The following is a 115,343-nucleotide window of genomic DNA, read 5'->3' as shown; positions in this document are numbered from 1 at the left end:
GTTCTCAAGGACAAGCCTGTAGCCGTCGGGCGCCTGGGTCTCCGTGCCGAGGGCTGTGGCTGGATTGTCCAGGGCGGAAACGAGGCCGGTCACCGCGACAACGTCGCCGGTTTGGAGGGACTTGGCATCCTCCAGATGGATTTCCTGACCGGCACGCAAAACGGCTTCGACGGCGGCATTGTCGATGGAATCATCGAGATCCTGCGCCGACTTTCCGATGAAGGGCACGTCGCTGCCGAGTTTGTAAAAGCGCGTGTCGATGCGCCGTGCGGCGTTGAATTGACCCGGCTCCAGCTCGGCCGATCCGCCGGACATCTTTTCAGCCAGCTTGAGCGCTTCCTTGCGGATATCCCAGCGCATCACGGTTGGAAAGAACCAGGTGACCATGATGATCGGACCGATGGAGCCGAAGATGTAGCAAACCGCGTAGCCGACCGCGATATTGGTTTCCATGATCTGCTTCAGGTCGGCGGAAACACTCAGTTTCTGTATCGTCTCTCCAGCCGTTCCGATGATCGCCGACTGGGTCAGACCGCCGGCGGCAAGTCCGGCTGCCGTTCCCCTGTCCAAGCCAAAGCCCCAGGCAAACGCGAGCACGGTAAACAGGCCGAGGATACACATGACCGCGGCGGACAGGAGCTGGTTGAGCGATTTCAGCGATAGCGCCCGGAAGAATTGCGGGCCGCCCTGGTAGCCGACCGCGTAAATGAACAGCGCGAAGAAGATGTCCTTAACGGCACTGTCGATCGTGACCCCGACCTGTCCGAGAACAACGCCCATGATGAGGGTTCCGGCGATGCCGCCGAGAACGAAATTGCCGATCTTCAGTTTGCCGGCAAAGTAACCAAGTGCAACCGCAATGAACAGGAATACCAGTGACGACTGCGCCGCCAGCCACGTCAAGACGTCCATCTAAAACCTCCCTTGATTGGTGCAAAGGAGCAATTCACCAACCCAGGAACGGACTATCGCCGCTTTTGTCGCCTACGGCAAACTTTTCTTCGAAACTGTCATTTTTGTCAGTGGTTTAACATTCGACAATGTTAACGGCGAGGCCGCCCTGCGAGGTTTCCTTGTATTGTTCCATCATGTCCATGCCGGTCTGGCGCATGGTTTCGATGCACCCGTCCAGCGGCACGAAATGCGTCCCGTCACCGCGCAGGGCGAGCGAGGCGGCGGTCACCGCCTTGACCGATCCGAGCGCATTGCGCTCGATGCACGGAACCTGCACGAGACCGGCAATCGGGTCGCAGGTCATGCCGAGGTGATGTTCAAGCGCGATCTCTGCAGCGTTTTCGATCTGCTCGTTCGTGCCTCCGAGCGCTGCGCACAGGCCCGCGGCTGCCATCGCCGATGCAGAACCGACTTCCCCCTGGCAGCCGACTTCTGCACCGGAGATGGACGCGTTCGCCTTGATGATGCCGCCGACCGCGGCGGCCGTCAGCAGAAAGACACGCACACCTGCCTGATCCGCCGAAGGGCAATGGTCAAGATAGTAGCGCGTGACGGCGGGGATGACGCCGGCCGCTCCGTTGGTCGGTGCGGTGACGACCCGCCCTCCGGCAGCATTCTCCTCGTTTACCGCCATGGCGTAGACGCCAAGCCAGTCGACCACGCTGTGTTCGAAAAGCGGATTGCTCCGGCCTTCGCGAATGAGTTGCTGATAGATATCGGCGGCGCGGCGTTTCACCCTGAGACCACCGGGAAGAATGCCGGCCTGGGTGATGCCCCGGTTGATGCAGGCATCCATGGCCGACCAGAGCCGGTCGATCCCCGCTTCGACGTCCTCGATTGCCTTGTCGGCGCATTCATTGCGAAGCTTCATCTCCGCGATCGAAAGACCCGCCTCGCGGCCCATCTCCAGCATCTGCTTCGCAGTTGCAAACGGGAAGGGGACGTTCCGGGTCGTCAGTTCGGTGACAGGCGCGTTGGTCGTGTTGAGGAGTTCCGGTTCACTGACGACAAATCCGCCCCCGATCGAATAGTAGACGAAGCTGTCGATTTCGGAATCAGCCTTGTCCAGGAGCCGGAAGGTCATGCCGTTGGCATGCAACGGCAGCGGCGGGCCATAGTCGAAGACGACATCCCGGCCGGGGTCGAATTCAAGCTCGGGCAGACCTGCAATATTCAGCCTCTGTTCCCTTTGAAGGACATCCAGCAACGGCTCGACGCAATCCGGGTCGAGCGTGTCGGGGCGCTCGCCCAGAAGGCCGAGGCAAATCGCCTTGTCGGTCGCGTGACCTTTTCCCGTGAAGGCAAGCGAACCGTGCAGGGTCACGGTAAGACGAGCTGCCTTTGCTTCGGCGCCGGCGAGACCGCGTACCCTATCCAGGTAACGGCCGACGGCCACCATCGGGCCGACCGTATGAGAGCTTGAAGGACCGATGCCGATCTTGAATATGTCGAAGACGCTGATGAACATGGAGCCTGGCCGCGTTTCAGAGTGTTGCAGATGTGGGTCACTTTGACGCTCAAGCTACCAAAACGGCCTGCGGCGTCCGATGCTCATACGGGCAAATCTGTGCTGATTGCGACATCCGGCACGACGACCGCAGGTTTCTTGCCACTGCTTGGACATCGGCCCGGATGCGGTTGTTTGCCGGACCGGGCTTTGGTAGCGTGCGGCCTTTCTCTCCACCTTCTGTTCCAAAAGAGCCGTTGATGACCTCACCGCACCCGCTAGATGACACCGATGTTTTGGCCCGCAAGAAGGACGCTTTCTCGATCCCGGAAGGGGTAATCTATCTCGACGGCAATTCGCTCGGAGTGCTGCCGAAACATGTTCCGGACAGGATCGCCGATGTCATCGCCACCGAGTGGGGAACAAGCCTGATCCGCGCCTGGAACACCCACAGCTGGATCGACCTGCCTCAGCGGACCGGCGACCGCATCGGCCGTCTCATTGGAGCGCCGGACGGCACGGTAGTGGCTTGCGACAGCACGTCCGTCAATGTGTTCAAGGTGCTGTCGGCGGCTTTGTCGCTCAACCCTGAGCGCAAGATCATTCTGTCCGACAACGGCAATTTCCCGACCGATCTTTACGTCGCCTCCGGTCTGAAGGAGCTTCTGGCACGGGGCCATGAACTGAAGATCGTCGCGCCGGAAGAGGTCGAGGCCTCCCTTGATGATCGTGTGGCGGTCATGATGCTGACCCAGGTCGACTACCGGACGGGCCGCGTTCATGAAATGGACAGGCTGACCCGGAAAGCACACGACGCCGGAGCGCTCGCGATCTGGGACCTGGCGCATTCGGCCGGAGCGATCGAGGTCGATCTGGAAGGCGCCGGTGCCGACTTCGCAATCGGCTGCGGCTACAAGTACCTGAATGGCGGCCCGGGAGCGCCGGCCTTCCTCTATGTCGCGGCAAGGCACCTGGATCAGGTGACATCCCCCCTGACCGGCTGGATGGGGCACGAAGCCCCGTTCGCATTTGATCTCGACTACAGGCCGGTGTCGGGCATCAATCGGATGACGGTTGGAACACCTGCGATCCTGGCGCTCTCCAGCCTCCATGCCGCGTTGGATGTGTTCGAGGATGTCGACATGGCGTCGATCCGGGCGAAGTCGGTTTCTCTCAGCGAATTGTTCATTTCGGAAGTCGAAGCCAGGTGCCCGCAACTGACATTGGCCAGCCCGCGCGATCCGGATGCGCGTGGCAGCCAGGTGTCTTTCCGGTTCGAGGAGGGCTATGCGGTGATGCAGGCGCTGATCGCGCGCGGTGTCATCGGCGACTTTCGTGCACCTGACGTGATGCGGTTCGGGTTCACACCGCTTTACCTGTCACATGGCGATATTGTCGACGCGGTCACGGTCCTGGAGGACATACTGAAAACCGGCAGCTGGGACCGTCCGGAGTTCAAGACGCGCGCCAAGGTCACATAGCGGCAAGCTTTTGCTGCGTTTCCAGCATGGACAGGAAACGGTCCAGGGGCACCGGTCGGGAATAGAGATAGCCCTGGTAACGGTCGCAGCCGTTTTTGGACAGCCAGGTCCTTTGGTCGATGGTTTCGACCCCCTCGGCGACAACATCCGCGCCAAGCGCCGTGGCAAGCGACAGGATGAGTTTGACGATCTCCCCGCCGGCATCGATGTCCTCCATGAACACGCGGTCGATCTTGATGCCGTCGATCGGGTAGTTGTGAAGATAGGCAAGGTTGGAGTAGCCGGTACCGAAGTCGTCGATCACGATCTGGTAGCCGCATTCCTTGAGCGTCGCCAGCGTTTCGCGTGCGTTGGGGATGTCTCCGAGGATAACGGATTCGGTGATTTCCAGCGATATCCGGTCAGGCGTGCAGCCGGTCTGTTCAGGCAGCGACTTCATGAAGCCGAGAAACCCGCTGTCCGACAACTGCCGCGGAGAAACGTTGAGCGCGAGCGTAAGCGGGACGGAATATTCGAGCTCATCCAGACGTTTCTGCAGCCTGGCAACTTCGCGGGCAACCCAGGCGCCGATATCCGAAATCAGTCCGGCTTCTTCCGCGATATGCACGAAATCATCCGGACCGATGAGGCCACGTTCCGGATGCCGCCAGCGCAGCAGCGCTTCGCCCGAGACGACCCGGTCTGAACTCGTACAGGCGATAGGCTGATAGTGGAGGATGAACTCATCCTCTTTCAGCGCCCGTTCGAGATCCTTCTTGATCGCCCTGTGTTCGTCACGAAGCCGGCGCATATGAGCGTCGAACTGAACGCATTTCTTATCTGCGCCGGATTTGGCCTGGTAAAGCGCCAGATCCGCGTGCCGCATGAGTTCATCGACGGTGTCGCCATCCTGCGGGAAACAGGCATAGCCGATGCTGAGGCCGATTTTCCTCTGTTTGCCTTCTATAACCTTCGGTCTGGCAAAAGACTGCAGCAATGCGTGGCCGAAACTGCCAGGTTCCTTGCCCTCCCGTCCTTCAAGAGTACAGATCAGAAACTCGTCGCCGCCATGCCGGGCGATCACGTCTTCCGGATTGGCGAGGGACTTGAGTTCGTTCGCCACGATCTGCAGGAGCGTGTCGCCCGCTGCATGGCCGAGGGAATCGTTGACCAGTTTGAAGTCGTCAAGGTCGAGAAGATAGAATGAGGCGGTTTCGTTGTTCCGCTTCGCCGCGTGCAGGATCAGGGAGAGGCGCTCCTGAAGGTACGTCCGGTTGGAAAGACCCGTCAGCGTATCGTGGCTTGCAAGATACTGCGCGCGCTCCTTTGTCTCGTGAAGCTCCGTGACATCGGTCTCGCTGACAAGATAGGCGGGCTGCCCGGTGACGGCATCGTGGCAGGCGCGGACCGTGAGTTCGTGCCACCGTGGCCCTGATCTCGTTTTGACGCGGGCGACGAATTTGTGCGTTCGCTCGCGCTCGACGATTTCGAACAGGTCCGTCGCATCCTCGGAATGGACAAACTGGTCAAGGAAGGGTGTGTCCAAAGTAACGGAGGCCGCACGCGACGCCGTGTTCCTGTAAAGAGATGTGCCTTCCTTGGAGAAAAGCGAAATCATCACGGTGGTGTGCAGGAGAGCTTCGGCGCTGCGCAGCGTTTCCGGTTGCTGTTTATGATGCTCGCGGCCCTCGCACAACAGCGCCATCCGGCCATCGCGCAGGCGGATACCGCTCATCGCGATCTGAAGTACCTTGGGCTTGCCCTTGGGGTAGAGCGTCCAGATTTCGGAAAAACTCACGTCGCTTGTGCAGAAGTCTTGCTGATACTGCCGCAAACGCTGTTCCACGGCGGGCGACATGTCGGCGCTGAGGTCGCGGGATTGCAGCTCTTCAAGGGAGGTAGCGTCCGTGATCTCAAGTGTCTTGCGATTGGCCCAAAGATACCGTTTGTGGTCGAAATCGAAAATCCAGACGGCCGAGTCCAGACGGTCGTAAAGCTCCAGAAGTATGGTCTGATCGACTTTGCCCTCGGCTATGTCGATCCCGACCGCACGTTCACCTTCATCTTCACTTACGAACAATTCCGCGCGGTTAGACAGTTTTCCCTCCAACGCTCAACCACGACTTCGGCCACACACCGGTTCAGCCTGACGTCACTTGGGTCTTCTTGTTTTTTGCTTCGGCGCACCTGCGATTGCCGCAACCTTTCCAAAATACTAGTAGAGAATTCCTGAAGCTGGCCTAAGAATAATGTTTCAAATTGAATTCGCTGAGGAAAAGTCGTTGCGTTATCGTCAAATTTACCCAGTGTATGACGAGCAATTTCTTTGTTGAGCGCATTTTTTCTTATGGCTGTTGGTGACTTCTCTTCCCGTCTTACGTGAGCATTAGGAGATATGCACGCAAATTCTGGCTTTGTCGGCCCCGAACGACATCGATTGAGGGAACGAATTGCGAAGAAGCAACCCCGGCAGGCGAATTGCTCATTCCGCTGGTTCGGTTTTTTTGAAATATCTTGCCCTTTCTGACGAAAAAGCCGGTGATTACCGGTTGATTGCGCCGTCAATAAAGTTAGAAGGTCTCAACGCTGTGAGGGACTGCCTTGTGCGGGCCAAATGATCAACGCCAAAAGGCGGGGCACGGCGACACGAAAAAAGAAAGACCGCTTCAGGGGGGCGGCAAGGAGCTTGAATGCTTGAGCTTGACCAGCTCGTCATGGACTTCAGTGGTTTCAAGGCCGTCAATGGCTGCACGTTCCGCGTCGAAGAAAACAGCATCACCGGATTGATAGGCCCCAACGGGGCGGGAAAGACGACGCTCTTCAACCTCATTGCCGGGGCATTGCAGCCGACGAGCGGCAGCATCCGGTTCCTGGGGGAAGACGTCACAAGCCTTGCGAGCCATCAGCTGTTTCACAAGGGACTCGTCCGCACATTCCAGATCCCGCATGAGTTTCACAAACTCACCGCGCTTGAAAACCTGATGATGGTCCCGCCATCCCAGCCCGGCGAGAGTCTGTTCGCGAACTGGCTCGCGTGGGGACGGGTCAAATCCTCGGAAACCGAGGTGGAGCGCAAGGCCTATGAAACGCTCGAGTTTCTGGAATTGAGCCACGTCGCCCATGAACGCGCGGGCAACCTGTCGGGTGGTCAGAAGAAGCTTCTTGAACTCGGCCGGACTATGATGACCGACGCGAAGCTGGTGCTGCTTGACGAGCCTGCAGCCGGTGTCAACCGGACCCTCTTGCGCAAGCTGGAAGCCAAGATAGAGATCCTCAACAAGGAACGCGGCTACACATTCATCCTGATTGAACACGACATGGAAATGATCGAGAAGCTCTGCGACCCGGTTGTCTGCATGTCCGAAGGCCGGGTGCTGATCGAGGGCGACTTCCAGACCGTTCGCTCCGACCCGCAGGTTCTGGAAGCGTATCTGGGTGAAACGACGGGAGATGCCGCATGAGTGCGCTTCTGTCGATGGAGCACCTCACCGGCGGATATGGTGAGGCCGATATCCTGCACGATGTCTCCCTGTCCGTGTCGCAGGACGAGATTGTCGTCATTGTCGGCCCGAACGGCGCCGGCAAGTCCACGGCCATGAAGTCCGTTTTCGGATTGCTGACCATTCGTGGCGGCAAGATGCTTTTTGACGGTGATGACATCACCGGCTGGGCGCCGAACCGGATCGTGCAGCGCGGGATCTGCTACGTGCCGCAGGTGGACAACATCTTTCGGGAAATGTCGATCCAGGAAAATCTTGAAATGGGCGGTTTTCTCAAGACCGGCGATCTGTCGGCAGCCTATGACAGGGTGTATGAACTGTTCCCGGACCTGAAGGAGCGGCACAAGACGCTTGCAGGAAGCCTTTCCGGCGGTCAGCGCCAGATGGTCGCCATGGGACGCGCGCTGATGCTTGATCCGAAGCTGCTTCTGCTGGACGAGCCAACCGCAGGCCTGTCACCGAAATACATGGAACAGATTTTCCGGATCTGCCGCGATGTGCGCGATACCGGCGTTGCGATCCTGCTTGTCGAGCAGCATGCAAAGCAGGCGCTCGCCTTTGCCGACAGGGGATATGTTCTGGCCGCTGGCAAGAATCGCCACGGAGGCACGGGCGCGGATCTCCTCGCCGATCGTGAAGTCGCCGAAATGTTCCTGGGTGGGTGAGCGGCATGGATCCTTTTGAGCTTCTGAATTTCTACATCGTGCCGGGCATCGTGCTCGGATCCATCTACGCGCTGGGCGCGGTCGGGATCACGCTGATCTTCGGCATCCTGCGCTATGCCCATCTCGCGCACGGCGATCTGGCGACGCTTGGAGCGTTTCTGGCGCTGGCTGTCGTCACCGGGCTTGGTGTTTCGCCCTATGCCGCGCTTCCGGTTGCCATCATCGGAACGGCGGCAGTCGCGGTCGGGATCGACAAGGTCTTTTACGAACACCTGCGCGAGCGTCCGAAGATCGTGACGGTGATGGCCTCGCTCGGCATCGCGCTGATGATCCGCGCCGTCGTCCAGGTTGTCTGGGGTGTCGACACGCAAACCTATGCCCGCGGCATTGTCAGGCCCGAGGACTATTTCGGCATCCGTGTCCGTGACAGGGAACTTTACACGATCCTTGCCATGATCGTTCTTGTCGGTTTCCTGCAGGTTTTCCTGACGCGGTCCAAGTGGGGCAAGGCCATGCGCGCCATGTCCGACAATCCGAACCTCGCCTTGCTGTCCGGCATCGACAACAAGAAAGTGGTCATGCTGACCTGGGTGATCGCCGGCGGCCTCTGCGCCGCATCCGGCTTTTTCCTGGGGATCAACACCGAGCTGAAGGCCATGATGGGCTGGCACATGCTGCTGCCCATGTTCGCCGCCGCCATTCTGGGAGGTGTCGGACGGGTGGAAGGCGCCGTGCTCGGCGGTCTGATCGTCGGTGTCGCCGAGGAGGTCTCGGTGCTGTTCATTCCAAGCGAGTACAAGGCCGCCATGGCCTTTGCGATCTTGCTGTTCATGCTGCTTGTGCGCCCGACCGGGTTGCTCAAGGGCAAAGTGCTTTAAGCGGAGGGAGCAGGATGGAACTTCTGGGTCTCGTCAACTACGCCCTCTTCATGGCGATCTTCATCTGCATCTATGCCCTTCTGGCCCTCGGCCTGAATATCCAGTGGGGGTTTGCCGGCCTGTTCAACGCCGGTATCGCGGGTTTCTTCGCCGTCGGCGCTTACACCTCAGCCATCATCTCGACACCGCCTGCAGACGGCCGCATCGGCGGTTTCGACCTGCACTTCGTTGTCGGCTGGATCGCCGCCATGCTGGCCGCCGCCCTGGTGGCCTGGCCGATCGGCAAGATCTGTCTGCGCTTCCGTTCAGACTATCTGGCCATCGCCACCATCGGCATCGCCGAGATCATCCGTCTGGTGATCAAGTCAGAGCCTGCTCTGACCAATGGTGCGCGCGGCATTTCCAGCATTCCCCGCCCGGCTGGCGATCTTGCCTACATGGAGTCCCAGATCGCTTACCTGGTCATCGTGCTCGCGGTTCTGATCGCGGCCTATTTCCTGGTCGAGCGCCAGTTCAATGCACCCTGGGGCCGCATGATGCGCGCCATCCGCGACAATGAAGACGCGGCCAAGGCAATGGGCAAGAATGTTGAATTCCGCCGTCTCGAGGCCTTCATCTTCGGCGCGGCCCTGATGGGGCTTGGCGGCGCGCTGTTTGCCCATTTCAACCGCTCGATCACGCCGGAAGCCATCGATCCGATGGTGGCGACGTTCCTGATCTGGATCATGTTGATTCTGGGCGGATCCGGCAACAATCGCGGCGCGATACTCGGCGCAGCTGTCGTTTGGATCATTTGGTCCGTTTCAGAGATTGCAACCGACCGTCTTCCGACTGAATATGCGGTCCAGGCAAAGTACATCCGCTTGTTCCTGATCGGCCTCATGCTGCAGCTCGTGCTGCGCTTCCGGCCGGAAGGGCTGCTTCCCGAGCCTTTGAGGGGAGACCAGCGGGTAACGAAATCCGGGGCGGACCGCAATTAGGCCCGCTCCTCGGACCGTGCACCCTTGTTTGAAGGGCGCCGGAGCCGGAATTTCCAAAGACCCGGCAAAGACCGGATTATGAGGAGGTACTCTTGATGAAAACCAAGTTTCTTGCACTTGCCGCCGGTATGATGGCTGCAACCGCACTCGCATCCGTACCCGCACAGGCTGATGTCAAAATCGGTCTGATCGGCGGCGTGTCCGGACCGATTGCAGCCATGGCGCCTGCCATGATCGACGCGGCACAGTTGGCCGTTCAGCAGGTCAATGAGCAGGGCGGCATCGGTGCCGGTGAAACCCTGGTGGGCGTCGTCGGAGACAGCGCCTGCAACCCGCAAGGCGGTACGGACGCAGCCACAAAAGCGGTCAACATCGAAGGCGTTGTCGGCATCGTCGGTCCCCACTGCTCAGGCGCTGTTCTGGCAGCTGCCGGATCGGTCACGATCCCGGCCGGCATCGCACTGATCACGCCGTCCGGCACCTCGCCGGAAATCTCCGGCCTGGAAGACAAGGGCACTGTGTTCCGCACCGTGCCGTCCGATGACTACCAGGGCCGCGCACTTGCCCGCACCATGAAGGACATGGGCTATGGCAAGGTTGCTGTTGCCTACCTCAACAACGACTACGGCACCGGTCTCGCCAACGCGTTCAAGGCCGAGTATGTCGATGAACTCGGCGGTGACATCACCCAGTTCGCCGCGCACGAGGAAGGCAAGGCATCCTATCGCTCCAACCTGGCGGAACTCGCCAAGGGCGGCGCGGACACGCTCGTGATCTTCGACTACGGCGACGGCACCGGCCTCACCATCCTGCGCCAGGCACTGGAAAACGGCTTCTTCGACAAGTTCGTCGGTGGTGACGGCATGAAGTCCGACGCCGTGATCAACGAACTGGGCGCGGAAAACCTGTCGACGTTCGTGGCGTCCTCGCCGGTCGGCGAGGCTTCCGAGTCCCTCGACATGTTCAACGAGGCCTTCAAGGGCGTTGGCGGTGACCCGGATGCGATCTTCGCCAACACATCCTACGACGCTGCGTTCCTGCTGGCACTGGCCGTTGAAAAGGCCGGCGGCAAGAAGGAAGACGTTGCTGCAGCCGTCGTTGACGTCTCCAACGGCGAAGGCGAGGCAATCCTTCCGGGCGAATGGAAGAAGGCCAAGGAACTGATCGCGGCCGGTACCGCCATCGACTACAAGGGCGCCGCCGGTGATCACAACTTCGATGCCAAGGGCGATGTTCCGGGAACCTACGCTCTATTCGAAGTCGGCTCCAACGGCTTCGAGACCATCACCGAGATGAAATAAGCTTTTTCTGCAAAAGAGCTTCGATGACGCCGGCGGTTCGAAAGAACCGCCGGTTTTGTTTTGGCCTCATCGTTCACTGCTTTGGTGAGAGTGTACAAGCGCTATCGCATTCCACCAATCTTCTTCATCCTGACTTGGCATTGGACGAAAAAGTTCTTTCTCAATGATGTAAGTTCCACAGCACTTTCCAAGCCAAGCGGCAGTGGGTCATGCTCTTCAATGACGGAAAACGCCAGGCGCAAAGGCCTCATCCTGAGGAAGCGCGAGCGCGCTGTCTCGAAGGATGCGCGGCTGGTTCAGACCCATGTGGCTCATCCTTCGGGACGGACCTGAAGGTCCTCCTCAAGATGAGGGTGTAATTCGGTAGCCGCCCAATTCTGCTTTCACCATCCGGACGCAGCAGAGCGGAGATCCGGATGTCGAAAAAGGACTGTTGCGCTATCTCGTCTGCAATAGGTATTGCATAGGAAGAAAACACCGCAAGAACACCCTTACTCCCACGCTCCGAACCCGCTATAAGCCCGCCCATGCGTGATCTGGATGTTCTTGTACTCGGCGGCGGTGCCGCCGGTCTGATGTGTGCGATTGAAGCGGCGAAGCGCGGACGCAAGGTCCTGGTTGTCGACCATGCCAAGCGGCCGGCGGACAAGATCCGGATATCGGGCGGCGGACGTTGCAACTTCACCAACCTGCACTGTACGCCTGCAAATTTTCTGTCGCAGAACCCGCGCTTCTGTGTGTCGGCGCTAAAGCGCTACACCCAGCACGATTTCCTGGCGCTTGTCGAGCGCCACCGCATTTCATGGCACGAAAAAACCCTTGGCCAGCTCTTCTGCGATAACAGCGCCAAAGACATCATCCGCATGCTTCTGGATGAACTCGAGGCGGCGGGCGGAACGCTGCAGCTGGAAACAGGTATCAAGGCGGTCGAAAAACCGGACGATTGGTTTTCGGTCGCAACGTCGAAAGGGCCGCTCAGGGCGAAATCGCTTGTTGTCGCGACAGGCGGACCATCGATCCCGAAAATGGGTGCGACCGGATTTGGCTATGACCTTGCCCGGCAATTCGGCCAGGACGTGGTTCAGCCGCGCGCGGCGCTGGTACCTCTGACCTTTTCCGATGCCAACAAGGATTTGTGCGCAAGGCTGTCCGGCATATCGGTCGATGCCTGCGTCTCCTTCGGCAAGACGGTGTTTCGCGAGGGGCTGCTGTTCACCCATCGCGGACTGTCCGGGCCCTCGATCCTTCAGATCTCGTCCTACTGGAAAGAAGGCAATCCGATTTCCGTCGACCTGCTGCCGCAAACGAACGTGTTCGACGTGCTTCGCAGCGCACGCGGGGACAGTCCGAAACAGGATCTGAGGACGGCGCTTACGCAATTGCTGCCCACACGGCTGGCTGAGGAACTTGCCGGGGCCTTTTCGCTTGGCGGCCGTCTGGCCGATCAGTCCGACAAGGTGCTGCGCCGGGCATCTGACCAGCTCAATCGTTGGCAGCTTACCCCGGTCGGGACGGAAGGCTACCGGACCGCGGAGGTCACGCTCGGCGGCGTGAACACGAAGGAATTGTCATCCAAGACGATGGAGAGCACCAAGGTGCCAGGCCTCTATTTCATCGGCGAGGTGGTCGACGTCACCGGGCACCTCGGCGGGTATAATTTTCAGTGGGCCTGGTCGTCCGGTCACGCAGCGGGTCAGTTCGTCTGATCGAACATGCAAATGCCCGCTGATCATGCGCTGCAGCAATTTTTGATGACCGTTCCTCATTGCGCTGTATACTCGGGCGAAAAAGAGGAACGAATGAAGCGCGTGACCATTCATGATGTGGCTGAGACAGCGGGGGTGAGCCTGGCGACAGTCGACAGGGTGCTGAACGGTCGTCCGGGAGTGCGAAAGGCAACCATCGAAAAGGTCAGGTCGGCCGCCGACGGCTTGAACTACAAGCCGGATGTCTTTGCCGCCGGTCTTGCCAAGAAGCGCGTCTACAGGCTGCACTTTCTCATTCCCGATGGACCGAATGCCTTCATGGAAGATCTCACGCGCGAAGCCAGGGCACACGCGGAAACCCTGAGCAGCGACCGGATAACCGTTCACGTGGAGCCGATCGACGCCTTTGACGGTCATCGGGTCGCGGGCACGCTCGCTGTCCTGGACAGGTCCGTGTGCGACGGCGTCGCGGTGGTCGCACCCGCATTCCCGGAGGTGAGGGCGGCCATCGACCGGCTGCAGGACCGGGGCGTTCCCGTCGTCACCCTCGTGTCCGATCACCCGGTCTCCGCGCGTCAGCACTTCGTCGGCATCGACAACACGGCAGCAGGCCGCACGGCCGGCCGTCTGCTCGGGCGCTTTCTGCCGCAAAACAAGGCCAAGATCGGTCTGATTGCGGGTTCCCTGGGATTGAGAGACCACGCAGAACGGTTCGCAGGCTGCAAGGAGATTGTCGAAACGAACTTCCCGCATCTTGAGCTTCTGAAGGTTCGCGAAGGGCGCGACGACAACGAGAAAAACGCAGACCTCGTGAAACGCCTGCTCAGGGAACACCCGGACCTTGCGGGTCTCTATAACATCGGTGCCGGAAACAGGGGCATCATCGCCGCGCTTTCAGAGCCGGATCCGCGAACTGACTTGGTTTTCGTCGGTCATGAGTTGACCCCTTATACCCGCGAGGCATTGCAAGCAGATGTCATGGATGCGGTGATTGCGCAGGATCCGGGCCACGAGATAAGAAGCGCCGTCCGGGTGCTCAAGGCGCTGTGCGACCGGGAACCGATCATCGAAGGCCAGGAGCGCATCGGCATCGATATTTTTCTGAAGGACAATCTTCCGGAAGTGCTGTGACAAAGACTTTTCTTTTCAAAGTGCCATTTTACACTCAGATTTTTTCGTTGACCTTTCAGACTCCGCGCCGCATATCTAGGACATGCGACTGACACAACAGACAAACTACGCTGTACGTGCCCTCATGTACTGCGCCGTTAACCCGGACAAGCCGAGCAAGGTTGCCGATATCGCAGCCAGCTTCGATATGTCGGAAACCCACCTCTTCAAGATTATGAAAGTCTTGGTCGATGCCAATCTGATCAAGACCATTCGTGGACGGAACGGAGGTGTCATGCTCGGGCGGCCGGCGGAGCAGATCTCGGTTGGCGAGGTCGTGCGTGCGGCCGAGGAGAGCTTTCTGCTTGCCGAGTGTTTCGATTCGGGTCGCAAGGATTGCCCGCTGATCATGTCCTGCGGCTTCAATGGACTGTTGCATGAGGCCCTTGAGGCATTCATGGCGGTTCTGGACACGAAGTCGATTGCAGATCTCTCCGAAGACAGGTTCGGCATGCGCGATCTGCTGAAGATCGATGTGAAGGAAACGCCGATCGCCGCCAACGCCTGAGACAGCGTCAGTCCGCCAAATTGCACAAAGCGCCACCATCCGGTCGGCGCTTTTTTGTTTCTGGAAGTCCCGACACGTTACGTTGCATGTCGAGCGTGCGCTCGGGAAAAGGCCGGGCTGGCTTGCCGCTGAGGGAGAGGAGAGGGCGGTTGGCTGGCCTGGCATTTTTCGTCTGCGGTTCCCCGCAGACCCTGTTTCGCTCAAAACCGGAGGACGCGATTTCCAGTTCCGTATCGATCAGGCATTGCCTTGATAGGAAAAGTTGAGTATGAGTGTCAAGTATAAAGTTGAGTAAGAAACTCACCTTTTAATCGTTCTTAATTGGACGCCGGAATGAGCCTCCTTAATCCGGCAAAACAGCATAGGCCAGGGACCGATAGTGCACATGACACTCACCGCCAACAGCCAGAAGCGACGCCTCTCAATTTCGTCCGTGGGCGGCTCAAGGACCGCCTTGGCGGGTAAAGCGGGCCGCGAACAGAAATCGGAATTCGATTCGCGCGAACTCTTCAGCGGTTTGAGACAGATCCAGATCCAGCACAATGAAGACACTTATCGCCTCTCCATCACCAAACAGGGAAAACTGATCCTCACAAAGTGATGCCGGAACCCGCAACGTTGCCGCGATCGCTCCCCATATATTGAGGCGAGCGCGCACACCGGAAAAGGGAATATCGTTGAGATCTCTGAAGATCGCACGGTTTCCCTGCCCCTTCCCCCGACCCACTTGGGGGAAGGGGACTTGAAATCATGGGCCCGTCACGGGACGGGTAAACGGACATCAGGCTGAATAGATTGCAACGGGTTTGCCAACGCCGCGCAGGGCGTGCTCGCCCATTTCGTTCAGGCTTGTCCTGAGGTCACCTGCGAGCGCGTTGCGAACAGGTTCCGTCAGCAGCAGTTCCTGCCCCAGGGGTTTGCACAGCGACTCCACACGGCTGGTTTCATTGACAGCGCGCCCGATCACGGTGAAGTCAAGGCGCTCCTCGCCGCCCACATTGCCAAAGAAGACCTCGCCTCTGTGGAGCCCGATCCCGATCTTGAGAGGATGCCACAGACCGGTTTCAGGCAGGTCATCGGGCGGCGCATCGTTCAAGGCCTCGATTGCGTCCAGCGCCTTTCGCGCAGCCTTAAGGGCGGCGGTCGCCGCCGCCCCTTCGCCAAGGGCTTTCTGATCGAAAACCGCGAGAACGCCATCGCCCATGAATTTCAGGATGTCGCCGCCGTGACTCAGAACGGCTTCGGAGATCCGGTCGAAATAGGCGTTCAGGATGGCTGTCACTTCCGGTCCGCTGAGCCGGTCGGCAAGCTGGGTGAAACCTCGCATGTCGGCCATGAAGACGACGGCCTGAATGGCTTCGCCGTCGCCGCGCCGGATTTCTCCGTCGAGCACGCGCCGTCCCGCGATCGGACCGAGATAGGTATCGGCGACGTTGCGCGCAATGCGCTGCACGATGTGACGCTCGACATGGAGCGCCAGCAGGTCGATCAACCGGCGGATCTCTTCCTTGTCCGAGGTGTCGAACCCGCCGGGCCGCGTCGTTCCGAACGTCATCGCGTTGAAGGTCTTGCCCGAGGCACTCAGGGGAAGCGCGACATAGGACGTGAACCCTTGTTCGGCGAGTTCCTGCATCAGGGGGGAGGACGTCCGCCCGTCTTCGGTTTCCAGGTCGACCCTGATCATCTGGCCTTCCATGATCACCTTGTAGAGCGGATTGCGCGTGAACGCGGCTTCATTGACCGCACCCGCATCGGCGGCAATTTCATCGCACAATTCGTCGACACTGCTCCAGAACCAGGAAAAACCGATCACCCTGGGGTGCAATGTGCCCATGTGAAGGGTGCAGCGATCAATGCCGAGGTCGGCCGCCTTGCACCGCCACATGAATTCCTCGAACATCAGCATCACGTTGTCGATCCGCGTTGCCTCGTGCAACAGCCAACTATGCAGATCCTCTGTCGTCTGATGATCGGGTGCGCAGGACGCTCCGCGCTGTGACCGGTTGAGAACGTATACGTGCGGTGCATAGCTGCGCGGCGCGGGATCAAGCACGGTGCGGGTCATACGGTTTCCTGACGAATCTGTGTTGACGTTAATCTGGTTTGCCGCGAAGAAACTTCAATCTGTTACTGTGCCATGAAACGAAAAATCCCCGGGTGAACCGGGGATTTCGGCTCCAACTGCAAAGCGCGTCGTCAGAAAGCGGCTTCGACGCCATCCATTTCGACATAGACGCTTTTCAACTGGCTGTAATACTCGATCGCCGCGTGACCGTTTTCCCGCCCGATCCCTGATTTCTTGTAGCCGCCAAAGGGCATCTCGATCGGGGTAAGGTTATAAGTGTTGATCCAGCAAGTGCCCGCTTGCAGCCTGCTGATCACCCTGTGCGCGCGCTGAATGTCTTTGGTAAATACACCGGCCGCGAGGCCGAATTCTGTGGCATTCGCGCGGGTGACCACGTCATCTTCGTCATCGAAGTCGAGTACGCTGAGCACAGGACCGAAAATCTCCTCCTGTGCGATCGTCATGGTGTCCGTGACATCGGCAAAGACGGTCGGCTCAACGAAGTATCCGTCCGGGAAACTCGGCACTTCGGCCGTGCCGCCGCCGCATACGAGCCGGGCACCTTCGTCTTGTCCAACCTTCAGATAGTGGAGGACCTTTTCGAGCTGTGCCTTGGAGACAAGCGGGCCGATCGTTGTTGCCTCGTCCAGCGGATCGCCGAGCACTGCATTTGCCGTGCGTTCGGCAAGCCGTGAGAGAAACCGTTCCTTGATTGCGGTATGGACGAAAACCCGTGTGCCGTTCGAGCAGATCTGCCCGGTCGAATAGAAGTTGGCATTGATTGCAGCAGAGACCGCATTCTCGACATCTGCATCATCGAAAATGATCAGTGGGGATTTGCCACCCAGTTCAAGCGTCGTTTTCTTCAGGTGCTCGCCTGCGAGGGCTGCAACCTTGGCACCAGTCGGCACCGACCCCGTCAGCGAAACCTTGGCAATGTCGGGATGCGCCACCATTTTCGCACCGACATCGCCAAATCCCTGGATGACGTTGAAGACGCCGTCCGGAAGTCCCGCTTCGGTGAAGGCTTCGGCCAGCTTGAGCGCGCTCAGGGGTGTGACTTCGGACGGCTTGAAAATCATGGCATTGCCGCAGACAAGCGCCGGTGCCGACTTCCAGCAGGCGATCTGGATAGGGTAATTCCAGGCGCCGATCCCGAAGCAGATCCCCAGCGGTTCGCGCTTGGTGTAGGCGAACGAGCCGCCAAGGTCGATGTGTTCACCGGTGAGCGTTGCTGCGAGACCACCATAGTATTCCAGGCAGTCCGCTCCGGAGGCTGCATCCGCGACAAGGGTTTCCTGCAGGGGCTTGCCGGTATCAAGCGTCTCCAGGATGGACAGCTCACGGTTTTTCTCTCTCAGGATGTCGGCCGCCCGGCGCAGCACGCGGCCCCGCTCGGCCGGCGGCGTCTCCGCCCAGGCCTGCTGGCCTTTCTTGGCGGCGGAGATCGCCGCTTCGATGACGGCATCGTCGGCCGGTGTGATGTGGGCAATCGTCTCACCGGTCGCGGGATAGACACTGTCGAACGGAGTTCCCGACCGGCTTTCCAAATAGGACCCGCCGACGAAGTGTGAGGCATTCGGTTGGGCGCGCATTGAAGTGCTCCTGCAAAGGGCTGTGACCGGCGCTCCGGCCAGAATTCAGCGTTGACTGTTTTCCCAGTCCGGGTGGATCCAGGGCTGTTGATTGGAGGCCGGAAGTGGGTCCCTGCCGAGAATATGGTCGGAGGCTTTCTCTCCGACCATGATCGATGGTCCGTTGAGGTTGCCGTTTGTGATCAATGGAAAGATGGAACTGTCGGCGACGCGCAATCCGTCGACACCGATCACACGGCATTCCGGATCGACCACCGCCAGCGGATCGTCCTTGGCGCCCATCCTGCAGGTGCCGCACGGATGGTAGGCGCTTTCCACATGTTCGCGGATGAAATCGTTCAGCTGCTCGTCGCTCTGCACCGTGTCGCCCGGCTGGATTTCCTTGCCGCGATAATCGGCGAAAGCGTCCTGGCCGAAGATCTCCCGCGTCAGCCTGATGCAGGTCCTGAAGTCTTCCCAGTCCTCGTCATGCGACATGTAGTTGAAGAGGATGGATGGTTTGTCCTTCGGGTCGGAGGATGTCAGCGACACGTGCCCACGCGATTTCGAGCGCATCGGTCCGACATGCGCCTGAAAACCGTGCCCTTCTGCTGCTGCCTGGCCGTCATAACGAACCGCAAAGGGCAGGAAGTGATACTGGATATCGGGATACTTGACGCCGGCCTTGCTGCGGATGAAGGCGCAGCTTTCGAACTGATTGGACGCGCCGAGGCCGTTCTTGAAGAACAGCCATTGTGCCCCGATCATGGCCTTGGAAAAGAGGTTCCAGTGTTTGTAGAGGGTGATCGGCTGCGAGCAGGCCTGCTGGATATAGAGCTCCAGGTGATCCTGCAGGTTGGCACCGACGCCGGGCCGGTCGGCGACAACATCGATGCCGATTTCTTTCAGTTGCTCTGCCGGCCCGATGCCAGAGAGCATCAGGATCTTCGGCGAATTGATCGATGAGGCGGCAAGGATAACCTCGCGCGTCGCCTTGACTTCCTGGATTTCGCCACCGACCTCGAACTCGACACCGACGGCGCGGTTGTTCTCGATCAGAACCTTGCGGACAAGGGCGCCCTTGATGAGATCCAGGTTGCCGCGTTTGAGAGCGGGTTTGAGGTAGGCGTTTGCGGCTGACCAGCGGCGGCCCTTGTGGACCGTCATTTCCATGTCGCCGAATCCTTCCTGCTTCTCGCCGTTGTAGTCCTCGGTGATTTCGTACCCCGCCTGCCGGCCGGCGTCCCGGAACGCATGGAACAGCGGGTTCCACTTGGTGCCGCGTTTGACGTGCAGCGGCCCGTCCGTGCCGCGCCATCCGGCCTGGCCCTGCGGGTTCTGCTCCTGCCGCTTGTAGTAGGGCAGCACGTGCCGGTAGCCCCAGCCGCGTGCGCCCATCTCTTCCCAGGTGTCGAAGTCGCAGGCATGTCCGCGCACATAGACCATACCGTTGATCGAAGACGAGCCGCCGATCACCTTGCCGCGCGGCGTCGCGAGGCGGCGCCCGCCAAGATGAGGTTCAGGTTCACTCTCATAGCCCCAGTCATAAATCGGCATGTTCATGGGGTAGGAGAGCGCGGCCGGCATCTGGATCAGCGGTCCGACGTCCGTGCCGCCGAACTCCAGCACCAGAACCCTGTTCTGAGGATCCTCGGAAAGGCGGCTGGCCATCGCGCAACCGGCGGACCCGGCCCCTACGATGATGAAGTCAAACGCGTCGGTCATTGAGAAGCTCCGGCTCAGTGGTCCCTGCTGCGGCCCGCATGAGCGGCAATCTGGTTTTCAACATAGTCCTCGACCATTGCGATGGCCGCCTGCCTGTCGGTCTGCGCGTCGCTCAATGCCTGCCGGATCCAGACACCGTCGATCATGGACGCGGTGCCTTCAGCAACCCGGCGCGCTTCGTCCCTGGGAAGGAAGAAACGCAGATTGTAGGTCAGGTTGGAGGCGAGCCTCGCGGCATAGATCCGCAAAAGGCGGCTGTTGCTTTGAGTGGTTCTGGACTGGACATAAAAGGCCAGCCAGGCCGCGATCACCGCCGGCTGAAACTGGTCCACGGCGAAGTTGCCCGTGATGATCGCGGAGATGCGCTCACGCGGTGTTTCTGCCTTGGCGAGGTTCTCGCGGATGGCGCGCCCGAGTTCCGTGAGCAAGTGCCGCATTGTTGCTGCAAGCAATTGATCTTTCGATCCGAAATAATGGTGAACAAGACCGCCGGAAACGCCCGCGCGCTTGGCGATCTGGGCCATCGTGACGTCGCTGTAACCGCGTTCGTGTATCGCATCCACGGTGGCATCGATGAGGCTCCGCCGCCGCTGTGCCTCCATTCCGACTTTGGGCATCCTGATCTCCGGACTTTTCCGATTCTTATTTTTAATTGATCAATCAATCAATGAAAACTTGCAAAATGTCGCTACGGATGCTTGGATTGATGCGGGACAGGGGTTGGCAGACGGAAGGGGCACGTATCAAACTGCACCCGGAGATCCGGAGGTCGAGGTTTGCGCCTCAAGCGCGGTGTCGCTCCCTGCACAAACGATAAATTGCTTTCCAAAGGAGGTATACTCATGAACATTGCAGCGAAACTCGCTGGAGGCCTTGCATTGGCGGTCATGCTGTCCGGCACGGCGCTGGCCAGTGAACCGGAAGCCTGCAAGACGGTGCGTTTCTCGGATGTCGGCTGGACGGACATCACGGCGACCACCGCTGCGACGTCGGTCGTGCTCGAAGCACTCGGCTACGAGCCCGAGGTCAAGATCCTGTCGGTTCCCGTGACCTACGCGTCTCTGAAAAACAAGGACATCGACGTCTTCCTCGGCAACTGGATGCCGACCATGGAAGGGGACATCAAGGCCTATCGTGAAGACGGATCGGTTGAAACCGTGCGCGCCAATCTGGAAGGCGCGAAATACACGCTCGCCGTCCCGAAATACACCTACGACAAGGGCCTCAAGAGCTTTGCGGACATTGCCAAGTTCCGTGACGATCTCGACGGCAAGATCTACGGCATCGAGCCGGGCAACGACGGCAACCGCCTGATCATCGGCATGATCGACCAGAACCTCTTCGATCTGGAAGGCTTCGAGGTTGTCGAATCTTCCGAGCAGGGCATGCTCGCCCAGGTGGCCCGGGCCGGTAAGCGCGACAACGATATCGTCTTCCTCGGTTGGGAACCGCATCCGATGAACGCCAATTTCGAGATGGCCTATCTTGAAGGCGGCGATGACATCTTCGGCCCAAATTTCGGCGGTGCCACTGTCTACACCAACGTCCGTGCCGGGTACGTCGGTGAGTGCCCGAATGTCGGCAAGCTCCTCGAAAATCTTGAATTCTCGCTTGCGATGGAAAACGAGATCATGGGCGCGATCCTGAATGACGGCGAAGATCCGAACAAGGCGGCCGCCGCCTGGCTGAAGGTGCATCCGGCCACGTTCGAAAGCTGGCTGGTCGGGGTCAAGACCTTCGACGGCGGTGACAGCTTCGCTGCAGTCAAGAGTGCCCTTGGCGTCGAATAGGGCCTGAAACAGCGCCGGTGCGGACCCTCCGCCTGGCGCATTTTTTTTGAACTGAGACGAACCGGAGCAGCGGCTTGGACTGGCTTACAGAGTACAAATTGCCGATCGGGAAATGGGCGGAAGCCTTTTTTGACTGGCTGACCGTGAATGCCGCTTGGATCTTCGACGGCATATCGATATTTCTGGAGTCCCTGATCGACGGGATCCTGTGGTTGCTGCAAACCCCGCATCCGCTGGTGATTATCGCGATCGCCGCAGGTATCGGGTATGCGGTCCATCGCACCATTGCCTTCACGGTTTTCGTCATATTGGCGCTGCTCCTGACGATCAATCAGGGATATTGGGAAGAAACGACTGAAACGCTTTCTCTGGTGCTTGCAGCAGCGGTTGTCTGTATGGTCGCCGGTGTTCCAATAGGTGTCCTGGGCGCGCACAATCCCCGCTTTTATGCCGCGATCCGGCCCGTGCTCGATCTCATGCAGACCATCCCCACCTTCGTCTACCTGATCCCGGCGCTGATCCTATTCGGGCTTGGCATGGTGCCCGGCCTGATCGCGACCGTCATTTTTGCCATACCCGCCCCGATCCGCCTGACGCAGCTTGGCGTTTCTTCCACGCCGAAAGCACTGCTGGAAGCGGGCGAGGCATTTGGCGCCACGAAATCGCAGCTTCTCTGGAAGGTTGAGCTTCCCTATGCGCTGCCGCAGATCATGGCTGGTCTTACCCAGACCATCATGCTGTCGCTCTCCATGGTCGTGATCGCGGCGCTCGTCGGCGCGGATGGCCTCGGGGTGCCGACACTCCGGGCGTTGAACACCGTGAACATTGCCCAGGGCTTCGAGGTCGGCGTTTGCATCGTTTTGATTGCAATTGTCCTCGACAGGTTTTTCAGGAAAGAGGAAGGAGGCAAGCGATGAGTGACGTGGCAACAACTCCAATCGTCTCCTTCAAGGATGTCGACATCGTCTTTGGCGACAAACCCAAATCCGCCTTGCCGATGATTGATGCCGGCAAGACCCGGCAGGAAATCCAGGCCGAGACCGGTCAGATCCTGGGTGTTGCCGGCGCGAGCCTCGACATTCACGAGGGCGAGGTTCTGGTTCTGATGGGGCTGTCGGGCTCCGGAAAATCCACCTTGCTGCGCGCCGTCAACGGTCTCAACCCGGTCATCCGCGGCCAGGTCCAGGTTCATGACGGCAGCGGTTACGTGAACCCCGAAACCTGCTCCGCGAACGATCTCCGCGAATTGCGGCGCAGCCGCATTGCCATGGTGTTTCAGCAGTTCGGGCTGCTGCCCTGGCGCACCGTTTCGGAGAATGTCGGTTTTGGCCTTGAGCTCGCCGGCATGTCTCCCAAGGAGCGCGCGGCCAAGGTGGAAGGGCAACTGAAGCTGGTCGGCCTGTCCGGCTGGGGTGAAAAATACGTTCACGAGCTCTCCGGCGGCATGCAGCAGCGCGTCGGCCTCGCCCGCGCCTTTGCAACGGATGCCCCGATCCTGTTGATGGACGAACCGTTCTCCGCGCTTGATCCGCTCATCCGGGACAAGCTGCAGGATGAGCTTCTCGATCTTCAGAAGGAACTAAACCGGACGATCATCTTTGTCAGCCACGACCTGGACGAGGCAGCCAAGATCGGTTCGCGCATCGCCATCATGGAAGGCGGCCGCATCATCCAGCTCGGGACGCCCCAGGAAATCGTGAAGAATCCGGAAGACGGCTACGTCGCCGACTTTGTCAGCCACATGAACCCGCTCAATGTGCTCAGGGCGCGGGACATCATGGTTCCGCCCGGCAGTCTGCCGGGTTCCCTGGCAAGCGGGCTGACCTGCGAGGCGGGAACGCCTGTGCGCGAGGTTGCCAGGCTGAAGCGATCCAGCACCGAGCCTGTCGTGGTCCAGAAAGACGGTGCCATCGTCGGCGTTATCGGCGACGGCGAACTGCTCGACTGTATGCTGAAATGAGCTGAGGGCATGAGTGCCCTCGATCTTTCGTCTCGCTTTGCATCTGCCTTTCCACCGTCATCCCGGACGCAGCGAAGCGGAGATCCGGGATCGGGGAGGCGCTGCGTCGGTTGCTGATCCACGTGAGAGCGGCGGGCACCGGGCCCCCCGTTCCCGGCTCGCGCTGCGCTTGGCCGGGATGACGGTCGCGGAGCCCTTGCAGTCAGGTGACCCGGTTTTTGCAATTCACAAAAAAAACGGGGCCGCGAGGCCCCGTTCTCAATTCAGCATCTTTTGCCAGGGTTCGGTTCGAACCCTTGAGCCTCAGAGAAGCTCGAGTTGTGCGGCTTGCTTGCCGCGGCCGCGACGGTCGTCTTCGGCAACGAAGGAGATCTTCGCGCCTTCGACCGGCGCGCCAAGGCCTGCCTGTTCGAATGCCGTTACATGGACGAAGACGTCCTTGCCGCCACTATCCGGCGTGATGAAACCGAAACCACGGTCGTGGTTGAAAAACTTGATGGTGCCGTTCTCGCGCATGGAGAAACCTTTCCGTTGTTTGTGCGCCTGCGGGAGGTCCTGCAGAACGCGGAGATACGAGAAGTCAATAAGAAACGGAAAGCTTGGCTATTCAGAGCAACGCTTTTGAAAGCGCCACCGAAATCAGTCTCACCGGGTCTTTCGTCATGTCCCGTACGGCGCAACGCGCGCCGATGAACGACAATGTAGGTCTGAGCCATGGGCGTGGCAAGTGAAACTAGTGTGAGTTTTCACCTAACCTGCGCGAACTGCTGGTTCCCAGTTCCGGTCAGGCCCGGAACATATGCCTCCCGGATGATGCGGATGTCGCATTCTGCGAAGCCGACACACCGCTGATCGGACCCGGCGTGCAACATCTCTTTGCGGTCCATTTGGGACAAATCGGCGAGGCGGAGTGTGTGCAGTCCTATCTGGTACAGGGAAGGGCATGCCTGGACACAGTGTCATCGAAACAGTGCCTGCCTGACGACGGTTTCCGGCCCTGAAATAGGAAAAAATTCAAATGTGACACCTTGTGACCCCGGTCACAGAGCTGGTCGGAGGCCGGCGCTATGGTCTTTTCATGAGCTGAGGCAGGGAAACATTCAGGGCCTCGCAACCAAGAAGGGACTTTAGAATGTTTAAGAAAATCGCAACCACCACCACCGCCCTCGCTCTCGTTGCCGGTGTCGTTCTCACCTCTCAGACCACCACTGCCGAAGCCGGAAACGGCTGGCGCGTCGGCGCAGGCATTGCAGGCGGCATTGCTGCCGGTGCCATCATCGGCTCCGCCCTGGCACGTCCCCGTTACGCACCGCGTTACGTCGCTCCGCCGCCGGCCTACTATCCGGCACCGGCTCCGGTTGTTACCTACCGCCCGGCTCCGTGGACGCCGGCCTGGTACAACTACTGCCACTCGAAATATCGCTCGTTCAACCCGAACACCGGCTACTTCCTGGCCTATTCCGGTCAATACAAGTTCTGCCGCTAAGTTTTTCAAGGGTTCCGGAGCCGGTCCACCGGCTCCCTCCAAACAACGACAATGCGACTCAGCCGGCACAGATGCGGCACAAAGAGTGCCCCCGGCGTCTCCCTGCAAGGTCTCCTCCCAACCTTGCAGGGAGTTTTTATTTTGCCCCGGCGATGCGCTTGGCTGCGCGCATGATGGTTTCAAGCTGGTTCAGAAAGCGGGACCGGTCGGCCTTGGAGAAAGACGGGCCGCCTTCGCGGATTTCACCGGTTTCCCTCAGATGCGTGTTGAGATCGCGCATGGCAAGGCGCATGCCGATGCCATCCTCGCGAAACGGTTTTCCGGTCGGTCCGATCACAAGTGCCCCGGCTTTCACGCATCGCGCTGCCAGCGGCACGTCCGCCGTGACCACGACATCGCCTTCCTTGGCCCGTTCGGCAATCCAGTTGTCGGCCTCATCCGGTCCTTCGGGCACAACCACACGCTCGATTAGATCGCCTTCCGGCAGCCGCATCCAGCTGTTGGAGACGAACTTGATTTCAACCCTGTGCCGCTCGCCGACCCGAACGGCCTCGTCCTTCACCGGGCAGGCGTCCGCGTCCACAAAAAGGATCGTCATGGTTTTCGCCCCGCAGTGTCCGTTTCCAAGTAAGTCGTGATCCCTGAAGCCGCGCGATGCGCCGTTGCAAAACAGGCCTGCAGCAGGTAACCGCCGGTCGGTGCCTCCCAATCGAGCATTTCTCCGGCGGCGAAGACGCCCGGCACTTTCTTGAGCATCATCGCCTTGTCGACGTCGTCAAGCGCAATACCGCCGGCTGACGAAATGGCCCGGTCGATCGGATAGGGCGCTCTACTGGCAAGCGTCACCCGTTTGATGCGGTCTGAAAGGGAAGCAGGATCGTCTGGCAGTGGACCACCCTCGCGAAGCAAGGCGATTTCAACAGGAGAGAGTTTCAGCGCCTTTCTGAGAAATGTGGACCAGGATTGCTTGCCCCTGGATCGCGAAAGTCTGGCAGTCAACTGCTCGGCCGTCATTGAGGGGCGCAGATCGATGACAATTTCCGCCGACCCAAGACGATTTATCGTATCGCGGATCTCGGCTGAAAGTGCATAGACAGCCCCGCCCTCCAGACCCCTTTCGGAAAGAATGGCTTCGCCGAGGACCTGGCGGCCAGCTTGGCTCAGGCCGATGCGCTTCAATGGTGAGCCTGAGAACCTCTTTTTCAGCAACGGGCTCCAGGCAATCTCGAAGCCGCAGTTGGCCGGCTGGAAGGGGTTTATCAGCACGCCGCGTTCCTGAAGGAGCGGCACCCAGGACGCGGTTGATCCGAGTTTCGGCCAGCTTGCGCCTCCCATGGCAAGCAAGACCGCCCGGGCCGCGATCTCGCGGGGCTCTCCACCTTCTGATCGAACGACAGCCGTGTTTTTCTCAGAAAATCCCGCGAGGCTCTGCCGGGTTCGAAGAGTAACGCCACGGTCCTGGAGCCGCCGGAGGAGGGCGCGCAACAGGGGGGACGCTTTCATCGCGACAGGAAAGACGCGGCCGCTGGAGCCAACAAATGTTTCTTGTCCGAGGTCGTGACACCAATCGATCAGGGCTTGCGGCGGAAAGGCCTCGATGATGGGAGCCAGGAACGGCGCTGCTTCACGGTAGCGGCCCATGAAAGCTGCAAAGTCCTCGCTATGCGTAATGTTGAGCCCCCCGCGCCCGGCCATCAGGAATTTTCGCGCAGGCGACGGCATTCGGTCGATGATTTCAACCTTGAACCCACGGGCCGCCAACTGGTCGGCCGCAAACAGACCGGCCGGACCGGCACCGATGACAAGCACATCAAGCATGCCGCCTTATAAGGGAACTTGCGTGCTGAACGCCACACCTGAATGGCCTTCTTGAACCGGTCATCGCCATGCCTGTCGGCCGGCGCACCGTTTCGGCACGGCAAGGCAAGCTTTTGTTATCCCTCTCGTGAGACCATGAAACCGCCTATACCCGAAGACCGGCCGAAAGAGCCGTGCGCTGCCGAAAGTGTGTTTCATGGATGAGCCAAGCGACTTGATTGTCGTCGCAGATCATGACGAAGCTGTCAGAAGTGGCTTCGAGCGCCTTTTCGGCGACCACCACAAGGTGGCCTGTTTTGCCGAATCCGAGGAAGCTTTGCGCTTCCTCAAGCAGAACCCGGCAACCTGCGTGATCTTTTCCTGCTATCACCTTCCGGGCCGGGGAGGAACGGCTTTTCTGCGGGCTTCGGAAATGATTGTTCCGCAAGCCGCGCGCGTGATGCTGACGCGAGAGACGTCTGCTGAGGCGATCAAGAAAGCCCTCAATGAGGCCCATGCCTTCATCTATCTGGAAAAGCCGTGTCCGCAGGAAGAGCTTGCGAGCGCGCTTGAAACCGCGATGGCCCATCACAAGCAGCAGGCCGCGGACCGGCTGTTGCTGGAAAGGACACTTGCCGGGTCGGTGAAGCTTCTGATCGACATGCTGGCGTTGTTCCATCCCGAGGCGTTCCGGCGCACCGGGATCGTGCGCAAGCAGGCGCTCAAGATCGCTCATGAACTCGGCATCCGCAAAACCTGGGAACTGGAAATGGCGGTCATGCTGTCTCCGCTTGGGGAAGCTCTTCTGCCGAAACAGATCCTGGCCCGCTACCGCGCCGCCCGAGGCCTGACGGAGCAGGAGCGCGACGTGCTCGACCGCTCACCCGCCCAGACCCGAGATCTCCTGCAGAACATCCCGCACCTGGAAAAGGTGTCCGAATTTCTCAACCTCTCCGCGCGCGGCTTCGACGGTTCCGGTTTTCCGAAGGACGGTCCGACGGGTGAAGACATTCCGATGATCTCGCGCATTCTGAAACTTCTGACGGACCTTTGGTACGCCAGCCCGGAAGGCGGCCCGGATGCCGCTGCCTTTGAAGCGCTGGCGATCAAGCGGAAGAAATACGATCAGAAGCTTCTGGAAATCGCCAGAAAGGTGCTTCTGGAAGAGGGCCTGGAAGAGCGCAGCGGTCAGATTTCGGAGTGCAATATCCACTCGCTCAGGCCCGGCGACATTCTCGTCGATGATGTGCTCACGGAATCCAGTCACGAACTCGTCCTGTCGCGCGATCACACGCTGACACGGACGACCATCCGCCGGTTGGAACACTTCCACCACACCACCGGCGTCCGCCAGCCGATCCGAGTCGAACGGCATGCCGTGCCCAATGAGGCGCTGGATGCGACGGGCTAGGTGATGGACCCAAGTGCAGGCGCGCGCCGGACGTCGCGCTAAAGCCTATTCGCCCCGCTTCTCCAGCAACTCCGCCTCGTAGGCTTTTGCGACGCGCAGAAACCGTGCATGGGCGTAGTTGATGGACAGGATGACCCCCCACCAGCCGTATTTGCGGTACCTGCGCGCGAAATAGGCCTTGAAGAAGCTCACCGGAAATTCGGTCACGAGGCGGGACCTCGGCAGTTTGCGCCCCCGTGAGCGCATGTCGTCCACCTGCATGCCCGAATAGCGGTTGTACTTTCCGACCTGAAAGTCGAGCGAGCGGATGGATCGATGCGCCATGATCCCGGCAAAATTGTCGATCTTCGCTCCTTCGTCAGGCCGAACCGTGTCGTGAACGGTCGATGCGGAAAAACGCCCTTTCCGGCGGTCGTAGAGACGGATCTGATGGTAGCCGTAGGCCCAGGGTGCCGGTGCGTCTTCATGGGCATACATGTCGCGGATCATGATGCGCCAGCCGTCGGCTGTCTCGTAGCTGCCATCGGCGAACCTCGCCTTTATCTCCTCGGCAAGCTCCGGCGTAACTTCCTCGTCCGCGTCGAGGTTGAGCAGCCAGTCGTTGCGGCACTGGTCCTCGCCGTAGCGCTTCTGCGGGCCGTATCCTTTCCAGTCGTGGTGTACCACGCGCGCACCAAGGCTTTCGGCAATCGCAATCGTGCCATCCGTAGATCCGCTGTCGACGACGATGACCTCGTCGACCCAGTCGATCACGCTCTTGATCGGCCGGCTGATCCGGTCGGCTTCGTTCTTGGAGATGATGAACGCGGACAGGGGAAGGCGATCGGTCATTCAGGGTCCGGCAAAGTGTCGACAGGGGCCGGAGGGTATCCGGTGCGCCTTTTTAGCCGCACCGGGTCATGATTTGAAGCAGGGAATTCAGGATTTCACCCTTGCGAAACATGCATCCAGCCCTTGAAGGGAAATCGTGCCGCCCTCGGCCGTTCCGGTAAACCCGGGCGCGCGGAGGTCCTCAAGGACAAGTCCCTGAAGCGTTACCTTTGCTGGTTCGGCTGAGAGGTTGAAGGCGCACAGGATGGTTTCGTCTTCGAAACTCCGTGTGAAAACCAGCGTTTCTTCCGGGCTTTCAAGGAAAACCATGTCGCCTTTCCTGAGTGGGGTCCTGCCTTGCCGCCAGGCGAAAAAGGCGCGGTTCCGGTTCAGGGTCGAGCCTTCATCCTTATCCTGTTCGAACACCGCCATCTGCAGGTGTTCACTGGCGACCGGCAACCAGGGTTCAGCGTCGGAAAAACCGCCATTGGCGTTGTTTTTCACCCACGGCATCGGCGTGCGGCAACCGTCGCGGCCCTTGTATTCCGGCCAGAAGCGGATGCCGTAGGGGTCCTGAAGTTTTTCGAACGGCACCTCCACCTGCCGCAGACCAAGCTCTTCACCCTGATAGAGGCACGGCGTGCCACGCAGGCTCGCGCACAGTGCCGCTCCCAGCGGCGCAAACCTGGCGGGGTCCTTGCCGTCGCCCCAGCGGCTGGCGACCCTTTGGACATCGTGGTTGGACAATGCCCAGCTGGCCCAGCCCGAGCCGATCCCTGCATTCATTTCCTCAACGATCCGCCGGATATAGGCCGCCGAGTGCTGCGGCGTCAGCAGATCGAAGCTGTAGGCCATGTGGATGCGCCTGTTCTCTTCCGTATAGGAGGCGGTCAGCTCCACGGCCTGGCCGTCCGCGCCGATCTCGCCGACGGAGGTTGCACCCGGATACTTGTCGAGCAGAGCCCGGAACCGTTCCAGGAATGCAAGGTTTTCGGGCCGGGTCTTGTCATAGAGATGGTTCTGAAACCCGTAAGGGTTGGTTGGATCGACCGTGGACGGCGCCTCGTCTGAATTGAGGGGCGGGTTGTCCCGCAGCTCCGCGTCGTGGAAATAGAAATTCACCGTATCCAGGCGAAAGCCGTCTACACCGCGATCGAGCCAGAACCGGGCAACATCCAGAACCGCGTCCTGAACGTCGGTGTTGTGAAAGTTGAGGTCCGGCTGGCTGGTCAAAAAATTGTGCATGTAGAACTGGCAGCGGCGGCTGTCCCATTCCCACGCCGGGCCGCCGAACAGGGAAAGCCAGTTGTTGGGCGGTGTACCATCGGGCTTGCTGTCGGCCCAGACATACCAGTCCGCCCTGGCGTTGTCCTTCGATGACCTGCTTTCCTTGAACCAGGCGTGCTGATCGGACGTGTGCGAAATCACCAGGTCAATCATGACCTTGAGCCCGCGATCATGCGCGGCCCGCGTCATGCGGTCGAAATCGGCAAGTGACCCGAACATCGGATCGACATCTTCATAGTCGGAAACGTCGTAGCCGAAATCATCCATGGGCGAGGTGAAAAATGGCGACAACCAGATGGCATCGACCCCGAGCGAGGCGATGTAGTCCATACGTTCCGTCACGCCATTGAGATCGCCGATCCCGTCATTGTTGGAATCGTTGAAAGACCGCGGATAGATCTGGTAGATCACCGCGCCCCGCCACCAGTCCCGGTCGCCGGTCGTTTCGTCGGGCATGACGGCCTCCTGGCCGGTATCGGCTTCCTCAAACATTGCCGGTCTCCGTTCCGCGTGTTGCGGGATATCAATTCAAAGCGCTTTGAATGGCTATATGCCGCGGATCGCGAGGTCAAGTTACAACGCATGAAAAGTCGTGCACTCTGGAAAGAATTGTTTGGGACGTGTTGATAAAGAAACGCTCAAATGCAAAAGCCGGCCCTGCGATCAGGACCGGCGAAATGCAACTAAATTGCCTCAAAAAAAGACCTTGTTTGAAACAGGGAAACAGCTACGCGCTCTGCATGACGTTCTCATGAACAAAATATTAAAATGCCTCCTTCATTTACCGGGAACGGCTTGTCTCGAACCTCGCGAATTGTAGAGGAAAACAAAATAAATAATTGATTTTAAATGCATAAAATAAAAACAATGACGTTTAGGTCAATTTGTCCTTGCAATCCCGGATTGAAGCTGGGAATGTCCGGTGCAGCGAAGTTCCGATATGGTAAGGGAAAAGCTGTCCGCCGCGCCTGAAATGGCAGCGGGGCGCTTTTCCGGTGACTGGATGCATTTGGAGGAAATCTCATGACGGCAGCAATGGTTGGATGGGCGCATATGCCTTTCGGCAAGCATGCGGAAGAAACCGTTGAAAGCATGATCGTCAAGGTGGCCGCCGACGCCATGCACGACGCGGGCATCGGGCCTGAAGATGTTGATGAAATCCTGCTTGGCCACTTCAATGCGGGCTTCTCGGCACAGGATTTTACGGCATCCCTGGTGCTCCAGGCTGATCCGGCGCTCCGGTTCAAGCCGGCGACGCGTGTCGAAAATGCCTGCGCGACGGGCTCGGCCGCCGTTCATCAGGGCGTCCGCGCGATTGCCTCCGGCGACGCGCGCATCGTCCTTGTTGTCGGCGTGGAGCAGATGACGACAACGCCAGGCCCGGAGATTGGCAAGAACCTCCTGAAAGCCTCCTATCTGAAAGAAGAGGGCGACATCCCGGCCGGCTTCGCCGGTGTCTTTGGCAAGATCGCCGACGCCTATTTCCAGAAATTCGGCGACCAGTCCGACGCCCTGGCAAAGATTGCCGCCAAGAACCACAAGAACGGCACCGGCAATCCCTACGCCCAGATGCGCAAGGATCTCGGGTTCGAGTTCTGCCGTGCGGAAAGCGAAAAGAATCCGTTCGTTGCCGGCCCGCTCAAGCGCACGGACTGTTCGCTCGTTTCCGATGGTGCGGCAGCGCTTGTCCTGACGGATCCGGCTACAGCGCTTGGCATGAAAAAGGCGGTGGCCTTCCGCGGCATGGCGCATGTGCAGGATTTTCTGCCGATGTCACGCCGCGATATCCTGAAATTCGAAGGCTGCTCCAAGGCATGGGGCGAAGCGCTGGGCGATGCCAATCTGGCCCTCGACGACCTGTCCTTCGTCGAGACCCATGACTGTTTCACCATTGCCGAACTGCTCGAGTACGAAGCCATGGGCCTGACCTCGGAAGGCGAGGGCGCAAGGGCTGTTCTGGAAGGCTGGACCGAGATGGACGGCAAGCTGCCGGTCAACCCGTCCGGCGGCCTGAAATCAAAAGGCCATCCGATTGGAGCAACGGGCGTTTCCATGCATGTCCTGACCGCCATGCAGCTCACCGGCACGGCCGGCGACATCCAGGTCAGGGACGCGGAAATCGGTGGCATCTTCAACATGGGCGGCGCCGCTGTTGCCAACTTCGTTTCTGTCATGCAGGCAATGCGGTAATCATCGCTGGAGTGCCAGCAGAAAGCCGGCGGCTCCCGCTGGCTTTATTGTTGATCGAATGCGCCGGCGATCATGCGATGACGTTGTTTTCAGGAATGATCATCAACTCTTTGCTGCACCGATCCCCGCTCGCGCCGCGCTTGGCCGGGATGACGCCTTAACCGACTGGCCGCCGTGCTTTGCTCGTACGCTTTGGGTCATACCATGGCTCGACCCACTGCTGTCCGGTTCGGAATTTGCTTGTCGAACTTATGTCATTGAGAATGCGGCAGTGTTCCGTCCAGCGCCAAGTTGGGACAAGGACTTGTTTTCCGGATTTGTCGTCCCGGTTTGGCGCGTAAGCGGCAAGACCGGGATCGAGTACGCCGTGTGACTTCAGGTTAGAAGAAGCGGGAGAAACAACGGGTTACTGGTTCCCTGCCTTCCGCTGCGCTTCAGCAGGGATGACAAGTCTGCATGCGCAAGCGCGCCCTACGGGACTCATTTCGTCATAAACCGGACAGCAGTGGGCTCGACCCTGGCATCCATGCCGTTTCGTTTCTTCAAGGGGGCTTCGCTGTTTGACCAGGCAGAGCGGCATGGATTGCCAGATCAAGTCTGGCAATGACGGGCAGAGCAGTTTTTGCGTCCTCATGGCCCTTGTGCTGGTGCGCTTTTGGTGCCGGAATAAGTCCGGATTGCAGATCGGCGCCGGGTTCCGCCTCACTTCTCACAAATGACGTTGGCAAACGCATTGACCTTTCTTTCGTCACCCCGGACGCACGAAGTAAGACCTGCGCCGGAGCGCCGGGATCTTGCCGATCTCTGCTTGCGCTCTGGTGGCAAGACCAGGATCCGGCAGCCCGATACAGCAGTAAGATGGATAAACCGGAAGCGTCCGGGTTCCGGTCTTCCTCCGAAAGCGGCGGAAACAGGCTGTCTTGCATTGACTGTTGGAAAGTAGTTCAGAACATGCCAGCGTGTCGAAGATGATGGACCCGAGCACAGACATAAGCCGTCGCGACGCATGACAGATCAGTCAGCCGAAGAGGCGGCGCCACCGGATGGCGAAACACGCATCAACCGGGATTGGGCCCGGTCCCTCAGCCTGCTCGTGATTTGCGTCGGCATCGTTGCCGCGTCGGTTTACGGCGTCCAGTTGGAACCCAGCGGCTACATTGATCACCGCTTTCGCAGCGGTTCATTCATCATGCTGCCCGCTTTTTCGGTCCTTTCGGTTTTCGTTCTCTACCGGTGTTTTGTCCCCTGGGGTGCTCCCGTGCGGATAAACGCTGAGGGTTTTGCCGACCTTCGGGCCGGCAAGGACGAGATCCCGTGGAGCGAGATCAGCAATGTCGTGCGCAAGGGGGAGTACGTGTCGTTGACCCTGCGCAGGAAATACGCCAGGTCTTACCCGTTTTCCCTCTCCCAGAAAGCGCTCAAGGCAACGCGAAAGTCGGCTGGGCCGACCCACCTCCTGATTGCCGCCTGGTGCCTGAAAACCAGCAGCCACCATCTGCTGGATACGATCTCGGCGTATAGGGAAAAGAGCTGAACGGCGGAACGAGACAGTGCCATGCGCCCCGGAACGTGTTCGGGACGCGTGCGCAATTTGTGTCGTTCAATCCGGCGCCCGTTACTGGATTGCCGCCATGGCGCGGCTGAACCCGGTCAGGGGGATCTCGATCGCGTGCCGCTGCCCGGCCATCGGTGCATAATCCACCTTGAGCGTCGCACCCGCCTTCATGGCATCGATCATGCCGCGCGAGGCCGGCGCCGATGCGAAGCAGCCTTGAGTGTTGCAACTGCCAACTGCAAAGTCGCCCAAAGCACTGCCGTCAACGGACAGCTTGACCTGCCCGGGAATATGAATTCCCAGCGGCAGCAGCATTTGCATGATCGGGTCCGCATCATTGGCCGGGAAGACGATGTCAACCTTGAGCAGGAGACGGCCACTCCCTTCCGCCCGAACGCTCTGCGAGGATTGGCAGATCAGGGCTGCGGACAACCGGGACGTCCCGGCACAACGTGTTTGCCAGAGCACATCCTTGTCGGACTTTGGTGTTGGTTCCTGTGCAGTGGCGGGAATGAAAAAGCCCAGTACGCAGAAAAGAAACGCAGCCGGGAAGGAATACTTTGGGGAAATCATGGGGTCTTCATTTGTCTGTGCGTCTGGCGCTCAGGCAATCAATCCTGCCGGTGACCGGTCCCCCACGACGAGTCGATATCTCATGATGCGGCTTCGAGACGGCTTTTTCAATGGATACCGTAAATTGCAACCCGGCCGGAACCGGAATCGGTCAATCGCCGCGTCTGGAAAAAACTATTCCTCATCCGACCTGAGCTTTGAAAACCGGTGCCCGGAACTTCGCGGAGCGGCAAATTACATTAGAGCCATCAAACTGGGATTGGAGACCCTGCAGGATGGCCGACCGCCGCGGTGACAATGTGAAAACGCTGAAAAAGCCGGAAGACCGGCTCGATGTGTTTCCTGCCTTCATGAAAGTTGCAGGCCGTCGCGTGCTTGTCGTCGGACACGGCGGTGAAGCGGCTGCCAAGGTGCGCCTGCTGGGTGAAACCAATGCGGCGATCGTTGTCATCGGCAAGGAGATCGAGCCCGATCTCAGCGAGGCGATCGAGCTTTTCCAGGCCGAGCACATCGCGGAAGACTTCCGTCCCGCACATCTGACGGGCGCCGCACTTGTCTTTTCCGCACGTGAAGACTGGGATCTCGACAAGGCCGTTGTCGATGCAGCCAGGATCATGGGTATGCCGGTCAACGCCGTTGATAAACCCGAGCTTTGCGACTTCTACACCGGCGCACTCGTCAACCGGGCTCCAATTGCAGTCGCCATCACTTCAACCGGCGTCGGTCCGGTATTGTCCAGACATATCCGCGCACGCATCGAGGCAATGCTCCCGCGTGCGACCGGTGAACTTGCCCGGCTTGCGGAAAGCTTTCGCGATGCGGCGACCAAGGTCATTACCGACGGTGCGCTGCGCCGCAATTTCTGGGCCCGGTTCTTTTCAGGGTCCGTCGCGACAAATCTTTATGCCGGCAAGCCGGACGTTGCGCGCGCCGAGGCGCAGCGCCTGCTGAACGGCATGGCGGACGAGCCGGGTTTTGTCTGGCTTGTCGGCGCCGGTCCCGGTGCCGAGGATCTTCTGACCCTTCGGGCACAGCGTCTTCTCCAGGAAGCCGATGTCATTGTTCACGACGCCCTCGTGCCAGCAAGCGTTGTCGCCATGGGACGGCGCGACGCGGAACGTATTTCGGTTGGCAAGCGCAAGGGCGCTCATTCGGTGCCGCAGTCTGAAATCTGCGAGCTTCTTGTCGACCTGGGCGAAAAGGGACTGAAAGTCGTGCGCCTCAAGGCCGGGGATCCGATGATCTTCGGCCGGGCGGCAGAAGAAATGGAGGCGCTCCGTGAGGGCGGGATAGGGTTTGAGATTGTGCCCGGCGTGACTGCAGCCTTTGCCGCCGCTGCCTCGGCTCAGATCCCGCTGACACTTCGCGGTGTTGCCTCCAACCTTGTCTTTGCGACCGGCCACAACGCCAAGTCCGAAACGTTGCCTGATTGGGCCGGACTTGCGCTGAAAGGGGCAACGGTCGCCGTTTACATGGGGCGCACTGTTGCCGCTGCCGTGGCCGACAAGATGATCGGTGCGGGGCTTGGCCCTCAGACCCCGGTCGCGGTTGTCGAAAACGCCGCGCATGCAGATGAACGTCTTTTCGCCGGAACCCTGTCGGAACTCGCTGTCCTGTCCAACCGGGCAGAAATCGACGGTCCGGTGCTCATCGTTATCGGCGAGGCCGTTGGCCATGCCGCCCTGAACAAGGCTGAACCGCTCGCGCCGCTTGATGTCGTGCGCGCGGCGGTGGCCTGACGAAAGAGAGTAGATGCAATGAAGGTCATCACCGCCAACCGCCTTTTGAATGGCGACGTTGTCTGGCTCGGAGAAAACGGCAGCTGGGTCGAGCGTGTCACGCTGGCCCGGACCTTCGAGAGCAAGGATGAGGTCGCCGAAGGGCTGGCCATCGGCCAGCAGGCCGAGAAGAACCAGGAGGTCGTCGGCGTTTACGAGATGGACGTGACCCAGGAAGACGGCGTGCTTGTTCCCGTCCGACTGCGTGAGCGCATTCGTGCCGCCGGACCGACCACGCATCCGCAATTCGGCAAACAGGCCCAGGCGGTTTCCGCCTGATCAGGACAGCTACCAGGGCAGCGCCGGGCAAGACACCGGCAGCGCCCGACAGGAGAAAGCACCGATGTATCGCTACGACGAATTTGACGCGGGTTTTGTCAATCAGCGCACCGAACAATTCAAGGACCAGGTCCGCCGCCGCCTGGCAGGCGAGCTGTCCGAGGATGAGTTCAAGCCGCTCCGCCTGATGAACGGCCTTTATCTGCAGCTGCATGCCTACATGCTCCGGGTCGCGATCCCCTATGGAACGCTGAACGGCCGTCAGATGCGTAAGCTCGCCCACATCGCGCGGACTTACGACAAGGGTTACGGCCACTTCACGACACGGCAGAACATCCAGTTCAACTGGCCGAAGCTCGAAGACACTCCGAAGATCCTGGAAGAGCTTGCAGAAGTTGAGATGCACGCCATCCAGACGTCCGGCAACTGCATCCGCAACGTGACCGCGGACCATTTTGCCGGTGCCGCGGCTGACGAGATTGCCGATCCGCGTCCCTATGCCGAAATCCTGCGGCAGTGGTCGTCGCTGCATCCCGAATTCTCGTTCCTGCCGCGCAAGTTCAAGATTGCGATCACCGGCGCGCCGAACGACCGCGCCGCCGTGCAGGTGCATGACATCGGCCTGCAACTGGCGCGAAACGATGATGGTGAGATCGGTTTTGTGGTTTACGTCGGCGGTGGCCTCGGCCGCACGCCCATGATCGGCCGCAAGGTCCGCGACTTCCTGCCCGAAGAAGACCTGCTGGCCTATTCGGAAGCGATCTTGCGGGTTTACAACCGGTACGGCCGCCGCGACAACAAGTACAAGGCCCGGATCAAGATCCTTGTGCACGAAACCGGTCTTGAGGAGTTGAAGGCCGACATCGAGGCGGAATTCGAAAAGATCCGTTTCGGTGTCCTGCGTCTTCCGGACGAGGAAGTCCGCCGCATCGAGACATATTTCGCACCGCCGCCGCTTGAAGTCGGCCCGGCTGCCTCGGCTGCGGTTGAGGCGCGCCGTGAGACCGATGCCGCATTCGCTCAGTTCCTGAAGCATAACCTGAACCCGCACCGGGTGCCCGGATACACGTCCGTCACGCTGTCCATGAAGCCGATCGGCGGTATTCCGGGCGATGCCTCAGATGCGCAGATGGAAGTGATCGCAGAGCTCGCCGAACACTATGGCCATGACGAAATCCGTATCAGTCACGAGCAGAACGTCATTCTGCCGCACGTGAAGCTGGAGGACGTGCCCGCGATCTATGACAGGCTTGCCGCCGCTGAAATCGCCGAAGGCAACGCGGGTCTCATCACCGACATCATCGCGTGTCCGGGCATGGACTACTGCGCTCTTGCCACGGCACGGTCCATCCCGGTGGCGCAGCGCATTTCCGAACGGTTCGGCACGGCGGAACGCCAGTCTGAAATTGGTGAGCTGAAGATCAAGATTTCCGGCTGCATCAATGCCTGCGGCCATCACCATGTCGGTCACATCGGTATTCTCGGCCTGGAAAAGAAGGGCGAGGAATTCTACCAGGTAACCCTTGGCGGTTCGGCCAATGAAAACGCATCGATCGGCGAAATCGTCGGGCGCGGGTTTTCATCTGAAGAGGTTGTCGATGCGATCGAGAACCTGGTCGACACCTATCTCGGACTTCGCTCCGGCAAGGAAGAAACCTTCCTTGAGGCCTACCGCCGGGTCGGGGAGGCGCCGTTCAAGGAGGCCCTTTATGGCGCTGCATGAGACATTCTCTCTGGGGGTGGATCCGGAACTGGGATTGCAGGCGGAAGTCGCCGCACTGAATGCCCAGTATGAGGATACATCGGCGCAGGAGATCCTGATGGGCGCGATCCGGCACCAGTTTGCCGGAGATATCGCCATGGTCTCCAGTTTCGGCGCCGACTCGGCCGTGCTTTTGCACATGGTCGCCCAGATTGATCCGTCTACCCCGGTGCTCTTTATCGACACGGTGAAGCTTTTCCCGGCCACGCTGCTCTATCGCGAAGAACTGATCGAAAAGCTGGGCCTGACCGACGTGCGCACTTTCAAGCCGACCAAGGACGAACTTGCGGAAAAGGACCCGGCGGGAATGCTGTGGATGTCCGATACGGATACCTGTTGCCATATCCGCAAGGTCGTGCCGCTGGAACGGGCGCTTGGCGGTTTCGAGGCGTGGATATCCGGCCGCAAGCGTCATCAGAGCTCGACACGGTCGAGCCTGGAACACTTCGAGATCGACGCTGGCCGGGTGAAGGTCAATCCGCTCGCGGATTGGTCGGCAGGTGAGGTTCTGGATTACGTGCGCGCGCATGATCTGCCGCCGCACCCGCTAGTCGCGCAGGGCTATCCATCCATCGGTTGTTTGCCCTGTACGAGCAAGGTGGCACCGGGCGAGGATCCGCGTGCCGGCCGCTGGCGCGGCAAGGACAAAACCGAATGCGGCATTCACTGGCCGACCCATGGCAAGGAAATCGACGGCAGCGGCATCTGACCGCTGCATTTAACGAAAATGAGGACGCAAGACATGACCACGATTTATAAGGACGGCGAATTCGTCGAGGAAAACTGGACCAGGGCGGATGCCGAGACGGGCACTTCTGTTGCCGGCAATGCGCTGGTGTCCCAGAGCCTGTTCCTGGAAGCGGCGGAAGACTACCTGGGCCGCGATGGCGAAACCGCCGTGCTGGTCGAAGCCGGCGATGACGTCGAAAAGCTCGCGCCGTATCTCGGCCGCCTGGCCTATGTCGCCGTTGATTTTCCGAGTTTCGCTGACGGGCGCGGGTTTTCCGCGGCCCGCGTTCTGCGCGAGCAGATCGGCTACCAGGGTGACATTCGCGCCGCAGGAAAATACATCCTCGACCAGGTGCCGCTGGCGCGCCGCTGCGGTGTGTCCTCGTTCGAGATTTCCAAGCCGGAAGTGCTGAAGGCGCTCAAGGCGGGTGAGTGGCCGGAAGTAACCAAATACCTCCAGCCGGTCGGCACCGTCGATGAAATGCCGGTCGGTACGCGCCCATGGGCACGCCGCTCGTTCAGAGACGTCGCAGTCGCCGCTGAATAAGCTTCCGCCCGAAGCCCGGCGTTGAGGAAACGAAGCGTCCCGTTTCTCTCGCCTGCGTCTGATTGGCGGTTTGATCTGGTGGAAGGTCCGGTTGCAGCATGCTGCGGCCGGGCCTTTTGCGTATCAGTCTTTTTTGAATTCGTGCCGGATGATCGCACCGACGATGTTTGAATAGTCGTCCGTCCAGGCGGCTGTGCCGTTCGAGGAGACGCTCTCCCATCTTTCGTCATCAAGCAGCGGTCCGAGGTCAGCCTCGTCCCGCGCAAACACCATGACGTTGGAAGCAAAGACCTGATCGGGTCTCTCCACGCCCTCGCCTGACTTGTAGGAGGCAAAGCGGATTGTATACCCGTCCAGTTCCGCGATGGCTGCCAGTACGCTGGCCAGTTCCAGGTATCTGTTGGAGATATGCATCGCGAGCAGTCCGTTCTCCTCGATCTTCGAGAAAAACAGGCTGATGGCTTCGCGTGTCATCAGATGCACCGGAATGGAATCGGACGAAAACGCGTCGATCAGAAGGTAGTCGAATTTCGCGTCCGGTTCTGCTTCCAGCGTCAGTCGGGCATCACCCAGAACCATCTTCGTGTCAGGGCCGCAGTCGGAGATGAACCGGAAATAGGATGGATTGGCAGCAACGTCTATGACCGACTTGTCGATCTCGTAGACAGTCCAGGTTTCACCGGGGGTGCGATGGCAGAGAAAGCTGCCGGTTCCCAGTCCGACGACACCGACGTGGCCGAGCGCGCCCCTTGCCGATGCCCGCGCTGCGAAAAGCGTCGCTGCCATCTCGCCGGTTTCGTGATAGTAGGCAAGCGGCTCCGGCGACCCTTCGCCGATCTCCGGCTCGAAAGAGCTCATCGCGATGCTGCCGTGAACGGTTGTGCCGTGAACCATGCGGCGATAGGTGCCGTCATCCGTGTCCTTGACCTTCACTACGCCGAAGAAGGACCGCTCGGTGTGAACGACGCTCGGATGCAGTTGCAGCAGCAGCACTAGCGGCACGGTCAGGATCAGAAGCACATGCGAGATGGCCTGCCACTTGACCTGGGCCAATGCGGCAAGCGCCACGAGGGCAATGATCGAGACCATGACGACTTCATGCCCTTCGACCTCCGGGATCCATCCGCGTGTCAGGCCGATCCAGAAGAGAAGGGTCAGTCCGGCCCCGAACAGGATGGTCTTGAACACGGAGTTCGCCGTGGCGCCGTTCTTAAGCGGCAGCAGGAACAGCGCGGCCAACATGAGCATCGGGTATTCTGCGACCCAGTCGAATATGTTCGGCGCGACGAGACCTGCAAAGACACCACCGAGTACGCCGCCAACCGACATCCAGAGATAGAAGGCGGTCAACTGGCTCGCATGCGGGCGCAGCTGGTAGAGCCGCGCATGGCAATAGAGCACCGTCATGAAGTAGATCAGCAGATTGGCGCCGAGGCCGAATGTTAGCGGCAGGATCTTGGGCAGGAAGATCACGGCGGTGGCGAGGATCGCTGCAAACGGCAGGATGTTCGACAGGAACTCCACGGAAATCAGCGGTCTGGTTTTGAACGCGATCACGAAGGTCAAGAGGAACAGCGACAGCGGAACCACCCACATGAAGGGTGCGGAGGCGATGTCCACCGCGATGTGAGCGGTCAGGGCAATCGTCAGGGCCGAGGGAACCGCGGCGAGGCCAAGATAGGTGAAGACCTGCTTCGCCGAAATCCGTTCCGCCGGAGACGTGCCCTCGCTGTCCTTGCCGCCTTGCTGATCGGACATTGCCGGTTGGGGGCGGCGAAGCACGGCGGCGGCGCAAAGCAGGATCGCGATCACCAGTCCGAAATATCCCGCTGTCCAGAGCAGGGATTGCGTTCCGAGCTTGAGCGTGGGTTCGAGCACCAGAATATAGAGATAGAGCGAAGCGAAGCTGCCGATGTTGCTTGCGCCGTAGAGGAAATACGGATCGGATGCGTGTTTGTGGCCGGTTTGCGTGAACCATGCCTGCAGCAGGGGCGCGTTTGCGGACACGGCGAAAAACGGGAGTCCGACGGAAACGGCGAACAATCCGAGCAACCAGATCTCCTGATAGTCGGCCGGCGGCGTATCCCATCCGCTGGCGATCCCGAGCGGCAGGAACAGGCACGCGGACAGGAGCACCAGCGTGTGGACGATGATCGCGTGTTTCGTCTTGAGATAGCGCGTCAGCAAATGGGCATAGGTATATCCGAGCAACAAAACGCTCTGGAAGAACACCATGGCGACGGACCAGACGCCGGGAGAGCCGCCAAGCTTTGGCAACACCAGCTTGGAAAAGAACGGCTGGACGGAAAAAAGCAGGAAGGCACTGAGGAAGAGGGTGCCTGCAAACACCTGCAGCACCGGAATGGCAATGCCGATTTGTCCACCTTCGTTCGCCGGGAGCGAAGTTTGCTGCGACTGTTGCATCGTGTCTTTCCCCTGAGATACCCGGGTGGAGACTACGAAGGCCGAGTTAAGTAACGCATAAAAGACGTGCTTAAGAATAAGCAAACGCGCGAGGTTGCAGTCACTCCTGCGTGTGCGGAAAATCGATCCGGAAGCACGCGCCGGTGTCCTGGGGAACCAGTGCGATTGACGCATGATGTGCCTTGAGCAGTGCCCTTATGATCCCCAGACCCATGCCCGTGCCGCCGCTCTCGCGGCGCGTTGTGAAGAAGAGATCGAAAACCTGCTCCTGGTTCCCTGCCGAGATGCCTTCTCCGTTGTCCGAAATCTCCAGACGTAGGCCGCTTGACGTGTCCTTGGACGAAAAGACAACCCTGTCGGCACCGTGCCGGACTGAGTTGTCGATCATGTTTTCAATGACAATGCGCGCGTTTTCGGCCGACATGGGGAGTGTGCAGTCACGCTCCGCTTCTATCAGAACCTGATTGAACCGGGTTCGGATCCCCTCCAGGACCTCCGAAAGGCGGCTGGTTCCACCGATTGAGACGCTGTCCGCCCTGGCCAGTTCCCTGAGCCGGTTCAAAAGCCGGGAAGCGCGCTCGGTATCTGCAAGGATATTTTTCAGGAACTTCTCCCGCTCGGAACAGCTGAGCTCCTCCGCGCCGTCTTTGAGAAGTTCCGCAGCGCCTTGTATCGCGGTGAGCGGGGTCTTCAACTCATGGGTGACATGATTGGCAAACGTACTGATGTACTCGTTCCGGTCGAACAGTTTCCGCGAGGTTTCCAGCATGCTGGTCGACAGCGCATGGATTTCCCGGTTGCCGTGGATGCGCAGCGGTTTCAGGGCATCGCGGTCACCGCGGCCGATTTTCAGGGAACGGTCCGTGAGCGCCTTGATCGGGCCGGCGATGCCGCGTGCGAATATGAAGCCGACTATGAATGTCGCGCTCAGCACGAACGCAAGCACAAGGACGACTGTTTCCCACTTGAGGAACATTTCCCTCAGGATGTTGCTTGGCGTTCGCGAGGCATAGACGATGCCCGCAACCCTGTTGTCGATCAGGATCGGCAGGGCGGTGAACACCCGCACGCTTGTGCCGCGGCTGATGGAATAGATCGGTTGCGGGTTCTGGACGACGCGTTCGCGGAGCACGCTGGTGTATCGGCCGGCCAGGGCGTTTTTGACTTCGGCAACATGCGCAAGCGAAAGCCCGGTATCGTCCCGTCCCGCGATGATCGTCCCGTTCGGATCGAGCACCCGGAACCCGGCGAGTGTCAGTTTTTGTGTGTCCTTCAGAACCTGTTCTATGGCTTTGCCGGCGTCCCGATATGCCGGATGGATCTCGTACTCTGATGCGCGTGGATCTGGACGAGAGGGGAGCACCGCCGTCCTGTTGAGATCCAGCATTGGCAACTGCGGGGTCCAGTCGCCTGTGGGTGCCTTGTCGTATCTGCGCACAGAGGAGGACAATGGCCCGGCGGAATAGGGCGAGGGCGGACGGGCAACCGGTCCAAGGGGAGGTATATCGCCGTCTTGCTGTTTCAGGTATTGCGCCGCAATGGCTGCGATTGCGGCGGACTGGGCGATGAGTTCGCCTTCCGTGGTCTGGATCAGCTGGTTTTCGTAAACACGGAAAAAAACGATGCCGGCAAGTGGAACCAGCAACATGATCCCGAGCACGATCGCTATGACGAGGCTGATTGAAGGGCGCCATCGATCGCGGAATGAGTTGGAGATTTCCATTCGTGTGCGGGGTCAGCTGGTGTTTTCGCACGGGCCGAGGCGGAAGCCGACACCGTGCACGGTCTCGATCGCATCGCAGCACCCGCCCGCGGTAAGCTTGGCGCGGATGTTGCGGATGTGGCTGTCGATCGTCCGGTCCGAAACGTGAATATTGTCCTTGTAGGCCTTCTCCAGAATGCGTTCGCGGGTATAGACGATCTTGGGTCGCTCCATCAGGGCGGACAGGATTTCGAACTCGATGGCCGTAAGTCCGATCTCGGTGTGGTTTACGCTGACCTGGCGCTCTTCCTTTTCCAGCACCAGCAGCCCGTGCCGCATCAGCGGGGTTTCGGGTGCAGATGTGGTCTGCGGGGCACCATAGCGCTTCAGGATGACACCGACCCGCGCGATCAGTTCCCTCGGGCTGAAGGGTTTGGTGACGTAATCGTCAGCACCGAGTTCCAGTCCGATGATCCGGTCGATTTCATCATCGCGCGCCGACAGGAACAGGATCGGCACTTCGGATTTTTTCCTGAGTTCCCGGCACACGTCCAGCCCGTCCATCTCCGGCAACCCGATGTCGAGAATGATCAGCGCAGGTGCATGCAACGCGGCCTTGTCGAGGGCTTCCTTGCCGTCTGATGCGATCTCGTGGCGGTAAGATGCCTTCTGGAGCGCGAAACAGATCACTTCGCGGATATTCGGATCATCGTCGACGACAAGAATGGTTTTTGACTGCAAGGGACCGGTCCGGACATGAGAGCTCCCGCACCCGGGTGCGGGGATTGCTGCAAGTTTGACTATCAACGCAGGGAGTTAAGAAATAACCGAGGCCGTTACATGTTTCCAGCCACCAGCCATCCCGCCGCAGGGAACGGGGCAGCGTCCTATCGACGATTTCTTTCACGAAAAAACGCGCGTGGCGATGAGGCTTCTGGGCTGCGTCGGTGGGCTTTCGCTTCAAGCGGTTGAGCCGGGTCGGCATGGAACGCACGCGGAATTGCATCTGAATGGATCTCCTGACAGGCGGAACTGTGCCTTTTTGCCGGAGACCCTTGCAGCCCGCTGCCAGACACCGTGCAGATTTTGCGCAATTTCCGGATGGGGCTGATGGCACCGGCTTTGCAGCCGGCGCAGACAAGGTGAGATTTGAGGTGCCGCCGCGCTCAGACAGAAAGACCGATGGTCTTGAGCAGCACGAACCCCGGAAACAGGACCAGCGACGACAAGGTCAGCAACATGCCGATCGCGCGTCCGATACCGAAACCCGTCGTGACGATGGTTGCATAGTGAAGGAGGCGGCCGAGCAGGAGCGCTGTCCCACCGGCCAATAGGAGCATATGCGGCGCGCCGGCAAGTTCCGCCGCCGCCATTGCGAGCAAAGCGATCGGCACGGTCTCGGTGAAATTGCCGTGCGCGCGCATCCGCTGAAGCAGGACACCGTCACCGCCATCCATGAACTGAACGTCGGTCTGGAGCCTGCGAAGTCCGACGGCAACTGTCATCGGGATCTGAATCAGTGCGAAGACGGCAACAAATACAATCGTCACGGGCAGGGCGGAAAGGACTTCCATTTTCGGGTTCTCGCTGTTTTGGAGTATCGGGTGAGACCGGCAGTTTCGGATCAAGCACGCACCGCCGGCCGTCTGAAAAAATGTCTTGTCCGGGCTCAGCTCCCGGCCGGTTCTTCATAGGTGATGAGCGCGATGACCCCGCCGACCGGATCGATCAGCGTCGCCATGCGGCCGACGCCCGGGACACTCATCGGTTCGCCGGCGATGGTCGCGCCCAGTGCCTTGGCTTTTTCTATGCGCGCATCAACGTCATCGACCGTGACATAGGGCAGCCAGCGCGGCGCTTCGGCCGCCATCGGCGGAAAGCCACCGATCTTCTCTTCACCGTTGGCAATCACCGTGTAGGTCATGCCCGGCATTTCCATGTCTTCCAGGCCCCAACCGAGGAGGCTCGTATAGAACTCTTTCGCCTTTGTACCGTCCCCGCTGTGAAGCTCCATCCAGCTGAACGCGCCATGGGTTTGCATCGGATTGCTCATCTCTTCCATCCTCAAGGTTCATGATCTGCCTGGTCGGGCCAGGTGATCGGAGGACGCAAGAGACGTGTCAGATCCGACAGGGGTGAAAGTTTTTTTGAACCAAGCTGGGCGAGCCCATCTGCGTTGTCAGCGGATCTCGTTCTGGATCCAGTCGATCAGGGCAGTTGACGCGTTGCGATTGGCGGTCTTTCCGGCAGGCCGAAGCAACCAGAAACCGAGATCTCGCTCGCTTTCGTCCTGCCAAACCTCACACAGGCGACCTGATATGCTGTCGGCACGCGCGATGAGTTCGGGTGCGATCGCGACACCCTGCCCGTTTGCAGCCGCGTCCAATGCAAGCGACGTCTGATTGAATTGGAGGACCGGTTGCGGGCAGGAAACACCATGCTCCGGCAGCAGCTTCTCCCAGTATCTGTGTCCATCCTGGATCAGCGGCAGGCAGATCAGCTCGGTCATCTCGAGCGGAGCGTCGGCAGGCAGATCGATTTCCGGGCTGCAATAGGCCCGCAGGTTTATTGGTGCCAGGAGGTCAACGGCAAGATGCTGATCCGGCGGGCGTCTTCCCTGCCGGACCGCCACATCGACATCCTGCGTTTGAAAGTCGGTGAGGTGTTCGCTGGCGATGATCCTGACATCGATATCCGGATTGCGCTCCATGAATTTCGGCAGGCGGGGCACAAGCCATTTCGAGGCAAATGACGGGGGAAGGCTCAGGGTGACCCGGTTGACGACAGGTAATAGTTTTCTTGTGGCCTCGTCGATGATCTGAAGACCTCTCGACGTTTCTGCGTGGTAGCGATTGCCTGCTTCCGTGAATGACAGGCCGCGCGCCTTGCGATCAAACAGCATGATGCCCAAATCGGCTTCCAAAGCGCGCACTGCCTGAGCCACAGCGCCCTGTGTAAGATTGAGCTCTTCGGCGGCAAGCCGAAAGTTCAAGTGCCGTGCCGCCGCGTCAAACATTTTGATGTGTTGGAGTTTTGGAGAGCGCATCACTATCAAGACAGTAGTTTTTCTACATCCTATAGAAATTGAAAATGATTGGTCAAGCCGCACCGTCAAGTTTAGCTTCGCGTCAACTTGTGCAGATTCTGGAGGTTGGTGATGACGGAAACAAAAGTGGCGATTGTGACGGCCGGTGGCAGCGGCATGGGGGCGGACAGCGCACGCAAGCTGGCTCAGGATGGGTACAAGGTCGCGATTCTCTCGTCTTCGGGAAAGGGGGAGGCGATCGCCGCCGAGTTGGGCGGAATTGGCGTGACCGGATCCAATCAATCCAACGACGATCTCAAGCGGCTTGTGGACCTGACTCTGGATCGCTGGGGCAGAGTGGATGTGCTGGTCAACAGCGCCGGCCATGGTCCGCGTGCGCCTGTTCTGGAACTGACAGATGAGGACTGGCACATGGGGCTGGACGTCTATTTCATGAATGTGGTCCGTCCGACACGCCTAGTTGCGCCTGTCATGCAAAAGCAGAAGTCGGGCGCAATCATCAACATTTCCACCTTCGCAGCGTTCGAGCCGGACCCGGTTTTCCCGACATCCGGCGTTTTCCGCGCAGGTCTGGCGGCCTACACCAAGCTGTTTTCCGACAGGTACGCCGCCGACAATATCCGCATGAACAACGTCCTCCCGGGCTTTATCGACAGCTTGCCGGAAAAGGAGGATTTTCGCGTGAGGATCCCGATGGCGCGTTACGGAAAGTCTTTTGAGGAGATTGCATCTGTCGTCGCATTTCTCGCGTCCGACGGCGCCGGCTACATCACGGGTCAGAATATCCGTGTTGACGGCGGCATCACCCGCTCGGTCTAGGTGGATGGACCCATAAATGAGGCCGTAATGGTTTGAGGCGGCATACTTCCCATCAGGGAGCGAAAGCGCAGGAAATGTCCCTCGTTTTCAAGCCTTTCGCAACGCCGAGGAGAAGCAAGCCGGTCAAATCCGAAGGACATGGAAATAGCTTCACCCCGTGGCGTCAGCGCGCTTGACCGGGCAAAAAGCCCGCTCTGCACGCGCTTCGTCCCGAGATCTTGCCAGCTCTGCCGCCAAATCGGACTCATTTTTGGGTCCTGATCCTAGCTGCGGATACTAAAAAAGTTGTTCACTCGCGTTGAAGATCTGAGACTGGATGGTGACCTGCCTGGTCCCGCCAGGTGATCGGAGGACGCAAGAGACGTGTCAGACCCGACAGAGGGTGCGCCTCAAAGGCAAAATGTTTCGCAGAAATTCTCTCTGACGACCTTTCGGGTTGCTGGAATTTTGTTTGTTATTATCGGTTGCATCGATTAACTTGGTGTCCCAAAGAAATTTGCCATACGAGGTCAGGTTTAAATGGTTAGATCACCGACTATTTTTGGTTTTACGCTAGCGATCTTTTTATACTCAAATACTGTGCTCGCAGGTAATGTTGCCGTAACAATAGAGGGAGCTTTTTTAGTTGGCGAAAAAGCAACAACAATAAATACAAGAAAGCGTGTTGACTATTTGCCTATCGGCACTGTTGTTAAGGTTCGAGAGTGTCTTCCCTTAGTTGAAGTTCGCAGAAATCGCATGATGGAATATTGTAAAGTTGAAAGTGAATTTGGGATCGACGGGCTCTTGAGAAAAGACCTTTTTAGATTTTTAGACGAGAGTCTTCTTGGGGTGGCTGTCGGAGATAGTGAAATTGAGATTTGCAACTCGTCAGGGAATCGTTACTCGTCCTTTTCAAGATCGGAGGGGGTATACGTTGCAAATGTGAAAGATCTCGATGAAAAATACTATGAAGTCGAACTTCCTTGGACGGAGAAAAAATCAGGACGCAGGCAGCGGGCTGCAGAAGTCGGATGGCTTCGGAAGTCAGATGTGGCAAGCGGTCAAGTAAAGTTATTAAAATCGAGTGAAGACCAAATGAACGTGCAACAAGTTCTTAGTGACGGACTGACACTCGATGTTCCGATTCGCAGTTTGAAAAGAGTCAATCAAGAGCTCTTGGAATCAATTAAGAGTAAGTCCGGTAGTATTCCAGAGTCTCAAATATACGATACCATCCAAAAGAAGATCGATGAAGTGGCAAATGCACTTGATATCGCTTCCGAGGTGATCCAGTGTTATTCGGAGTTAAAGGCTAATATCAAAACTGGATTTGAAATATTTGGAAGTGGTCTAGGATTTGAAGCTGAGATTAAATTTTCAGAAGCTGGAAATTACTTTGACTATAATGCCGAGTTTTTAATAAACAACGGGGAGCATGAGCTGACGCTACTAAGCTTTGGTAACTATAGGTGCTCAAAATCAATCCGCCCTAGACCTGTGGTAATGGAAACGTTTGATTTGTTTGCAGATCAATCTCCAAACAAGGGGAACAGTATTCCAGTCGTTTCAAACGTTTCTAGCACCAGGAGAGTTTTGTCGCCTCCAACAAATGGTTTGCCTAGAATGTTTCGCGTTAATTCTAGGGAAAGCTACTTTAGTTTGAGGCATGAATTAGGCGAGGTGCTCGATGAAAACAACTTATGGTATGAGAACATGAGTGAAGAATTGAGGAGAGTGATTTTGCACATAGTTGTTTCCAAGGTGTCGACATACACTTCAAATTAATCGTCTTCAGATCGGATCGTTCTTATTTTTTCAAGAATGTGGGATTGCTCAGGTTTCGAGCCACAAAGTGCAAGCGCCTTCTTCAGTGACAACAACGCTGGCTTCTCGCGTCCGGTGAGAGCGAAGAGTTCTCCTTGTACCGCGTGGAAGCTTGCATATCGATCCAGTGGAGCGGCGAGCTTGTCCAGGAGCGCAAGTGCTGCCTCGGGCCCATTCAGCCTTGCGATGACGACGGCCCTATTGAGCGACACGACGGGCGAAGGCCGGATGATTTCCAGCGCGCGATAGAGCCGGTCCAGTTCAACCCAGTCGGTTGCCTCGTAGCTGGGGGCATGCGCATGGGTTGCCGCGATGGCGGCTTCGATCTGCAGCGGGCCGGGTGTTCCCTTGCGCAGGGCCGCCTCGAGAAGAACGGTGCCTTCGGCAATATTCGTACGATCCCAGCCGGACCGGTCCTGATGTTCGAGGGTGATGGCATCGCCCTGCTCCGAAATGCGCGCCTTGCGGCGCGAGTGCTGAATGAGACACAGCGCCAGAAGACCACGCAGTTCCGGTTCCCCGGGGAAAAGGCGGACGAGCAGGCGCGCCAGCCGGATCGCCTCTTCGCACAAGGTCTCGCGGATGAGGTCCTCCCCGCAAGAGGCCGAGTAGCCCTCGTTGAAGACCAGATAAATCGCATTGGCAACGGCGGAAAAGCGCACCGCGCGTGCCGCGGCATCCGGGTCTTCGTAGCGAAGCCTGGCGGCGCTGAGGCGTTTCTTGGCGCGGGTGATCCGCTGTTCCATCGTTTTTGGCTGAACGAGAAAGGCTCTCGCAATCTCTTCCACAGAAAGTCCGGCAACAATCTTTAGGGCAAGCGCGATCTGCTGATCCCGACGCAGCACCGGATGGCAGCAGGTGAACAGTAGCCGGAGCACGTCGTCCCTGTAGGCGGCGCGATCGATCGTCACTGTCAGCGTTTCTTCGGGGTGCGGTCCTTCATGCAGGGGTTCCAGGTCATCAGGCGCGGTCAGGGTTTCGTAACGCTTTTTCCGGAAGGCATCGATGGCTGCGTTGCGTCCGGCGACGATCAGCCAGGCTGCAGGATCCTTCGGGATATCGTTGTTCTGCCAGGATCTGACAGCCCTGAGCGACGCCTCCTGAAAGGCATCTTCTGCAAGATCGATATCGCCGAGCGCACGGTTCAGGGCTGCCAGCACACGCGGGCGGGCAGCTCTAAGATGCGTCGATAACCATGCGTTCGCCATTCTTGAAATCAGCCCCTTCGAAATACTCCACCGGACGCACTTCAACCCGCCCATATTCAAGAGGCAGCAGCTTCACCGTGTCGATGGCCTCTTCGAGCGAGGGGCAATCGATGAGGTAAAATCCCATGAATTGTTCCTTTGTCTCCGCGAAGGGGCCGTCGGTCACCAGGTAGCCGTCGCTTTCCTTGTTGACGGTGACGGCGGTTCCCGTCGACATCAGCTTGGTCGCTGCAGCGAACGTCCTGCTTGTCTTGGTGTGTTCGTGAAAGGCGCGATGGTGGCTCATGATTTCGGCATGCTCCTCCGGCGAAACGGCATCCATGATATCTTCGCTGGCGTAAATCAGCACGGAAAACAGCATTGTATTGGCCTCCGGGTTGCGGGATCGATGACCGAGGAACGTTCCGGCCCGAGCATATCCGACACCGGGGGTTTAGAAAATTGCCTGCGGTGGGGCGAAGGCAACCTGGTCCGCAAAAAACCAAAAAAGTAATGTTACTCAATAACATCGCTAAAATTGGCAAGCTTCTCCAGCCACGGGGAATGTGCATTACTTTGTGCAACGTTCTTTGTGGGAGAACTTCAATGCGTACAGCTACCCTTGCAATTCTGGCCTGTTTTTCCGTTGCATCAATGCCCTCGGCACAGGAGTTCGACGTCAACGAGGACCAACTGCAGGACGTCTACCCCGGCGAAGCCTATTCCCCCTATGCGGGCCGGAACTTTCCGGAACATCCGCTGTGGGGCGACTCGCACCTGCACACGGGACAATCCATGGATGCGGGCGGGTTTGGCGCGCGATTGACCCAGGAACAGGCATGGCGCTTTGCGCGCGGTGAGGAAATCACCGCGTCATCAGGACAGCCCGTGCGCCTTTACCGTCCGCTGGACTGGCTCGTGATTACCGAACACTCGGATGGTATGGGTCTGATCACCGATATTCTGGATGCCTCACCCGGGGTCACGAAATACGAGCAGGGCCGGAAATGGTCGGAGGGTTACCGGGCCGGCGGGCAGGAAGCGGTGGCCGCGACCATCGACCTGATCACCCAATTCAGTCAGGGGGCGGTCAATCCGGAACTCTTTGCCCAGTATCAGCCCGGTGCGCGCCGTTTCGCGTCGATCTGGTCGGACAATGTCAGAACGGCGGACGCTTTCAACGAGCCGGGACGGTTCACGGCTCTGATCGGTTTCGAATGGACTTCGCTCGACAAGGGCAACAACCTGCACCGCAACGTGATATTCCGCGATGGCTCCGAAAGGGCCGGACAAGTCGTTCCCTTCACCATGACACCGCCATTTGGAAGCCCCGACCCGCTCGACCTCTACGAGTGGATGCAGACCTATGAGGAGAAGACCAACGGTGCGGTGCTGGCGCTGGCACATAACGGCAATCTCTCCAATGGCGTCATGTTCCCGATGGACAAGCAGTTTACCGGCAAAGCGCTGGACAAGGACTATGTCGAGCAGCGCGCCAAATGGGAGCCGCTTTACGAAATCACCCAGATCAAGGGCGACGGTGAAGCTCACCCGTTCCTGTCTCCCAATGACGAGTTCGCGGATTACTACAACTGGGATGCAGGCAATCTGGACCTGACCACCGCCAAGACCAACGAAATGCTCGCGGGCGAATATGCGCGCGAAGCGCTCAAGAACGGCTTTCTGCTGGAAGAAAAGTTCGGCACCAACCCGTACAAGTTCGGCTTTTCCGGAGCAACCGACAGCCACACCGGCCTGGCGACGTTCGAGGAAGAGAATTTCTTCGGCAAACACACCGGTTACGAGCCCTCGCCGGAACGCCTGAACCATCCGTTCGTAAAGACCGAGAACGGTGAGCTTTTTGCCTGGCAGATGGTTTCTTCCGGCATCACGGGCGTGTGGGCGGAAGAGAACACGCGCGAATCCATTTTCGATGCGATGCAGCGCAAGGAAGTCTACGCAACGACTGGTCCGCGCATCATGGTGCGGCTGTTCGGCGGCTGGGAATTCACCGATCAGGATATGCAGACGCGCAATCCGGCTCTGCTGGGATATCGCAAGGGCGTGCCGATGGGCGGCGACCTGATGCCGAAGCCGGAGGCGGCCGAGGCACCGTCCTTTATGGTTTACGCACTGCGCGACGCGGTCGGGGCGAACCTCGACCGGATCCAGATCGTCAAGGGTTGGCTGGACACCGACGGAAACACCCAGGAACAGGTCTATGATGTGGCCTGGTCCGATGACCGCCAGCCCGGAGGCGACGGCAAGCTGCCTCCTGTCGGCAATACAGTCGACGTGGCAAGTGCAAGCTGGACCAACTCGATCGGAGCGTCGGAACTGGCGACTATCTGGACCGATCCGGATTTCGATCCGGCCGAGCGCGCCTTCTACTATGCTCGTGTTCTGGAGATCCCGACGCCGCCCTGGTACGTCTACGATGCCTTCCGATACGGCGTCGACATTCCTGAAGGCGCGCCGACAGCGCAGCAGGAACGAGCTTACACATCTCCGATCTGGTTCACGCCGGAATCGTGATCATGCTTCACGCCAATCCGGCATACCTTGAGGCATATCGTTGCGGCAGGTTTTGCTCAGGCTATGATGGGAGCGGCAGGACAGTTTTGCACCTGCCGTTCCAGGTCACGGACAGGAGAGACCTTGCATGAAACTCAAAGACACGATTTTCCCGGTTATCATGCTCCTTGCGCTGTTCGGCATGATCGTGATGGCGTTCAATCTGCCGGTCGGAATGGGGACGAAACAGCTCGGTGTTCTTGTGTTCGGCGCCATCCTCGTTTTTGGCGTGTTCAATCTGGCGCTGGTGTTTCTGGACAGTGTGAAAAAGAAGGGGCCGTGATACGGCGTACCCGCGAAGGTGACCTGCATGCGCCATACGATCATGCGATTTCGTCCGCTTCGGCGACTTGAAGGAATTTTGCAAAAAGCGGTCTTGTTCAAGTGCATGGCTGCCGCGGCTGTCGTCGCCTTCTGGCCCTCCGGCGCGGGCGCCTGTTCCTTTCACAACTACGTGCCGACCAAGACGGCGGTGGACTGGGTGCTGACCGGGCGGGCGGCCGTGCTTGTGCGACCGGACCCGGAAAATGCGTTTTCCTACATGGTCACGGAGGTGTTGCGCGGGAATTCCGGCATGGATGCCCCGCCGTTTCTGATCGACAGCGCCACGCGCACGAGGCTCCTCCAAAACCGGAAAGACGCCGTTCTGTTCGGCCTGAGCGAAAACGGATCATGGATACGGATCGCATACGTGAAGGACGACTACCGGCGGGCACTCGATGCTGTTGTTGCCAAAGCGCCGGACTGGGGCAAGAAGGACTATCACCCGGAACGAATGCAGCGGTTTTCGAATTATCTCCAGCATTCGGACCCCGAGTTGCGCAAACTGGCATTGCTGGAGATTGATCGCGCACCCTATGCCCTGCTTCGACAGATCAAGACGGACGTTCCCGCCGCGTATCTGTTGGAATTGCTGCGTTCCCGCGAGGCCTATGCTTACCGGCCGATTGTTGCCCTGCTCCTGGGGCTAAACAGGTCGGTCGAAGCGCAATCCGTCATCAGCGACTTTATCGACCGCTCGGCGGATTGGGCATGGGCGGAACATTTGGGACCGTTTGCAACGGCGCTGATAGAACAGGAAGGCGTCAACGGGATTGCGAGGCTCGAGTCGTTTCTGACTGACCCGGGGCAACCCCTTACGAAACTGGAATCCGTTGTCGAAGCCATGGCGATACATCACGGTGTCGGCACGCCTTCCATCCGGGAAGCGGTTTTCAACGTCCTGACGTCCTTCGCCAGAAATCGTCCGGGCGGGTCTGTCCTGATCGCCCGGCAATTTTCACAAAGACAGAACTGGGCGTTTGGCGCCAGCCTCGAGCCTTTGCTTGAAACCAGTGGCAACCTGTCATCGGGCAGCAAGCTCGTCGTCGCGGCCTATGTCGCTCAATCGCGCGTGAACCGTGGACAAACGCAACCGGACAATCCCCCGGTGCAATGAAGCAGATGCAAGTGGTGAAAGTTCAGTGATGTCCGGTCTTCGTCAGTTCTATCGTCAGCCGTTGCTGCATTTTCTGCTGCTCGGTGCTCTGATCTTCGCCGCTTACGGCGTCGTCTCGCCGGGTCCGGAGACTGAGCCGGAACCGGCGGGTGAAGACATCATCGTGACCCGGCAACAGCTGGATCGCCTGACCGACGAATACAGCGCAACGTGGCAGCGCCCACCGGGTCCGGACGAACTGGAAGCGCTCATCGACGGATACATTCGCGAGGAAATCCTGGTACGTGAAGCGCTCCGGCTGGGATTGGACCAGGGCGACACGGTCATACGCCGCCGTCTGGCGCAGAAAATGGACTTCCTGGCAACCTCCGCGGCCCGATCGCAGCAGCCGACCGAGCAGGATCTTGCGGACTTCTACGCGGCGAACGAAAGCTATTACCTCCAGCCCGGGCGGATCGCGTTTGAACAGGTTTTTCTCGGATCGACCGTGGATGAGGAACTGGTTGAAGAACTCCTGGAGAACCTGCGCAAAGGCGCCAACCCGGAACAGCTTGGCAAAAGGACGCTATTGCCGTTCCGGATGCGCCTTGCCGAAAAGGCACGGATCGAGAGCCTCTTAGGCGAAGGGTCCTTTGAGAAGCTGAACGTGTTGCCACTGAACCAGTGGCAGGGGCCTGTCAGATCCGGATACGGCGCGCATCTTGTACGCGTTACCGAGAACCAGCCCGCGGAACTGCGCGCATTCGAGGACGTCAGAGAAGATGTGGTGACCGACTGGACACAGAAGAAAGCTCAGGACATCAGGGCGGATGCGCTTGAAGCGATGCGGCAGAGGTATCGCATTGTTCTGCCGGAGGACACGCAGTGATCCGGAAGGTGTGTTTGATCCTTGCCTTGCTGTGCGCCGTTTTCAGCGCTCAAAATGCAGCTCACGGCCATGCCCTTCAACCAGGGTATGCTGCGCTCGAACAGACGGGAGACAACACATGGCAGGTGTACTGGCGCAAGCCGGATGTCTCCGGACGGCCCATGCCGATCGATCTGTCACTTCCTGCCGGATGCGCTCCTCAAACGGGACCCGCCCCGACGTCGCGGGAAGGGGCCTGGGAGACATCTTGGACCGCAGTTTGCGACGGTCCTCTCTCAGCCGGCACCGTGTCCATTCCAGGACTTGAGAAAACCCGGACAGACGTTCTTGTGCGGATTTCGCCCCTTGAAAGCACGACGGTCTCGCTTCGCCTGACCGCTGCGGAACCCACCGCGATCGTGCCCGCGGAGGCCGGTTCACTTGACGTCTTTACCGCCTATGTCGGTCTCGGTTTCGAGCACATCCTTGAGGGGTGGGATCACCTGTTGTTCCTGTTTACGCTGTTGGTTCTAATCCGTGACTTCTGGCGCCTGGTGGGGGCGGTAACCGCGTTCACCGTTGCGCACAGCCTGACGCTCGCCGCGGCAACGCTCGGGTGGATCACCTTGCCGCCCGCACCTGTCGAGGCGATCATTGCCTTGTCGATCGTCTTCCTTGCAAGCGAAATTGCGCTCAGCAAGGATGGCCGGGCGCGGCTTTCCCAATCGGCGCCCTGGCTGGTGACGTTCGCCTTCGGGCTCTTGCACGGCCTCGGGTTCGCTGGCGCCCTGAAGGAAATCGGACTGCCGCAATCGGATATCCCGCTTGCGCTGCTTGCGTTCAATGTCGGCGTCGAAGCAGGACAGCTTGCGTTTGTGGTCGCAGCACTTGCGGCGCTGACCGTGGTGTCAAAGCTGTTGCTGAAGGGACCCCTGCTGGCCTATCGGCCTGTCAGCCTGTGCATGGCCTACGCGATCGGCAGTCTTTCCAGCTTCTGGCTGATCGAACGGATCCTCTCTTTCGGCGCAGCCTGATTGGTCGGCTGCACAGCTTGGACAACTGGCTCAGGAGAGCCAGTTGTCCTTTTTCAGGGCCTGGTACGTGTCATCCAGGGTCTTTTCCGCCGTCTTGACGAGGAAGTCGGCTTCTTCATGGGTGAGCACCAGCGGCGGCGAGATGATCATGCTGTCCCGGACAGCGCGCATGACCATGCCGTTCCGGAACGAGATGTCCCGGCAGATGGTGCCGACCGTGCCCACGTCCGGGAAGGCTTTTTTCAGGTCGGTCTTGTCCGGCACGAGTTCCAGCGCGCCCATCAGCCCGGTCATGCGGGCTTCCCCGACCAGCGGATGTTCACCGAGCGTGCGCCAGCGTTCCTGGAGATAGGGGCCGATGTCGGATTTGACCCGGTCCACCAGGCCATCGCGTTCGATGATCTCCAGGTTGGCAAGCGCGGCGGCCGCACAGACCGGGTGGCCGGAATAGGTGTAGCCGTGATTGAAGTCGTCGCCGGCATTCATCAGACCTTCTGCGACGCGGTCGGAGACAAGCACGCCGCCCATCGGCAGATACCCTGACGTGAGGCCCTTCGCGATCGGCATCAGGTCCGGTTTCATGCCGAAATAGGTGGACCCGAACCACTCGCCGAGGCGTCCGAACCCGCAGATGACTTCGTCGGAGACAAACAGGATCTCGCGTTCGTCAAGGATCCGGCGCACTTCCGGCCAGTAGGTCTCGGGCGGAATGATGACGCCGCCCGCACCCTGGATCGGTTCCGCGATGAACGCGGCAACATTGTCCTCGCCGATTTCGTCGATCGCCTCTTCCAGCTTGCGGGCCGCAAGATGCCCGAATTCCTCCGGGCTCATATCCTGGCCTTCGCCGAACCAGTAGGGCTGGTCGATGTGATGGACGCCCGCCACCGGCAGATCGCCCTGTGCATGCATGGCCTTCATGCCGCCCAGGCTCGTGCCGGCAAGGGTTGAACCGTGATAGCCGTTCCAGCGGCCGATGATCACCTTCTTGTCGGGCTTGCCCATCTTGTCCCAGTAGGTGCGGACCATACGGAAAACCGTGTCATTCGCTTCCGAACCGGACGAGCAATAAAAGACCGTGTTGATATTATCCGGAGCCAGCTTCGCCAGCTTTTCCGACAGCGCGATCGCCGGTGGGTGGGTCGTCTTGAAAAAGGTGTTGTAGTAGGCAAGCTCGTTCATCTGGCGATAGACGGCATCGGCGATTTCGGTCCTCCCGTGACCGACCTGGACGCACCAGAGACCTGCCATGCCATCCAGGATCTTCTTGCCGTCCGAATCCGTGATCCAGACACCATCGGCCGACGTCACGATACGGCTACCCTCGGCGTTCAGGGATTTCATGTCGGAGAACGGATGCCAGTGGTGGGCGGCATCGATTTCCTGCAGAGCCTTGGTCGGGTAGATGTTGGAATGGGCCGTCATGGCATGAACTCCGGGAAAAAGGGAACGGATCAGACGTTGAGCAGGAGATATTCCCGCTCCCAGGCGCTGATCACGGACATGAAGGTTTCGAATTCTTCGTATTTGATGGCGCGATAGGTGGCGACGAACTGCTCACCGAACACCTCGACCATCTCTTCGGAATTTTCGAACTGTGCGACTGCCTCCGGCAGCCCGCGTGGCAGGGATTTGGCAAGCTCCGTGCAATCGTCGCTCCGGGGCGCGTCCGGCTTCAGTTCGTTCACGATGCCGAGATAGCCGCAGGCAAGGCTGGCGGCGATCGAAAGATAGGGATTGGCGTCGGAACCCGGAATCCGGTTTTCAAGCCGCCTTGCTTCCGGACTGGAGTAGGGAACCCGCAGGCCGACGGTCCTGTTGTCGTAACCCCAGTAGACATTCACCGGCGATGTCGACGTCTTGGAAAACCGCCGGTAGGAATTCACGAAAGGCGCCATGATGCAGGTCACCTTTGGCAGGTAGGCCTGGTGCCCGGCGATGAAGGACAGGAACGCCGGGGTTTCTTCGCCGTTCTCGCCCGCGAAGATGTTCTGCCCCGTTTCTCTGTCGATGACCGACTGGTGGATATGCATCGCCGAGCCGGGCTGGTGTGACATCGGCTTGGACATGAAGGTCGCGTACATGTCGTGCCTGAGAGCGGCTTCACGGATGGTGCGCTTGAACAGGAAGACCTGGTCGGCGAGGGCAAGCGGATTGCCATGACGCAGGTTGATTTCCATTTGCGCCGCCCCTTCCTCGTGGATCAGGGTGTCGATCTCCAGTCCCTGTTGTTCGGAAAGGTCGTAAATGTCGTCGATCAGCTCGTCGAACTCGTTCAAGGCGGAAATGGAGTAGGATTGGCGCCCGACTTCGGGACGGCCCGAGCGGCCCGTCGGCGGTTCGAGCGGGTAGTCCGGATCCGTATTGGGCCGCACCAGGTAAAACTCGATCTCAGGGGCGATGACCGGTTTCCAGCCCTTGTCATCGTAGAGCTTCAGAATGCGTTTCAGAACGTTGCGCGGTGCGGTCTCCACGGGAGCACCCTGGCGGGTATAGGCGTCGTGGATCAGCTGTGCGGTCGGATCGCTCTCCCACGGGACAGAGGTCAGTGTGCTGTAGTCAGCACGGAAATAGAGATCGCCGTCCGTCGGATTGTGCTGGAAACGGTCGTCGTCATCGGGATAGTCACCGGAGATCGTCTGCGCGAAGATGGAGGCGGGCATGGTCATGACGGGGCCGGAGAAAAACTTCTCCACCGGCATCATCTTGCCGCGCGCGACGCCCGCAAGGTCCGGAACGATACATTCGATATCTTCGATGTTGCGGGCATGCAGCCACTCGCGTGCGGCATCACCGTCGGGAACACCGCGCAAACTCTCTGCTGCTTTGGGACGGGTGTTTGTCGGCGTCTGATCACTCACGAGAGGCTCCGGGGTCTTGTCATGGTCTGGCGGGTCGGCTCATTCACATCGGCAAAAAGCATGTTGCCTGAAGGTTGATTTGCAACGAAGTGTCTATTTTGTGATCACAAAATGACATGGACTGCAGAGCGGATCAACCTCCTGTCGCTTTCTTGAGGATTTCCTTGCCCAGGAGTCCCATTCCATCGGTGATATCGCCGGAGATGGCGGCTCGCAGAGCCGACGGATCCTTCTGTTCGATCGCTCGGATGGCTTCCTTGTGCTGATCCAGAAGATTGACCGTTCCCACACGCCCGTAAACCGTGCGCATGAACGGTGCAAACTGAAGCCAGAGACTGTCGATGAGCGGAAGCAGAACCTGAGAACCCGAAGCCGCGTAGATGTGAAAGTGGAAGGCGTGGTTGAGCTGCATATAGGCTTCCGCATCACCGCTGACGATGCATGCGTCGATCTCGTCATCGATCTTGGTCAGCGTCTTTACGTCTTGCTTTTTGAGGCTGAACAGGGCGCGTTCCGCGAGTTCCGGCTCCAGCAGAAGCCTCGCTTTCAGGACCTCGTCAAACCGCTCCGGCGTCATGTCCGGCACCTGGACCCGGCCATTGCTTTTCACTTCCAGCGCATTTTCCGCCGCAAGCCTTTGAAGAACTTCGCGCACCGGCATCGGACTGACGCCGAGTTCTGCGGCGAGGCCGCGGATCGTGACGGCTTTTCCCGGAATGAACTGCCCCGTCAGGAGGCCTGACCGGATGGCGGCATCGACTTGCCCGCGCGTGGCTCCGCGCGTGGAGCGCGCCTCCGTGTCGTTGCTTGCAGGACTGTTTGTCTGTGCGGAATACCGGGCAGCCAACGGGGTCTCCCAACCATTACAAATTCTCAACAGATGCGATCTGCCTTGACAGGCTTACCAGAAAGTGATCACATTTTTGGAAAGGACGCAAACGAAAGCTGAGAGCCGGGTTGCAGCGATGTGCCGGGCAACTCAGCCGAACCCAGGGGCGACAAGCGCGCTAGATGAACGAACTACCCCACCAGATATTGGAACACCCGGCAGAGCCCGGGTGGAAGGTGGATTTTGAGGCCTTTCTGGCTGAACATCCTGATCTCGACACACTGGAAGTAGTGCTGCCGGATACCAACGGCGTCCTGAGGGGCAAGTGGCTGCCCGGCAAGGCACTGAAAAAGGTCTTCGAGCAGGGCGTGGCCTTTCCCTATTCCCTGTTCGGTCTCGACGTCTGGGGCCGGGAAGTGGAGGCGACGGGCATGCACCTGGAAACGGGTGACAAGGATGGTGTCTGCTGGCCGATCCCGGAAAGTCTCAAGCTGGTGCCCTGGACCGAGCGCAAGACGGCGCAGGTGCTCCTGTCCATGTACGACAGGGACGGCGAGCCGTTTCTCGCGGACCCGCGCCATGTTCTGGAGAACATGGTCGAGAGATTGAAATCCGAATTCGGGGTAACCGCAACCTGCGCCTTCGAACTGGAATTCTACCTCTTCGAGGAAAGCGACGGAGACTGGACCGAGCAACCCAAACCGCTGTTCTCGACCCATCTCGGTCCGGCGCGCCAGAACATGTACGCGTTGTCCGATCTGGAAGCGCTCCTGCCGGTGGTCGACGATCTGCGCAAGGCCTGCGAAGCGCAGGGCATTCCGGCCGATGCCGCCGTGTCCGAAGCAGCGCCCGGCCAGTTCGAGTTGAACCTGCATCACCGCCGCAATCCGCTGCTGGCCGCCGATGACGTGGTGCTGCTGCGCCGGCTTGTCGCCGGCGTTGCCCGCAAGCATGAACTGAAAGCGTCCTTCATGGCCAAGCCCTTCGTGGAATGGCCGGGCAACGGCATGCATGTGCATGTGTCCATGGAAGACGGGAACGGCAATCTTTTCGCGGATCCGGACAAGGGGCCGGAGCGGCTCGGCCATGCCATCAACGGCTTGTTGAAGACGATGCCGGAAGCGCTGCTCCTGTTCATCTCGACCTTCAACGGTTTCCGCCGGATGCAGCCCGGATCCTATGCGCCGGCCTCGATCTGCTGGGGGTATGACAACCGTTCCGTTGCGCTGCGGGTGCCCGCCTCCAGTCCGGAAGCCGCCCGGGTTGAACACCGGATCGCCGGCGCCGACGCCAATCCCTATCTTGTGCTCACGGGAATTCTGGCGGGCATGCTGGAAGGGCTCGAGCAGCAGAAGGACCCGCCGGCACCGGTGACCGGAAATGCCTATGAAAAAAGGAAAAAACGGCTGACGCCCTGGATGGACGAGGCCATTGATGCCTTCGAGGCTTCGAAACTGATGAAACGGGCCGTGGGGGCCGAAATGCACAAGGTGCTGACGGAGATCAAGCGGGAGGAACTGAACGAATTCGGGCGGGAGATATCCTCGCTTGAACGGCAAACCTATCTTTGATGCACGGGTGCCCAAAATCGACGCTGGACAAACAACCGGCGCGTCGCCAATGTTCGAACGAGAAGAATGAACAAAACGGAAATGTCCGTTTACAATCAGGAACAAGGCCGAAAACGGCCATCGCTGAAACTCTGAAGGGGAGTTCAAAATGACTGTGAAGACTTTGTTGACGGGGGTCGCCGCCCTTAGCCTTCTGAGCGGCATCGCCAACGCTCAGGACCGGACCGTGAATGTCTATAACTGGTCCGACTATATCGATGAATCGATCCTGGAAGACTTTACCAAGGAAACCGGTATCAAGGTCGTCTATGACGTCTTTGACAGCAACGAGGTCCTGGAAACCAAGCTTCTGGCAGGCGGCACGGGCTACGACGTCGTGGTTCCCACCGGTACGTTCCTGGCCCGCCAGATCCAGGCCGGCGCTTTCACGGAACTCGACAAGTCCAAGCTTTCCAATCTGTCCAACATGTGGAAGGACATCGAGAAGCGCGTCGAGAAATATGACCCGGGCAATGCCTACTCCATCAACTACATGTGGGGCACGACCGGCATCGGCTACAATGTCGAAAAAGTCAAAGAGGCCTTGGGCGAAGACGCGCCAGTCGACAGCTGGGACCTTCTTTTCAAGCCTGAGAATGTCGAAAAGCTGAAGGATTGCGGCGTGTTCATGCTGGACGCACCGACGGAGATGATCCCGGCGGCTTTGAACTATCTCGGTCTTGATCCGGACAGCAAGGACCGGGGTGAAATCGAGCAGGCCGGTGAGCTTCTCAAATCAATTCGGCCGAGCATCCAGAAGTACCATTCTTCGGAATACATCAACGCGCTCGCCAACGGTGACATCTGTGTTGCGGTCGGCTGGTCCGGTGATGTTCTGCAGGCACGCGACCGTGCGGCGGAAGCCGACAATGGCGTGACCGTGGAATATGTCATTCCGAAGGAAGGAGCGCAGATGTGGTTCGACCAGATGGCGATCCCCGCCGATGCACCGAACATGCAAGAGGCGCACGAGTTCCTCAACTACATCATGCGGCCCGACGTCATGGCAAAGGCCTCCAACTATGTCTACTACGCCAACGGCAACGAGGCATCCAAGGAGCTCCTGAATGAGGACGTGATCGGCGATACGGCGATCTACCCGGACGAGGAGACGGTGAGCAACCTGTACACCACCACCCCTTATCCGCCGAAGGTGCAACGGATCGTGACCCGCACCTGGACATCGGTGAAAAGCGGTCAGTAACCTGACGAAAAGAAACCAGGCCCTGCCAACCGGGCCTGGTTTTTTGTTTTGTTCAAGTCTCTTAGGGGTGAGGGATTGCCGTGGCGAAAAAATCGATGGGACCGGTACGCAGGGAGTTCAGTCCGTGGGAAAGCCCGGATCATCCGCCCTTCATCGAGTTTCGGAACGTCACCAAGAAGTTCGGTGACTTCACGGCCGTCAACAACCTGTCCCTGAAGATTTACGAAAAGGAATTCTTCGCGCTTCTCGGCGGTTCCGGCTGTGGCAAGACCACGTTGATGCGCATGCTCGCCGGTTTCGAGACACCGACATCAGGGCAGATCTTTCTGGACGGCCAGGACCTTGCCGGGATCCCGCCGTACCGGCGTCCCTCCAACATGATGTTCCAGTCCTATGCGCTGTTTCCGCACATGAACGTGGAAAAGAACATTGCGTTCGGACTGAAGCAGGACAACATGCCGGCAGGGGAAATCGAGGCCCGTGTTGCCGAGATGTTGCGTCTCACCAAGCTGGAGCAGTTCGCCAAGCGCAGGCCGCACCAGCTGTCCGGCGGCCAGCGGCAGCGTGTTGCGCTCGCACGGTCGCTGGCGAAACGCCCGAAAGTCCTGTTGCTCGACGAGCCTCTCGGTGCACTCGACCGGAAACTGCGCGAAGAAACACAGTTCGAGCTGATGGCGCTGCAGGAGGACCTGAAGATGACCTTCCTGATCGTGACGCACGATCAGGAAGAGGCCATGACCGTGGCCGACCGTATCGCGGTCATGGACAAGGGCGAGTTGGTCCAGGTCGCAACGCCGGCGGAGATCTACGAGGCGCCCAATTCAAAATATGTTGCGGACTTCATCGGCGACATCAATCTGATCGAGGCCAGGGTCGCGGAAAAGGCCGGGTCGGTCACGAAGCTTGTGTCGGTCGTGGACGGTTTTGCCATCGAGTGCGACCAGGAAACGGAGGCGAATACCGGCGACACGGTCTGGTTTGCGATCCGTCCGGAAAAGGTTCGCATCGCCCATGGCGAAACGGACCCGGGTGTCGTCAACCGGATTGGCGGGATTGTCTGGGACATTGCCTATCTGGGAGACGTGTCGATCATCCATGCCAAGGTCGGTGAGGACGATCACGATACGATCCGCGCAACCTTCGCAAATGTATCCCGCATGGTCGAAAACCCGATCAACTGGGACGACAAGGTCGTTCTGACTTTTGACCGGGACGCCGGTGTGATCCTGACACGATAGGAGGGCAGAATGGCAGATACCAACGTCGCCGCTCCGGTTAAGCGAAGCCTGGGAGGACGGCTGCTGATCGCCGTTCCTTACTTCTGGCTGTTTCTGTTTTTCCTGGCACCCTTCCTGATCGTTGTGAAGATTTCGCTGTCCCAGACCGCGATCGCGATCCCTCCCTACGTACCCACTTTCGATCTGTCGGAAGGATGGCAGGCCTTCACCGAAAGCTTTGCCGAGTTTTCGTTCGAGAACTATGTGTGGCTGACGGAGGACGCGCTCTACTGGAAGTCCTACCTTTCGTCGGTCTCCATCGCCGCCGTCTCGACGTTCCTGACACTGCTGATCGGTTATCCGATCGCCTACGGCATGGCGCGCAGTCCCCAGTCCTGGCGGCCGACGCTCCTGATGCTGGTGATCCTGCCTTTCTGGACCAGCTTCCTGATCCGCGTCTATGCCTGGATCGGCATCCTGAAGAACGAGGGCCTGCTGAACCAGTTGCTGCTGTCTCTGGGCCTGATCAGCGAACCGCTGGTGATCCTGAACACCAACGCGGCGGTCTATGTCGGGATTGTCTATTCTTACCTGCCGTTCCTCGTGCTGCCGCTCTACGCGAGCCTGGAAAGGCTGGACGGAACGCTGCTTGAAGCCGCTGAAGACCTTGGCTGTCCGGCCTGGAAGGCCTTCTGGAAAATTACGGTACCGCTGTCGCTTCCAGGTATCATAGCCGGCTGCTTCCTGGTGTTCATTCCCGCCGTTGGCGAGTTCGTGATCCCCGATCTTCTTGGCGGTTCGAACACGCTGATGATCGGCAAGACGCTCTGGGTTGAATTCTTCAACAACCGGGATTGGCCGGTTTCCTCGGCGGTCGCGGTGATCCTGCTTTTGATCCTCGTCATTCCGATCGTGCTTTTCCAGAACCAGCAACAGAAAATGTCGGAGAAAGACGGATGACGCGCGGTCCGACATGGTTCAACATCACCTCGCTGGTGCTCGGCTTTTCATTCCTGTATCTGCCAATCGTTCTTCTGGTGATCTATTCCTTCAACGAGAGCCGGCTGGTCACGGTCTGGGGCGGGTTTTCAACCAAGTGGTATGCCTCGCTGCTCCAGAACGATCAACTGCTCGATGCAGCCTGGGTGACGCTGCGCGTCGCCTTCACATCGGCGACGATCGCAACCGTGCTTGGTACGCTGGCGGCGCTCGTGCTGGTCCGGTCCGGCCGGTTCATCGGCCGCTCGCTTTTTTCGGGCATGATCTTCGCACCGCTCGTGATGCCGGAAGTCATTCTCGGTCTGTCTTTGCTGCTGCTGTTTGTGGCCATGGACACGGCGCGAGGTTTCTGGACGGTCATGCTGGCGCACACGACATTCGCCATGTGCTACGTCGCCGTGGTTGTTCAGTCCCGCCTGGTCGGCTTCGACAAGTCCGTCGAAGAGGCGGCAGAAGATCTCGGCTGCCCGCCGGTCAAGACCTTTTTCCTGATCACGCTGCCGATCATCCTTCCAGGCGTCCTCGCCGGCTGGATGCTGGCCTTTACGTTGTCCCTCGACGATCTGGTGATTGCAAGTTTTACCACGGGGCCAGGCGCAACCACGCTGCCGATGAAGATCTACTCCCAGGTCCGCCTCGGCGTGACACCGGAAATCAATGCGGTCTGCACGATCCTGGTTGGGTTGGTGACCATCGGTGTGATCGCGGCTTCACTGGTGACGAAACGCCAGCAGATCCAGCGTGAACGTGATGAAAGGGCCGCATTCGGCGCGGACAACTGAGGCGGACTTTCACCCGGCGCGCGGCGGTCGGATCAGATAAAGCACCAGCCATACGGGAACAACGACAAAGGCACCGAGGATAATGTTCGGAACGGCCCAGTCCTTGAACTCGATCATGTAGATCCACAGTTCCAGTGGGCTCAGACCGACAGAACCGAGAATATCCTCCGCCGATATGTTCACGAAGGACAGCCCCGCGCCCACGAGCAGGGAAAACACTGCGATCCTGAAAAGTGTCGACCAGAACGGGTACACGGCGCCTTGGGTCTCTCGGTGCTCATACGATAGCGTTGGAGCAAGACGCACCGGTTTTGCGTCTCGCTTTTGTACCGTGATTGTTCATCTTAAGACTTTAAAAACCATGAACATGGCCCGAACGATCCAGGACAGCGTCAACCGGCCGCTGGCCGCGCTGCGCTGAGAGAAGATCAAAGTCTGCAATATGTGGCTGGCGTTGATGAATTTCAGTCCCCGAAATAGGCTCCAGCGGCTCAAAAAGAGGAGCAAAAGCCTGCCCTCCGCGTGTACCTCTCCTTTTTCGCTGCAATGCGGTAAAGATGTCTTGACCGGGAAGAACCGAGCGGCGAATGTGCGCGTCACGCACCATGCGGTCTCAAATGGGAGTGAAACATGAACAAAATATATCCGGACGCAAAGGCCGCCCTGGACGGGCTGACCTTTGACGGCATGACTGTTATGGCCGGCGGATTTGGCCTGTGCGGCATTCCGGAGAACCTGATCATTGCCCTCAGGGAATCGGGCTCGAAAGACATCACCGCGATATCCAACAATGCAGGCGTCGATGACTTCGGTCTCGGGCTTCTCCTGCAGACGCGTCAGATCAAGAAAATGGTCTCGTCCTATGTGGGCGAAAACGCGACCTTCGAAAAGCAGTACTTGAACGGTGAACTGGAGCTGGAATTCAACCCGCAGGGCACGCTTGCGGAGCGAATCCGTGCAGGCGGCGCCGGTATTCCGGGTTTCTACACCAAGACCGGCGTTGGCACGCTGATTGCCGAAGGCAAGGAACACAAGGATTTCGACGGCGAAACCTACATTATGGAAACCGGTCTTGTGGCCGACGTGTCGCTGGTCAAGGCCTGGAAGGCCGACAAGGAAGGCAACCTGATCTACCGGAAGACTGCGCGGAACTTCAATCCGATGATGGCGACCGCCGGCAAGGTCTGCGTGGTCGAGGTCGAGGAGATTGTCGAGATCGGCGAACTCGATGCCGACAACATCCACACCGCCGGCATTTTCGTCGACCGCATCATCGTCGGCGATCATGAAAAACGCATCGAAAAGCGCACAACGCGCGCAGCCTAAGGAGAATACATCATGGCCTGGACTCGTGATGACATGGCAAAGCGCGCAGCGCAGGAACTTGAAGACGGTTTTTACGTGAACCTTGGCATCGGTATTCCGACGCTGGTATCGAACTACATTCCCGAAGGCGTGCACGTGACGCTCCAGTCGGAGAACGGCATGCTCGGCATGGGCCCGTTCCCGACAGATGACGAGGTCGACGCAGATCTCATCAACGCCGGCAAGCAGACGATCACCGAACTGCCGCAGACGAGCTTCTTCTCCTCTGCCGATAGCTTTGGCATGATCCGGGGCGGTCACATCGACCTGTCCATCCTGGGCGCAATGGAGGTGGCCGAAACCGGCGATCTCGCCAACTGGATGATCCCGGGAAAGATGGTCAAGGGCATGGGCGGTGCCATGGATCTGGTTGCCGGCGTGAAGCGGGTGGTCGTGATCATGGACCACACGTCGAAGGCAGGCGATCCGAAGCTCCTGAAGGAATGCTCGCTGCCGCTGACCGGTGTGAAATGCGTGGATCGCATCATCACCAACTTCGGCGTCTTTGATGTCGTTGAAGGCGGTCTCAAGGTTGTCGAACTGGCACCAGAGGTGAGCCTGGAAGAGGTCAAGGAAAAGACACAGGCAACGATCGTCTGAAGGCATCAGACTGATCTGAAACCTCGCTGCCAGGAAGCAAAAGCGTCCTCAAGTGATTTGAGGGCGCTTTTTGTTTGGATGCAAGCAAGCGAGGCGCGCTATTCCGCAGCCTGGCTTTCGCGGCGCTCGGCGATCGGGCGGATTGCCGGAAAATCCGTGTCGGTGAGGGTTTCTTTCGAGAGCAGGAGACCCGCGCCTTCATCGAGTTCCTGACGGTGCTCGTTCAGGAGTTCCTTGGCGCGCGCAAAGGCGATCTCGACGCGCGCCTTTATTGCCTGATCAATCTCGCGCTGCGTGTCGGGTGAGACGTCCGCCACATCGCCTGCTGGCTGGCCGAGAAAATTCTGGCGCTGCGTCGCATAGGCGCGATTTCCGAGATTGGCTTCCATGCCATAGCGCATGACCATGTCTCTTGCGACTTCCGTGACTTTCTGCAGGTCATCGGAGGCGCCGGTCGAGATCTCGCCGAAGACGATCTCCTCAGCCGCCCGTCCGCCCATCAGGACGGCCATCCTGTTTTCCAAGTCCTGCGTCGACAGGAGAAACCGGTCCTCGGTGGGGCGTTGCATCGTGTAGCCGAGCGCGCCGATGCCGCGTGGAATGATGGAGATCTTGTGGACCGGGTCGCACCCGTCCAGATTGGCGGCGACAAGCGCATGGCCCATCTCATGGAATGCAACGGTCTTGCGTTCCTTGTCGGACAGGATGCGGCTCCGTTTTTCAAGACCTGCAACAACGCGCTCCACCGCCTCGTTGAAGTCCTGCAGTGTGACGGCATCAGCCTGCCTGCGCGTTGCCAGAAGCGCGGCCTCGTTGACCAGCGTCGCCAGATCCGCGCCGGAAAATCCGGCCGTGAGCTGCGCGATCTGGTCAAGATCGGTTGCCGGGTCGAGCTTGATCTTCTTGATGTGCACTTCGAGGATCGCCAGGCGGCCCGACTTGTCCGGACGGTCGACAAGCACCTGCCGGTCGAACCGGCCCGCGCGCAACAGGGCAGGGTCGAGGATTTCAGGGCGGTTGGTCGCGGCCAGCAGGATGATGCCGCTGGACGGGTCGAAGCCATCGAGTTCGGTCAGCAGCTGGTTGAGCGTCTGTTCTTTCTCGTCATTCGTTCCCATCGGGCCGCTTGAGCGCGCACGGCCGAGTGCGTCCAGTTCGTCGATGAAGATGATCGCAGGAGCGGACTTGCGTGCCTGTTCGAAGAGATCTCGGACGCGGGCTGCACCCACGCCGACGAACATTTCCACGAATTCCGACCCGGATATGGAAAAGAACGGAACCGCAGCCTCGCCGGCGACTGCCCGGGCGAGGAGGGTCTTGCCGGTTCCCGGAGGTCCGACCAGAAGGATCCCCTTTGGCACATGCGCTCCGAGCCTGCCATAGGATTTCGGATCCTTGAGGAAGTCGACCACTTCCTTCAGTTCGCGCTTTGCTTCGTCGACACCGGCGACATTGTCGAAGCGCACGTCGACATCGGTTTCCACATAGACCTTCGCCTTCGACTTGCCGACGGTCATCATGCCGCCGATACCCTGTTTCTCGGCAATGCGCCGGATGAAGAACATCCAGAGGCCGAAGAAAAGCAGGACAGGCAAAACCCAGGAGAGGATGTCCCGGACAAGGGTGCTCTGGACAACACCGGTGAATTTCACGTCGTATTTGGTCAGTTCCTCCGCGAGCGGAATTTCGACGCGCGTTGTCACGAAGTACTGTTTGCCGTCCTTGAGTGGTTCCTTGAATTTCCCCTCTATGGTGTTTTCCCTGATCGAGATCTCTTCGATCTTCTTGTCTTTCAGGTAGGTCTCGAACTGGCTGTAAGGGATTGCCTCGACCGTCTTGTAGGTGGTCCACCAGCTCTGGAACATGAGCACGAGCATCATGGCGATGAAGGCGTACCAGAGATTGATCTGATGTTTCTTTTCCATGCAAAAAACCTGTTCCGAAAGCGATGGGGCCGATGCCGCCATTGGGGCGGTTTGGGTTCACCCTGTCAAGGTGCAGACCTTAACGGGCGTCAGGTCGCGGCTTGCGTCCGCTGCGACATCTTCGTGCGGAACGATGCGGCGCTCGACCGGGCCAGGTAGATCACGGGGATCAGGCCGACAAGGACGATGGCGAGGGACGGAAGGGCGGCTTCCTCGAAGGCCTCGCGCGAGGCCGCCTCGAAGACGGTCGTGGCCAGCGTTTCGAAATTGAATGGGCGCAGCAGGATTGTTGCCGGCAATTCCTTCATGCAGTCGACAAAGCTCAAAAGCGCCGCCGACAGGAGGATCGGCTTCAGCAGCGGGATATGAACCTGCGTGAGTGTCTGCCCGGTATTCCGTCCAAGCGTTCTGGCCGCCATGTCCAGATGCGGTGTGATCCGCCCGAAGCCGCCTTCGACCTGTCCATAGGAAACGGCGAGAAAGCGCACCACGTAGGCGTAGACGAGACCGGTCCCGCTGCCGAGAAGAAGCAGTCCGGTCTTGACGCCGAAGGTCTCACGCATCCAGGCGTCGAGCGCATTGTCGAATGTTGCAAGCGGTATGAGGATCCCGATCGCAAGCACGGTTCCGGGAATGGCATAGCCCACCGAAGCCAGCCTGACAGCCGCTTTCAGGGGACCCTTGTTGTTGATCCGCAGGGCGTAGGCCAGGGCGACGGATATGACGACCGTGAGGAAGGCGGCAATGGCGGCGAGGCTGAAGCTGTTCCAGATCGTTTCCAGGAATCCAGGTGTCAGAAGCGTATCGAGACGCCGGCTTGCACGGTCCGCAAGCAGCAGTCCGGGGATGACGAATCCGAAAAGGATTGGCAAGAAGCAGATGGCAAAGACCAGGGCGGCTCTGAAACCTGTCAGGGTGAAGCGTGTCGGTGCCCGCTGTTTCGCACTGCCGCCGGCGTCGAAACGCTGCCTGTTCCGCCCAAGCCGTTCCAGCCAGATGAGCAGGAGCACCATCACGAGCATGGCGAGGGCGAGTTGAGCCGCACCGCTCAGGCTGGACCTGTTGAGCCACACGTCATAGACGGAGAATGTCAGGGTCCGGACCCCGAAAAACGTGACCGCGCCAATGTCGTTTAGACACTCCATGAGTGCAAGCGACACGCCGATGGCGATTGCCGGGCGGGCGAGGGGAAGCGCGATCCTGAAGAAAAGCCCGTAGGGCGACGCCCCGAGCGTGCGCGACACATCCAGCATCGATGCCGACTGGATCAGGAAGCTCGCCCGGGCTGTCAGGTAAACATAAGGATAGAGGACGGCGCTCATCACGAAGACGGCGCCCCCCAGCGACCTGATTTCCGGGAACCAGTATTCCCGGGACGTTTTGAACCCGAAGACGGACCGGATCAGGCTCTGGACCGGTCCGGTGTAGTCGAGGATCTCGATGTAGGCAAAGGCCACGATATAGGTCGGCACCGCGAGTGGAACGAGCAGCGCCCAATCGAGAATTCTGCGGCCCGGAAACTCGCACATTGTCACGGTCCAGGCCGTTCCGACGCCAACCGCCGCCGTTATGACGCCAACGCCTGCCATCAGCAACAGCGTGGTCTGAAGCGAGCCGGGCAGAACCGTGCGCAGCAATTGGCCCCAAAGATCACCTGTCGGACTGAGCGCGATCCAGACGATGGCAGCAACCGGCAGCAATACGAGACCTGTGATCGCGATCGCGGCGATCTGCCATAGGCGGTCGTTCAGGGTGAGCGAAGGTGTGCGCAGCAAGAAAAAACTGTTTGTTCGTTTGGATCGCGGAAAGCTCTACCGGGTATTCTGCAAGAATGCAAAAAGCGCCGCAGATTGCGGCGCTTTCCGGTTCATTGATCTGGTTCCCGTCAGGAAGCAGGTCCGTTGTCGAAACCGACCTTGTCGACGATCTCGCTGGCGGTCTTGCGGTTCTTGGCGATTTCGGCAAGGGAGAGATCATCCGGCTTCAGCTCACCCCAGCCCTGAACGCGCTCGGAAACCTCGACGCCCGGCGTGACCGGATACTCGAAATTGGTTTCAGCATAAATCTTCTGGGCATCGGCGGAAGACAGGAATTCGATCAGCTTGACCGCATTGTCCTTGTTCGGCGCATTTTTCGCCAGAACGATACCGGCCAGGTTGACGTGCGTTCCGCGTTCGTCGGCATTTGGGAAGAGAATGCGCACGGACCCGGCCCATTCTTTCTGTTCCGGCTCTTTGTCATTGGTTTCCATCTTGCCCATGTAATAGGTGTTGCCGATGGAAATGTCGCATTCGCCAGCGTAGATTGCCTTCACCTGTGCCCGGTCGTTCCCGGCCGGCTTGCGTGCCAGGTTGTCACGCACACCGGCAAGCCACTCCTCGGTCTTCTCAGCACCGTGATGGGCGACCATGGAAGCGATCAGACCGATCGTGTAGACGTGTTGACCGGAGCGGGTGCAGATGCGGCCTTTCCACTTCGGGTCGGCAAGTTCTTCATAGGTGATGCCGTTCTGGTCGACGCGATCCTTGGATGCATAGATGATGCGGGCACGGTTTGTCAGGCCGATCCAGTGGCCCTCCGGATCCCGGAACTGCGCCGGAATGTTTTCGTTGACCACATCCGAAACGACGGGTTGCGTGATGCCGAGCTGCTTGGCACCGTCCAGGCGTCCGATGTCGACCGTCAGCAGAACGTCAGCGGGAGAGTTGTCGCCTTCGGCCGCGATCCGTTCGCCGAGCCCCTTGGAAGCAAAGATCACGTTCGGCTTGATGCCTGTTTCAGCGGTGAAGGCATCCAGCAGCGGCTGGATCAGGAAAGGCTGACGGTAGGAATAGATATTGACCTCGTCCGCGGCCATTGCCGGCGCAGCGGCAAAGGTGGCGGTGGTCATGGCCAGGACGCCGGTCAGGGCGCGAAGGGTGGAACGCATAGAACTCTCCCAGAGATCCGGTTGGTATGCCGCTCCGGCGGAAGCGCCGCAGCGATTGGCGCGGACTATGTCGCCAGAGGAAAGAGAAGTCAATAAATATAACAAAATCAATATTTTAGAATGATTCAAAACTAACTGGAGTTTTTGCCTCCACTATAGTGTTCAAAATCAAAGGGAAAACAGGAGTTTAAACCTCTACTTTTATTTGGAGACGGCGGACGGTGCGCGTGACGGGACGTGATCACGAAAACGTGAGTGGGTCATGTTTTCCCGTTTCGTCGAGGCGGGGCCATCGGAAGAGATTTTTCCGTGCCACGGTTTGCACCTTGTGGCGCAACGGGTCCGGTCAGGCCTTATTCCGACAGGACCCGTTGGGTCGGGAAGATGATTTCGACAAGCGTGCCCTGGTCGGGTGTCGAATCGATATGGAAGCTTGCGCGGTTCGCTTCCACGAGCGCCTTGGTCAACGGCAGCCCGAGACCCGTGCCGCCGCCGCGGCTGGAGGTGTGCAACTGCCGGAACGGCTCCAGCGCGGCACTGAGCTGTTTCGACGTCATGCCGGTGCCCGTGTCGCGCACCCGCAGCGCAACTTCACCGTTGCTTTCCAGCGCGGTCGACAGGATTACCTGGCCGCCGGACTTGTTGTACTTGATGCCGTTGGACAGGAGGTTCAGCACGATTTGCCGCAGCGACCTCTGGTCGGCCACCACATCCGGCACCGAGTCCGGCAGGCTGGCCCGGATGATAACCCGTTCCCGGTTTGCCTGCGGTTGCATCAACGCCACGCATTCGTTGATCACGTCGTTGGTCGAAACCGCCGTGAACTTGAGGTCGAGCTTTCCCGCCTCGATCTTGGACAGGTCAAGCAGGTCGTTGACCAGGCTCATGATATGCGAGCCGGATGTGCGGATGTCCTTCAGGTAGTCCTTGTACCTGTCATTGCCGATTGATCCGAACCGCTCTTCCATCATGACTTCCGAGAAGCCGATGATCGCGTTGAGCGGTGTGCGGATCTCGTGACTGATCTTGGCCAGAAAATCTGATTTCTGGGAACTGGCATTCTCTGCCTGACGTTTGGCCTGCGTCAGTTCCTCTTCGGCCGTCTTCCATTGGGTGATGTCGCGCAGGACAGCACAGTACTTGGCATCGTCGTCGCGGCTGGTGATCCGCCCCATCGTCATGAACAGCGGTATGAGCCCGCCGGCCGGAACCTGCCCGAGGACTTCTCGGCCATCGTTGAGGATGCTGGCGACACCGTTGCGCGACAGTCCGTCGAGATAATCCATGGCGGCACGGTTGCTTTCGGGAGCCAGGTACTGCGTGAAAGGTGCACCGATCATGTCGGCGCGATTGGCACTGAACAGCGCCTCGGCGGACCCGTTTACCTTCAAAATAGTGCCGTACTGGTCGAGCACGAGAACGCCATCCGTGGCGGTTTCCAGGATCGTGTCCATTTCGGCGATCTGGTCTTGCGCATTGTCGAGCTCGGATCGGACCTCGGCGAAAAAATTGGGTGACGATGGAGCGGCCGCCGCGGGTGTCTGCTTGATCTCGCGTTTGGCGATGGAAATCATCAGGCCTCGCGTTCCGTTCCAAGGGACCGAATGCATGTGTGCATCCACAGTCAGCACGCCGCCGTCCGCGAGACGCACTTTCATTGCTTCGTCGACTTCACCGTCGACGCCCACCGCGTCGGCAAGTTCGTCGGTGTCGTCAATAAAGAGTGCTTCAAGACCGCCGGCTTCGGACAGCGCCGCAATCGACGTGTAGCCAAGCATCGAAAGAAGCGCCTTGTTGGCGTAAAGGACTTCGCGGTCATAAACGATCGCAATTCCGATGGGCAGACGGTCGAGCAGGCTGGGATCGATTGGCCCGGCTTCCGGAACTTCCGGTGGAAGATCGTCAGGAATATCCTCCTCTTCCGGGTCGGGCGCCTCGAAATCCTCTAGGTCACCTTCCAGGCGCGCTCCAAGTGCTTCCGCGATTTTGCGGAACGCCTGACGTTCCGGGCGCGACAGGCCGGACGTGTCGACAGGGACCACGCGGGGGCGGGCGGTCGCAAGAGGAATGACTTCGCCGGTCTTTCGGCCAGGCTCTGCTTCATCGGGAGCCGAACCTTGAGCTTCTGCGGCGCGCTCCTCATGCTCATAGGCAGCTGTTTCCTCGAAAAACTCGCGCTCCTCGTCAAGCGCAGGGTCTTCCTCGGTATCCGGCAGCAGATCCGCGCTAGGCTGATCTTTATCGGTGTCTTCGTCTTTGAGGGCTGCTGAAGCATCTTTGACGGCATCTTCGACGGCTTCATCAACGGACTCAAGAGCGGCTGTGGCGTCCTGCACGTCATCCGATTGGAGTGCCGTGTCGCCGCCGATTGCCGATGCGTCCTCGTTCTCAAAACCGCTTTCGGCGGCGTCCTCCGGAATGTCGGCCACCGTCTCTTCTTCAGCCACTGTGCCGGCGGTTTCATCGAACAGGTCCGGAGAACGGCGCTCCGGCTGTTTGTAGGACTTGGCGAGCGTCTTCACCGCGCTCTCGATCTCTGCCGGTTTCAAGGGGGCCGGTCCGGCTATCCCGACCGGTTCTTCAGCCTGGGTCTCTTCCGGGTCGGGATCAGGCGCGTGCTCGTCCGAGGGCTCCTGCGGCTGATCTTCGCTTTGTTCGGAAACCGAGACTTCGGCAATGTAGTTCCCGTTTTCGTGCCGGAAGGCCGCCTCCTGGAGGTTGGCTTCGGTTTCGGCGGGATCGGCATCGGTTTCGTCTTCGTGCGAAGCCAAATCTTCATCCGTCGGCGTCAGATCGGAGGCGTCCTCGATACCGGCTACTTCCTCCGCTTCGGCGCTCTCTTCCAGATCAGCCGCTTCCTCCAGGGTGTCGTCGCCGGATGGTTCACCGCTATCCCCGGGAGGCGCGTTGTCCTCAAGACCGGCATCAAGGGCAGCCGCCGCATTCTTCAGATCTTCCGAAAGACTGACTTCTTCTGCCGGTTCTTCGGCCGGAATATCATCCTGGTCATTGGAAGCTGCGGCCGGCTCTGGTGCTTTCTTGCCCTTGAACCTTGCAAGTGACCCGACAAGTGCCGCTGCGCTGGCTCCGAAAAATGTCTTGCCTGCGAGGGAGTCCGGTTTGGCGGGCTTCAGGTCTTCCGCGCTGAGTTGCTCTTCTTCCTGACCATCTTCCGCATTCTCGACGGGCTCATCGGCAGCCTCCGAAGGCTCTTGCGGCGCATCAACTGCCGGATGGGCAGGATCGTCCTGCGAAGACGAAGCCGCGTCGGCGTCGCCGGTTTCTTCTGCAACGCGCGGGTCTTCAGGAGCACTCGTGTCTGCACTCTCGGCAGCGTCGGAGTCGATATCTGCTGTTGGATCTTCCATGCCGACACTGGGAGATCGCTCGGAAGCGTTCGCGTCTTCAGGGTCGCTTCCGGCTTCCTGCCGGTCTTCGGCTTCAAGGTCTTCGGCATCAGAACTGCCGGCCTCGGTCTCGGAGGTTTCGTGCTGACTGTCTTCCCAGCCTTCGCCCGCACCGGCTTGGTCCCCGGTCTCGGGCACGGCCTCGGGGTCTGGATCGCTGCCGTTGGCCTCGGCAGGCGGTTCAGCCGCGTCCTCTGCCGCATCGAGCAATTCGGATGCCTCTGCTTCGGCGCCTTCGTGTGGCCCCGGATCCTCGTCCTGTGCCGCGCTTTCCAGCGCCTGCACCGGAAGGGGGATGAACCCGCTCGGATCCTGAACGGCGTCGGATGTCCTGCAGACACCAAAGCCCCGGTAACCTTCGAATTTCCGGTTCCGGTCGAAGGCGGGCAGTGCGGCGAGGTCGACCGGAACACGAAGTGCCGCTCCGGTTACAGGCCAGGCCACCGTCTTTCCGCTCCAGGTATCGCGTCTGTCCAGTGCTCTGGAGATGTTGCCGCGCGGATCGAGACCGAACGCGCTGGACACGTCTTCCCAGGTGCTTCCGACAATATCGGTGGCATCGGGGCCGAGCACCTCGGCAAACTCGTCGGAGAGAAAGGTGAAGCGCTGGTCGACATCCATCTTCCAGGCAAACCGGACCGGCCTTCGCCGCGGCTGGAAAACGAATGTGTCTTCGGATCCGTCCCCGGTCTGCCCCGGTTCGGCAGATGTCGTATCTTCCGCTGTCACGCTTTCCTGAGCATCGGCACCATCCGTATCCGGCTGATCTTCTTCCGCCACCGCGTCGGCGATCGCCCCTGGCTCAGGCGCAGTTTCCGCCTCTGTTTGCTCGCGCGCAATATCAGCGGCCTCGTGGTCCGGGTCTTCGTCGGCCTCGTATTCCGGAGCGGTCTCGGCTTCCGCCATGTCGAGGCGCGCATCCCCGGACATGGCGTCCTCGTCCGTGCCGGCATCCGCGCTCGGCGCCTCTGCGGCATTCTCCGTGACGGGAAGGTCTTCTTCCTGCGGGACAGCTTCCTCATGTGCCGTGGCGGACCCATCGGTCTCTTCGGCAGAGTCGGTCTCCTCCGGGTCCGCAGGCTGCGTCTGCGAACCGGTTGCAGCGTCTTCCTGTTCAAAACCGGGAACGTCGCCGGAGGCTGAAGAGGCAAGGGTAGGCGCAAGTGCGGTGGCTGCGGCAGCGGGATCCCCGAGCGAGAGGCCATCATCGACGGGCGGCTCGGTTTCGTCTTCAACCGGCTCTTCGCGCGGGGCATCGTTCAGCACGTAGATCTGCGGCCCGGCCGGGATCTGCAGCATGCCGCCATCATGGCTGCGGCCGTCCAGTTCCAGATGGCCGATCAGGACTTTCTGGCCTTCGGGCAGGCTGAGGATCTTCGGTGTGCCCTGCAGCGCGCCGTGCGTCTCCTCCGTCTTGCCGTTCGAAACCAGGAAGACGGTCGAGCCCGCCGAGCGCAGAAGATGGGCAAAGGCAGGGATCGGTTCCCTGGTCAGCGCCAGCCCCTTGTCGCTGCACACGATCAGGGCCGCCGTCTCGCCATTGCCGAGATCGACCCGCTTGCACTGGCATGTCAGCAGCATGACCCTGAGACCGCGGTAGAAGCGGAGCCGGTCGATGCTGAAGCGGTCCGTCAGGCCCGACGTGGCGATACGGGCGATATGCGGGCGCGCGGGCGAACGTTCAAGCGCGGTCAGCGCATGGACATCGGCGACGGACTGGGCTGAAAAGAACGCGGCACCGGCAGCATTCGACCAGAGGATCCTGGCCCCGTCGGAGGACCACAGCCACGCTGCCCGCTTGTCGGCGGCAAGCTGGACCAGATCATTCATGGCGCACAGTTCCAGGAACGATTGGGTCTGATTGTCCATGGTGTTGCTCCGATGGTCGGCGTGCCGAATTTTGGCGAGGCTGTTTCCAATTTGCCCGCCCGAGTAAACACTCTGTTAATACAAGCAAAGCTTAGCGTCGTCCATGTAAAGCAAGTTTGCTAAAGGACTTACATGAAGGCGTGGTTAATCTGTCCCCATTTGTTTGCCGGATTGCCATCTGCATGTTACGAATTTTTGGCAAGGTTATAACTGAGAAGAGGCGGACCGGCCCGTCCGTCATCCGAGGAGCGCTGACATGAGTACTGACAAGACCGGTTTTGAAGTCCCTGAGCAAATGCGCGATTTCGCGGAAAAGAGCGTCGACCAGGCACGCAAGGCGTTTGACGATTTCATGGGCGCGACGCACAAGGCAGTCACCAATGTCGAAGACAGCGCGAATGCCGTGCAGGCGGGCGCTGCGGATGTCAACAAGAAGGCGCTGACTTACGCCGAAGAACACGTCAATGCGGCCTTCAAGTTTGCGCAGGAACTGGTCAAGGCCGACAATGTCGAGGACATGATGAAGCTGCAGCAGACCTATCTGCGCGGCCAGATGGAAGCCCTTGGCGAGCAGGCGCGCGAGTTCTCCAACTCGGCCACGAAGGCCGTTCAGGATGCCGCGAAGGCCGCCCAGAAGAAATAGGCGCTCCCGCGCCAGGCAACACCGCTGCGCCGCCACGCTGGCGGCTTGGGCAACCCGGGCACGGGTTTCCGCGGCAAAAGCTCTGCGCCGATCCGGATGCGGGTCGGCGTTCCGTGCCTCTCAGGGAACAGCGTGCCGCACCTTCGATGCGGATGCACGCAAGGGGCGGATGACCTGATGTCCTGCGAAACTCCAGACGGACCCAACGGAAGTTTTATTGTGCAGTGCAAAAAAATATTGCAATGCAGCAAAACATGCACTATGTAGGGTTTGCGGATGACGACAGGGTTCGCCGGCGACACGATCCGGCGAATGGAATTTGCACCAGTGATCGCATCCGGACATAAGGAGATGAGATCATGACAGAAGCAACCACGACTGCAAAAGCTGCTCCCAAGAGCCGCACCACCAAAGCCAAGGCCGCACCGGCTGCTGCACCGGCTTTCCCGGATTTCGAAGCTTTCGCAATGCCGAAAATGGAAGTTCCGGCTGCATTCCGCGAAGCCACCGAAAAAGGCATCGAGAGCGCCCGCGAAGCATACGCCAAGGTCAAGACCGCTGCTGAAGACGCGACCGACCTGATGGAAGATACGTTCGAAACCTCCCGCCAGGGCGTTGTCGAATTCAACCACAAGGCTGTCGACGCGGCGAAAACCAACGCTGATGCGACCTTCAACTTCATCAAGGACATCATGTCCGTGAAGACCGTTGCCGAAGCCATCGAGCTCCAGTCCACGTTCGCTCGCCAGCAGTTCGACGCTCTGAGCGCGCAGACCAAGGAAATGCAGGAGCTGGCCACCAAGCTCGGCACCGACGTTTCTGCACCGGTCAAGGAAGCCATGGAAAAATCCTTCAAGGATATCAAGGTCAACTGATCAGGTTGGGCTGCAGCTTAGATGCGGCAGACTATTCGGCCCGGGGTTCTGCCCCGGGCTTTTGCTTTTCAACAACCCCGATTTTTTTCGAAAATTCGCGCTTGCCGGTTCAGGGAAACGGGTTTAAAAGACGCCCTTGCAAATGGCGCCCCGGACGAGTATCGTCCGCGCCACTTCAAGACCTTTGCAGACGTAGCTCAGTTGGTTAGAGCGTCGGATTGTGGCTCCGAAGGTCGGTGGTTCGAATCCACTCGTCTGTACCATTCCAAAAAGTGCCCACTGCTGTTTGAAGACACTTTGCACGCTTGCCGTGCGGCTGATTTGCCGTGGGGAGACATGCGCCTCCAGGGTTCGTCACTGGTGCTCTCACGTGCAATTCAGTGACCATCCGTATCGCGCAATGGCGATTGCCCGCATTCTACGCCTCACTTCACGCTCTCCGGAATGCGCGGAAGAACACAACGATGCCGAGAATGATGAGAAAGAATCCGGTCGCCAGGATGAAGAGCGGGCCGGCGATTCCGAAGTCCGCCTTGATGAGCTCGTACTTCTCGTTGCCCATTTTCATCAGGGCCGCGGCGGAATACACGCAGACGATTGAGATGGCGATATTTGACAGTCTCATGGACAGTTAACCCGTTTGTGGATTGATGAGTCCTTGTATCAGCCAAGCGTTTGTTCCTGCTTAGCCTTCTCGTTAAAATTGCAGATATTGACAGCAGCCCTGCCTCTTGCCCTCATGGATCCAAGGGGGCAGCGACTTTGACGGCCACACCAGGCAAAGCCCTCGTCGTCAATCGAGGACACGCCGAATGACCACCGCACCAACCCTTTCCACCCGTCTGAAACGCCTGCCCGGACAGCTGCTGCTGGCCTGCGTCAACGCGACCGCGCTTCTTGTCATCGTTGCCTGTGTTCTGGTCATCGTGGTGCTCAACCGCGTCGATCAGGCGAGCGAGCGGATTGCCGGGACGGTCACGGAAGCCGCGCTTGCAAAGCTGGAGATGACACCGGCGGCGCTGAAGGAGCAATTGCAATCGGTCGACGGACGGGTCGCTGCCCTTGTTGACCAGCTGGAAACGGCTGGAGCCAGGGATGACCGCGCCCTGACCCTGCAGGTCGCGGAGCTCAACCGGACTTTGAGGGACCTGAAAGCAGCGGCGGCGAACCTTGGTTCTGCCGGGCCCGATATCACCGAGGCAGCGTTCAGGCAGGCAGGCGAAACGCTTACCGAAGCGCTCCTGTCGGTCAGGGGCTGCGCGACCTTGCAGGCGGACGCCCAACCGCAAAGCTGACGCGGACAGCGGTGCAAATTGTCAGGGCGCGGGCCACGTACCCGGCCGATCGCTGCATCAGAATCTAGCCCTGGAAGACATCCGCCCATTCGGGATGTTTCTGCCTTTGTGCATTCACGTAAGGGCACAGGGGAACAATCTTGATCTGTTTTTCCCGGGCATCCGCAACGAGGTGTTCCACGAGCGCCTTGCCGATGCCCATGCCGCGCATGGCATCGGGCACACCCGTGTGATCCGCGATGATCAGGTGATCATTGACAATGGAAAAGGTCAGTTCCGCGGGCTCGTCGATGCCGTCGACCAGCGCGACGTAGCGCCCCTTGGCGCCCTGGCGTTCGAGCGTGATGGATGGAGAAGTCGTTCCGGACATGCCTGCCTCCCGATTCGAGCCCCCGCTCGTGTCTGATACGGATGCGATCACCTGTCCGGATCAGTCTGAAACGGGCAGGTGAGGTCAGATTGTCGGTGAATTTGAACAGAAAAGGTCAGGGAGGGGATGCGCCCCTCCCTGATGGTTACGCTGCGAGGTCGAACAGCAGGAACTCCGCATTTTCCTGTGCGGCCAGATTGATCGCGCCCGCATCGAGAAGGCCGAACCCGTCGCCGGCGGTGAGCGCCTGACCGTTGACGCTGATCTTGCCCTTGACGATCTGCAGCCAAACCTTCCGGCCGGGCTCGATCTCGAAGGCAACGCTCTTGTCCGCAGAGAGCAAGGACGCATAGAGGTCCACATCCTGATGGATGACCACGGAACCCTCGCGCCCGTCGCGCGATCCTATCAGCCGGAGCGTGTCCTGGCGCTCGCCTTCCGGAAATGCTTTTTGCTCATAGCTGGGTGCGAGGCCGTCTGCTTCCGGCACGATCCAGATCTGCAGGAAGTGAACCGGGTCGGTGTTCGAGTGATTGTATTCGCTGTGGCGCACGCCGGTGCCCGCGCTCATGCGCTGAAGATCGCCTGGGCGGATCACCGAGCCGGTTCCGAGCGAATCCTTGTGCTCCAGACCGCCGGAAACGACGTAGGAGACGATCTCCATGTTCTGGTGCGGATGGGTCGGAAACCCGCCGGACGGAGCAACCCGGTCCTCGTTGATCACGCGCAGGGCGCCGAAGCCGATGTGGTTCGGATCAAAATAGGACCCGAATGAAAACGTATGCTTGCTTTTCAGCCAGCCGAAATCGGCATCGCCGCGGGCGTCTGAAGGGCGGAAAATCTGGTTCATGTGTCAATCCTTTCCCAACTGGGGCACGGGCAAGCCGTGCGCTGTTGGGACTAAGATCGGTATGAAAGCATGTTCTGACAATCGCGGAGAAATTTGACGATTAGTCATCGATTTTTGAACAATCGCTACTGCACGGATTTGGGCAGATCCGCACGCAGGCGATTGTGTTCCGCGATGCTGCGGGACCGGTCGGTGTCGACGACCACCGGTTTTCCGTTCGGGGAAAACGCAGCCTTGAATGTGAACGCGTCTGCGCTCGGTCCGTCATCGCCGAGAAGCTCCAGGCGCTCGACGGCCTCTTCCCAGTCCGGCTGATGCTCCTTCGGCACCCACCAAAGGACATAGGGCGGATAGTCGGCGGTATCGCTCTGAAACAGATGACCGAGGCGCATGATGTCGGCATGAACGCCGCGATAGACCGCGGCCAGCGCCGCTTCCAGGTCCTGCCAGAGCGAAATCGTTGACGGGGCCCAGCCGTCGCCATTGTCGGTCCAGTATTTCGGGAAAACCTGTTCGCCCCAGATGTCCGTGCCGGGCTCGTCCTCGTATCCGGCCCGCGCGATGAACCCGTCGGCGCGTTCCATCGCGGCCCAGATCACCGGTTCGCTGCTGAAGAATTCGTCATTGACCGGATCGTCCGCGCGCGTCCGGAATTGCGCGAAGGTGTATAGCGCGAGCCAGTGTTCGGACATGTCTCCTCCCGATCCCTTAGCGTCGCACACTGTCCGCAATCCCGGGGGACATCAAGCGCTTCTTTGATCATCGGAACCATTTGTTGTGAGATCCGGCTGGCAAAACCGGTCCGGCTTGCCTTAAAAGCAATTGCTTGCATGCCGGTGATCCGGTGCATCGGCTCTTGAAAGGACGTAAAGTTGGAAGATCTCAGCCTCGTTTCGCTCGGCCTGTTGGCGGTTTCACTCCTGGCCACAGGCGTGGTGGCGGGCATCATCGCAGGATTGCTCGGCGTTGGCGGCGGGATCGTGATCGTTCCGGTGCTCTACTACATGTTTACCGCGCTGAAGATCGACCCGTCTGTCCTGATGCATGTTGCGGTCGGAACCTCGCTGGCGACAATTCTGGCAACCGGCGCGTCCTCCGCGCGCGCGCACTATAACCGCGGCAGCGTCGACATGGAGTTGCTCAAACGCTGGTGGTGGGCGATCGCCCTGGGTGTCCTGGCGGGGGCGACGCTTGCCGGTAACATCTCCGGCGGTGCGCTGACCCTGGTCTTTGGCATTGTCGCCCTTGCCGTTTCGGCGAACATGATCTTTCGAAAAGACGGATCGCACCTTGCCGAAAAACTGCCCGGATCTCCGTTCCGGGAGGTTCTCGGTTTCCTGATCGGCGGTATATCGGTGATGATGGGAATTGGCGGCGGGACGCTCGGTGTGCCGACGCTGACGCTGTTCAACTACCCGATCCGAAAGGCCGTCGGTACCGCGGCTGCGATTGGCCTGATCATCGCGGTCCCCGGGACCTTGCTGTCTATCTATTTCGGCTTCGATCTCGACGGCAGGCCGCCCCTCTCGTTGGGCTACGTCAACCTGATCGGGTTTCTGCTGATCATCCCGGCCTCAACCCTGACAGCGCCGCTCGGTGCCAGGATCGCCCACGCCATTGATCCGTCGAAACTGAAGCTGGTCTTTGCGCTGTTCCTCGGATTCACCGGACTTCGCATGATCTACGACGTTTTCTTCTAGTGCGGTGAATTTGAAGTTCGCATCATTGTTTCAGCAGACCCCGAAGCGAACTTCAAATTCGTAAACCGCACTAGAAACATAGACTTGCTAGTCACCTTCTTGAATCTGAAGTTCGTTCGAAGTCCGCTGCAAAATGAGTCGAACTTCAGATTCAGGTGACTAGGGCACGAACTCATAAATGAAGTCAATTTGGTTTGGATCGCTTTGACCAACTGCGAGAAGCGAAAGCGCAGGAAATGTGGTTCATTTTCAAGCCTTTCGCGACGTGGCAGATGGCCAAAAGGCCAAATCCGAAGGACGGCAAAATGGCTGCTCCTTGCAGCGTCACCGCGCTTGACCGGGCAGGAAGCCCGCTCCGCACACGCTTCCTAACGGGATTTCGCCATTTCGCATGCCATTTCAGTCTCATTTATGGGTCCATCACCTAGAGCTCTTTTGAATGAGATGGGGCAATTTGAGCCGGTTCCCGGGTTTGCCGGCTGGCCTAGACAGAAACGTCCGTGATACTTGGATCAAAAGCTTTCATTGGTTCAAAATCGAAATTGCCGCGATAGTGCTCTGCCTCATTTGGGCTTGCTCCAAACGCGTCTTGGTCGGAAATGCTTGAAAAAAATGTCACCCTCAGCCTGCAGGGCTGCGTTCGGGGCGCTCTCATGTGTGTGCCTGTGTTCCCCGGCATCATTGTGTTCGGTGCTGTCTTCGGCACCGTCGCGGCGCAAAAGGGTCTGACCTTTCTGGAGACGCTTTTGATGAATTCGCTCGTCTATGCCGGGGCGAGCCAGTTCGTCGCGATGGAGATTTTCAAGGAACCATTGGATCAGGGAACACTCATTGCCATGATCGGTGTCACCGCGGCAGTCAACATGCGCATGCTGCTGATCGGTGCGAGCCTCAGACCCTGGCTCGGGCAACTGCCCGGCCAACAGACTTACCCGGCGCTGTTTTTCCTGACAGACATCAACTGGCTTCTGACTCTGGCGCAATACGACAAGGGGGAGCGTGACTGGGGCATTTATCTCGGCAGCGGACTGGTCGTCTGGTCGGTCTGGTCCTTGTCCGTGATCCCGGGATATTTCGCGGGCAGCCTGATTTCCGATCCGAAGACCTTTGGCCTCGATCTGGTTCTGCCCGCCTTTTTCGCTGCTCTGCTCGTGCCGCTCTGGAAGGGCAAGCGGCAGACCTACAGCTGGGCGATCGCTGGTGGTGTGGCGTGGGTGACCTGGGTGCTTTTTGACGGTTACTGGGGCATCTTTACCGGTGCGTTCGCGGGTGCAATCGCGGGGGCTTATCTCGATGACTGAGGGAGCCTTTTCAGCCGACACCATGGTTCTGTTTGCCATTCTCGGCATGGCGGCGGTGACCTATGCACTCCGCGCCGGTGGCTATTGGGTCATGGGGCGCGTCAATGTCACGCCCAGGATCCGGCGCGGTTTGGAAGCGCTGCCAGGCGCAATCATCGTCTCGACGATCCTGCCGATCATCCTGCAGGGCGGGCTGGTTGTCGGTCTCTGCATCATCGTGGCTGTCGCCGTCCAGCTCAGGGTCAAGAAGGAATACATCGCAGTCTTTTGCGCAACCGCCGCAGCCGCCGCGCTGCGCGCCGGCGGTCTCTAGGGGTACGTACCCTAGATCTTTTTCAAGGGAGCTCTTCGCGGGCAGCCTCGGCGGTCTGCTCGGGGCTCTGTGAGGCATCGATTTCCGCCCACGTCATCTTGCCTGTCTCGTAACCCAACTGGGTATCGACCACTGCGGTGGTTGCATCGGATGCATCCCCGGAGCGGCGGGACACACGGTCCTTCAGCGTGCCGGCAGGAGCGGTCAGCCAGAGCCCCGTAAAGCCCGCCTCAACGCTGTTTGCGATCCGCCTGATCTTCTCGCGTTCGTTTTCTGAAGCGAAAACCGCGTCGAAGATCGCGGAATGACCCGCAGCCAGAACGGTCCGGATGGCGTGGTCGATTTCCGCGTAAACGCGATTCGAGGCTTCCTTGGTGTAGGCGTCTTTGGGCGCCGGCTGTTCTTCCGGGATATCGAGCAGCCGCTTGCGCATGACATCGGTCCTGAGAACACGGGCACCGGGCGCGCGCCCGATGTCGGGAGCCAGTTCGTAGGCGAGGGTTGTCTTTCCGGTTCCCGAGAGGCCGCCGATTGCGATAAGGTCCGGCCGGGACGGCTCCAGAAACGACTGTGCGAAACCGAAATAGGTTTGCGCAAGTGTCTTTTGGGTGTCCTGTTGCCCGGGATCGCTCTGGGCCAAGGCCGCACTTGCCGCAATCTTGGAGCGGATCGCGGCCCGCATCATCAGGTAGAACGGCAGCGCGGCCAGACCTTCGGCGTGCGTGTCGAGCCGGCTCTGGTCCAGGTAACGGTTGAAGACACGGTTCGCCGATCTGGATTGTCCGCGTTCCCAAAGGTCCATAAGCAGAAAGGCAAGATCGTAGAGCACATCTCCTGTTGCAATCGCGTCTGAAAATTCGACCGCGTCAAACAGCACCGGCTCTTCGTCGATCAGAACGATGTTGCGCAAATGCGCATCGCCATGGCAGCGGCGGATCAGCCCCATCTCTCCGCGCTTCAAGATGAGTTCGCGCAGCGACGCGAGCAGGTGTCTCGATTGTTCGCTGAGGTGGCGCACCTCTTCGACCGGGAAAAGGTCCGGGTGTTCGTGAAACGCCGCCTCGTTCTGCTCGATGTAGCTTTCCAGTTCGTCGAAGAAACCGCTCCCCGACCGCCTGGGGGCAGCCTCGTGTGCGGCGACCATCATGCGTGCCAACTGGTCGGAAAGTGGATCTGGAAACGGTATTCTGCCGGCAAGAATGTCCAACTCACCCTGCCGTTCGAAGCGGTTCATCACCACAACCCAGTCGACCGGATCACCGGTCCCGTCAAGCGCAAGCTGGCCATCGTCCTCCCGGGTTACGGGGAGGGCTTCCCGGTAGATCTGCGGTGCGTTCGGCTGGTTGAAGGTGATTTCCGCCTTGCAGGCCGCTTCGCGCTGCGGAAGCGTCGAATAGTCGAGGAAAGGAAACCGGACCGCACGCTTGATCTTGTAGGCCCGATCACCGATCAGAAAGATCACGTTGGCATGTGTATCTATCCGCTCGAACGCGGGTTGGCGCGAGGCATCCGATCCCATCTCCTCGAAGAATTGAAACACACTGTTTTGCGATTGATCCATGCTCGATCCTGTGAAGACGCGCGCCGACTGTGCCCTATGCGACGGCCTTGCGGTTTGATTCTTCTCAATGTGCGCAAAGGGGAATTGGCAAGAATGGGTTCCAAGTTCTTTACAGGAGGAATCGATGACTGACTATCCGGCGTTGAGGAAGATCAGGTTGAATCTCGCGAGGACCAGGGACTTCCCTCAAGGGTCCGCAAGACACGGATACGAATTCACGGCGCCGCTTGACGAGACCGGCCATATCGACGCGAAGCTTTGGAAGAAAGAACGCGATCACTGCCGTGTGCGCCGCTTCTGGGGTACTGAGGAAGAAGAAATCGGGCATCTGATCCATCGCCCCGGCGGGTCGTGGGCGTTTCACTACGACATTGACGGAGACGATGACGATGAAGCCGGCTACCGCTTCGGCGCGCATGCATTCAACCCGGGTGAATACGTTTCCATCAAGGATGAAGACGGCGACATGCACACATTCCAGGTCGTGACGGTCTTGCCCGTCTGACGATCAAACGGTTGCGCTCCTGCGTTCCTTCAGGAAGTCCCTCCCTCCACGGGTCATCGCAGGGCCTGACCCTGCGATCCACCCCGATTGGTTTCCACACGGTAAGCCTGTCGAGTGGCAACGCGACGGCATGGATGCCATGGTCGAGCCATGGCATGACGAGGTGGAGGCTTTTTCATACAGGCGCCCACTCCACCCACAGGTCATTGCAGGGCTTGACCCTGCAATCCATTCCGATTGGTCTCCGCCCGGGAAAGCCTATCGGGCGGCCCCGTCACGGCATGGATGCCATGGTCAAGCCATGGCATGACGGAGTGCGGAGGTTGGTCGTCTTGATCGTCTCTCTCTGGTGGTCATTGCAGGGCCTGACCCTGCAATCCATTCCGATTGATTTCCACTCGGGAAACCCGTCGCGTGGCACCGCCATGGCGTGGCGAAGCTTCTGATTTCCCTGGTGGGTAAGAAACGAAATGAAATTGCACGTATATATTGCAAGACTTGACTGTACAATTTCGTTCATTTCAATAGGCCTTTGAGGCGGTACTGGGTCTACATATTGTCGAGCAGGAAAAACGGCACGCTTTACACAGGTGTCACAAATGACCTCCTGCGCAGGCTTTTGGAGCACGAAAGCGGTCGTGGTTCCAGATTTGCCAGACGCTACGGCGCTCTGCGTCTGGTCTGGTACGAAGAACATCCGGCGGCGGGTCAGGCGATTGCACGTGAGAAGGCGATCAAGTCCTGGCCGAGGAAATGGAAGATCGACATGATCGAAGCCGGCAATCCCGAGTGGCACGATCTCAAGCGATTTTTGAATGCCTGATACGCCGGTTCGATGTTCGTAAACCAGGAACGGCATGGTTTCTGTGGCATGACAAGGTGCGGAGGTTGGATGTCTTAATCGTCTCTCTCCACAGGTCATTGCAGGGCCTGACCCTGCAATCCATTCCGATCGATCTCTGCTCGGAAAGCCTATCGAGTGGCACCGTCACGGCATGGATGCCATGGTCGAGCCATGGCATGACGGGGTGGAGACTTTTTATGCAGGCGCCCACTCCACCCACAGGTCATTGCAGGGCCTGACCCTGCAATCCATTCCGATCGATCTCTGCTCGGAAAGCCTATCGAGTGGCACCGTCACGGCATGGATGCCATGGTCGAGCCATGGCATGACGGGGTGGAGACTTTTTATACAGGCGACCACTCCACCCACAGGTCATTGCAGGGCCTGACCCTGCAATCCATTCCGATTGACCTCCACACGGCAAGCCTATCGAGTGGCACCGTCACGGCATGACGAGCTGTGGAGATGTTGGTCATTGCAGGGCTTGACCCTGCAATCCATTCCGATTGACCTCCGCCCGAGAAAGCCTGTCGAATGGCACTGCCATGGCATGACGACGTGTGGAGTATGTATAATTCGGCCCTCTCTCCACCCATAGCACTATAAAAATATCAATCCATTCTGGAATGAACCCATTTCAAATAAATCTGATTTCGGGCTCTGACAGCACGGTGTTTCTTACGCTATAGAATGACCGTTTGAATTTGTGAGCATCAGGATGGGTGATATGGACCGGAAAACCGGTGGGCAGTTGTTGGTCGGAGCGCTGGAGCGGCACGGAGCTGAACGGGTGTTTTGCGTGCCGGGCGAGAGCTATCTGGCCGTCCTTGATGCGCTTTATGATGCGTCCATCCCCGTTACCGTGTGCCGTCAGGAAGGCGGCGCAGCGATGATGGCGGACGCCTACGGCAAGCTGACCGGCAAACCCGGCATCTGCATGGTGACCCGCGGACCGGGCGCGACCAACGCGTCGGCGGGCGTTCACATTGCGGCGCAGGACTCCACGCCGATGATCCTGTTCATCGGCCAGATCGAGCGCGGCATGCGCGAACGCGAGGCGTTCCAGGAGATCGACTATCGCCAGATGTTCGGCGGTATCGCGAAATGGGTTGCCGAGATCGATCAGGCCGGCAGGGTGCCCGAAATGATCTCGCGCGCGTTTCATGTGGCGACATCAGGCAGGCCTGGCCCCGTCGTACTTGCCCTTCCCGAAGACATGCTCGTTGAAACGGCAGCGGTTGCTCAGCCCGCCGCCTGGGAGCAGGTGGAAACCTATCCCGGGCTGACGCAGATGGCGGACCTGCAGAAGCGTCTGTGGGCCGCCGAGCGCCCGATTGCCATTCTGGGTGGCAGCCGCTGGTCGAAGGACGCCGTTGCTGCCTTCACGCGGTTTTCGGAACGGTTCGACCTGCCGGTCGCATGCTCCTTCAGACGCCAGATGCTGTTCGACAACCTGCATCCCAACTATGCCGGTGATGTCGGCATCGGCATCAATCCGAAACTGCTTGCCAGGGTCAGGAATTCTGATCTTGTGCTTCTTGTGGGCGGACGCCTGTCCGAAATGCCGAGCCAGTCCTACAGCCTCTTGGGCATTCCGACACCGGAACAGACGCTGGTGCATGTTCACGCCGACCCGGAAGAACTCGGTCGCGTTTACCGGGCCGATCTTTCGATCAACGCCAGCCCGACCGCATTCTGCAAGGCCGCCGAAGGCTTGCAGCCACCGAATGAGGTCAACTGGGCAGGGGCAGCGAAGGATGCGCACCAGGACTATCTGGACTGGTCCGGTGCGCGACCCGAGATCCCTGGAAAAATGCAGATGTCTGGTGTCATGGACTGGCTGGAAACAAACCTGCCTGAAGATGCGATCTGCACCAACGGAGCGGGAAACTACGCGACCTGGCTGCACCGCTTTCACCGCTTCCGCCGGTACGGAACGCAGGCGGCGCCGACATCAGGCTCCATGGGCTATGGACTGCCGGCTGCTGTTGCCGCCAAACTGATGTTTCCGGAGAGAGAAGTGGTCTGTTTCGCCGGTGACGGCTGCCTTCAGATGACGATGCAGGAATTCGGAACCGCCTGCCAGGACGGCGCCGGCATTATTGTGCTCGCCATTGATAACGGAATTTACGGCACCATCCGGATGCATCAGGAAAAAACCTATCCCGGACGCCCGTCGGCAACACGGCTCGTCAATCCGGACTTCGCCGCATTGGCTGAGAGCTATGGCGCGTTTGGTGCGCGGGTGGAGACGACCGGGGAGTTCGGCCCCGCCTTTGTTGCTGCGCGCGAATCCGGCAAACCCGCAATCCTGCATCTGATGCTCGATCCCGAAGCGATCACGCCGGCAGCCACGCTGAGCCAGTTGCGCAGCGCGGCCGAGGCAAATGGCTGACGGGTTTTGCGATCAGATTTCAGCCGCTTCCTCTTCGGGTGCGTCGGTTTTGAGCTTGCTCTCGTCGATGCTGATTGCAATCACAAGACCGGCAATCGCAACCGCAAGACCGAACCAGAAAGCCGCATGAAGGCCCGTCGCAAAGGAGTCGCGCACGGCATTCGTGACCGCTTCCGCTTCGCTGCCTGAAAAACGGCCCGTGATCGCCTTGACGGCCGGGTCTTCAAGTGTCCCGGCTGCCAGCACGCGCAAGTCTCCGGCGTTTAAGCTGACACTGGCCGCCGATGTGACCGCTTCGACCTTACGGATTGCCGCCACGAACATCATGGCCGTCGCGCAGGCGATACCGATCGCTCCGAGCCCGAGATGAAACATGAAGGAGAGGCCGCCTGCGAGGCCTGCGCCCTTCGCGCCGACCGCGTTAACAGCTGCGGTGCCTGCAGGACCGAACACCAGCCCGCCGCCGAGACCGACAACGAGCATCACCGGGATGAGCGCTGCATAACCCCAGGACGTTTGCAGGAACAGCATCAGGACGCAGCCGAGGATGAGACAGGCATTGCCCGCCGCCATCAGTTTTCTTGGCCCGATCGCGTTGTAATAGTTGCCGACCAGGAGGTTCATCGTTGCCAGCACGACGGCAAGCGGCAGCATGCCCATCGAGCTCCAGAAGATCGACCAGCCGAGCACCTTCTGCATGTATTGTGGCAGGTAGAGCAGGCAGAGAAAAAGGACGACGGCTGGCAGACCGTTGAGCGCGAGCGTTCGCACGAACTGATGGTTGCGCATCATCGAAAGCGGGATCATCGGGTCCTTGACGCGCTGCTCGACAAACGGGAAGGCGACGAAAAACGCAATGGAACCAGCGAGAAGCAGCAAGGTCGGAACCGATAGCCAGCCATTGTCGGCACCCGTGTCCAGGGCGAACAGCAGGCAGAAGACCGCGACTGCAAGCACTGCCATGCCGGTTACATCGACGGCTTCGTTGGTCGCATGATTTTTTTCGCGGTCTATGAAACGGAAGATCAGGGCAGCGGCGATGACCGCGAAGATGGCGTTGAAGACGAAGAAGCCGCGCCAGTCTCCGAGCGCGGAGAGCGACCCGGCAATGAAGGGTGCCAGAACGTTTCCGGCCGCGACCGTCCCCATCAGAATGCCCATGGCCTTGCCGCGCTCGTCTTCTTCGACCGAGGTGGCCGCCAGCGCCAGTATGCAGGGCCATATGAGTGCCGACCCGACACCCTGGGCAGCCCGTGCAAAAATCAGCGTGTTGACATCCGGCGCGAGAATGCAGCCGAGGGAAGCAAGGAAAAAGATGCCGAGACCTATCAGAACATATCGGCGGTGTCCGAGCAGGTCTCCGAGGCGTCCGCCCGCAACCAGTCCCATCGAAAGCGTGAGCGCATAGGCGTTCAAAACCCATTGCGTTGTCGTGATATCGACCGAGTATTCCTGTTCGATTGGGGTTACCAACAGCATGGCGCCGGTGAAGTCTGTTCCGATCATGAAGGAGGGAATTGAAACCGCTCCCAGGATCCTCTTTGCCTTGCTGTCCATATTCGGTCCCCCTCCAGCAAACTCGCACACTTAGACTAAGCCAGAATTTGATCGAAAATCGAGTGACAGTTTCAATCGTCGACCGGAACATCTCCGACGGTCAAGGTCACAAGCGCGATGCCAGGGTCATCTGGCGAGGTTCCGACCGTAAACCCGAGTGCCTGACACATGGAGATCATCGAGGTGTTTTCCTTCAGGACCTCCCCCTTGATGGTCCGGATCCCGTCCACCTTGGCGTAACGGATGATGAGTTTCATCAGCGCCCAACCAAGGCCGACGCCTTTGAGGTCGGAGCGCACCATCACGGCATATTCGCCTGTCTGGTGATCCGGATCGGCGTGAAGGCGGACGACGCCGAGCAGATCCCCGGTTGCCGGATCGACCGCGGCAAAGGCGATTGCGCGCGCGTAATCGAGTTGGGTGAGCCGGGAAAGAAACCGGTGGCTGAAGTCCCTCACAGGTGCGAAGAAGCGAAGCCGCAGATCTTCCGGTGTGATCGCTTCGAAGAAGGTTCTGAACAGTTCCTCGTCCTCCGGCCGGACCGGTCTCACGAAGACGTCACGATCGCCTTTGAGCGTAAGCGTCTGCTCCCATTCCTGGGGATAGGGAGCAATCGCAAGCCGGGAAGCGCCCGTTCTGCCCGGGCGTCTTTCAGGATGGCAAAGGGTCATGCGCGCATCGAGGCCGATCAGCCCGGAGGGCAACGCGACGAGTGGATTGATATCGAGCTCCTGGATCTCCGGAATGTCTATGGTGATTTGCGACAGTTTGACCAGGGCCTGCGCCAGGGCCTCCTTGTCGAGGGCAGGCCGGGAGGGGCCGCCTGCGAGCAGTTTTGAGATCTGTGTCCGGTCGATTTGCGCTTGTGCCAGCTTGAGGTCGAGCGGAGGCAGTTCGAGTGCGATGTCCCGGCTTTCCTCGATCGATGTCCCGCCGTGGCCGAAAACGAGAACCGGACCGAATTCGCGGGTTTCGGCAAGGCCGAGGTAAAGCTCCATCCCGTGCCGGTCTTCGAGCATCGGATGAACGGAAATCCCGGCAATGGCCGCTCCCGGATAGTCCCTTTTGGTGTTTTCGATCAGTTCCATCGCTGCCGCGCGCACCCCTTCGGGATGGTCAAGGCCGAGGCGGACGCCGTCGATGCGGGACTTGAACGGCAGATCGGGGGAAACGAGCTTTGCAACGCAATGCGGGAACGTTTCGAAAAACCCAGCGGACAGTTCCGCTGCTTCCTCGGCTGTTGCAGCCATCCGAGTTTCCATGATCGGCAGTTGGTAGGCCTTCAGGACTTCGCAGACAGCTTCCGGATCGAGCCAGGTCCTGTGTTGTGCGAGCGCAGTTTCAACAATGGCCTGTGCGCGCGCGACATCGGGCGAAAAGCTTGTGGGCAAGCTTGGCGGAACCGCCATCAGGAACGCGCGCGACTGCGCGTCGTGCGCCAGATGCATGAGGCTGCGCGCCGCCTCGGCCGGACTGGCATAATTGGGTATCTTCGCGGCAGTCAGTTCTGCCCGGATCGCGCCGTCGCTCCCGATCAGACCGGCGACTAGCGCCTTTTTCCGGCCGGTCCGCCTTTTGTCTGTCGCGGATGCGTTGATGACCGCTTCGGCGATGGATTTCAGCGGTGTGAAGGCGCTGGCCGCCTGAAGCACGACCGCGCCGTCGACGGACGGGTCCTTGAGCACCGCGGTAATGGCCGACGAGATGTCTTCCGGTGTGACGTCCTCCGTCAGGATGACCGAACCGCCCGACGCAGCCGTGGCGTCGAGATCTGACGCGCGCCGGCTCACCGGTTGGAGCGTATTCCGCGTTTCTTCGCTGAGTGTCGCGAACTGCCCGCCAAGATCCTGCAGCCGATCGACCGCAAGACTGGCCAGGCTGCGCCCATTCGCGATCACGGCGATCTCGTTGCACTTCGGCACGCGAATGTGGGACAGCGTTTCGAGCGCTTCGAACATCTCGTCAAGATCGTAGACCCGAAGCAGACCGGTGCGGCGGAACACGGTTTCGTAAACGAGATCGGTGGTTGCCAACCTGCCGGCATGGGTGCGGCCTGATCCCCCGGTATCCAGGCTCTTGCCCGACCGGATGACGATCACCGGTTTGCTGCGCGCCGCAGCCCGGGCTGCGGAGATGAATTTCCTGGGAAAAGCGATCCCCTCCAGATGCAACACGATGGAGCGCGTGCGGTAATCCTGGGCGAAATAGTCGATCAGGTCGCCAAGATCGACATCAATGCGCGCACCTAGCGACACCACTGCGGAAAACCCGGTGTTGTGGGTTTTCGCCCAGGACAGAGTCGCATTCAGCACAGCGCTGGACCTGGAAAAGAATGCGATGTCGCCCCGTGCCGGGGCTTCCGCGCTGAGCAGGGCGTTGAGACTGGAAGAGGGGACCGCGATCCCGAGCGTTCCAGGGCCGATCAGGCGCAGGTTGAAATTACGCGCCGATTCCCTGCATGCCTGCATCAGGTCCTCAGGCCAGGTTTCATAACCCGGAGACGGGATCAGAACGGCGCGCGTTCCACCCGATCCGAGCTTTTCAATCGTCTCCGGAAGAGCCTCGGCCTGGCCCAGGTAGATTGCCAGGTCGGGCATGTGCGGAAGTTCTTCGAGCGACGTGTATCTCGATCCCGCGATGGAAACATCTGTGTCTATTCCAACAAGGGAAACGGCGTGACCGGGCTCAAACGATTGCAGGCACTCAAGAAGCCTGGCCGTGATCGGGCCCGGGTGCCGGCACGGTCCGAGAACGGCGATGGATTTCGGCGAGAAGAAACCTTCAAGATTGCGAATGCTCACGGAAAAAAGGCCTTTTCACAGATCAACGGAATCGCAGCCTATCCGAGTTTTAAGACAAAAAAAGTGTCCCGCGGACCGGTTCGCCTCCGATCCGCGGGACAATATCGGGCCAAGACGGCTCAGTGCGCCATAAGCACCGGGACCGTCATCGCTTCCAGGATTTCGCGTGTCGCCCCGCCGAACAGGAACTCGCGCATCCTGCTGTGCCCATAGCCGCCCATGACAACAAGATCATGGCCGTTGTCGGACACCTGGTTGAGCACGGCGTCAGCGACCCCCGTCTGCGGATTGGTGACCACTTCGACCGTGACATTCATGTTGTGCCGCGCAAGGTAGTTGGCAACGTCCGCGCCAGGCTGGCCCTGATCCGACTGCGCCCGTTTCTCGATCACGAGAACGGTGATCTTGTCGGCCTTCTCCAAAACGGGAAGCGCCGAGTGAATGGCCCGCGTGGCCGTCGAGCTGCCATCCCAGCCGACCAGCACGTTCTTGGGCTGAAAGGCATTGCTGCCGATATAGGGAACCAACAGGACGGGCACGCCGCTTTCGAACAGAACCGTTTCGATAAGAAGCTCCCGCATCGGTTCTGGACGATCCGGATTGGTCTGCCCGATCACCACCAGATCGGTCGGCCGGCAGTGAACCAGTACGTTATCGAGGGGGCCACCGGTCAGGATCTCCGCGATGCGGCTTTCGTTGTTGACGGCGGCAAGGCGCGCAAGCTCGTCGAAGTCCTTCTTGGCTTCGTTGGCCGCTGCAATTGCCTGTTCGTGGGCTGCCTGCATGTAATCGACCGGCATGGGGGCCGCCGCGAAAGCTGGCACGACAGGCTCGAACGCAAGGGCGAGCCCGGTCACGTGCGCATCATGCGTCCGGCCGAATTCCAATGCGTATTTTGCAGCAGGCTGATCGCCCGCAAGGTCGAGAATGGTGAGTATGTCTTTGATGGGCATTTACCCCTCCTTCGGCCGCTCATTCAGCGCGAGGTCACTGAACCAAGTTTATGGTGCCCACTTGAACCACGTCCTTGACCCGTATCAATCATTTTCTTTTGCAAAGGAACAACCGATGCGGGATTGCTGGCAAGAAATCGAAAAATACGCGATAACGTGACAATGACGAAACGCTGGCTCCTTCTGGCATTGCCGCCACTTGTGTTTCTGGCAGCAGCCTTTGTGCTCGTCCAGCTCTTCATGGATCTGGACGAGGACGGCGTCGACCGCAAGGCCGCCGAACGGCTGACGCTGTATCGCCAGACGATTCTCGGAGAGTATCAAAAATACCGCTATCTGCCCTACATGATCGCCCGCGACCCAAGGGCGACCTCGGCGCTGGCCACCGGCAGACCCGAAGAAACGGCGAACCGGTTTCTTCAGGAAATGGCGGACAATTCCGGAGCCGATCTCCTTTACGTGATGAACCGCGATGGAACGACGCTGGCCGCGAGCAACTGGCGCGACGAACTTTCCCTCGTGGGCCGCAACTATGCCTTCCGTCCCTATTTCAAGTCGGCGATCGAGGGAGAGGAGGGTCAGTTCTTCGCGATTGGAGCGACCCTTGGAGAACCGGGCCTTTTCCTGTCGAGACCGACACCCGTGTCAGGAACCCCGACGGGTGTCGCCGTTGTCAAGGTTGACATGCGTCCGCTCGAGGCGGCCTGGGCCGAAGGCGGCGAGACGGTCTTTGCTTCGGACGAAAACGGCGTGATTTTCCTCTCAAGCCGGGCCGAGTGGCGTTACAGAACCCTTGCCGAGCTGCCCTCCGAGGTTCGCGAAACGATCGACACGACCCGCCAATACGCCACCCAGGAACTCGACCCCGTCAGTGATCAGCCCGTGAGCAGGAGCAAGTTGCTCACCATCGATGGCAACGTGTTCCGGCACAACGCGGCAGATGTCGGCCTGCTCGGATGGACGCTCCATTTTCTCGTTCCGCTGGAAGAGACCCGCAAGAGTGTCCTGCCGATATGGACCGTCGCGATCGCGTTGTGTCTGGTATACGCCATCATCCTGCTGGTTCTGCGCGGGCGGCGTCTGCGCAAGACATCCGTCCAGCTGCGGCAGGAATCTGCTGATCTGAAGGAACTCAATTCACGCCTCGTTGGCGAGATACAGGAACGCCGGCGTGTCGAGCGCGAACTGCTGGAAGCGCAACGAGGCCTGGCCCGTTCGAACCGGCTTGCAGCCGTCGGAGAAATGTCGGCGGCTGTCGTTCACGAACTGAGCCAGCCGCTTGCCGCACTCAGGATGTTCGTCGCCGGAACGCGCAAGTTTCTGGACAAGGGTGACACCACGACCGCCGTTGAAAATCTTGAGGAAATAGATTCCATTCAGCTCCGCATGGCCAGCCTGACCCAGGAGCTGAAGCGGTTCGCCCGCCCCGGAGAAAGCCGCATCGAGAAAATAGATCTGAGGGAAAGCGTCAAGGCCGCGGAAAAGATTGCGCGTCCGCGGTTCGAAGAAACCGGCGTTGTTCTGAAACTTGACCTGCCCGAAACGGATCTTGATGTCGAAACGGCACCGCTCAGGGTCGAGCAGATCCTTGTCAATCTCCTGCGCAACGGCGCAGACGCGGCGGCCGGCGGGGACGACGGATCTGTCCGACTGGAAGCCGCGGCTGCGGGTGACGAGATCGTCCTCCGGATTTCCGATAACGGGCCGGGCATCCCCGACGACCTGCTGGAACGCATTTTCGACCCGTTTTTCTCCACCAAGACCAGTTCAGGCGGCATGGGATTGGGGCTTGCTATCTCCATGCGCCTTGCAGATGACCTTGGCGGCAGCTTGTCCGTCAGGGCGAATACGCCTAAGGGGGCGGTGTTCGAGCTGAAACTTCCCGCTGTGGACAGCGATGCGGTTCGAACGGATCTGTCACTTGATCTGGGGAACGAAGCCGCAGAATGACGGGACAACCGGACAGCCGCATGGTTCTGATAGTCGATGACGATCCCTCCATGAGAGCCGCCTTGCGGCAATGGATCCGACTTGCCGGATTTGCCACCGTGGAAGTGGCGACGGCCGACGAGGCCATATCCAGGCTGTCACAGGAGTTTGACGGGTGTGTCGTTTCCGACGTCAAGCTGGAAGGAGAGGACGGTCTGTCTCTCTTGCGCCGGATCGGCGAACTCGACGGGGATCTGCCGGTCGTTCTCATCACCGGTCACGGCGATGTACCGATGGCGGTGGAAGCCATGCGGGCAGGTGCCTATGACTTCATAGAAAAGCCCTTCGACCCGGACCACATCGCCGAGGTCGTGCGCCGCGCGGCGGACAAGCGGGCGCTTGTCATGGAGAACAGGGCGCTCAAACAACAGCTTTCAGATGGCGCCGGCCTTGAAAGCCGCCTGATCGGAAACAGCCCGGCAATGCACACTTTGCGCCAGCAGATACTGCATTTCGCCAAGACCGACGCCGCCGTCCTGGTCACCGGTGAAACCGGAACCGGCAAGGAAGTGATCGCCCAGGCGCTCCACGATTTCAGTAACCGCAAGGACGGCCCCTTTGTTGCCATCAACGCGGCGGCGCTGCCGGAAGCAATGGTCGAAGCAGAACTTTTCGGGCATGAAGCCGGAGCCTTCACGGGAGCGGACCGCCAGCATATCGGCCGCATCGAGACCGCGAACAACGGTGTTCTTTTCCTGGACGAAATCGTGTCGATGCCACTTGCGCTGCAGCCCAAGTTGCTGCGTGTGCTTCAGGAGCGGAAAGTCGACAGGATTGGCGGCGCCAGATCGGTCGACGTCGACATCCGTCTCGTCAGCGCTTCCAATCTCGATCCCCGCGAGGCTGTCAGCACCGGCCGGTTGCGGGAAGACCTGCTGTTCCGGCTGAACGCGATCGAATTGCACGTGCCGCCGTTGCGCGAACGCGGTCGAGACTGCCTGCTGCTGTTCGACACGTTCCTGAACCGGTTGGCCGCCCAGTATGGCCTGAATGCACCGGATGTTTCGGCCCGCGACGAGGCTTTCCTGCAGACCTATCCCTGGCCAGGAAATGTCCGGGAGTTGCGCAACGCGGCCGAACGCTTCGTTTTGAATGCCGGTGTCAGTCCGCAGCCGCTGGAAATTCTGGTCACCGGGCAGAAGGGGCTTGCCGTACCAAGCGGAACGGAAGGTCTCAAGGCCCTGATGGATGACTACGAACGCAGCCTGATTGAAAGCGCGCTTCGCCGGCACAAGGGACGCGTTGCAGATGTCCTAAGGGAACTCAATCTCCCCCGCCGCACACTCAACGAGAAAATGGCCCGTCACGGATTGACGCGAGACCAGGCTGGCACGAGCGACAGTCCTGACGGCTGAGCGAAAACTTGCCGAAACCGGGCGGCAATCGGCAAGATTTTGCCGATCGGGCGTCGCTCCGGTTCGCGGGAGCCGGGAAAAAGTCAAGCAAATCCGGCGATTCTCTCATTTGCGCGTGACTGGCACGGAGCATGCTTTAAGCTGTTTGACTTGGATCCGGTCCGCGCGTCGAAATGCCCGCGGGTTGAGCGTCCAAGGATAATGAGCACAATCTCTGGGAGGATTTCATGCTCTTCTCTTTGAAGTCCGCAACCGCAGTTTCCGCGGTCGCGCTTACAGCCATTTTTGCCACTGAAACGTTCGCTGCCGACGTGTCCTGGAACGTGTCGCTCTGGGGCAAACGCCGCGCCTTCACCGAGCACATCGAAAAGCTGGCCGAAGAAGTCGCAGCCAAAACGGACGGCAAGTTCGAAATCAAGCTGCACTATGGCGGCGCCCTGTCCAAGTCGCGCGAAAATCTCGACGGGATTTCGTTCGGTGCATTTGAAATGGCACAGTTCTGCGCGTCTTATCACGCCGACAAGAACCCGACCCTGACGGTTCTGGAACTGCCGTTCCTGGGTGTCAACGACCTGGAAACAGAGGTCAAGGTCGCCAAGGCGCTTTACGACCATCCCGCTGTCCAGGCTGACCTTGGCCGCTGGAACGCAAAGCTGCTGATGCCTTCTCCGATGCCGCAGTACAACTTCGCCGGCAAGGGTGATGTGCCCGGCTCGGTTTCCGACTTCGACGGCATGCGCGTGCGTGCGCTCGGCGGACTTGGCAAGCTGATGGAAGCTGCCGGTGCCGTCCCGACATCGGTGACTGCGTCCGAAACCTATCAGGCGATCGACTCCGGAACGGTTCAGGCTGCCGGTTTCGCACCGCACGCCCATCTGTCGTTCAAGGTGGTCGAGGTCGCCGACTGGTGGACCAAGAACCTCAACCCCGGCACTGTTCACTGCCCGGTCGTCGTCAACGTCGAGGCCTATGAGGCACTGCCGGATGACTTCAAGGCGGCACTTGACGCCTCCGTTGATCCGGCCCTCGATCACTACCTTGCGACCTACGCCAAGGTTTACGACAAGTGGTGGCCGGAGCTGAAGGAACGCGGTATCGTCGAAGTCGAGTTCAGCGACGATGAACTCAGCGCCTTTGCCGCCAAGGCCGGCCCGATCCATGACGCCTGGATTGAAGAGCAGACAGCTGCCGGCCTTCCGGCGCAGGAACTGCTCGACATGGTCAAGAAAACCATCGGCGAATAAACCGGCCGACCTGGTTTGCGCCAATCGCTTTCCGGCGTTCTGACAACGCCGGAAAGCCTTGCCCCGGGGCTATGAATTCATGATGACAATTGATCCTGCGGGACGTTCCGGTGAGGAGCGACCGACGACTTACATCCGCTTCAGCGGGTTGCTTGCCCACGTGGAGAACGGCTTCAACCTGATTGCCGCTTTCTCGATCATCGCACTGATCTTTCTTGCCGTGGCGCAGGTGTTTGGACGCCTCTTGTTCAATACGCCGATCCCCGGCTTCATCGACATCACCGAACAGGCGATGGCCATTTTCGCATTTGCGGGCGTTGCCTACTGCCAGCGCGTCGGCGGACACATCCGGATGGAAATCGTTCTCGGTCGGCTGCGCGGGCGCACGCTCTACATCTTCGAAATGCTCGGCGTGATCCTGATCGCATTCACCGTTGCGCTTCTTATCTGGGGAGCCTGGTTCCACTTCGACCGGTCGTGGAACATCGGTGACAGCACGATGGATATCCGCCTGCCGACCTGGCCGTCGAAACTGGTTGTTCCGGTTGCGCTCAGTGTCCTGCTCCTGCGGCTGCTCCTTCAGATCTACGGGTATGCGCGGCTTGTTGTCGATCCCTCGCGTGAACCTGTTGCGATTCCGGTCATCGAGAAGGTGGAGGATGTTGCCCAGCATGAGATCGAAGAAGCCTTCGGCGAAGAAACACCCGAGGAGGGCTCCAAATGACACCGTTTGAAGTCGGCCTTCTCATGACGGGCGTTTTGCTGGTCTTGGTCATATTCGGGGTACGCGTTGCATTCGCCGCCGCCTTTACCGGCCTGGTCGGCCTGATCATTCACTTCTCCATGAAAATGGGGTTCGAACGCGGCTTTTTCGTAGCGCTCAAGATGGCGGGAACGATCCCGCATTCAAAATCCGTTACCTATGCACTGTCGGTTCTGCCGACCTTCATCCTGATCGGCTTCCTGGCGTTTTATGCCGGCTTCACCAAGCAGCTCTTTGAAGCCGCGAAGCGGTGGCTCGGCTGGTTGCCGGGTGGCATGGCGGTCGGAACCGTCTTTTCAACCGCCGGGTTTGCGGCGGTTTCCGGCGCGTCGGTTGCAACGGCTGCCGTGTTCGCACGCGTTGCCATTCCCGAGATGCTCGCCGCCGGTTATTCCAAGCGCCTGTCGGCGGCGGTCGTTGCCGCAGGCGGTACGCTTGCTTCGCTCATCCCGCCATCGGCCATCCTGGTGATTTACGCGATCCTGGTCGAACAGTCCGTCGGCAAGCTGCTGATCGCCGGTTTCCTGCCGGGTGTTTTTTCCGCCCTGATCTACGTTGCGATCATCGTGGCGGTGTCGGCCTGGCGGGGTGATGCACCGGCGGTCAAGGGGTTCACCTGGGCCGAGCGGCTCGAAAGCGTTCCCGGGACATTGCCGATCATTGCCGTGGTGGCGATCATCTTCTGCTCCTTCTTCTTCGGTCTGGCAACACCCACGGAAGCCGGCTCACTCGGCGCGTTCGTGGTTCTCGTGGTTGCGTTTGCAAAGGGCATGAAGGCAAAGCAGCTCGGGCAGGCACTCCACGAGACCGCCAAGCTCACCGTGATGATCTTCACACTGATCTGGGGTGTGCTCGTCTACGTGCGGTTCCTGGGCTTTGCGGGACTGCCAGATGCCTTCCGCGACTTCATCGTCGGACTGGAATACTCACCCTGGATCGTGATGATCTGCATTCTGCTCGCCTATGCCGTCCTCGGCATGTTTATGGATGCGATCGGCATGCTGATCCTGACCCTTCCGGTTGTTTATCCGGCCGTGATCGCACTGAATGGCGGCGAGAGCGTTTCGGCAGCGGACAGCGCGTTCGGCATGTCGGGTGAGGCCTGCGCGATCTGGTTCGGGATCCTTGTGGTCAAGATGGCGGAGCTCTGTCTGATTACACCGCCCATAGGACTGAACTGTTTCGTTGTCTCGGGCGTGCGTCCGGATATACCGGTCCAGGAAGTGTTCCGCGGCTGCGTTCCGTTCTTTGTCGCGGACGTTCTGACGATTGCCGGTCTGTTGGCCTTCCCGTCGATCATCACGATCCTGCCCTCGCTGATGGGCTGAACTGGGGAATGCCGGGATGCGGGCCTGATTTGCCCGTGTCGAACGCTTGGAAAAAAATGCCGCTGGAGATGTTCTCTTCCAGCGGCATTCTTGTTTCCCGGAGCCGGACATACCGGCGGAACCCGACCAGCCTCAGTCGAAAACATGCGCCTGGCTGCGGGCGGTGTCGAACCTGTTGGGGCCCGGCGTTCCAGGGAAGAAGCCGTTGGCGATGAAAATCCAGATACCGTAGAAGAAGCCGACGATTGGAACGAATATGATCAGCAGCAACAGGCCGGATGCGTCCCGGTCGTGATTGCGCCGAACCTGTATCGACCAGTAGGACACCGCCGACACCAGCATCAAGAACATGCAGACCAGCCCGGTTGTCGAACCGAACAGTGCTCCCAGCACCATCATCGAATATTCGTTCTCCGAGACGGTGCCTTCAAGCGCTGTAACGCGTTGGAGTTCGGAATACTGGGACATGACCAGTGTCACCAGCAGAATGATATCCATGACCCAGCGCGCGGTGCCGATGGTCCAGTATTCCATCCGGCCCATGCGCCCATGGAAGCTGAAGAATATTGAGAGAAAACCGGAAAGCGCCTTGCCGATGGAAAAACTGTCGTCGTCATCGGCATAGACCGCACCTCCGCCCGCGCCGGCATAGGCAGGCATCGCTGTCCCCGCGTAGCCGGTCTGGCGGTCACCGAATTGAGGAACGGATTGATGAGCTCCGCGTTTTCCGAATTGTTTGCGCTGCATTTGACTGCCCCGTACAAAAGCCTATGGCAAGATTGCGGGTACGATACGCAGGACAACTTAAGATAGCGGTAAAGGAATTGGTTAAACGAACGCTAAGCCAAATGAATAAAGGCGCCGTGTTTAATTTTGTCTTGCCAGTATTTGTAAACTTTCTTGTTTGATTGCTCGACGTATCAGAAGAGGTCGCCCTGGTCTTGTGGCTTGGTTTTCGCAGGTGCGGTTTTATTTGTTTTGACCTTGGCTTTGCGTGGCGCGGATGTCGCGTCGTCCCCCTCTGCAATGGCAGAAAGGTTTCCTTCGGCCAGTTCAATGGAAAGCAGTGAGCCGGGTGTGATGGCTGCCGGAGAGCGGACGGGCTGCCCGCTCTCATCCCGCACGACTGCGTAACCGCGCGCAAGAACGTCCTTGTATGACAGCGACTTGAGAAGTTTCTGAAGTCCGTCGAGCTTGGACTTCTCCTGGGTGACGCGGGCAAGGTAAGCGCGGTCGAGCCTCTCGGAGAGACCGGCCATGCGTTCCTTGCCGAGGGTCGTCTGCTGCGACAGCCGGGCCGGGGTCAGACGCATGGCCTGCGCCTCGAAGGCCTGTCTCTTCTGCGACACGGCTACGGACAGCGCACGTTGCTGGCGTCCACTCGCCTGTTCAAGATCCTGCCGGGCCTTGCTGCTCAGCCGCGACAGCAAAAGCGGCGACAGCCGGCTTGCAAGTCCTTCGAACCCGGAACGGTGGTTCCGGGTGCTGACGATAAGGGCGCGTTCCAGACCATTTGCCAGGGAATCGAATTTCTGCCGCGGCAGGGCAAGCAGGTCCTGCGGGGCGGGCAGGGCCGCGCTTGCGGCCCTGAGTTCGGTCCGCCGTCCCGTGACGAAACGAACGAGCCCGGAATTGAGACGCCTGGACCGGTCGTCCACCATCGCCATCAGCTCGGCTTTCACCGGGACGGCGATCTCTGCGGCACCGGTCGGAGTTGGCGCCCTGACGTCGGCGGCGAGATCGATGAGCGTCCAGTCGGTTTCGTGGCCAACGGCGGATATCAGCGGGATCCGGCTATCGGCCGCGGCCCGGACGACGGTTTCCTCGTTGAAACCCCAAAGATCCTCGATGCTGCCGCCCCCGCGCGCGACGATCAGAACGTCAGGACGGGGAATGTCACCTTCGTCCTCGAGCGCGTTGAAGCCGCGAATGCCGTTTGCGACTTCCGCACCGGATGTTTCTCCTTGAACCCGCACAGGCCAGACCAGCACGTGCAGCGGAAAGCGGTCGGATATGCGGTGCAGGATGTCCCGTATCACCGCACCTGTCGGCGAAGTCACCACACCGATCACGCGCGGCATCGGCGGCAGCGGTTGCTTGCGCTCCTCCGCGAACAGGCCCTCCGCCGAGAGTTTCTTCTTCCGCTCTTCCAGAAGAGCCATCAGTGCACCGGCACCTGCCGGCTCGAGCGCATCGATGACCATCTGGTATTTGGACTGGCCTGGGAAGGTCGTGATCTTGCCCGTGGCGATCACCTCAAGGCCCTGTTCGGGCTGGATCTTCAGCTTTGAGGCAACGCCGCGCCAGATGACGCCGGACAGGACCGCCCGGTCGTCCTTGAGGTCCAGGTAGATGTGTCCCGAGCCCGGTCTGGAGATCCGCCCGAGCTCGCCGCGAACACGGACATAGCCGAACGTGTCCTCCATCGTTCGCTTGATGGAAAACGAGATCTCGGAAACGGAAAACTCGGCAACGTTGGACGGGGATTCGCTCACGCGGGTGATTCCTCTCTTTCAGTCTGAAAGTGGCCGTTTGCGCGATGAGGGTCAAGTTGCAGGTCGCTCGCCTGGCAACGCTTCTGGGGATGCAGCGACATGCGTCAGGAGCGCGTCGATGGTGCCGAACACCTGTGCCGCTCCGAATGCCGTGATCAGCTGACGACGGCTTTGCGCTGCCGGATCATCCAGCACATGCACGAAAAGGAGCCCGATGTGTCTCGCATCCAGCTCCGACTTCAGGATCTTGAGTGTTTCCAGCGCCGTGAAATCGATGTCGTCCACGCAGGATATGTCGATGCAAAAATACCTGAGGTCTGGCATGCCGGCCCTTGTCAGCCCTCTGACTTCCCGCGCCATGAGGTCCGCATTGGCATAGTACATGCCGTGGGTGAAGCGATAGATCATCAGGTCCGGCGCAGCAAGCGCTCCGGTTGCCAACGGGCGTGCACTCCAGTTGTCCGGGGGCTCGCGCGTCAAAAGGACATTGACCGGATGATAGCCGTGCCGTGTATGCAGGATGAGAGACAGGACGATGGCGAGCACGATGCCAGGACCGACGCCAGCAACAACGACGACAAGAATCGTCGCCATGCTCACCCAGAATTCCGGTTGCCTCTCCTTGTAGATTTTTTTCATCCCGCCGAGATCGATGAGATCCAGACCGATCTTGAAGACAATGGCGGAGAGGGCGGCTTCCGGCAGATAGGCGAGCAGACCGGTAAAGAACAAAAGCACGAGCAGGACAACGAGGACCGTGACGAGCATGGAGAGCTGGGATCTGCCCCCGGCGCTTTCCACCATCTTGCTCTTGGTCGGGCTCCCGTTCACAACAAAGGTTCCGGTCAATCCCGCGCCCAGGTTTGCAAGACCGAGCGCCCGAAGGTCCGTGCTCTCTTCAAGTGGCTCGTCATATCTGGTCGCGTAGGCTCGCGCAGTTGCCGCGCTCTGAGCCAGAATAACAACGAGCATCGCGAGCGCGGTCGGACCGAGCTGCAGAATAAGACCGGGCGACCAGTTGACATTGGGGAGCGAAAATTCCGGCAGTCCGGCGGGAACGCGTCCGACCACTGCAAGATGCGATGTCAGTTCGAACTGCCAGCAGACGAATGTTGCAAGCGCCAGTGCCACGATGGCCCCAGGAACGGATTTGACGAACAGTTTGCAGCCGAAAATGATGGCAAGGACGCCAAGCGAAACGGCAACGGCATAGAGGTTGATATGCGCAAGCGCGGAAGACGGGTTCCGCCAGAGGGCCAGAGCGTCCGCCTCCGTCAGTGTCACCTCGCCCATGCCGAGAATGGAGTGCGCGGCAACCTGTATTCCCACACCGGTCAGGAAACCGGTGAGAACCGTACGCGACAGGAAATCCGCCATGAAGCCGAGCCGCGCGACACTCGCAAAGATCAGGAGAGCGCCCACCATGAGTGCCAGCATCCCCGCGAGCGCGACATAGTCCGCGCTTCCCGTCGCTGCCATACCTGCAATGGCGGTCGCGAGGATTGCGGCCGTTGCCGAATCGGCGCCGACGACGAGGTGGCGCGATGACCCCAACAGCGCGAACAGCGCCATCGGCACGAGCAGCGTGTAAAGACCGGTGATCACCGGGGTCCCGGAGATTTTCGTGTATCCCATGACCTCCGGGATCGCGATTGTCGCGAGCGTCAGTCCCGCGACAATTTCCGGAATGATCCGCGACTGCTTGATCGGAAGAAGGCCTGCAAGGCACCAGTTGGTCACTTTCAAGTCCATGCAATCGAACCGTATCGCGAGAGTGAAGGCCAGGGTCCGTCAGGGCCGGGGGAGGGGACGGCGCAACAGCCGGCCCTGAGCGCCGCAAGGTGCTCTGAAAATCGTATCCTCGCTCTTGGTTCCTTCCAATCGAAATATGTGCAGTTCGATCCGGGTCCGATCTTACGCCTTGAAACATTCACATTCGAGGGCCTACTAAAAACGATGGGAAAATATGAATACAAGATGCAGCGGCTTTTCTTGCGGCATGTCCTTGCCGAAGGGGCGCGGATCGAAGCGGACAGGGGTCAGGCGAACTATCTGCTCAACGTGCTTCGGATGAAGGATGGTGACTACATCCTCGTCTTCAACGGCAATCACGGTGAGTGGCTTGCGAAGATCGCGAGCAGCGGCCGGCGCGAGTGCGCCTTTCAGGTCATGGAGTGCACACGCGAACAGACCGCTCACAATGACCTGATCTACCTCTTCGCTCCGCTCAAGCATGCGCGTCTGGACTACATGGTTCAAAAGGCGGTTGAGATGGGGGTCGGCAGCCTTCAGCCGGTCATGACGCAGCACACGCAGTCGAGCCGGATAAACCTTGAGCGCATGGAAGCGAATGTCATCGAGGCGGCAGAGCAGTGCGGTGTGCTGTCGATCCCCGAAGTTGTCGGACCCCAGTCGCTCAAGGAGGTGCTGGCCGAATGGCCGCACATGCATCCGGACCGGCGTCTTCTGTTCTGCGACGAAGCGGAAGGCACACACAATCCACTGTTGACGCTGGCACAGATGAAAGAGGCGGGTCCGCAGCCACTTGCTGTTATAGTCGGGCCCGAAGGCGGGTTTTCCGAGGACGAGCGGGCGCAGCTTCGGGCTCTCGACTTCGTGACCGCAATCCCGCTCGGCCCGCGCATTCTGCGCGCGGACACGGCAGCCGTCGCCGCTCTGACCATCATTCAGGCGACGGTGGGCGACTGGAGATAGACAATGGGGCCGGAGATCCGCCCGCCGGACAACAAAGCCGAGAACGGCGCTGGCGGGCTGACTGAACATCTGGGAGGGGACATAGCCGCGCCGGCCGGGCCATCTGGAGCGGCAAAGCCGTTTCGTCTTCCCGTCGGCATTGCCCTCGGTCTGGTCTTCTCCGTCTCCCTCGTGGTTCTATGCGGAACCATCATCGCCTTCCTTGCGGCCTCCGACCGCAACATCGCAGTACGGCTCTTGAACGATCAGGCGCGCGCCGTACTCAAAGGTCACGAGGAAGTCCTGCACAATTTCTTCAGCCGTCAGGAACACCTGTTCCAGTCGATTGCAAGCCATGCCTCGCAGTCGGATCAGCCAATGACCGCGTCCGATCTGAAGCCGTATCTGGAACTGCTTCCGGCCGGGGTTAAGCTTGATCTCGGGCGCGCTGTTCTCGACCAGGCGCCCGCCGACCAACTGCCTGAGGCCAGTTGGTCCGGGTTCAAATACAGGCAAGGTTTCGCGACCGCGGTCCGCGAGCTGGAAATCGACCTTGGAAACGGTCAGATCCTTCTCGGCTACTTCCCGCAAACCGTTTTCGCCCGGCTTGCGCGCGACATGTCCTGGGATGAGCGGCAACGGAATTTCTTTCTGGCCGGCCCGGACAAGGCAGTTGCCGTTGACGGTGTCCCGGAGGAGAGGTTTTCGGCCGCACCTGGCGCGGTGCTCCCGGAACTGACGAGCCTGACCGGCACGCCGCTGCGGCTCATCTGGCAGGATCAGCCGGGAGGGCGAGCGCTCGGCGAGGGAATTGAGGGCAGGCTGTTTCCGGCTGACGGGCGCATGTACACTGCGATCTACAGTGAGATCACGAGCGGACCGGCCAGCGGATGGATCGTCGGCACGCTTTACCGAGCCAGTGAGTTCGGTGCGGTACTCGACCAGACCTGGGTCGTTCTCTATGTGGCGCTTGGCGTCCTGATTGTCGGCGCGATCCTGTCCTTCCTGGTCGGGCGCATGCTCGGGCGGCCGCTGACACGTCTGGCAATGTCGGCCGCCGAGCTTCGGCAACTCAACTTCGATCAGGCTCAGCGTCTGCCACGCTCCCGTCTTGCCGAACTGGATGACGTCAACCAGGCCTTCAACGGTTCCATTGGCGCGTTGAATGCATTTGCGAAATATGTGCCGCGGCAGCTGGTTTCGCGCCTGATCGAGGAAGGCATGACAAGCTCGCGCAACATCGAGCTGCGCGAAATGACCATCGTGTTCGCTGACCTTGCCGGATTTACCGGGAAGGCATCTCACCTGACTCCCGAGGAGACGGCGACCTATCTCAACACCTATTTCGAGACCGTTTCCCGTGCGATAGCCGAGAGCGATGGAACCATCGACAAGTTCCTCGGCGACGGTGTCATGGCGTTCTGGGGCGCTCCGTCCGATCAGCCGGATCACGCCGCGATGGCTATCCGCGCCGTCGCCGTACTTGCCGAACGGATCAATGCGGCCGAAGGCGGCGACATTCGGGTCAGGATCGGCGTCCATACCGGGAAGGTGGTGGTGGGCGACATCGGAACAACGGCGCGTATGAACTACACGGTCGTCGGCGATGCGGTGAATGTTGCGGCCCGGCTGCAGGAGTATGGCAAGGACGTTGATCCGCATGCCCGGGTTATCGCGCTGGCAAGCGGAGAAACGGTCGCCCAGATACCGGAAGGCTTTGCCGGTCTCAGTCTTGGGAAGGTCAAGCTGCGCGGCAGGGACGAACCGCTGACCGTGTTCAGAATCGCGTGATGAAACCCGGATCAGGTTTCATTGCTTGCATTCTTCTTTCAAGCCTCCTAAATCACCCAAGCTCGAGAGCGTTTAGCGAAAAACGCGCCGGATCAATGCGGTATCCAGGTCGACTTCGAATTCTTCCCGGGAGCCGCTCAGAGATTTAGGACTGCCTCATGGCCCGCGATACGGTCGATACCACGCCGATTGAAACTGTTGCCGATCTGGCGGCCACCCTCGAGGCGGGAAGTAAACCGGAGGAAAGTTTCCGGATCGGCACCGAGCACGAGAAATTCGGCTTCTGTCTGGAGCAGCTGACGCCCATCCCCTATGAGGGGGCAAATGGTGTCGAGGCCGTGCTGGAAGGCATGGAAAAACTGCTCGGCTGGGAGCGGATCGAGGATGCCGGCAAGATCATCGGTCTTGCGGACAACGAGGGCGGGGGTGCGATTTCCATCGAACCGGGTGGCCAGTTCGAGCTCTCCGGGGCACCTCTTGAGAACCTCCACCAAACCTGCCGCGAGGCCAACCAGCATCTCGCGCATGTCCGGCAGATCGCGGAGCCAATGGGGGTCGGCTTTCTGGGGATCGGCATGACACCGACCTGGACGCGCCAGGACGTTCCGCGCATGCCCAAGTCGCGCTACGACATCATGACCAATTACATGCCCAAGGTCGGCTCGCTCGGCCTCGACATGATGTACCGGACATCGACCATCCAGGTGAATCTCGACTTCTCGACCGAAGCGGACATGGTGCGCAAGATGCGGATAGGTCTTGCTTTGCAGCCGATTGCCACGGCGATGTTTGCCAATTCACCGTTCACCGATGGCCGGCCGAACGGTTTCAAGTCCTTCCGCGCACAGATCTGGACCGATACCGACCGGGACCGGACCGGCGACATGCCCTTTGCGTTCGAAGACGGTTTCGGGTTTGAACGCTATGTCGAATGGGCGCTCGATATTCCAATGTATTTCGTCAAACGCGGCACGACCTATTACGACGTGACCGACACCACCTTCCGCCAGTTCATGAACGGAGCGCTTGAGGGCAGGGTTCCCGATGCCACGCCGAGCCTCGGCGATTGGAACAACCACCTGTCGACGCTGTTCCCGGATGTCCGGCTGAAGAAATACATCGAAATGCGTGGTGCAGACGGTGGACCATGGCGCCGGATCTGCGCGCTTCCGGCGCTGTGGGTCGGACTGCTCTATGACGAGGGTGTGCTCGATCAGGCCTGGGAACTGGTTCGTGACTGGACGCAGGAAGAGCGTGCCGCCTTGCGCGCCGGTGTCCCGAAGACGGCACTTCAAACGCCATTCCGCAATGGCACGGTTCTGAATGTTGCCAAGGACGTCCTCGCGCTCTCGTTGGAAGGCCTCAAGAGGCGCAACCGGCTGAGCGACGGCGATCTCGACGAACGGGTTCACCTGGCACCCCTGGAAGAAGGACTGGCAGCCGGCATGTGCCCGGCTGATATTCTCCTGCAGCGCTACGAAGGCTCCTGGAACGGCGATATCACCCAGGTTTTCCGTGAATACGCCTATTGAGCGGACACCGCCGGCAAGCGAAATCTGTTTGTTCACCCGTCCTCGCAGAAGGCATCAATTGACCTGAAGCTCCCAAAGGGCCACTCTTCTCCGGGATGGCCTTATGTCTCAAGGCCTTGCCCGGATCAGAGGGAGCTATGCCATGATTGGCAGCGAAATGGGGATGCCTCCGTTTGACGTATTTTCCTTGTCGGAGGATGTCAGGGAGCGCTTCGGCTGGTCTAACGACGATCTGAGCAAGGTCATGGAACAGCTCTTGCCGGCAGCTCTGAACGGCTTCCGGTATTTTGGCAGCGCCGTGCCCGGCTTTGCTGAGTTTCCCGGTGTGCCGGCGTCATTTGGAACCGATGAGGCCTCACCTTTTTCCAGCTTCATGCAAAACGCGTCCGGAACGGCGCTGACGCCGTTCTTCGGTCCGGAGGCCGTTCAAAACGCGCTTGCTGCACAGATTTCGGGTCTGACCGGTCTTCAAAGCGATGCGATCCAGGAGATGATGCCCGTTGCTGCCACCCTGGCCATGGGCCAGGTTGCGCGGCCCTTCCTGCAAGGTGAGGCCCGCAACCTGCTGGACGCGTACTTGCGCGGTTTCGCCCGCGGGCGCCCGAAACCGCAGCCGACACCAGTCGATTACATGCAGGGCTATGCCGACGCGATGAAAGCGTTTTGGGGATCGTTCTTGCAGCCGGCGAGCATCGTCAGCGAGCCGGCGGAATATGCCGAGGAAGCCGAGCCGGAGGAAGATCTTCCTGAAGAGGAGGATGCCGCAGAGGAACAGGCGTCGGAATTCGACGAAATGGTTTCGGGCTGGATGGCGGCCGGACGCGACTTTCAGTCAAACCAGTTCAGGGCTTTTGATAGCTTCTTCGAGAAAGCCGCGCGCGACCTGGACGAGGACAAGTAAAAAAAGACCCGCCGGGGGCGGGTCAGTTTTCGTCAGCAAGGCTTGCCGACAGGGGCTGCAAATCCGGGGACGCTGGAAGAACTCAGGCTGCAATCTGTCCTGATTTTCCCTTGTGTCCTTCGATAAGGATCAGGGGCTGCTTCTCCAGAACTCCATTGGCTGCGCTGAGATTGAATGCGCCGCCGAATATCGTTGTCGTGCTCAAAACAGATGTCGGGTCTCGATAGAACGGTTGGGCCAACGCGCGTCGAACGTCGCTCCGCGTCAGGCCAATGTCCTTGAGTTGTTCATCGGACCAATGTGTGAGCTCGTTCACATGGCGCCGGTTGGTAAACACACGCCATGCACGGGCAGCCATCTGCCCGAGAAGAGCGACGAAGGGGATGCTTGCGAAATGCGTCATGGCAAAAGTCTCCTGTGAGCGGCCGACGGGAGTGTCGGCAGCCTGTTCCGCGCCAGTCGTGGCGGTCGTTGTTTGAGGAACATCCTCAAGATGCCCATTCTCCAAACATAAATCCAACGAATGTTTGTGATGAGATAGATCAGAAACTGTGATGTGAGAGTGGCCCGCTGGAAATTGGCCGTGTGGCGTGGTGCGGGAGAATAATCATTTCACCTTCGAATGGGTCTCATGATAAACATGACGATCTCTTATCATTGGGGCGCATATGCTCGATCTTGATCAGCTAAGGACATTCGTCGCGATTGCGGAAAGCGGCAGTTTCACCAGGGCCGCCGAAAACGTGCACAAGACCCAGTCCGCCGTGTCGATGCAGATGCGGCGGCTGGAGGAACGGATCGGCAAGCCGCTATTCGTCAGGGTAGGTCGCCAGTCCCGGCTGACCGAGCACGGCGAACGCCTGTTGCACTATGCGCGGCGTCTGGTTCAACTGAACGATGAAACGCTCGCGGCATTCGATGATTCGGAGCTTGCCGGTCTCGTGCGTCTTGGCACTCCCGACGACTATGCGGACCGGTTTCTGCCTGAAATCCTGGCGCGGTTCTCAAGGTCCAATCCCAAGGCGGAGGTGAGCGTCGTTTGTGCGCCGACGCCAAATCTGGCCGACATGATCGCCGAGGGCGAACTGGATGTGGCGATCATCACCCATGTCCAGAAGAAGGGGCGCAAACACGTCGATCTGGTGCGGCGCGAGCCGCTTTTGTGGGTGGCCTCCGCGCGCCACGCGATTGAAAACGAATCGCCGCTTCCGCTTGCCCTAGGCCGCGCGACATGCGACTGGCGCAAAGCCGCGATCAACGCGCTGGGCGACCAGATGCGGGAGCATCGTCTCCTTTATTCCAGTTGGAATTCGACGGCGGTCGGGGCCGCCGTTCTGGCGGGTCTTGCCATATCCGTTCTGCCGGAAAGTGCCTTGCGATCCGGCATGCGCGTGCTCACGGAAGCCGACGGATTTCCGAAACTTCCGGATTGCGAAATCGGCATCATGCGGTCCTGGCACAACAGTTCGCGTGTGACCGACGCCCTGGTGGAGCATATCGTTTCTTCGCTCGACAATCTTTCGGTGCCCCAAGCGGCCGAGTAACGTGCGGCTTTGAGATAAACAAATAAATTCAGTGTCTTGAAGGATGATTACCTATTCGGAAGGTTTGAAATTTCGTTTGTAATGTAAGAAACATTGATGTATCTTCGATCAATCAATTCGAATCTCAAATCATCCGCTTGATATGTGGTTGAACCGCGGAGTATTCCGATGAATCACGCGCTGGACATTGATCAGCTCCGCACGTTTTTAGCGATTGCCGAGCTGGGCAGCTTCACCAAGGCTGGTGAAGCCGTTCACAAGACCCAATCCGCCGTATCGATGCAGATGAGACGGTTGGAGGAGCGTGTCGGTCAGCCCATTTTCATCAAGGACGGCCGTCAGTCGCGTCTGACGGAAGACGGACAGCGCCTGGTCGAGTTTGCCAGGCGCATGATTCTACTGAATGACGAGACGCTGTCTGCGTTCAATGGCCAGAAGGAAGTGGGTCATGTGAAGCTCGGCGTGCCGGATGATTATGCGGACCGTCTCCTGCCCCAGGTGCTGGCGGCATTCAACAGGCTGAACCCGTCCATCGAGGTGCAGGTCGAGTGCTCCGGCAGCAGCAAGCTGACCGAATCCATCCGCGAAGGCACGCTGGATGTGGCAATCACAACGTCCAGCGACACCATGGATCTGAGAGGCGAGATCATTCGCCGGGAACCGCTATACTGGGTGACGTCCACACAGCATTGCGCGCATACGCAGGACATTGTCCGGCTCGCGCTTGGGCCTGCGTCTTGTGGCTGGCGGCGCATGTCCATGGATGCTCTCGACCGGGCAGGACGGCGCTACCGTGTTTCCTACACGAGTTCCAGCGCCGCTGCCCTCGTCGGGGCCGTTCAGGCCGGACTGGCCGTGACCGTGTTTCCGGAAAGCGCGATCCGCGACGGCATGCGCATTCTGGATGAACGGGACGGCTTCCCGACGCTTCCTTCGTGCGACATTGCGCTGTTGCGTTCGGATGCAGCGCGCGAGGCAATGCATGACACGCTGTGCAATCACCTGATCGCGGCAATCGGTAATGTCGGCACGTCCGCCGCTCAGCTAGCCGCGGAATAGTCTCGGAGCGAGTCAGCGCGCCTTCAGCATCATGATGTTTCCACCCAGAACGCATACGAGACCGAGCGCCGCGATGGGCGTCCACTGGTAGCCTTCAAAAATGGTCGAAAGCGTAAGCGCCACGACGGGAAACATGACCGTCGCGTAGCCGGCACGGGCTGAACCGATCCGGCCAAGCAGCGTCAGGTAGGACGCAAAGGCGATCACGGAGGCGACGATCGCAAGGTAAACAAGCCCTCCGAAATAGGCGTATGACCATTCGACGGCGAAACTCTGCCCCCGAAGCGCTGAAAACAGGCCGAGCAGGACAGCTCCGTAAACCAT

At 59.5% G+C, this 115,343-nt stretch carries 100 protein-coding genes and 1 tRNA gene (2 of these 101 cut by a window edge); 58 read left to right on the top strand and 43 right to left on the bottom strand.

What is annotated here, in order from left to right:
• Positions 1-912: the 5' portion of an aspartate-alanine antiporter gene (gene aspT, locus RDA78_RS00790; RefSeq protein ID WP_434053477.1), read on the bottom strand. Its footprint begins 798 nt before the window's first position; only the first 912 of its 1,710 coding nucleotides appear in the window; its start codon is at positions 910-912; its stop codon lies off the left edge, out of view.
• Positions 913-1,027: 115 nt separating this feature from the next.
• Entirely contained in the window at positions 1,028-2,422 is a 1,395-nt protein-coding gene (locus RDA78_RS00785) for an L-serine ammonia-lyase (RefSeq protein ID WP_434053476.1), read from the bottom strand.
• 239 nt (positions 2,423-2,661) lie between these two features.
• Here RDA78_RS00785 and kynU point away from each other — a divergent pair, with 239 nt between their 5' ends.
• The gene (gene kynU, locus RDA78_RS00780) at positions 2,662-3,882 is read left to right on the top strand and encodes a kynureninase (protein ID WP_434053475.1); all 1,221 of its coding nucleotides are present in this window, start codon (positions 2,662-2,664) and stop codon (positions 3,880-3,882) included.
• Here the strand turns inward: kynU and RDA78_RS00775 are convergent.
• The gene (locus tag RDA78_RS00775) at positions 3,875-5,941 is read right to left on the bottom strand and encodes a putative bifunctional diguanylate cyclase/phosphodiesterase (RefSeq protein ID WP_434053474.1); all 2,067 of its coding nucleotides are present in this window, start codon (positions 5,939-5,941) and stop codon (positions 3,875-3,877) included. The two genes, kynU and RDA78_RS00775, sit on opposite strands and share 8 nt — an antisense overlap.
• Before the next feature lie 610 nt (positions 5,942-6,551).
• On the opposite strand from RDA78_RS00775, the gene RDA78_RS00770 reads away from it, so the two are divergent.
• The 9 genes from RDA78_RS00770 (at position 6,552) to hemP (ending at position 15,170) form a co-directional block, all read left to right on the top strand.
• A complete protein-coding gene (locus tag RDA78_RS00770; protein WP_434053473.1) occupies positions 6,552-7,322 on the top strand; it encodes an ABC transporter ATP-binding protein in 771 nt (256 codons plus the stop codon).
• Complete coding sequence (locus tag RDA78_RS00765) at positions 7,319-8,026, top strand: ABC transporter ATP-binding protein (protein ID WP_434053472.1); 708 nt, start codon at positions 7,319-7,321, stop codon at positions 8,024-8,026. The genes RDA78_RS00770 and RDA78_RS00765 overlap by 4 nt, the downstream gene beginning before the upstream one ends.
• 5 nt (positions 8,027-8,031) lie before the next feature.
• Positions 8,032-8,904, top strand: coding sequence for a branched-chain amino acid ABC transporter permease (locus RDA78_RS00760; RefSeq protein ID WP_434053471.1), 873 nt, complete (start codon positions 8,032-8,034; stop codon positions 8,902-8,904).
• Between the two features lie 14 nt (positions 8,905-8,918).
• The gene (locus RDA78_RS00755; RefSeq protein ID WP_434053470.1) at positions 8,919-9,884 is read left to right on the top strand and encodes a branched-chain amino acid ABC transporter permease; all 966 of its coding nucleotides are present in this window, start codon (positions 8,919-8,921) and stop codon (positions 9,882-9,884) included.
• A gap of 95 nt (positions 9,885-9,979) precedes the next feature.
• Entirely contained in the window at positions 9,980-11,185 is a 1,206-nt protein-coding gene (locus tag RDA78_RS00750) for an ABC transporter substrate-binding protein (RefSeq protein WP_434053469.1), read from the top strand.
• A 527-nt stretch (positions 11,186-11,712) separates the two neighbouring features.
• The gene (locus tag RDA78_RS00745) at positions 11,713-12,891 is read left to right on the top strand and encodes an NAD(P)/FAD-dependent oxidoreductase (protein ID WP_434053468.1); all 1,179 of its coding nucleotides are present in this window, start codon (positions 11,713-11,715) and stop codon (positions 12,889-12,891) included.
• A gap of 93 nt (positions 12,892-12,984) precedes the next feature.
• The gene (locus tag RDA78_RS00740; protein ID WP_434053467.1) at positions 12,985-14,022 is read left to right on the top strand and encodes a LacI family DNA-binding transcriptional regulator; all 1,038 of its coding nucleotides are present in this window, start codon (positions 12,985-12,987) and stop codon (positions 14,020-14,022) included.
• Positions 14,023-14,104: 82 nt separating this feature from the next.
• Positions 14,105-14,569: an iron-responsive transcriptional regulator RirA gene (rirA, locus tag RDA78_RS00735; RefSeq protein ID WP_434053466.1), complete on the top strand. Its 465-nt coding sequence runs from the start codon at positions 14,105-14,107 to the stop codon at positions 14,567-14,569.
• A 385-nt stretch (positions 14,570-14,954) separates the two neighbouring features.
• The gene (gene hemP / locus RDA78_RS00730; RefSeq protein ID WP_434053465.1) at positions 14,955-15,170 is read left to right on the top strand and encodes a hemin uptake protein HemP; all 216 of its coding nucleotides are present in this window, start codon (positions 14,955-14,957) and stop codon (positions 15,168-15,170) included.
• 180 nt (positions 15,171-15,350) lie between these two features.
• Here the strand turns inward: hemP and RDA78_RS00725 are convergent, their stop codons facing one another.
• From RDA78_RS00725 to betI, 4 genes are all read right to left on the bottom strand, one after another.
• Positions 15,351-16,634 (bottom strand): adenylate/guanylate cyclase domain-containing protein, encoded by a 1,284-nt coding sequence (locus tag RDA78_RS00725; RefSeq protein WP_434053464.1) that lies wholly within the window; start codon positions 16,632-16,634, stop codon positions 15,351-15,353.
• A gap of 131 nt (positions 16,635-16,765) precedes the next feature.
• Positions 16,766-18,229, bottom strand: a complete 1,464-nt coding sequence (gene betB / locus RDA78_RS00720) for a betaine-aldehyde dehydrogenase (protein ID WP_434053463.1) — start codon at positions 18,227-18,229, stop codon at positions 16,766-16,768.
• Between the two features lie 45 nt (positions 18,230-18,274).
• Positions 18,275-19,933, bottom strand: a complete 1,659-nt coding sequence (betA, locus tag RDA78_RS00715; RefSeq protein ID WP_434053462.1) for a choline dehydrogenase — start codon at positions 19,931-19,933, stop codon at positions 18,275-18,277.
• Positions 19,934-19,947: 14 nt separating this feature from the next.
• On the bottom strand, positions 19,948-20,550 hold the full coding sequence (gene betI / locus RDA78_RS00710; RefSeq protein ID WP_434053461.1) for a transcriptional regulator BetI: 603 nt from the start codon (positions 20,548-20,550) through the stop codon (positions 19,948-19,950).
• Positions 20,551-20,775: 225 nt separating this feature from the next.
• On the opposite strand from betI, the gene RDA78_RS00705 reads away from it, so the two are divergent.
• The 3 genes from RDA78_RS00705 (at position 20,776) to choV (ending at position 23,683) form a co-directional block, all read left to right on the top strand.
• Positions 20,776-21,723 carry a choline ABC transporter substrate-binding protein gene (locus RDA78_RS00705; RefSeq protein ID WP_434053460.1) on the top strand — a complete coding sequence of 316 codons (948 nt, stop codon included), beginning with the start codon at positions 20,776-20,778 and terminating at the stop codon, positions 21,721-21,723.
• Positions 21,724-21,797: 74 nt separating this feature from the next.
• Positions 21,798-22,640 carry a choline ABC transporter permease subunit gene (choW, locus tag RDA78_RS00700; RefSeq protein WP_434053459.1) on the top strand — a complete coding sequence of 281 codons (843 nt, stop codon included), beginning with the start codon at positions 21,798-21,800 and terminating at the stop codon, positions 22,638-22,640.
• Entirely contained in the window at positions 22,637-23,683 is a 1,047-nt protein-coding gene (choV, locus tag RDA78_RS00695; RefSeq protein WP_434053458.1) for a choline ABC transporter ATP-binding protein, read from the top strand. Before choW ends, choV begins: the two co-directional genes overlap by 4 nt.
• A gap of 303 nt (positions 23,684-23,986) precedes the next feature.
• Here choV and RDA78_RS00690 read toward each other — a convergent pair whose 3' ends face one another.
• Positions 23,987-24,199, bottom strand: a complete 213-nt coding sequence (locus RDA78_RS00690; RefSeq protein WP_306141169.1) for a cold-shock protein — start codon at positions 24,197-24,199, stop codon at positions 23,987-23,989.
• 83 nt (positions 24,200-24,282) lie between these two features.
• Between RDA78_RS00690 and RDA78_RS00685 the strand changes: the two genes are divergently transcribed.
• Both RDA78_RS00685 and RDA78_RS00680 read left to right on the top strand, forming a co-directional pair.
• Complete coding sequence (locus tag RDA78_RS00685) at positions 24,283-24,414, top strand: hypothetical protein (RefSeq protein WP_434053457.1); 132 nt, start codon at positions 24,283-24,285, stop codon at positions 24,412-24,414.
• Between the two features lie 401 nt (positions 24,415-24,815).
• The gene (locus RDA78_RS00680) at positions 24,816-25,169 is read left to right on the top strand and encodes a BA14K family protein (RefSeq protein WP_434053456.1); all 354 of its coding nucleotides are present in this window, start codon (positions 24,816-24,818) and stop codon (positions 25,167-25,169) included.
• A 136-nt stretch (positions 25,170-25,305) separates the two neighbouring features.
• Here the strand turns inward: RDA78_RS00680 and RDA78_RS00675 are convergent, their stop codons facing one another.
• The gene (locus RDA78_RS00675; RefSeq protein ID WP_434053455.1) at positions 25,306-25,767 is read right to left on the bottom strand and encodes a YaiI/YqxD family protein; all 462 of its coding nucleotides are present in this window, start codon (positions 25,765-25,767) and stop codon (positions 25,306-25,308) included.
• On the bottom strand, positions 25,764-26,987 hold the full coding sequence (locus tag RDA78_RS00670) for an NAD(P)/FAD-dependent oxidoreductase (RefSeq protein ID WP_434053454.1): 1,224 nt from the start codon (positions 26,985-26,987) through the stop codon (positions 25,764-25,766). The genes RDA78_RS00675 and RDA78_RS00670 overlap by 4 nt, the downstream gene beginning before the upstream one ends.
• Positions 26,988-27,183: 196 nt before the next feature.
• Here RDA78_RS00670 and RDA78_RS00665 point away from each other — a divergent pair, with 196 nt between their 5' ends.
• On the top strand, positions 27,184-28,377 hold the full coding sequence (locus RDA78_RS00665; protein WP_434053453.1) for an HD domain-containing phosphohydrolase: 1,194 nt from the start codon (positions 27,184-27,186) through the stop codon (positions 28,375-28,377).
• 45 nt (positions 28,378-28,422) lie between these two features.
• Here the strand turns inward: RDA78_RS00665 and RDA78_RS00660 are convergent, their stop codons facing one another.
• Together RDA78_RS00660 and RDA78_RS00655 are read right to left on the bottom strand one after the other, a co-directional pair.
• Positions 28,423-29,208: a glycosyltransferase family 2 protein gene (locus RDA78_RS00660; RefSeq protein WP_434053452.1), complete on the bottom strand. Its 786-nt coding sequence runs from the start codon at positions 29,206-29,208 to the stop codon at positions 28,423-28,425.
• 87 nt (positions 29,209-29,295) lie between these two features.
• Entirely contained in the window at positions 29,296-30,966 is a 1,671-nt protein-coding gene (locus RDA78_RS00655; RefSeq protein WP_434053451.1) for an alpha-glucosidase family protein, read from the bottom strand.
• Between the two features lie 531 nt (positions 30,967-31,497).
• Here RDA78_RS00655 and RDA78_RS00650 point away from each other — a divergent pair.
• Complete coding sequence (locus RDA78_RS00650; protein ID WP_434053450.1) at positions 31,498-32,664, top strand: acetyl-CoA acetyltransferase; 1,167 nt, start codon at positions 31,498-31,500, stop codon at positions 32,662-32,664.
• 1,006 nt (positions 32,665-33,670) lie between these two features.
• On the top strand, positions 33,671-34,198 hold the full coding sequence (locus tag RDA78_RS00645) for a hypothetical protein (RefSeq protein WP_434053449.1): 528 nt from the start codon (positions 33,671-33,673) through the stop codon (positions 34,196-34,198).
• An 81-nt stretch (positions 34,199-34,279) separates the two neighbouring features.
• On the opposite strand, the gene RDA78_RS00640 is transcribed toward RDA78_RS00645, so the two are convergent.
• Positions 34,280-34,792: an invasion associated locus B family protein gene (locus RDA78_RS00640; protein WP_434053448.1), complete on the bottom strand. Its 513-nt coding sequence runs from the start codon at positions 34,790-34,792 to the stop codon at positions 34,280-34,282.
• 275 nt (positions 34,793-35,067) lie between these two features.
• Here RDA78_RS00640 and cysG point away from each other — a divergent pair, with 275 nt between their 5' ends.
• The 5 genes from cysG (at position 35,068) to RDA78_RS00615 (ending at position 39,887) form a co-directional block, all read left to right on the top strand.
• Entirely contained in the window at positions 35,068-36,531 is a 1,464-nt protein-coding gene (gene cysG, locus RDA78_RS00635; RefSeq protein WP_434053447.1) for a siroheme synthase CysG, read from the top strand.
• Positions 36,532-36,549: 18 nt separating this feature from the next.
• Positions 36,550-36,849: a DUF2849 domain-containing protein gene (locus RDA78_RS00630; protein WP_434053446.1), complete on the top strand. Its 300-nt coding sequence runs from the start codon at positions 36,550-36,552 to the stop codon at positions 36,847-36,849.
• 64 nt (positions 36,850-36,913) lie between these two features.
• Positions 36,914-38,572: a nitrite/sulfite reductase gene (locus RDA78_RS00625; protein ID WP_434053445.1), complete on the top strand. Its 1,659-nt coding sequence runs from the start codon at positions 36,914-36,916 to the stop codon at positions 38,570-38,572.
• Positions 38,559-39,320, top strand: coding sequence for a phosphoadenylyl-sulfate reductase (locus tag RDA78_RS00620; RefSeq protein ID WP_434053444.1), 762 nt, complete (start codon positions 38,559-38,561; stop codon positions 39,318-39,320). The genes RDA78_RS00625 and RDA78_RS00620 overlap by 14 nt, the downstream gene beginning before the upstream one ends.
• A gap of 33 nt (positions 39,321-39,353) precedes the next feature.
• Positions 39,354-39,887: a DUF934 domain-containing protein gene (locus tag RDA78_RS00615; RefSeq protein ID WP_434053443.1), complete on the top strand. Its 534-nt coding sequence runs from the start codon at positions 39,354-39,356 to the stop codon at positions 39,885-39,887.
• Positions 39,888-40,010: 123 nt separating this feature from the next.
• Here RDA78_RS00615 and RDA78_RS00610 read toward each other — a convergent pair whose 3' ends face one another.
• The 6 genes from RDA78_RS00610 to RDA78_RS00585 form a co-directional block, all read right to left on the bottom strand.
• Positions 40,011-42,311 carry a spermidine synthase gene (locus RDA78_RS00610; protein ID WP_434053442.1) on the bottom strand — a complete coding sequence of 767 codons (2,301 nt, stop codon included), beginning with the start codon at positions 42,309-42,311 and terminating at the stop codon, positions 40,011-40,013.
• A 100-nt stretch (positions 42,312-42,411) separates the two neighbouring features.
• Complete coding sequence (locus RDA78_RS00605) at positions 42,412-44,034, bottom strand: ATP-binding protein (protein ID WP_434053441.1); 1,623 nt, start codon at positions 44,032-44,034, stop codon at positions 42,412-42,414.
• A gap of 12 nt (positions 44,035-44,046) precedes the next feature.
• Complete coding sequence (locus RDA78_RS00600) at positions 44,047-44,754, bottom strand: response regulator transcription factor (RefSeq protein ID WP_434053440.1); 708 nt, start codon at positions 44,752-44,754, stop codon at positions 44,047-44,049.
• 425 nt (positions 44,755-45,179) lie between these two features.
• On the bottom strand, positions 45,180-45,587 hold the full coding sequence (locus RDA78_RS00595; RefSeq protein ID WP_434053439.1) for an MAPEG family protein: 408 nt from the start codon (positions 45,585-45,587) through the stop codon (positions 45,180-45,182).
• Positions 45,588-45,682: 95 nt separating this feature from the next.
• On the bottom strand, positions 45,683-46,066 hold the full coding sequence (locus tag RDA78_RS00590; RefSeq protein ID WP_434053438.1) for a VOC family protein: 384 nt from the start codon (positions 46,064-46,066) through the stop codon (positions 45,683-45,685).
• A 126-nt stretch (positions 46,067-46,192) separates the two neighbouring features.
• Positions 46,193-47,005, bottom strand: coding sequence for a LysR substrate-binding domain-containing protein (locus RDA78_RS00585; RefSeq protein WP_434053437.1), 813 nt, complete (start codon positions 47,003-47,005; stop codon positions 46,193-46,195).
• A 165-nt stretch (positions 47,006-47,170) separates the two neighbouring features.
• Between RDA78_RS00585 and RDA78_RS00580 the strand changes: the two genes are divergently transcribed.
• Both RDA78_RS00580 and RDA78_RS00575 read left to right on the top strand, forming a co-directional pair.
• Entirely contained in the window at positions 47,171-47,878 is a 708-nt protein-coding gene (locus RDA78_RS00580; protein ID WP_434053436.1) for an SDR family oxidoreductase, read from the top strand.
• A 519-nt stretch (positions 47,879-48,397) separates the two neighbouring features.
• Complete coding sequence (locus tag RDA78_RS00575) at positions 48,398-49,645, top strand: hypothetical protein (protein WP_434053435.1); 1,248 nt, start codon at positions 48,398-48,400, stop codon at positions 49,643-49,645.
• On the opposite strand, the gene RDA78_RS00570 is transcribed toward RDA78_RS00575, so the two are convergent.
• Together RDA78_RS00570 and RDA78_RS00565 are read right to left on the bottom strand one after the other, a co-directional pair.
• Entirely contained in the window at positions 49,642-50,892 is a 1,251-nt protein-coding gene (locus RDA78_RS00570; protein WP_434053434.1) for an RNA polymerase sigma factor, read from the bottom strand. The genes RDA78_RS00575 and RDA78_RS00570 overlap by 4 nt on opposite strands.
• Positions 50,861-51,253 carry a YciI family protein gene (locus RDA78_RS00565; protein WP_434053433.1) on the bottom strand — a complete coding sequence of 131 codons (393 nt, stop codon included), beginning with the start codon at positions 51,251-51,253 and terminating at the stop codon, positions 50,861-50,863. The genes RDA78_RS00570 and RDA78_RS00565 overlap by 32 nt, the downstream gene beginning before the upstream one ends.
• A gap of 224 nt (positions 51,254-51,477) precedes the next feature.
• On the opposite strand from RDA78_RS00565, the gene RDA78_RS00560 reads away from it, so the two are divergent.
• The 5 genes from RDA78_RS00560 to RDA78_RS00540 all read left to right on the top strand — a co-directional run bounded on the left by RDA78_RS00560 (position 51,478) and on the right by RDA78_RS00540 (position 56,764).
• Positions 51,478-53,406, top strand: a complete 1,929-nt coding sequence (locus RDA78_RS00560; RefSeq protein WP_434053432.1) for a DUF3604 domain-containing protein — start codon at positions 51,478-51,480, stop codon at positions 53,404-53,406.
• A 127-nt stretch (positions 53,407-53,533) separates the two neighbouring features.
• Positions 53,534-53,728: a hypothetical protein gene (locus RDA78_RS00555; protein WP_421981504.1), complete on the top strand. Its 195-nt coding sequence runs from the start codon at positions 53,534-53,536 to the stop codon at positions 53,726-53,728.
• Between the two features lie 105 nt (positions 53,729-53,833).
• Positions 53,834-54,883, top strand: a complete 1,050-nt coding sequence (locus RDA78_RS00550; RefSeq protein ID WP_434053431.1) for a hypothetical protein — start codon at positions 53,834-53,836, stop codon at positions 54,881-54,883.
• Positions 54,884-54,911: 28 nt separating this feature from the next.
• The gene (locus tag RDA78_RS00545; protein ID WP_434053430.1) at positions 54,912-55,751 is read left to right on the top strand and encodes a peptidyl-prolyl cis-trans isomerase; all 840 of its coding nucleotides are present in this window, start codon (positions 54,912-54,914) and stop codon (positions 55,749-55,751) included.
• A 14-nt stretch (positions 55,752-55,765) separates the two neighbouring features.
• On the top strand, positions 55,766-56,764 hold the full coding sequence (locus tag RDA78_RS00540; RefSeq protein ID WP_434053429.1) for a HupE/UreJ family protein: 999 nt from the start codon (positions 55,766-55,768) through the stop codon (positions 56,762-56,764).
• Between the two features lie 30 nt (positions 56,765-56,794).
• On the opposite strand, the gene RDA78_RS00535 is transcribed toward RDA78_RS00540, so the two are convergent.
• From RDA78_RS00535 to RDA78_RS00525, 3 genes are all read right to left on the bottom strand, one after another.
• Complete coding sequence (locus RDA78_RS00535; protein WP_434053428.1) at positions 56,795-58,189, bottom strand: aspartate aminotransferase family protein; 1,395 nt, start codon at positions 58,187-58,189, stop codon at positions 56,795-56,797.
• 29 nt (positions 58,190-58,218) lie between these two features.
• Positions 58,219-59,625, bottom strand: a complete 1,407-nt coding sequence (locus RDA78_RS00530; protein WP_434053427.1) for a glutamine synthetase family protein — start codon at positions 59,623-59,625, stop codon at positions 58,219-58,221.
• Positions 59,626-59,758: 133 nt separating this feature from the next.
• Positions 59,759-60,472 carry a GntR family transcriptional regulator gene (locus tag RDA78_RS00525; RefSeq protein ID WP_434053426.1) on the bottom strand — a complete coding sequence of 238 codons (714 nt, stop codon included), beginning with the start codon at positions 60,470-60,472 and terminating at the stop codon, positions 59,759-59,761.
• A 164-nt stretch (positions 60,473-60,636) separates the two neighbouring features.
• On the opposite strand from RDA78_RS00525, the gene RDA78_RS00520 reads away from it, so the two are divergent.
• The 5 genes from RDA78_RS00520 (at position 60,637) to RDA78_RS00500 (ending at position 66,266) form a co-directional block, all read left to right on the top strand.
• A complete protein-coding gene (locus RDA78_RS00520; protein WP_434053425.1) occupies positions 60,637-62,025 on the top strand; it encodes a glutamine synthetase family protein in 1,389 nt (462 codons plus the stop codon).
• A gap of 148 nt (positions 62,026-62,173) precedes the next feature.
• Positions 62,174-63,268 carry a polyamine ABC transporter substrate-binding protein gene (locus RDA78_RS00515; RefSeq protein WP_434053424.1) on the top strand — a complete coding sequence of 365 codons (1,095 nt, stop codon included), beginning with the start codon at positions 62,174-62,176 and terminating at the stop codon, positions 63,266-63,268.
• Between the two features lie 95 nt (positions 63,269-63,363).
• On the top strand, positions 63,364-64,506 hold the full coding sequence (locus tag RDA78_RS00510; protein ID WP_434056081.1) for an ABC transporter ATP-binding protein: 1,143 nt from the start codon (positions 63,364-63,366) through the stop codon (positions 64,504-64,506).
• Between the two features lie 9 nt (positions 64,507-64,515).
• Positions 64,516-65,445 (top strand): ABC transporter permease subunit, encoded by a 930-nt coding sequence (locus RDA78_RS00505; RefSeq protein WP_434053423.1) that lies wholly within the window; start codon positions 64,516-64,518, stop codon positions 65,443-65,445.
• The gene (locus tag RDA78_RS00500; RefSeq protein WP_434053422.1) at positions 65,442-66,266 is read left to right on the top strand and encodes an ABC transporter permease; all 825 of its coding nucleotides are present in this window, start codon (positions 65,442-65,444) and stop codon (positions 66,264-66,266) included. The genes RDA78_RS00505 and RDA78_RS00500 overlap by 4 nt, the downstream gene beginning before the upstream one ends.
• 9 nt (positions 66,267-66,275) lie before the next feature.
• On the opposite strand, the gene RDA78_RS00495 is transcribed toward RDA78_RS00500, so the two are convergent.
• Positions 66,276-66,521, bottom strand: coding sequence for a DUF6460 domain-containing protein (locus RDA78_RS00495; RefSeq protein ID WP_434053421.1), 246 nt, complete (start codon positions 66,519-66,521; stop codon positions 66,276-66,278).
• Positions 66,522-66,618: 97 nt separating this feature from the next.
• Complete coding sequence (locus RDA78_RS00490; protein WP_434053420.1) at positions 66,619-66,873, bottom strand: hypothetical protein; 255 nt, start codon at positions 66,871-66,873, stop codon at positions 66,619-66,621.
• Positions 66,874-66,896: 23 nt separating this feature from the next.
• Between RDA78_RS00490 and RDA78_RS00485 the strand changes: the two genes are divergently transcribed.
• Both RDA78_RS00485 and RDA78_RS00480 read left to right on the top strand, forming a co-directional pair.
• Positions 66,897-67,592 carry a CoA transferase subunit A gene (locus RDA78_RS00485; protein ID WP_434053419.1) on the top strand — a complete coding sequence of 232 codons (696 nt, stop codon included), beginning with the start codon at positions 66,897-66,899 and terminating at the stop codon, positions 67,590-67,592.
• Positions 67,593-67,604: 12 nt separating this feature from the next.
• Positions 67,605-68,231, top strand: coding sequence for a CoA transferase subunit B (locus tag RDA78_RS00480; protein ID WP_434053418.1), 627 nt, complete (start codon positions 67,605-67,607; stop codon positions 68,229-68,231).
• A gap of 98 nt (positions 68,232-68,329) precedes the next feature.
• Here RDA78_RS00480 and ftsH read toward each other — a convergent pair whose 3' ends face one another.
• The 4 genes from ftsH to RDA78_RS00460 form a co-directional block, all read right to left on the bottom strand.
• Complete coding sequence (ftsH, locus tag RDA78_RS00475; protein WP_434053417.1) at positions 68,330-70,156, bottom strand: ATP-dependent zinc metalloprotease FtsH; 1,827 nt, start codon at positions 70,154-70,156, stop codon at positions 68,330-68,332.
• Positions 70,157-70,245: 89 nt separating this feature from the next.
• Complete coding sequence (locus RDA78_RS00470) at positions 70,246-71,931, bottom strand: ABC transporter permease (RefSeq protein ID WP_434053416.1); 1,686 nt, start codon at positions 71,929-71,931, stop codon at positions 70,246-70,248.
• Positions 71,932-72,041: 110 nt separating this feature from the next.
• Positions 72,042-73,085: a Fe(3+) ABC transporter substrate-binding protein gene (locus RDA78_RS00465; RefSeq protein WP_434053415.1), complete on the bottom strand. Its 1,044-nt coding sequence runs from the start codon at positions 73,083-73,085 to the stop codon at positions 72,042-72,044.
• A gap of 353 nt (positions 73,086-73,438) precedes the next feature.
• On the bottom strand, positions 73,439-78,361 hold the full coding sequence (locus tag RDA78_RS00460) for an ATP-binding protein (RefSeq protein ID WP_434053414.1): 4,923 nt from the start codon (positions 78,359-78,361) through the stop codon (positions 73,439-73,441).
• 256 nt (positions 78,362-78,617) lie between these two features.
• Between RDA78_RS00460 and RDA78_RS00455 the strand changes: the two genes are divergently transcribed.
• The 3 genes from RDA78_RS00455 (at position 78,618) to RDA78_RS00445 (ending at position 80,142) form a co-directional block, all read left to right on the top strand.
• Positions 78,618-79,004, top strand: a complete 387-nt coding sequence (locus tag RDA78_RS00455; protein WP_434053413.1) for a phasin — start codon at positions 78,618-78,620, stop codon at positions 79,002-79,004.
• Between the two features lie 359 nt (positions 79,005-79,363).
• Positions 79,364-79,879, top strand: a complete 516-nt coding sequence (locus RDA78_RS00450; protein WP_434053412.1) for a phasin — start codon at positions 79,364-79,366, stop codon at positions 79,877-79,879.
• A gap of 186 nt (positions 79,880-80,065) precedes the next feature.
• Positions 80,066-80,142, top strand: a tRNA-His gene (locus tag RDA78_RS00445).
• Positions 80,143-80,309: 167 nt separating this feature from the next.
• Here RDA78_RS00445 and RDA78_RS00440 read toward each other — a convergent pair.
• A complete protein-coding gene (locus RDA78_RS00440) occupies positions 80,310-80,504 on the bottom strand; it encodes a hypothetical protein (protein WP_434053411.1) in 195 nt (64 codons plus the stop codon).
• A gap of 187 nt (positions 80,505-80,691) precedes the next feature.
• Between RDA78_RS00440 and RDA78_RS00435 the strand changes: the two genes are divergently transcribed.
• Positions 80,692-81,174 (top strand): hypothetical protein, encoded by a 483-nt coding sequence (locus RDA78_RS00435; RefSeq protein WP_434053410.1) that lies wholly within the window; start codon positions 80,692-80,694, stop codon positions 81,172-81,174.
• Positions 81,175-81,238: 64 nt separating this feature from the next.
• On the opposite strand, the gene RDA78_RS00430 is transcribed toward RDA78_RS00435, so the two are convergent.
• The 3 genes from RDA78_RS00430 to RDA78_RS00420 form a co-directional block, all read right to left on the bottom strand.
• Positions 81,239-81,544 carry a GNAT family N-acetyltransferase gene (locus RDA78_RS00430; protein ID WP_434053409.1) on the bottom strand — a complete coding sequence of 102 codons (306 nt, stop codon included), beginning with the start codon at positions 81,542-81,544 and terminating at the stop codon, positions 81,239-81,241.
• A 145-nt stretch (positions 81,545-81,689) separates the two neighbouring features.
• A complete protein-coding gene (locus RDA78_RS00425) occupies positions 81,690-82,394 on the bottom strand; it encodes a pirin family protein (protein WP_434053408.1) in 705 nt (234 codons plus the stop codon).
• 125 nt (positions 82,395-82,519) lie between these two features.
• Entirely contained in the window at positions 82,520-83,086 is a 567-nt protein-coding gene (locus RDA78_RS00420) for a DUF3291 domain-containing protein (RefSeq protein ID WP_434053407.1), read from the bottom strand.
• Between the two features lie 180 nt (positions 83,087-83,266).
• Between RDA78_RS00420 and RDA78_RS00415 the strand changes: the two genes are divergently transcribed.
• The 3 genes from RDA78_RS00415 (at position 83,267) to RDA78_RS00405 (ending at position 85,708) form a co-directional block, all read left to right on the top strand.
• A complete protein-coding gene (locus tag RDA78_RS00415) occupies positions 83,267-84,094 on the top strand; it encodes a sulfite exporter TauE/SafE family protein (protein WP_434053406.1) in 828 nt (275 codons plus the stop codon).
• A 599-nt stretch (positions 84,095-84,693) separates the two neighbouring features.
• Entirely contained in the window at positions 84,694-85,395 is a 702-nt protein-coding gene (locus RDA78_RS00410; RefSeq protein WP_434053405.1) for an AzlC family ABC transporter permease, read from the top strand.
• A complete protein-coding gene (locus RDA78_RS00405; RefSeq protein ID WP_434053404.1) occupies positions 85,388-85,708 on the top strand; it encodes an AzlD family protein in 321 nt (106 codons plus the stop codon). Before RDA78_RS00410 ends, RDA78_RS00405 begins: the two co-directional genes overlap by 8 nt.
• A gap of 22 nt (positions 85,709-85,730) precedes the next feature.
• On the opposite strand, the gene RDA78_RS00400 is transcribed toward RDA78_RS00405, so the two are convergent.
• Positions 85,731-87,269 (bottom strand): AAA family ATPase, encoded by a 1,539-nt coding sequence (locus RDA78_RS00400; RefSeq protein ID WP_434053403.1) that lies wholly within the window; start codon positions 87,267-87,269, stop codon positions 85,731-85,733.
• A 124-nt stretch (positions 87,270-87,393) separates the two neighbouring features.
• Between RDA78_RS00400 and RDA78_RS00395 the strand changes: the two genes are divergently transcribed.
• The 3 genes from RDA78_RS00395 to RDA78_RS00385 all read left to right on the top strand — a co-directional run bounded on the left by RDA78_RS00395 (position 87,394) and on the right by RDA78_RS00385 (position 91,013).
• A complete protein-coding gene (locus tag RDA78_RS00395; RefSeq protein WP_434053402.1) occupies positions 87,394-87,774 on the top strand; it encodes a hypothetical protein in 381 nt (126 codons plus the stop codon).
• A 556-nt stretch (positions 87,775-88,330) separates the two neighbouring features.
• The gene (locus RDA78_RS00390) at positions 88,331-88,597 is read left to right on the top strand and encodes a GIY-YIG nuclease family protein (RefSeq protein ID WP_434053401.1); all 267 of its coding nucleotides are present in this window, start codon (positions 88,331-88,333) and stop codon (positions 88,595-88,597) included.
• Positions 88,598-89,345: 748 nt separating this feature from the next.
• A complete protein-coding gene (locus tag RDA78_RS00385) occupies positions 89,346-91,013 on the top strand; it encodes a thiamine pyrophosphate-binding protein (protein ID WP_434053400.1) in 1,668 nt (555 codons plus the stop codon).
• Between the two features lie 12 nt (positions 91,014-91,025).
• Here the strand turns inward: RDA78_RS00385 and RDA78_RS00380 are convergent, their stop codons facing one another.
• From RDA78_RS00380 to RDA78_RS00370, 3 genes are all read right to left on the bottom strand, one after another.
• The gene (locus tag RDA78_RS00380; RefSeq protein WP_434053399.1) at positions 91,026-92,570 is read right to left on the bottom strand and encodes an MFS transporter; all 1,545 of its coding nucleotides are present in this window, start codon (positions 92,568-92,570) and stop codon (positions 91,026-91,028) included.
• A 71-nt stretch (positions 92,571-92,641) separates the two neighbouring features.
• On the bottom strand, positions 92,642-95,371 hold the full coding sequence (locus tag RDA78_RS00375) for a bifunctional acetate--CoA ligase family protein/GNAT family N-acetyltransferase (protein WP_434053398.1): 2,730 nt from the start codon (positions 95,369-95,371) through the stop codon (positions 92,642-92,644).
• 119 nt (positions 95,372-95,490) lie between these two features.
• Positions 95,491-96,324 carry a universal stress protein gene (locus RDA78_RS00370; RefSeq protein ID WP_434053397.1) on the bottom strand — a complete coding sequence of 278 codons (834 nt, stop codon included), beginning with the start codon at positions 96,322-96,324 and terminating at the stop codon, positions 95,491-95,493.
• A 162-nt stretch (positions 96,325-96,486) separates the two neighbouring features.
• On the opposite strand from RDA78_RS00370, the gene RDA78_RS00365 reads away from it, so the two are divergent.
• The 5 genes from RDA78_RS00365 to RDA78_RS00345 all read left to right on the top strand — a co-directional run bounded on the left by RDA78_RS00365 (position 96,487) and on the right by RDA78_RS00345 (position 103,003).
• Positions 96,487-98,274: a sensor histidine kinase gene (locus RDA78_RS00365; RefSeq protein WP_434053396.1), complete on the top strand. Its 1,788-nt coding sequence runs from the start codon at positions 96,487-96,489 to the stop codon at positions 98,272-98,274.
• Entirely contained in the window at positions 98,271-99,668 is a 1,398-nt protein-coding gene (locus RDA78_RS00360; RefSeq protein ID WP_434053395.1) for a sigma-54-dependent transcriptional regulator, read from the top strand. Before RDA78_RS00365 ends, RDA78_RS00360 begins: the two co-directional genes overlap by 4 nt.
• Positions 99,669-99,895: 227 nt before the next feature.
• Positions 99,896-100,912 carry a C4-dicarboxylate TRAP transporter substrate-binding protein gene (locus tag RDA78_RS00355; protein WP_434053394.1) on the top strand — a complete coding sequence of 339 codons (1,017 nt, stop codon included), beginning with the start codon at positions 99,896-99,898 and terminating at the stop codon, positions 100,910-100,912.
• 82 nt (positions 100,913-100,994) lie between these two features.
• The gene (locus RDA78_RS00350) at positions 100,995-101,636 is read left to right on the top strand and encodes a TRAP transporter small permease subunit (protein WP_434053393.1); all 642 of its coding nucleotides are present in this window, start codon (positions 100,995-100,997) and stop codon (positions 101,634-101,636) included.
• On the top strand, positions 101,633-103,003 hold the full coding sequence (locus RDA78_RS00345; RefSeq protein WP_434053392.1) for a TRAP transporter large permease: 1,371 nt from the start codon (positions 101,633-101,635) through the stop codon (positions 103,001-103,003). Before RDA78_RS00350 ends, RDA78_RS00345 begins: the two co-directional genes overlap by 4 nt.
• A 132-nt stretch (positions 103,004-103,135) precedes the next feature.
• On the opposite strand, the gene RDA78_RS00340 is transcribed toward RDA78_RS00345, so the two are convergent.
• The 3 genes from RDA78_RS00340 to RDA78_RS00330 form a co-directional block, all read right to left on the bottom strand.
• Entirely contained in the window at positions 103,136-103,750 is a 615-nt protein-coding gene (locus tag RDA78_RS00340) for a DUF805 domain-containing protein (protein WP_434053391.1), read from the bottom strand.
• Positions 103,751-103,923: 173 nt separating this feature from the next.
• Positions 103,924-105,498 (bottom strand): exodeoxyribonuclease VII large subunit, encoded by a 1,575-nt coding sequence (xseA, locus tag RDA78_RS00335; RefSeq protein WP_434053390.1) that lies wholly within the window; start codon positions 105,496-105,498, stop codon positions 103,924-103,926.
• Between the two features lie 51 nt (positions 105,499-105,549).
• Positions 105,550-107,250: a SulP family inorganic anion transporter gene (locus RDA78_RS00330; protein ID WP_434053389.1), complete on the bottom strand. Its 1,701-nt coding sequence runs from the start codon at positions 107,248-107,250 to the stop codon at positions 105,550-105,552.
• A gap of 204 nt (positions 107,251-107,454) precedes the next feature.
• On the opposite strand from RDA78_RS00330, the gene RDA78_RS00325 reads away from it, so the two are divergent.
• The 4 genes from RDA78_RS00325 to RDA78_RS00310 all read left to right on the top strand — a co-directional run bounded on the left by RDA78_RS00325 (position 107,455) and on the right by RDA78_RS00310 (position 112,416).
• The gene (locus RDA78_RS00325; protein WP_434053388.1) at positions 107,455-108,213 is read left to right on the top strand and encodes a 16S rRNA (uracil(1498)-N(3))-methyltransferase; all 759 of its coding nucleotides are present in this window, start codon (positions 107,455-107,457) and stop codon (positions 108,211-108,213) included.
• A 3-nt stretch (positions 108,214-108,216) separates the two neighbouring features.
• Complete coding sequence (locus tag RDA78_RS00320) at positions 108,217-109,983, top strand: adenylate/guanylate cyclase domain-containing protein (protein WP_434053387.1); 1,767 nt, start codon at positions 108,217-108,219, stop codon at positions 109,981-109,983.
• A 158-nt stretch (positions 109,984-110,141) separates the two neighbouring features.
• Positions 110,142-111,515: a glutamate--cysteine ligase gene (locus tag RDA78_RS00315; protein WP_434053386.1), complete on the top strand. Its 1,374-nt coding sequence runs from the start codon at positions 110,142-110,144 to the stop codon at positions 111,513-111,515.
• 142 nt (positions 111,516-111,657) lie between these two features.
• A complete protein-coding gene (locus tag RDA78_RS00310; RefSeq protein ID WP_434053385.1) occupies positions 111,658-112,416 on the top strand; it encodes a DUF937 domain-containing protein in 759 nt (252 codons plus the stop codon).
• Positions 112,417-112,498: 82 nt separating this feature from the next.
• Here RDA78_RS00310 and RDA78_RS00305 read toward each other — a convergent pair whose 3' ends face one another.
• Positions 112,499-112,819, bottom strand: a complete 321-nt coding sequence (locus RDA78_RS00305) for a DUF1127 domain-containing protein (protein ID WP_434053384.1) — start codon at positions 112,817-112,819, stop codon at positions 112,499-112,501.
• 265 nt (positions 112,820-113,084) lie between these two features.
• On the opposite strand from RDA78_RS00305, the gene RDA78_RS00300 reads away from it, so the two are divergent.
• A complete protein-coding gene (locus tag RDA78_RS00300; protein WP_434053383.1) occupies positions 113,085-113,960 on the top strand; it encodes a LysR substrate-binding domain-containing protein in 876 nt (291 codons plus the stop codon).
• A 168-nt stretch (positions 113,961-114,128) separates the two neighbouring features.
• Positions 114,129-115,019: a LysR substrate-binding domain-containing protein gene (locus RDA78_RS00295; protein WP_434053382.1), complete on the top strand. Its 891-nt coding sequence runs from the start codon at positions 114,129-114,131 to the stop codon at positions 115,017-115,019.
• A gap of 12 nt (positions 115,020-115,031) precedes the next feature.
• On the opposite strand, the gene RDA78_RS00290 is transcribed toward RDA78_RS00295, so the two are convergent.
• Positions 115,032-115,343: the 3' portion of a DMT family transporter gene (locus RDA78_RS00290; RefSeq protein ID WP_434053381.1), read on the bottom strand. It continues 690 nt past the right edge of the window; only the last 312 of its 1,002 coding nucleotides appear in the window; its start codon lies beyond the right edge, outside the window; its stop codon occupies positions 115,032-115,034.

It is taken from the genome of Roseibium sp. (genome assembly GCF_051016195.1).
Classification (GTDB): domain Bacteria; phylum Pseudomonadota; class Alphaproteobacteria; order Rhizobiales; family Stappiaceae; genus Roseibium.
This window is presented reverse-complemented; position numbering and strand designations above follow the sequence as displayed.

Excerpts from the sequence above, each read along its gene's own strand:
- RDA78_RS00705 (WP_434053460.1), top strand. The coding sequence starts at position 20,776 with ATGAACATTGCAGCGAAACTCGCTGGAGGCCTTGCATTGGCGGTCATG.
- RDA78_RS00365 (WP_434053396.1), top strand. The coding sequence starts at position 96,487 with ATGACGAAACGCTGGCTCCTTCTGGCATTGCCGCCACTTGTGTTTCTG.
- RDA78_RS00460 (WP_434053414.1), bottom strand. The coding sequence starts at position 78,361 with ATGGACAATCAGACCCAATCGTTCCTGGAACTGTGCGCCATGAATGAT.
- RDA78_RS00535 (WP_434053428.1), bottom strand. The coding sequence starts at position 58,189 with ATGACGGCCCATTCCAACATCTACCCGACCAAGGCTCTGCAGGAAATC.
- cysG (WP_434053447.1), top strand. The coding sequence starts at position 35,068 with ATGGCCGACCGCCGCGGTGACAATGTGAAAACGCTGAAAAAGCCGGAA.
- RDA78_RS00360 (WP_434053395.1), top strand. The coding sequence starts at position 98,271 with ATGACGGGACAACCGGACAGCCGCATGGTTCTGATAGTCGATGACGAT.
- RDA78_RS00490 (WP_434053420.1), bottom strand. The coding sequence starts at position 66,873 with ATGGTGCGTGACGCGCACATTCGCCGCTCGGTTCTTCCCGGTCAAGAC.
- RDA78_RS00765 (WP_434053472.1), top strand. The coding sequence starts at position 7,319 with ATGAGTGCGCTTCTGTCGATGGAGCACCTCACCGGCGGATATGGTGAG.
- RDA78_RS00620 (WP_434053444.1), top strand. The coding sequence starts at position 38,559 with ATGGCGCTGCATGAGACATTCTCTCTGGGGGTGGATCCGGAACTGGGA.
- RDA78_RS00630 (WP_434053446.1), top strand. The coding sequence starts at position 36,550 with ATGAAGGTCATCACCGCCAACCGCCTTTTGAATGGCGACGTTGTCTGG.
- RDA78_RS00690 (WP_306141169.1), bottom strand. The coding sequence starts at position 24,199 with ATGCGCGAGAACGGCACCATCAAGTTTTTCAACCACGACCGTGGTTTC.
- rirA (WP_434053466.1), top strand. The coding sequence starts at position 14,105 with ATGCGACTGACACAACAGACAAACTACGCTGTACGTGCCCTCATGTAC.
- RDA78_RS00725 (WP_434053464.1), bottom strand. The coding sequence starts at position 16,634 with ATGACCCGCACCGTGCTTGATCCCGCGCCGCGCAGCTATGCACCGCAC.
- betI (WP_434053461.1), bottom strand. The coding sequence starts at position 20,550 with ATGCCCAAAGTCGGAATGGAGGCACAGCGGCGGCGGAGCCTCATCGAT.
- RDA78_RS00640 (WP_434053448.1), bottom strand. The coding sequence starts at position 34,792 with ATGATTTCCCCAAAGTATTCCTTCCCGGCTGCGTTTCTTTTCTGCGTA.
- RDA78_RS00610 (WP_434053442.1), bottom strand. The coding sequence starts at position 42,311 with ATGCAACAGTCGCAGCAAACTTCGCTCCCGGCGAACGAAGGTGGACAA.
- choV (WP_434053458.1), top strand. The coding sequence starts at position 22,637 with ATGAGTGACGTGGCAACAACTCCAATCGTCTCCTTCAAGGATGTCGAC.
- RDA78_RS00305 (WP_434053384.1), bottom strand. The coding sequence starts at position 112,819 with ATGACGCATTTCGCAAGCATCCCCTTCGTCGCTCTTCTCGGGCAGATG.
- RDA78_RS00670 (WP_434053454.1), bottom strand. The coding sequence starts at position 26,987 with ATGCTTGATGTGCTTGTCATCGGTGCCGGTCCGGCCGGTCTGTTTGCG.
- RDA78_RS00510 (WP_434056081.1), top strand. The coding sequence starts at position 63,364 with ATGGGACCGGTACGCAGGGAGTTCAGTCCGTGGGAAAGCCCGGATCAT.
- RDA78_RS00560 (WP_434053432.1), top strand. The coding sequence starts at position 51,478 with ATGCGTACAGCTACCCTTGCAATTCTGGCCTGTTTTTCCGTTGCATCA.
- RDA78_RS00740 (WP_434053467.1), top strand. The coding sequence starts at position 12,985 with ATGAAGCGCGTGACCATTCATGATGTGGCTGAGACAGCGGGGGTGAGC.
- RDA78_RS00425 (WP_434053408.1), bottom strand. The coding sequence starts at position 82,394 with ATGAACCAGATTTTCCGCCCTTCAGACGCCCGCGGCGATGCCGATTTC.
- RDA78_RS00500 (WP_434053422.1), top strand. The coding sequence starts at position 65,442 with ATGACGCGCGGTCCGACATGGTTCAACATCACCTCGCTGGTGCTCGGC.
- RDA78_RS00550 (WP_434053431.1), top strand. The coding sequence starts at position 53,834 with ATGGCTGCCGCGGCTGTCGTCGCCTTCTGGCCCTCCGGCGCGGGCGCC.
- RDA78_RS00430 (WP_434053409.1), bottom strand. The coding sequence starts at position 81,544 with ATGTCCGGAACGACTTCTCCATCCATCACGCTCGAACGCCAGGGCGCC.
- RDA78_RS00605 (WP_434053441.1), bottom strand. The coding sequence starts at position 44,034 with ATGGAAATCTCCAACTCATTCCGCGATCGATGGCGCCCTTCAATCAGC.
- RDA78_RS00435 (WP_434053410.1), top strand. The coding sequence starts at position 80,692 with ATGACCACCGCACCAACCCTTTCCACCCGTCTGAAACGCCTGCCCGGA.
- RDA78_RS00385 (WP_434053400.1), top strand. The coding sequence starts at position 89,346 with ATGGACCGGAAAACCGGTGGGCAGTTGTTGGTCGGAGCGCTGGAGCGG.
- RDA78_RS00770 (WP_434053473.1), top strand. The coding sequence starts at position 6,552 with ATGCTTGAGCTTGACCAGCTCGTCATGGACTTCAGTGGTTTCAAGGCC.
- RDA78_RS00520 (WP_434053425.1), top strand. The coding sequence starts at position 60,637 with ATGAACGAACTACCCCACCAGATATTGGAACACCCGGCAGAGCCCGGG.
- RDA78_RS00505 (WP_434053423.1), top strand. The coding sequence starts at position 64,516 with ATGGCAGATACCAACGTCGCCGCTCCGGTTAAGCGAAGCCTGGGAGGA.
- RDA78_RS00455 (WP_434053413.1), top strand. The coding sequence starts at position 78,618 with ATGAGTACTGACAAGACCGGTTTTGAAGTCCCTGAGCAAATGCGCGAT.
- hemP (WP_434053465.1), top strand. The coding sequence starts at position 14,955 with ATGACACTCACCGCCAACAGCCAGAAGCGACGCCTCTCAATTTCGTCC.
- RDA78_RS00315 (WP_434053386.1), top strand. The coding sequence starts at position 110,142 with ATGGCCCGCGATACGGTCGATACCACGCCGATTGAAACTGTTGCCGAT.
- ftsH (WP_434053417.1), bottom strand. The coding sequence starts at position 70,156 with ATGGAAAAGAAACATCAGATCAATCTCTGGTACGCCTTCATCGCCATG.
- RDA78_RS00565 (WP_434053433.1), bottom strand. The coding sequence starts at position 51,253 with ATGCTGTTTTCCGTGCTGATTTACGCCAGCGAAGATATCATGGATGCC.
- RDA78_RS00340 (WP_434053391.1), bottom strand. The coding sequence starts at position 103,750 with ATGCAGCGCAAACAATTCGGAAAACGCGGAGCTCATCAATCCGTTCCT.
- RDA78_RS00380 (WP_434053399.1), bottom strand. The coding sequence starts at position 92,570 with ATGGACAGCAAGGCAAAGAGGATCCTGGGAGCGGTTTCAATTCCCTCC.
- RDA78_RS00545 (WP_434053430.1), top strand. The coding sequence starts at position 54,912 with ATGTCCGGTCTTCGTCAGTTCTATCGTCAGCCGTTGCTGCATTTTCTG.
- RDA78_RS00785 (WP_434053476.1), bottom strand. The coding sequence starts at position 2,422 with ATGTTCATCAGCGTCTTCGACATATTCAAGATCGGCATCGGTCCTTCA.
- RDA78_RS00480 (WP_434053418.1), top strand. The coding sequence starts at position 67,605 with ATGGCCTGGACTCGTGATGACATGGCAAAGCGCGCAGCGCAGGAACTT.
- RDA78_RS00660 (WP_434053452.1), bottom strand. The coding sequence starts at position 29,208 with ATGACCGATCGCCTTCCCCTGTCCGCGTTCATCATCTCCAAGAACGAA.
- RDA78_RS00370 (WP_434053397.1), bottom strand. The coding sequence starts at position 96,324 with ATGCCCATCAAAGACATACTCACCATTCTCGACCTTGCGGGCGATCAG.
- RDA78_RS00575 (WP_434053435.1), top strand. The coding sequence starts at position 48,398 with ATGGTTAGATCACCGACTATTTTTGGTTTTACGCTAGCGATCTTTTTA.
- RDA78_RS00595 (WP_434053439.1), bottom strand. The coding sequence starts at position 45,587 with ATGGAAGTCCTTTCCGCCCTGCCCGTGACGATTGTATTTGTTGCCGTC.
- RDA78_RS00330 (WP_434053389.1), bottom strand. The coding sequence starts at position 107,250 with ATGGACTTGAAAGTGACCAACTGGTGCCTTGCAGGCCTTCTTCCGATC.
- RDA78_RS00325 (WP_434053388.1), top strand. The coding sequence starts at position 107,455 with ATGGGAAAATATGAATACAAGATGCAGCGGCTTTTCTTGCGGCATGTC.
- RDA78_RS00345 (WP_434053392.1), top strand. The coding sequence starts at position 101,633 with ATGACACCGTTTGAAGTCGGCCTTCTCATGACGGGCGTTTTGCTGGTC.
- RDA78_RS00400 (WP_434053403.1), bottom strand. The coding sequence starts at position 87,269 with ATGGATCAATCGCAAAACAGTGTGTTTCAATTCTTCGAGGAGATGGGA.
- RDA78_RS00655 (WP_434053451.1), bottom strand. The coding sequence starts at position 30,966 with ATGTTTGAGGAAGCCGATACCGGCCAGGAGGCCGTCATGCCCGACGAA.
- RDA78_RS00680 (WP_434053456.1), top strand. The coding sequence starts at position 24,816 with ATGTTTAAGAAAATCGCAACCACCACCACCGCCCTCGCTCTCGTTGCC.
- kynU (WP_434053475.1), top strand. The coding sequence starts at position 2,662 with ATGACCTCACCGCACCCGCTAGATGACACCGATGTTTTGGCCCGCAAG.
- RDA78_RS00310 (WP_434053385.1), top strand. The coding sequence starts at position 111,658 with ATGATTGGCAGCGAAATGGGGATGCCTCCGTTTGACGTATTTTCCTTG.
- RDA78_RS00485 (WP_434053419.1), top strand. The coding sequence starts at position 66,897 with ATGAACAAAATATATCCGGACGCAAAGGCCGCCCTGGACGGGCTGACC.
- RDA78_RS00405 (WP_434053404.1), top strand. The coding sequence starts at position 85,388 with ATGACTGAGGGAGCCTTTTCAGCCGACACCATGGTTCTGTTTGCCATT.
- betA (WP_434053462.1), bottom strand. The coding sequence starts at position 19,933 with ATGACCGACGCGTTTGACTTCATCATCGTAGGGGCCGGGTCCGCCGGT.
- RDA78_RS00755 (WP_434053470.1), top strand. The coding sequence starts at position 8,919 with ATGGAACTTCTGGGTCTCGTCAACTACGCCCTCTTCATGGCGATCTTC.
- RDA78_RS00440 (WP_434053411.1), bottom strand. The coding sequence starts at position 80,504 with ATGAGACTGTCAAATATCGCCATCTCAATCGTCTGCGTGTATTCCGCC.
- RDA78_RS00650 (WP_434053450.1), top strand. The coding sequence starts at position 31,498 with ATGACGGCAGCAATGGTTGGATGGGCGCATATGCCTTTCGGCAAGCAT.
- RDA78_RS00645 (WP_434053449.1), top strand. The coding sequence starts at position 33,671 with ATGACAGATCAGTCAGCCGAAGAGGCGGCGCCACCGGATGGCGAAACA.
- RDA78_RS00675 (WP_434053455.1), bottom strand. The coding sequence starts at position 25,767 with ATGACGATCCTTTTTGTGGACGCGGACGCCTGCCCGGTGAAGGACGAG.
- RDA78_RS00395 (WP_434053402.1), top strand. The coding sequence starts at position 87,394 with ATGACTGACTATCCGGCGTTGAGGAAGATCAGGTTGAATCTCGCGAGG.
- betB (WP_434053463.1), bottom strand. The coding sequence starts at position 18,229 with ATGCGCGCCCAACCGAATGCCTCACACTTCGTCGGCGGGTCCTATTTG.
- RDA78_RS00590 (WP_434053438.1), bottom strand. The coding sequence starts at position 46,066 with ATGAGCAATCCGATGCAAACCCATGGCGCGTTCAGCTGGATGGAGCTT.
- RDA78_RS00420 (WP_434053407.1), bottom strand. The coding sequence starts at position 83,086 with ATGTCCGAACACTGGCTCGCGCTATACACCTTCGCGCAATTCCGGACG.
- RDA78_RS00320 (WP_434053387.1), top strand. The coding sequence starts at position 108,217 with ATGGGGCCGGAGATCCGCCCGCCGGACAACAAAGCCGAGAACGGCGCT.
- RDA78_RS00355 (WP_434053394.1), top strand. The coding sequence starts at position 99,896 with ATGCTCTTCTCTTTGAAGTCCGCAACCGCAGTTTCCGCGGTCGCGCTT.
- RDA78_RS00300 (WP_434053383.1), top strand. The coding sequence starts at position 113,085 with ATGCTCGATCTTGATCAGCTAAGGACATTCGTCGCGATTGCGGAAAGC.
- RDA78_RS00580 (WP_434053436.1), top strand. The coding sequence starts at position 47,171 with ATGACGGAAACAAAAGTGGCGATTGTGACGGCCGGTGGCAGCGGCATG.
- RDA78_RS00570 (WP_434053434.1), bottom strand. The coding sequence starts at position 50,892 with ATGGCGAACGCATGGTTATCGACGCATCTTAGAGCTGCCCGCCCGCGT.
- RDA78_RS00555 (WP_421981504.1), top strand. The coding sequence starts at position 53,534 with ATGAAACTCAAAGACACGATTTTCCCGGTTATCATGCTCCTTGCGCTG.
- RDA78_RS00625 (WP_434053445.1), top strand. The coding sequence starts at position 36,914 with ATGTATCGCTACGACGAATTTGACGCGGGTTTTGTCAATCAGCGCACC.
- RDA78_RS00745 (WP_434053468.1), top strand. The coding sequence starts at position 11,713 with ATGCGTGATCTGGATGTTCTTGTACTCGGCGGCGGTGCCGCCGGTCTG.
- RDA78_RS00350 (WP_434053393.1), top strand. The coding sequence starts at position 100,995 with ATGACAATTGATCCTGCGGGACGTTCCGGTGAGGAGCGACCGACGACT.
- RDA78_RS00410 (WP_434053405.1), top strand. The coding sequence starts at position 84,694 with ATGCTTGAAAAAAATGTCACCCTCAGCCTGCAGGGCTGCGTTCGGGGC.
- RDA78_RS00615 (WP_434053443.1), top strand. The coding sequence starts at position 39,354 with ATGACCACGATTTATAAGGACGGCGAATTCGTCGAGGAAAACTGGACC.
- RDA78_RS00515 (WP_434053424.1), top strand. The coding sequence starts at position 62,174 with ATGACTGTGAAGACTTTGTTGACGGGGGTCGCCGCCCTTAGCCTTCTG.
- RDA78_RS00450 (WP_434053412.1), top strand. The coding sequence starts at position 79,364 with ATGACAGAAGCAACCACGACTGCAAAAGCTGCTCCCAAGAGCCGCACC.
- RDA78_RS00760 (WP_434053471.1), top strand. The coding sequence starts at position 8,032 with ATGGATCCTTTTGAGCTTCTGAATTTCTACATCGTGCCGGGCATCGTG.
- RDA78_RS00465 (WP_434053415.1), bottom strand. The coding sequence starts at position 73,085 with ATGCGTTCCACCCTTCGCGCCCTGACCGGCGTCCTGGCCATGACCACC.
- RDA78_RS00665 (WP_434053453.1), top strand. The coding sequence starts at position 27,184 with ATGGATGAGCCAAGCGACTTGATTGTCGTCGCAGATCATGACGAAGCT.
- RDA78_RS00295 (WP_434053382.1), top strand. The coding sequence starts at position 114,129 with ATGAATCACGCGCTGGACATTGATCAGCTCCGCACGTTTTTAGCGATT.
- RDA78_RS00750 (WP_434053469.1), top strand. The coding sequence starts at position 9,980 with ATGAAAACCAAGTTTCTTGCACTTGCCGCCGGTATGATGGCTGCAACC.